A 113,977-nucleotide genomic window follows, 5' to 3' on the forward strand; every position below is an offset into this window, starting at 1 on the left:
GGGGTTGTGGTTTCGCCGCGGTGACGAGCCCCGCAGGTGTGTGAATCGCTCTCGCGTGCATGAGCCACTCTTGTGGGTGGCTGAGTTATCCACAACTGGGCGGTAATCCCCGGGTATTGAGCAAGATCATCGCGAGTAGGGCGAGGTGTCCGATCCTCGTCGCATGGCACTTCGATCACGTACACGTACGGGCACCCGGACACGCCCTCTCGCGGGCACACGCACACGCACGACGACTGTGACCAGCGGCCCGGGCCGCGGCCCTCACTCCGACGTTCGCGCTCGTCATCGACGCCTGCGTGACCGTGGGCGGGCACGGCAACGGGAGGCATCGGCGGAGGAACTGCGCCGCCGGGCGGAGGTGATTTTCGCCGAACGGGCCGTGGAGTGGCGGGAGTCGGGGGCGGGGCCGCCGAGGGTGGGGACGCAGGTCCCGGAGGACGGCGTGGCGCCGGGTCCGGATGTTCGGCGTGGGGGTACGGGGGTGCGTCCGCAGGGCCCGCCTGTTGACGTGGCTGTGAGCTCCGATGTCCCGCCCGGTGAGGCGATGCCGGGCTCGGGTGTGGCGGATGCCGGTGCGGTCGGCGGGGCAGGGCTCGGCGACGTGGTGGATGCGGGTGTGGTCGGCGGATCCGGTCATGGCGCTGATTCCGGGAGCAGTGACTCCCGCACCGGGGACTGGCGGGCGCGGGCCGGGCTGGCGCTGCGGGAGCGGATGCCGGTCTGGTTGCAGGCGAGGTGTGGGCTGGAGCGGCGGAGTGTGGTCGCGCTCACCGTGGTGCTGGTCCTGGCCGCCGGGTTCGCCGCACAGCACTTCTGGAGTGGCCGGACACAGTCCGTGCGGGCGCCCGAGGTGGTGCGGGCGGTGGCCCCGTACGGGGGTGGGGAGCCGGGTGAGGAAGCCGGGGCGGGTGCCTCGGCGGCTGCCGGTGTCCCGGGTGCCGCGGGCACGGCAGCGGCGGAGATCGTGGTGGACGTCAGCGGCAAGGTGCGCGAGCCGGGGATCCATCGCCTCCCGGCGGGCTCGCGGGTCGCGGACGCGTTGCGCGCGGCCGGTGGAGTGCGTCCCGGCACGAACACCGACGCCCTCAACCGGGCCCGGTTCCTGGTGGACGGTGAGCAGGTGATCGTCGGCGGTCCGGCAGCGGTCCCCGGCGCGGCGTCCGGCACGGGCTCGGGCGGCGTCGCTGTCGGCGGTGCGGCGCCCACGGCGCCGGTCTCCCTCAACACGGCAACCGTCGACCAGCTCGACACTCTCCCGGGCGTCGGCCCGGTGCTGGCCCAGCACATCGTCGACTACCGCACCCAGCACGGCGGCTTCCGTTCCGTGGACGAACTGCAGGAAGTCAACGGCATCGGCACCCGTCGTTTCGCAGATCTCCGGAATCTCGTACGGCCATGAGTCACGACGTACGCGCACCCGACCTCGCGCCCTCCCGTGCCGCCGTCCACGCCGCGTCCGGAAGCCGGCTCGGCGCCTCCCACCCCCGACAGGAAGGACCGACGGACCTCCGACTGGTCCCACCCGCGCTCGCCGCCTGGGCGACGGCGGCGCTGATGCTGGATGCCCCATCGGTGTGGGCGGCTGGGGCCGTGGGCGTGGGTCTGGTCGGGGCAGGCGTACTGCTGTTGGTGCGGTGGGGCGGTGGGCGACAGGAGTCCTCGGTGGGCCCGCTCAAGGGGCCGCGTGGGCCGGCCACCACGACCGCGCGACTCGTCTGGCCGCGTATCTCGGCGGCCGCCGTCCTGCTCTGTATCGCCGCGGCCGCGCTCTCCGCCGGGCTGCACGGAGCCGATCTGCGGCGCGGACCGGTGCCGGGGCTGGCACGGGAGTACGCCACCGTGACCGCTGAGGTCGAGGTCACCGCCGACCCACGGCTCACCCGGCCCCGGGTCAGGGGGAATCACATGGCGCCTGCGTCCGTACTGATCAACGCGGACGTACGGCGCATCGAAGGGGCGGACGGCGCGGCCGTGGTGACGCGGGCGCCGGTGCTGATGATCGTCGACGGTGGCTGGGCGTCTTCCGACGGCGCCAAGAGGACTCGACGGGAGTCCTCCGACGACGCCATGGAGACTGGACGGGAGTCCTCCGGCGGCACCCAGGGAACTGGATGGGAGTCCTCCGGGGAGGCCGATGGCGCGTCCCTATCCGCTGCCGACCGGCATTCGCCCTGGCTACGGCTGCTCCCCTCCACGCGGCTGCGCGTGACCGCCCGGTTCGCGGCCCCGCTGGCCGACGGGGACCGGATCGCCGCCGTACTGCGGGTCCGGGATCCGGCCGTGCCGGAGGTCGTGGGGCGGCCGAGTGCGGCGCAGCGGCTGGCGGGGCGGTTGCGCGGCGGGCTGCGGGAGGCGACCGACGGGCTGCCGGCGGACGCGCGGGCGCTGTTGCCGGGACTGGTCGTGGGCGACACCTCGCGGATCACCCCGGAGCTGGACGAGGCGTTCAAGGAGACCGACCTCGCGCACACCCTCGCCGTCTCCGGCAGCAACCTCACGATCATCCTCGCCCTGCTCATCGGCCCACCCGGCCTGGCCCAGCGGGCCGAGCGCCGTGGTCTCGCGCCCCGCCTCGGCATCTCCCTGCGGACCACCGCGCTGCTCGGCGGAGGGCTCACCCTCGCGTTCGTCGTGGTGTGCCGACCGGACCCGAGCGTGCTGCGGGCCGCGGCCTGTGGAGCCGTCGCACTGCTGGCCCTGGCGACCGGACGCCGTAGATCACTGATCCCGGCGCTGGCGACGGCCGTACTGCTGCTGGTGCTGTACGACCCGTGGCTGGCCCGCAGTTACGGCTTCCTGCTCTCCGTGCTCGCCACGGGTGCCCTGCTCACCCTCGCGCCCCGGTGGAGCGCCGCGCTGCGCCGGCGAGGGGTCCCGCCGAGGTTGGCGGAGGCGCTGGCGGCCGCGGCTGCCGCGCAGGCGCTGTGCGCGCCGGTGGTGGCGGTGCTGTCGGCCCGGGTGAGCCTGGTGGCGGTGCCGTGCAATCTGCTGGCGGAGTTCGCGATCGCGCCGGCCACGGTGCTGGGCTTCGCGGCACTGGCGACGGCACCGGTGGCCATGCCGGTGGCCAAGGTGCTGGCCTGGTGCGCGAGTTGGCCCGCGGGGTGGATCGCGGACGTGGCCCGGACAGGTGCCGCCCTGCCCGGGGCGGGCATCGACTGGCCCGGCAGTTGGGCCGGGGCGGCGCTGCTCGCGCTCGCCACGCTGGTCGTCCTGTTCGCCGGCCGGCGACTGCTGCGGCATCCCTGGTGGTGTGCCGCCTGCGGGGCGCTGCTCCTGCTGCTGGTCGTGCAGCCGCCGCCGCTGACCAGGGTGGTCACGGGGTGGCCGCCGCCCGGGTGGCGGTTCGCGATGTGCGACGTGGGACAGGGCGACGCGACGGTGCTCGCGGCGGGCCAGGGGACGGGTGTGGTCGTGGACGCCGGTCCCGACCCGACCCTGGTCGACCGCTGCCTGCGCACGCTCGGGATCACCAGGGTGCCGCTCGTCGTGCTCACCCACTACCACGCCGACCACGTCGCGGGTCTGCCCGGCGTGCTGCGGGGGCGCGAGGTGGGCGCGATCGAGACCACCGGGCACGAAGAGCCCGTGGACCAAGTGGAGTTCGTACGAAGGGAGGCAGCCGCTCGGCGCATCCCCCTGACGCGGGCCGTGGCCGGGGAGGAGCGGCGCACCGGGGCGCTGAGCTGGCGGGTGGTGTGGCCGCCGCCCCAGCCGGTGCCGGCGCCGGAGGGTCCGAACGACGCCAGTGTCACCATGCTCGTCCGGTCGGCCGGGCTGCGGCTCCTGCTCCTCGGGGATCTCGAACCCCCGGCCCAGCGCGCGCTGTTGAGATCGCCGGCCGGGGCGCTGCTGGGCGGCGTGGATGTGCTCAAGGTCGCTCACCACGGCTCGGCGTACCAGGACCCGGAGCTGATACGCCGGGCGGCGCCGCGGCTGGCGCTGATCAGTTGCGGTGCGGACAACATGTACGGGCACCCGGCTCCCGGCACCGTGGCGGCGCTGCGGGCGCAGGGCGCGGTGGTGCTGCGGACGGACGAGGACGGAGCGCTGGCGGTCGCGGGTACGGGCGCGGAGCTCGAGGTGGCGGGAGACTGAGGGCATGGATTCCGTTGAGGTTGATGCCTATCTCCGGCGCCTTGGGGTCGAGCACCCGGCGTGGCCCACCGTGGACGTGCTGCGCGAGCTGCATCTGCGCCATCTGCAGACCGTGCCGTTCGAGAACCTGTCGATCCACCTCGGCGAGGAGATCGTGCTGGAGGAGAAGCGACTGCTGGACAAGGTGGTGGGGGCCGGACGGGGTGGGTTCTGCTACGAACTGAACGGGATTTTCGGGGCGTTGCTCACCGCGCTGGGCTTCGACGTGACGCTGCTCGCGGCTCGGGTGCACGGGCCAAAGGGGCGGCTCGGGATTCCCTACGACCACATGGCGCTGAAGGTGGGGACGGTGGACGGGGGCGCCTGGCTGGCGGACGTCGGTTTCGGGGCGCACAGCCACTATCCGCTGGCGTTCGAGGCGCGCAGTGAGCAGGTGGATCCCGCGGGCGTGTTCCGGATCGTCGAGGCAGGACCGGACGCGGCCGGGGTGCGGGGCGGGCACGACGTGGCGGAGGCGGCGGACCTGGAGGTCGAGATGGCCGGCCGACCGGAGTACCGGTTGGAGCGCAGGCCCCGGGTGCTCGGCGACTTCGTGGCGGGGGCGTGGTGGCACAGCACATCGCCGGCGTCGCACTTCACGCAGTCGCTGGTGTGTTCGCGGGTGACGGAGGAGGGAGGACGGATCACGCTCAGTGGCCGCACGTTCAAGGCGACGGCGGCCGACGGTACGCGTCAGGAGAGGGAGTTGGGCACGGACGAGGAGGTGCTGGGGGTGTACCGGGAGCGGTTCGGGATCGAGCTGGACCGGGTGCCGACGGTGCGCGGCGCCGACCGGCACGGTTGACCGGGCGGACGGCGTGCGAGCGCTCCAGGGCCGGCGGTTGCCTCGGCAGGCGTGCCGGAAAATGGCTCCGTGAGTGACGTGAGACATGTCCTGGTGCTGCCCGACCGCGACGCGGCGGAGGAGGTGGCCGAGGTGCTCAGGGAGCGGTTCGGAATCGCTGAGGAGCCGCGGCTCGTGCGGGACGCGCTGGCCGGGGAGGACGACGCCGAGGACGCACAGTGGCTGGTGGTGCTGCGGGACGAGGAGGGGCGGCTGGATCCGGTGGAGCTGGATGAATTCGCGGGGGAGTGGGACGGGTGGCGGGAGGAGCCGTAGCTTGATCGGATACCGGCGGCCCGCGCACTGACCGAGTTCGGGGACCCGGCGCTGAGGACGGCGACGGCGTAGCACGGCGCTCGGCTCGCTGCCCGCCACCGACACGGGAACCCGTTGTCAGTCCCCCATGCCATGCTTGTCGCGATGGCCAGGAAGACTGCGAACGACGACCCCCTCGCCCCCGTGACCCTCGCCGTGGGTCAGGAGGAGCTGCTGCTCGATCGTGCCGTGCGGGAGGTGGTGGTGGCCGCGCGGGCCGCCGATGCCGACACGGACGTGCGGGAGCTGACACCGGACCAGTTGCAGCCGGGCACGCTGGCCGAGTTGACCAGCCCCTCGCTGTTCGCGGAACGCAAGGTCGTGGTCGTGCGCAATGCGCAGGATCTGTCGGCGGACACGATCAAGGACGTGACCGCATATCTCACGGCGCCCGCCGAGGAGATCACGCTGGTGCTGCTGCACGCCGGTCAGGCCAAGGGCAAGAAGCTGCTCGACGCCGCGCGCAAGGCGGGGGCGCGGGAGGTGGCGTGCCCGAAGATGACGAAGCCGGCGGACCGGCTGGCGTTCGTCAGGCAGGAGTTCCGGGCGACCGGGCGGTCCGCGACGCCCGAGGCCTGTCAGGCGCTCGTCGACGCCATCGGGAGCGATCTTCGGGAGCTGGCGTCCGCGGTGAGTCAGCTGGTCGCCGATGTCGAGGGGACCGTCGACGAGGCCGTCGTCGGGCGGTACTACACCGGCCGCGCCGAGGCGTCGAGCTTCACCGTCGCCGACCGGGCGGTCGAGGGGCGGGCCGCGGAGGCGCTGGAGGCGCTGCGGTGGTCGCTGGCGACCGGCGTGGCCCCGGTCATGATCACCAGTGCGCTGGCGCAGGGAGTGCGGGCCATCGGGAAGCTGTCCTCGGCCCGAGGCGGGCGGCCCGCCGACCTGGCGCGCGAGCTGGGCATGCCGCCGTGGAAGATCGACCGCGTACGTCAGCAGATGCGGGGGTGGACGCCCGACGGCGTGGCGGTCGCGTTGCAGGCGGTCGCCGAGGCCGACGCCGGAGTGAAGGGCGGCGGGGACGATCCCGGGTACGCCCTGGAGAAGGCGGTCGTGACCGTCGCGCGAGCGGCACGTTCGAGGGGGCGGGCGTAGCTCCGTCCACCGCGTCCACTCCGTGATCGAGTCGACGGGGCGTCGGCGGGGAGGAGAATCGGGGTGTCAGCCGTAATCGCCGAGGCGACGGAGAGGTGGCGACGGCCATGGCTGAACATCCGCACGCCCAGCTCGTCCGCAAGGGCTACGAAGCGTTCTCCCGCGGTGATCTGGACGCCCTGAGTGGGCTGCTGGCGGGGGACTGCACGTACCACTTCCCCGGCAGTAATCCGTTGTCGGGCGACTACAAGGGGCGGGACGCGATCCTCGATGTGCTCCGGCGGTTCTTCGAGGAGACGAACGGGACGTTGAAGGCGGACTTGCGGCACGTCCTCGTCGACGGCCGGGGGCACGCGGTGTCCCTGCACCACTCCACGGCCGAGCGCCGGGGCAAGCGTGTGGAGCTGGAGGGAGGCATCGTCTTCCGGATCGTCGGGGACAAGGCCACCGACCTCGACGAGTGCTTCGACGACCTGGACGCGCTCGACGACTTCTGGTCCTGAACAGCGCGGACTCCGAGATCAAGTGGCCGGCACCTGAGTGAGGAGGAGAATCGTTCGTATCAGCCGTTCATCGCCGGACGCGGAGAGGTGGCGACGGCCATGGCTGAACACCCGCACGCCCAGCTCGTCCGCCGGGGCTACGAGGCCTTCCAGCGCGGAGACATGGAAACCCTGCGCGGGATGATGACCGGGGACTGCACGCAGCACGTACCCGGCTCGCACCCACTGTCGGGGGACTTCAAGGGCATCGACTCGATCCTCGACGGGTACTACGGCCGGCTCTCCTCGGAGACGGGCGGATCGTTCCAGGTGGAGCTGCGCGACATCTTCGTCGACGGTCGTGGGCACGCCATCTCCACGCACCACTTCACCGCCGACCGGGGCGCCAAGCACATCGACGAGAACGGAGGCATCGTCTTCCGGATCGTCGGCGACAAGGTCACCGATCTCGACGAGTGCGTCGAGGACATCGACATGGCCAACGAATTCTGGTCGTGACGCACATATGTCGTGACGCACATATACCGAAGGCCCCGGCACCCGCCCTGGGGAAGGGCGAGAAGCCGGGGCCTTCGGCTCAAGCTGCTGAGCCCGTACCCGCGTGGCGAACGCAGGCCGCGTACAGGCTCGGGGTGCCGGACGGGAGCGGATGAGAGAGGGCCCGCTCTGGGTCCTTCCGGCGGCTGGGTCCGGAGAACCGGATCCGATCAGACCAGATAAGGGGTTCAGCCCTGGAGGGAAGCGACCTTCGAAGCAAGCGCCGACTTCTTGTTGGCGGCCTGGTTCTTGTGGATGACGCCCTTCGAGACGGCCTTGTCGAGCGCGCGCGACGCGGCGCGCTGGTACTCGGTGGCCTTCTCGACGTCACCCGCGGCAGCGGCCTCGCGGGCCTTGCGGATCGCGGTCTTCAGGGAGGACTTGACGGCCTTGTTGCGCAGCCGAGCCTTCTCGTTGGTCTTGATCCGCTTGATCTGGGACTTGATGTTCGCCACGAATGAGCCTTTTCAGGTTCTGGTACGAGGCCGCACGGGAGCCGCACGGACTTGTACCGGGTGATTTTCTTGGGGTGTGCCTCGCGCTGAGAGGGCATGAGACACAGCCACCCAGGCTACCAGTGGCACTCCGGCCACCCCAAACCGGCCTGCGAAGCCCCCCATCGCGGCCCAAACCGCCCCCCGGTCGCCGCCCATGGGACCATGGAACCTACGTATAGATCCGACCCGAGGCATAAGGCGCCTCAAGAGACAGGACCCTGCGTGCCCGCGACCCCTAACAATGTGCCCGAGCCGAGCCGTACCGACCCGGCTCTGATCCGCAATTTCTGCATCATCGCGCACATCGACCACGGCAAGTCCACGCTCGCCGACCGGATGCTCCAGCTGACCGGTGTGGTCGAGCAGCGGCAGATGCGTGCTCAGTACCTCGACCGGATGGACATCGAGCGTGAGCGCGGCATCACGATCAAGTCCCAGGCGGTGCGTCTGCCGTGGGCTCCCACCCACGACAAGAGCAACACGCACATCCTCAACATGATCGACACCCCGGGGCACGTCGACTTCACCTACGAGGTCTCACGGTCGCTCGCCGCCTGCGAGGGGACCATCCTCCTCGTCGACGCCGCCCAGGGCATCGAGGCCCAGACCCTCGCCAACCTCTACCTGGCGATGGAGAACGACCTCACGATCATCCCCGTGCTGAACAAGATCGACCTGCCTGCCGCGCAGCCCGAGAAGTTCGCCGAGGAGCTCGCCAACCTGGTCGGGTGCGAGCCCGACGACGTGCTGCGGGTCTCCGCCAAGACCGGTGTCGGCGTCGACGCCCTGCTCGACAGGGTGGTCAAGGAGGTCCCCGCGCCGGTCGGCGTCAAGGACGCCCCCGCCCGCGCGATGATCTTCGACTCGGTCTACGACTCCTACCGGGGCGTGGTCACGTACGTCCGTGTCATCGACGGCCAGCTCAACAAGCGCGAGCGCATCAGGATGATGTCGACGGGCGCCACCCATGAGCTGCTCGAGATCGGTACGAACTCGCCCGAGATGCTCTCCGCGGACGGCCTCGGCGTCGGTGAGGTGGGTTACCTCATCACCGGCGTGAAGGACGTCCGCCAGTCCAAGGTCGGTGACACCGTCACCAGCCAGCAGAAGGGGGCGACGGAGGCCCTCGGCGGGTACAAGGACCCGAAGCCGATGGTCTTCTCCGGGCTCTATCCGCTGGACGGCTCCGACTACCCCGAGCTGCGCGAGGCCCTCGACAAGCTTCAGCTCAACGACGCCGCGCTGGTCTATGAGCCGGAGACCTCCGCCGCGCTCGGCTTCGGCTTCCGCGTCGGCTTCCTCGGCCTGCTGCACCTCGACGTGATCCGCGAGCGGCTGGAGCGCGAGTTCGGCCTCGACCTGATCGCGACCGCGCCCAACGTGGTCTACCGCGTCGTGATGGAGGACGGCAGCGAGCACACCGTCACCAACCCGAGCGAGTTCCCCGAGGGCAAGATCAACGAGGTGTACGAGCCCGTCGTACGCGCCACGATCCTCGCGCCGACCGAGTTCATCGGCTCGATCATGGAGCTGTGCCAGACCCGGCGCGGCACCCTCCTCGGCATGGACTACCTGTCCGAGGACCGGGTCGAGATCCGTTACACCCTGCCGCTCGCCGAGATCGTCTTCGACTTCTTCGACCAGCTGAAGTCCAAGACCCGCGGGTACGCCTCGCTGGACTACGAGCCCACCGGCGAGCAGACCTCCAGCCTGGTCAAGGTCGACATCCTGCTGCACGGCGACAAGGTCGACGCCTTCTCCGCGATCACGCACAAGGACCAGGCGTACGCGTACGGCGTACGGCTCGTCGCCAAGCTCAAGGAGCTGATCCCGCGGCAGGCGTTCGAGGTGCCCGTGCAGGCCGCCATCGGCTCCCGGGTGATCGCCCGCGAGACCATCCGCGCCATCCGCAAGGACGTCCTCGCCAAGTGCTACGGCGGCGACATCTCCCGTAAGCGCAAGCTGCTGGAGAAGCAGAAGGAAGGCAAGAAGCGGATGAAGATGGTGGGTTCCGTGGAGGTTCCGCAGGAGGCCTTCATCGCCGTACTGAGCAGTGATGACAGCGCGGGGTCGGGCAAGGGCAAGAAGTAACCTCTGGTAACACAGGGTGACCCGGCAAACCGGTGCAACAGGGGTCCGTCGTGCGCAAGTACGGCGGGCCCCTGTGCGTACAGCGGGTAGTGATCTGTAGGAAGTGACAGGCCGCAGACCCTTACGCGGTGGCCGGTCCGCCTTTACTCTGATCCCTGCTCGAGAGTTACTCGCGAGTTAAACAAGAGCGCGCGAGTGAAAACCGCCGTAATGAGCCGACTGGAAAGCCGGCTATTTGAGCCAGCCGCACCGTCGCGGGCCCCGGAGGATGTCGTGAGCGACACACAGACACTGATCGAGAACCGTCCGCCGAGCGTGGCGACCCTCTTCCTGGAGCGCGTGGCGGCAACGCCGGACGCCGAGGCATATCGCTACCCGGTGCCCACCGCCTCCGGCCAGGGCCCGGACGACTGGAGGTCGCTGAGCTGGGCGCAGGCCGCCGAGCGGGTCTACGCGATCGCGGCAGGGCTCATCGAGCTGGGCGTCCAGCCCGAGCAGCGGGTGGCCCTCGCCTCCTCGACCCGGATCGAGTGGATACTCGCCGACCTGGGCATCATGTGCGCCGGCGCGGCCACCACCACCGTCTATCCCCAGACCAACGCCGAGGAGTCGGCGTACATCCTCGCCGACTCCGAGAGCCGGGTGCTCATCGCCGAGGACGCGGCCCAGCTGGCCAAGGCGGTGGAGAAGCGCGCCGAGCTGCCGCACCTCACGCATGTCGTCGTCATCGACCCGGCCGGTGTCGAGACCGCCGACCGGATCCTCACTCTGGACGAGCTGGAGAAGCGCGGCGCGGCCCGGCTGGAGAAGGACGCCGACCTGGTCAAGGAGCGGGTCGGTGCGATCACCAAGGACCAGCTCGCCACCCTGATCTACACCTCGGGCACCACCGGCCGTCCCAAGGGCGTACGGCTGCCGCACGACAACTGGGCGTACATGGCGAAGGCGATCGCCGCGACCGGGCTCGTCGGCCCCGAGGACGTTCAGTACCTGTGGCTGCCCCTCGCGCACGTCTTCGGCAAGGTGCTCACCTCCGGCCAGATCGAGGTCGGGCACGTCACCGCCGTCGACGGCCGCGTCGACAAGATCATCGAGAATCTGCCGGTCGTGCAGCCGACGTACATGGCGGCCGTGCCCCGCATCTTCGAGAAGGTCTACAACGGAGTCGCCGCGAAGGCCCGTGCGGCCGGCGGCGCCAAGTACAAGATCTTCCAGTGGGCCGCCGAGGTGAGCCGCGAGTACGCCAAGGTCACCCAGGACAACTTCAAGCGCACCGGCACCCACTCCGCGCCCTTCGGCCTCGCCGCCAAGCACAAGGTCGCCGACACGCTGGTCTACGCCAAGATCCGCGAGGCCTTCGGCGGCAACCTGCGCGCGTGCGTGTCGGGCAGTGCCGCGCTCGCTCCGGAGATCGGCTACTTCTTCGCGGGCGCCGGCATCCACATCCTCGAGGGCTACGGCCTCACGGAGTCCTCGGCCGCGTCCTTCGTGAACCCCGGCGAGGCCTACCGCACCGGCACGGTCGGCAAGCCGCTGCCCGGCACCGAGGTGCGTATCGCGGACGACGGCGAGATCCTGCTGCGCGGCCCCGGCATCATGGAGGGCTACCACGGGCTGCCGGACAAGACCGCCGAGGTGCTGGAGGCCGACGGCTGGTTCCACACCGGTGACATCGGCGAGCTGTCCCCCGACGGGTACCTGCGCATCACCGACCGCAAGAAGGACCTGATCAAGACGTCGGGCGGCAAGTACATCGCGCCCGCCGAGGTCGAGGGGCAGTTCAAGGGGGTGTGCCCCTACGTCTCCAACATCCTGGTGCACGGCGCCGACCGGAACTTCTGCACGGCGCTGATCGCGCTGGACGAGGTCGCGATTGTCGCCTGGGCCGAGGAGAACGGGCTCTCCGGGAAGTCGTACGCGGAGATCGTGGCGGCGCCGCAGACGGTCGAGATGGTCGACGGGTATGTGAAGAAGCTCAACGAGGGGCTTCAGAAGTGGCAGACCATCAAGAAGTTCCGGTTGCTGCCGCGGGATCTCGATGTCGAGCACGGGGAGATCACGCCGAGTCTGAAGTTGAAGCGGCCGGTGGTGGAGCGGGAGTACAAAGATCTGATCGAGGAGATGTACGCGGGGACGCGGGAGGCGTAGCACCGTAGGAGAGGGATGGCGGGGGACCGTGGGCGGCTGCCGGTTCGTTGTGGCTTGTCGCGCAGTTCCCCGCGCCCCTTGGGTCAGACAGCTCCCCCTGCGCCGATAAGTCGACGTATCTCGTGGACCCTTGCGCGTAGGTCCGTGACGTCCGGGGGTTTGTCACCGGAGAGTTGAGCCTCCAGAGCCGCCAGTTGGGTGTTCAGCTCCTCGCCGTGGCTGTGCTCGCGGCTCAGCAGGCGTTCCAACTGCCTGTTCTTGCGGTACAGGTCCAGGAACACCGTCACCTTCGCCCGCAGTACCCATGGGTCGAACGGCTTGGTCAAGTAGTCCGCGGCGCCTGTGGCGTAGCCGCGGAAGGCATAGCCGGGGTCGTCCTCCGCTCCGGTCAGGAAGATGATCGGGACGTCCTTGGTCTGGTCGAGCCGTTTGATGTTCGTGGCCGTTTCGAAGCCGTCCATGCCCGGCATGCGGACGTCGAGCAGGACCAGGGCGAAGCGTTGGCGCAGCAGCGCCTTCATCGCCTCCTCGCCCGAACGTGCGCGGACGAGCGGCTCGTTGAGGGACCCCAGGACGGCCTCCAGCGCGATCAGGTTGTCCTCCATGTCGTCGACCAGGAGGATGCCGCCACGCTCGTCGGTCGTTGCCTCAGCGCTCATGGTGTAGTGGCCTCATTCGGTGATGGTCGGCAGGACCTCTTCCTCCTCGGAAGTGCTCGGTCCCGGTTCTGCGGTGTTCTCCGGCTTCGTGGGGTCCGCTCCGCGTTCCGCGCCCTCGGGGTCCAGGAGGTCGCAGACGACGGTCAGCAGCTGATCCACGTCGACCGGCTTCGGTACGTAGTCGTTGGCGCCCCGCGCGATGGACTTCTCCCGGTCGCCGGGCATGGCCTTCGCGGTCAGGGCGACGATGGGCAGGTCCGTCCAGCGGGGGGTGCGGCGGATGGCGGAGATCGTTTCATATCCGTCCATCTCCGGCATCATGATGTCCATCAGGACGAGTTCGACGTCCGGGTTGCGTTCCAGCGTCTCGATGCCCTCGCGGCCGTTCTCCGCGTACAGCACCGGCATGCCGACCCGGCCCAAAACATGGGTGAGGGCGAAGACGTTGCGGATGTCGTCGTCCACGATCAGCACCCGTCGGCCCGGCAGCACCCGGCCCGCCCGGCCCGTCTGCCACGTCTCCAGCTTGGTCGGTGCCGGCCAGCTCTCGTCCGCGTCGTGGGCGGTCGGGAAGGGCTCGGCCGACAGCTGTTCCGGCATCGGCAGTGGACGGTCCTCCAGGGACGGGCCGGTGGCCGCGTGACCGGGGCTGATGACCGGGACGTACAGCGTGAAGGTGGAGCCCTTGCCGGGCTCGCTCTCGGCGACGATACGGCCGCCCAGCAGGCCCGCGATCTCCCGGCTGATGGACAGGCCGAGGCCCGTGCCGCCGTACTTGCGGTTGGTGGTGCCGTCGGCCTGCTGGAACGCCTCGAAGATCACCGGGAGTTTCTCCGCCGCGATGCCGATGCCGGTGTCGGACACCGCGAACGCGATCACGTCGTCGCCCTCGTGGACTCCCCCACTGTCGACTTCGCTCGAGCGGGGGGACCCCCATTGGTGCTCGGGGTCCTTCATCCGGTTGACGCGCAGCTCGACCTTGCCCGACGCGGTGAACTTGATCGCGTTGGACAGGAGGTTGCGCAGGATCTGCTGCAGGCGCTGCTCGTCCGAGTACATCTCGCGCGGCACGCCCTCGCCGACCGACACCTCGAAGGCGAGCCCTCGGTCCAGGGTGAGCGGGCGGAACGTGGCGTGGACGTAGTCGAGCAGCTTGATGAGCGGCAGCTTCTTCGGGCGTACGTCCATCCGGCCCGCCTCGATCTTGGACAGGTCCAGGATGTCGTTGATCAGTTGCAGGAGGTCCGAGCCGGAGCGGTGGATCGTCGTCGCGAACTGGACCTCCTGGTCCGAGAGATGGCCGTCCGGGTTGTCCGACAGCAGGCGCGCCAGGATCAGCAACGAGTTGAGCGGCGTGCGCAGCTCGTGCGACATGTTCGCCAGGAACTCCGACTTGTACTGCGACGACGTCGCGAGCAGGGCCGCCTTCTCCTCCAGTTCGGCGTTGGAGCGCTGCAACTCCGCCTGCTGCATCTGGAGTTCGTCCGAGCGTTCCTGGAGCTGCATGGCGAGGCGCTGGGACTCGCCGAGCAGGGACTCCGTACGGGAGTTGGCGATGATCGTGTTGATGGCGACGGCGATGGTGTTCACGAACTGGTCGAAGAACGCCAGGTGCACGTCGGAGAAGCGGGAGAAGGACGCCAGCTCGATCACGCCGAGGAGCTTGTCCTCGAAGAGGATCGGGATGATGACGACGCTGGTCGGTGCCGCCTCGCCGAGCCCGCTGTTGATCTTGATGTAGTCCGGCGGGGCCTCCTCGACGAGGATCCGCTTCTTCTCGCGGGCCGCCTGCCGGACCAGGCCGTGCACCGGGAGGCCGCCGGTCTCGACGGTCGCGCCCTGCGCCGAGCCGTACCCGGCGATGAACGCGAGCCCCTTCGCCGGAACGGTCGTACGCAGTGCGGCGCTCTCCTCGTCCGGGTCGGCCAGGAAGAACGCGCCGTACTGGGCGTTGACCAGCGGGGTCAGCTCGCGCAGCAGCAGGTCGGCGACCTCCATCAGGTCACGGTGGCCCTGCATCAGGGCGGCGAGGCGGGCCAGGTTGGACTCCAGCCAGTCCTTGGCGCGGGTCGTCTCACGCAGGTTGGCCACCATCAGGTTGATGTTGTCCTTCAGCTCGGCGACCTCGCCGCGCGTCTCGACCGTGATCGAGCGGGACATGTCGCCCTGGGCCACGGCGGAGGCGACCTCGGCGATCGCACGGACCTGGGTGGTCAGGTTCGACGCGAGTTCGTTCACGTTCGTCGTCAGGCGCTTCCAGGTGCCGTACACGCCCTCGACCCGGGCCTGGCCGCCGAGTTGCCCCTCGGAGCCGACCTCGCGGGCCACGCGGGTGACCTCGGAGGAGAAGGAGGAGAGCGTGTCGACCATCGTGTTGATGGCGGTCTTCAGCTCCAGGATCTCGCCGCGCGCGTCCACGTCGATCTTCTTGGACAGGTCGCCGTTGGCGACGGCGGTGGTGACCTGGGCGATGTTCCGCACCTGTGAGGTGAGGTTGTCGGCCATGTAGTTGACGTTGTCGGTGAGGTCCCGCCAGACGCCCGAGACGCCGAGCACCTGCGCCCGGCCGCCCAGCCGGCCGTCGGTGCCGACCTCGCGGGCGACGCGCGTGACCTCGTCGGCGAAGGCGCGCAGCTGCTGCACCATCGTGTTGACGGTGTCCTTGAGTTCGAGGATCTCGCCGCGGGCGTCCACGGTGATCTTCTTGGAGAGGTCGCCGTTGGCCACGGCCGTTGTCACCTGGGCGATGTTGCGGACCTGGGAGGTCAGGTTCAGCGCCATGAAGTTGACGTTGTCGGTGAGGTCCTTCCAGACGCCGCTGACGCCCCGCACCTGCGCCTGACCGCCGAGGTTGCCTTCGGTACCGACCTCGCGGGCGACGCGGGTGACCTCGTCGGCGAAGGCGGAGAGCTGGTCGACCATCGTGTTGATGGTCGACTTCAGCTCCAGGATCTCGCCCTTCGCCTCGACCGTGATCTTCTTGCCGAGGTCGCCCTGGGCCACGGCCGTGGACACGAGGGCGATGTTGCGGACCTGCGAGGTGAGGTTGTCCGCCATGAAGTTGACGTTGTCGGTGAGGTCCTTCCAGACGCCGCTGACCCCGCGCACCTGGGCCCGCCCGCCGAGGTTGCCTTCGGTGCCGACCTCGCGGGCGACCCTCGTCACCTCGTCGGCGAAGGCGGACAACTGGTCCACCATCGTGTTGATGGTCGACTTGAGTTCGAGGATCTCGCCCTGGGCGTCGACGGTGATCTTCTGGCTCAGGTCCCCGTTGGCGACGGCGGTGGTGACCTGGGCGATGTTGCGGACCTGGGAGGTGAGGTTCGACGCCATGAAGTTGACGTTGTCGGTGAGGTCCTTCCATACGCCGCTGACGCCCCGAACCTGAGCGCGCCCGCCCAGCTGTCCCTCCGTGCCGACCTCGCGGGCCACGCGGGTGACCTCGTCGGCGAAGGCGGAGAGCTGGTCGACCATCGTGTTGACGGTGAGCTTGAGTTCGAGCAGTTCGCCGGTCGCCTCCACGGTGACCGTGCGGGTCAGATCGCCGCGGGCCACGGCCGTGGTCACCAGGGCGATGTCGCGCACCTGGGCCGTCAGCCGGGACGCCATCGTGTTGACCGCCTCGGTCACGTCCCGCCAACTGCCGGAAAGCCCCTGCACCTTGGCCCGGCCGCCGAGCCGGCCCTCGGTGCCGACCTCGCGGGCGACGCGCGTGACCTCGCCGGTGAACAGGGAGAGCTGGTCGACCATCTTGTTCACGGCCCGGCCGAGGCGGCGCAGGTCGCCGCGTAACTGGCGGCTGCCGTCATGCAGATCGACGCGCTGGGTGAGGTCGCCGCCGGCCACCGCGTCGAGCACGCGCGTCGCGTTGGCCGCCGGGGCCACCAGGGCGTCGAGCACTTGGTTGACGTCGTTGACCCGGGTCGTCCAGTCACCCGGCCCCGGGCTCGCCGAGAGCCGCTCGTCGAGCCTGCCGTGCCGCACCAACTCCCGCTTGACCCGCTGCACTTCACGGTTGAAGTGCGTGCTCCGGTCCATGATCTGGTTGAAGACCGCCGTCAGTTCGGCCACCACTCCCTCACCGGTCTCCGGGAGCCTGCGGAAGTCGCCGTCGCGGGCAGCGGTCATCGCGGCAAGCAGTGGGCGTAGTTCCGATGCTCGAATTTGACCGTCTTTCTGTCCGTCTTCGAACACACGCGTAGCACGGTTCTCACTCATGGCGGCCCACTTCGGTAACTCGGTGCTTATGGGCGTGGCCAGTCTGTCACTCTGTCGGCGTCGACTGAGGCGTATTCGTCCGAACCGTTCGGGGAGCTGTCCATGGGGGCCATTCCGGTGCAACGGGAAACCGTTACCCGTGCCTCTGATGCGCCTGCGCACGAGGGCGCGCGCCCGCGCACGGATCGCGAATCCCACCCGCGTGTGGGGGAAGTCATGCGCCCGGAAACCCGCACCACCCTCCCCGGCACCCCGCTCTCCCCGGGCTCCGCCCGCTCCCTCGTGCGGGCCACCCTCACCGAGTGGGCGACTTCCGGGCTCCCCGGCACCGAGCTCCTCAGCGACCGACTCGTCGACGACGCCGTCGTGGCCGTCAGCGAGCTGGTCACCAACGCCGTCGTGCACGCCGGCACCGACGTCGAGCTCACCTGCCGGCTGGAGGAGGACACCGGCGCCCTCCTCGTCGAGGTACTGGACCACCACCCCTCGCGCGCCCCGCGCGACGGTGAGGTCGACGCGCCGTACGAGACTCCCGAGTACGGCCGCGGCCTGCGGCTGGTGGCCCGGCTCGCCGAGTCCTGGGGCGTCACCTACCGCACCGGCGCCAAGACCGTGTGGGCGCGGCTGCCCGCGGAGGATCCCGTGGCGGTCAGGGACGACATCGAGGCGTACGCGCAGGAGCGTGCGCTGGAGCGCGGGTTGCGTGTGGCGGAGATCCTCGCGCCGGAGCCGCCGCAGGGTCCGGACCGGCCCGCGTTCCCGGCCTCGGGCGAGCAGGGGGATCCGGCGGCTTCCCTCGCCCAGGGAGATCTTCAGGGTTCCCTCGCCCAGGGACACCCACCGGCCTCGCTCGAGCACGGAGACCTGGGCTACTCGGACCACTCGCCGTACCCCCATCGCCCCGAACGCGAACGGGACTGGCTCAACCGGGGCGCCCTGTCCTTCCTCGCCGAGGCCTCCGACCTGCTCGCCGGTCAGCTCGACGAGAACCTGGTCGCGGCGCTGGCCGGCCAGCTGATCGTGCCGCGGCTGGCGGACTGGTGCGCGGTGTGGCTGGAGGACGAGGTCGCCGGGCGCTGGGGGTACTCCCGGTCCGGCGACCCCGGCGGCTGGGGAGACCGGCCGGTGGACGGCGCCGCGGGGGCCGGGCCCCGGCTCGCGCGGGTCTGGCACGGCTCCGAGAACCTCATCGAGGAACTCCGCCGCGCCCTGGAGAAGGAGCCGCCGGAGCCGTCCGACCACCATCGCACCGGCCCCGTCCCCTATCCCTGGCCCGGTGCGGCGCTCGGCGAGCGCGGGATCCGCGGCACGGCGCTCGCGTACCGCCTGATCGCGGGCGGCCGCCCGCTGGGCACGCTGGTCATCGGCCGGGCCGGCCTCGCGCGCTTTCCCGACGAGGTCACCGGGCTCGTGGAGGACCTCAGCCGCCGGGTGGCCCTCGCCATCGGCGCCGCCCGCCAGTACGCCCGGCAGGAGACCATCAGCCGGGTCCTGCAGCGCGGACTGCTGCCCGGCGCGGTCGCGGAGATCCCCGGGGTGGCCAGCGCCCTGGTGTACGAGCCGTGCGACAAGGGCGGCCCGAGCGGTGACTTCTACGACCTGTTCCCGGCCGGCGACGGCCGCTGGTGCTTCGCCATCGGCGACGTCCAGGGCAAGGGGCCCGAGGCGGCCGTGGTGATCGGCATCGCGCGCCCCTGGCTGCGGCTGCTCGCCCGCGAGGGCTACCGGGTCGCCGACGTCCTCGACCGCCTCAACCAGCTCCTCCTGGACGACGCCACGGAGGCCGCCGACGCCGCCGCCCGCGCCCTGGTGGGTCCGGTCGCACCCGGCGACGGCCCGCAGACCCGCTTCCTGTCCCTGCTCTACGGCGAACTGACCCCCTTCGACGGCGGCATCCGCTGCACCCTCGCCTCCGCCGGACACCCCCTGCCCCTACTGCTGGGCGCGGGTGGCGAGGTCCACACGGCAGCGGAGCCCCAGACCATCCTCGGGGTCGTCGAGGACGCCACGTACACGAGCGAGACCTTCGAGCTGCGCTCCGGCGACACCCTCCTGTGCGTGACCGACGGCGTGACCGAGCGGCGCAGCGGCTCCCGCCAGTTCGACGACGGCGACGGCCTCGCGACCGCGCTCGCCGGATGCGCGGGCCTGAACGCCCAGCTGATCGCGGAACGCATCCGGAGGCTGGTGCACGAGTTCAGCGGCCGTCCGCCGGAGGACGACCTGGCGCTGCTGGTGCTGCAGGCCGAGTGACCGACGGGCACGGGACACCGGCGAGGTACGGGACAATAGAACCCATGCCTTCCGCACTCCCCGACGGCGAGCCCGTCCCCGCCGACGGCGCGCTGCCGCTGCACGCGCTCGCCGACGCGGCCGACCGCCCCCTCGGCTTCTACCTGCACGTCCCGTACTGCGCGACCCGCTGCGGCTACTGCGACTTCAACACGTACACGGCGACCGAGCTGCGCGGCACGGGCGGAGTGCTGGCGTCCCGTGACAACTACGCCGACACCCTCATCGACGAGATCCGCCTGGCCCGCAAGGTCCTCGGCGACGACCCGCGCGAGGTCCGCACGGTCTTCGTGGGCGGCGGTACGCCGACCCTGCTGGCCGCCGACGATCTCGTACGGATGCTGGGGGCGATCCGCGACGAGTTCGGCCTGGCACCGGACGCGGAGATCACGACGGAGGCGAACCCGGAGTCGGTGGACCCGGCGTATCTGGCCACGCTCCGCGAGGGCGGCTTCAACCGGATCTCCTTCGGTATGCAGAGCGCGAAGCAGCATGTGCTGCGCGTGCTGGACCGGACGCATACGCCGGGGCGCCCGGAGGCGTGCGTGGCGGAGGCTCGTGCGGCGGGCTTCGAGCACGTGAATCTCGACCTGATCTACGGCACGCCGGGGGAGACGGACGACGACTGGCGGGCGTCGCTGGAGGCGGCACTCGGCGCCGGGCCGGATCACGTCAGCGCCTACGCCCTGATCGTGGAGGAGGGTACGCAGCTGGCCCGCCGTATCCGCCGGGGCGAGGTCCCGATGACGGACGACGACGTGCACGCGGACCGGTACCTGATCGCGGAGTCGGTGCTGTCGGAGGCCGGTTTCGACTGGTACGAGGTGTCGAACTGGGCGACCTCGGAGGCCGCCCGGTGCCTGCACAACGAGCTGTACTGGCGGGGCGCGGACTGGTGGGGGGCGGGTCCGGGGGCGCACTCGCACGTGGGCGGGGTGCGCTGGTGGAACGTGAAGCATCCGGGCGCGTATGCGGCGGCGCTGGCGGAGGGGCGGTCGCCGGGGGCGGGGCGGGAGCTGCTGTCGGAGGAGGACCGGAGGGTCGAGCGGATTCTGCTGGAGCTGCGGTTGCGGGAGGGGGCGCCGCTGGGTTTGCTGCGGGAGGAGGGGCTGGCGGCTTCTCGGCGGGCGTTGGGGGAGGGGCTGCTGGAGGCTGGGCCGTACGACGAGGGGCGCGCTGTGCTGACGATGCGGGGGCGGTTGCTTGCGGATGCGGTGGTGCGGGACCTGGTGGACTGATCACCTGTCCGGGTGGAGGTTCCCCACGCCGCCCTCAACGTGCGTGTCCTGTTCCTAGGGTTCCGCCATGAATGATCGCCAGGTGATCGACTTCTTCGGCACGCTCGACGTCCCCGAGGGTCTCAGGGCCGAGTTGCTGCGAGGCGACATCGTGATGACGAGGTCCCCGGACATCGTGCACAACCGCACGGTTGCGGAAATCGCGGACGGTGTTCCACAGCCTCGTTGGCAGCGGTTGCAGTGCCAGTACGTCGAGATCCACCAAGAGACGAGCGAGCCCGTCCCGGACCTGGTGGTGCTCGAACGGGGTGCCGGACCGGAGTCCGGTCGGCTTCTGCCGGTCGAAGCGGTCACGATGCTGGTCGAGGTCGTGTCCAGTTCCAGTACACACCGTGATTACGTGGCCAAGCGGTCGATCTACGCGGCCGCAGGGGTACCGGTGTATCTCATCGTTGATCCGATCAGGGCGGAGTGCCTCGTGCTCACCGAGCCGAACGGCAGCGGCGAGCGTGCCGACTACCGGAGTCGGCGCATGTGGAAGTACGGGGAGACACTGCTTCTGTCCGTGCTGGACATCGGCATTCCCACCAGCGCCTTTCCCGCCTATTCCGGCGCCGTGACGAAGTCGATCAGCTCCTCCACCCTCCCCAACAACTCCGGCTCAAGGTCCCGGTAAGACCCCACCCGCTTAAGAATCGCCTGCCACACCGCCCCGGTGTTCTCCGACGGCCACCCCAGCGCCCGGCACACCCCCGCCTTCCAGTCCTGCCCGTGCGGCACCCGCGGCCACGCCTCGATCCCCAGCGACGACGGCTTCACCGCCTCCCAGATGTCGATGTACGGGTGGCCCACCACCAGGGCGTGCTCGCTCGTCACCGACTCGGCGATCCGCCACTCCTTCGAGCCCGGCACCAAGTGGTCCACCAGGACCCCCAGCCGTGCGTCCGGACCCGGCGCGAAGCCGGCCACGATCGACGGGAGGTCGTCGACGCCCTCCAGGTACTCCACGACCACGCCCTCGATGCGCAGGTCGTCGCCCCACACCTTCTCGACCAGCTCGGCGTCGTGGCGGCCCTCCACGTAGATACGGCCGGCGCGGGCCACGCGCGCGCGTGCGCCGGGGACGGCGACCGAACCGGACGCCGTACGGGTGGGACGTACCGGAGCCGCGCCCGACGGCCGTACGAGGGTCACGACCTTGCCCTCCAGCAGGAACCCCCGCGGCTCCAGCGGAAACACCCGGTGCTTGCCGAAGCGGTCCTCCAGGGTCACCGTGCCCGCCTCACAGCGGATCACCGCGCCGCAGAAACCCGTGCCCGGCTCCTCCACCACCAGACCCGGGTCGGCCGGGACCTCGGGTACCGGCTTGGGCTTCTTCCAGGGCGGGGTCAGGTCCGGTGAGTACTGGCGCATTCGAGTGACGATAGGAGAAGCCCGGGCCGCGCGTCCCGCGGATCACCGCGACACGCCGAAGCGGGCCGCGAGGGCGTCTCGCTGACGCCGTACGAACTCCGCGTCCACCACCGCTCCGTGACCGGGCACGTACAGCGCGTCCTCGCCGCCCAGCTCCAGAAGGCGGTCCAGGGCCGCCGGCCAGTGGGACGGTACGGCGTCGGGGCCGGCCTGGGGTTCGCCGGACTCCTCCACCAGGTCGCCGCAGAAGACCACCTCCCGATCACCGGGAAGCTCGCCCGGTACGAGCACCACCAGGTCGTGGGCCGTGTGGGCGGGGCCCACGTTCGCCAGCAGGACCTGGCGGCCGCCGGCCAGGTCGAGGGTCCACTCGCCGCTCACCTGGTGGTGGGGGCGGACCAGCGCGTCCACGGCCTCCTCCGCCGCGGCGGCGTCCAGCCCGTGGCGGATCGCGTCCCCGCGCAGCTCCTCGCGCGCGTGCCGTCCGCCGAGGACCGTGTCCACGCCGACCGCGCCGTACACCTCCGTGCCCGCGAACGCCGCCGCCCCGAAGACATGGTCGAAGTGGGGATGGGTCAGCGCGAGATGAGTCACACGATGCCCGGCGAGCCACTGCGCCTGGGTACGCAATCGCGTGCCCTCCCCGAGGCTCGACCCGGCGTCGACGATCAGCGCCGCCCCGTCCCCGACGACCAGCCCCACCGTGCAGTCCCACACCGGAAGCCGGCACCGGCCCACCCCGGCCGCCAGCCGCTCCCACCCCAGCTCTTCCCAAGTCACCGTCATACGGCGACGCTAACCAAGACAGCACGTCCGGGCACGGCATCACATGACCGGCCTTGCCCGGGGCGTACCCCACGGCCGTACACTGGGCCGGGGACGGCTGGCACTCGGACGGACAGAGTGCCAGGAAAGACGCCAAGGTGAACGAGTTCTGGAGGTGTGCGCCGAGATGCTGAGTGAACGCAGGCTTCAGGTTCTGCGCGCCATCGTCCAGGACTATGTCGGGACCGAGGAGCCGGTGGGCTCGAAGGCCCTGACCGAGCGGCACAACCTCGGTGTCTCCCCGGCGACCGTCCGCAACGACATGGCGGCCCTGGAGGACGAGGGGTACATCGCCCAGCCGCACACCAGCGCCGGGCGCATCCCCACCGACAAGGGCTACCGGCTGTTCGTCGACAAGCTCGCCGGCGTCAAGCCGATGAGCCCGCCGGAGCGGCGCGCCATCCAGAACTTCCTCGACGGCGCCGTCGATCTCGACGACGTCGTGGCGCGCACCGTGCGGCTGCTCGCGCAGCTCACCCGGCAGGTCGCCGTCGTGCAGTACCCCTCGCTGACCCGGTCCACCGTCCGGCACGTCGAGCTGCTGTCCCTCGCGCCCGCGCGCGTGATGCTCGTACTGATCACGGACACCGGTCGGGTCGAGCAGCGGATGGTCGACTGCCCGGCGCCCTTCGGTGAGGCCTCGCTCGCGGATCTGCGCGCGCGGCTGAACAGCCGGGTCGCGGGGCGGCGCTTCACCGATGTGCCGCGGCTCGTCGAGGACCTCCCCGAGGCCTTCGACATGGAGGACCGCGGCACCGTCTCGACCGTGCTCTCCACCCTCCTGGAGACGCTCGTCGAGGAGAACGAGGAGCGGCTGATGATCGGCGGCACCGCCAATCTCACCCGCTTCGGACATGACTTCCCCCTCACCATCCGGCCCGTCCTGGAGGCGCTGGAGGAGCAGGTCGTGCTCCTCAAGTTGCTCGGCGAGGCCGGGGATTCGGGCATGACCGTACGCATCGGTCATGAGAACGCCTATGAGGGGCTCAACTCCACTTCCGTGGTGTCGGTCGGCTACGGTTCGGGCGGCGAGGCAGTCGCCAAGCTCGGCGTGGTCGGACCGACCCGCATGGATTACCCGGGAACGATGGGAGCGGTACGCGCAGTGGCACGTTACGTCGGACAGATCCTGGCGGAGTCGTAAGTGGCCACGGACTACTACGCCGTGCTCGGCGTGCGCCGCGACGCGTCGCAGGAAGAGATCAAGAAGGCCTTCCGGCGGCTCGCCCGCGAGCTGCACCCGGACGTCAACCCGGATCCGAAGACCCAGGAGCGGTTCAAGGAGATCAACGCCGCTTACGAGGTGCTGTCGGACCCGCAGAAGAAGCAGGTCTACGACCTCGGCGGCGACCCGCTGTCACAGGCGGGCGGCGCGGGCGCGGGCGGCTTCGGCGCCGGTGGCTTCGGGAACTTCTCGGACATCATGGACGCGTTCTTCGGTACGGCGTCCCAGCGCGGTCCGCGCTCGCGCACCCGGCGCGGCCAGGACGCGATGATCCGGCTGGAGATCGAGCTCGACGAGGCGGCCTTCGGCACGACGAAGGACATCCAGGTCGACACGGCCGTCGTCTGCAACACCTGCAACGGTGAGGGCGCGGCGCCGGGGACCTCCGCGCAGACGTGTGACATGTGCCGCGGTCGCGGTGAGGTGTCCCAGGTGACGCGGTCCTTCCTGGGCCAGGTCATGACCTCGCGGCCGTGTCCGCAGTGCCAGGGGTTCGGCACGGTGGTGCCGACGCCGTGTCCCGAGTGCGCGGGCGACGGCCGCGTGCGCTCGCGTCGGACCCTGACGGTCAAGATCCCGGCCGGTGTCGACAACGGCACGCGGATCCAGCTCGCCGGTGAGGGCGAGGTCGGGCCGGGTGGTGGTCCCGCCGGTGACCTGTACGTCGAGATCCATGAGCTTCCGCACCCGACCTTCCAGCGGCGCGGCGACGATCTGCACTGCACGGTGACGATCCCGATGACCGCGGCGGCTCTCGGTACGAAGGTGCCGCTGGAGACGCTGGACGGGCTGGAGGAGGTCGACATCCGGCCCGGCACCCAGTCCGGGCAGTCGATTCCACTGCACGGGCGGGGCGTGACGCATCTGCGCGGCGGCGGGCGGGGAGACCTGATCGTCCATGTCGAGGTGACCACGCCCACCAAGCTGGATCCGGAGCAGGAGCGGTTGCTGCGGGAGCTGGCCAAGCTGCGGGGCGAGGAGCGGCCGCAGGGGCAGTTCCAGCCGGGGCAGCAAGGGTTGTTCTCGCGGCTGAAGGACGCGTTCAACGGGCGCTGACCGTAGGTGGGGGTTGCTCGCCGTAGCTGAGGGCTGCCGCCCCCAGACCCCCGCTTCGGCCCCGAAAGGGCCTCGTCCTCAAACGCCGGACGGGCTGATTCCGCTGGCGTATGCCAAGGGGCACACCCGATTCGGACTTGTTCGGGGGACGTGACAACATGCCGTCATGTCCTCCGCACTGACCGATCTCTTTCCCCACCCGATCGTGCAGGCCCCCATGGCAGGCGGCGTCTCCGTGCCGCAGCTCGCCGCTGCCGTGGCCGAGGCCGGGGGGCTGGGGTTCCTCGCCGCCGGGTACAAGACCGCCGACGGGATGTACCAGGAGATCAAACAGCTGCGGAGCCTGACCGCGCGGCCCTTCGGGGTCAACCTCTTCATGCCGCAGCCCGACCATGCCGACGCCGCGGCCGTGGAGGTCTACGCGCACCAGCTGGCCGGCGAGGCCGCCTGGTACGACACCGAGCTCGGGGACCCGGACAGCGGGCGGGACGACGGGTACGAGGCCAAGCTGGCCGTGCTGCTCGACAATCCGGTGCCGGTCGTCTCGTTCCACTTCGGCGTGCCCAGCAGCGACGTGCTCGAGTCCCTGCGGCGTGCCGGAACCTTCACCCTCGTCACCGCCACCACCCCCGACGAGGCGCTCGCCGTGGAGCGGGCCGGTGCCGACGCCGTGATCGCGCAGGGTGTCGAGGCGGGTGGTCATCAGGGCACTCACCGCGACAACCCCGAGACCGACGGCACCGGCATCGGGCTGCTCTCGCTGATCGCCCAGGTCCGCGAGACCGTGAGCCTGCCCATCGTCGCCGCCGGCGGCATCATGCGCGGCAGCCAGATCGCCGCCGCGCTCGCCGCCGGCGCCATAGCCGCCCAGCTGGGCACCGCCTTCCTCGCCACCCCGGAGTCCGGCGCCACCACCCTGCACAAGCAGGCGCTGACCAACCCCCTGTTCGCCCGCACCGAGCTGACGCGCGCGTTCTCCGGGCGGCCGGCCCGCGGCCTCGTCAACCGCTTCCTGCGCGAACACGGGCCCTACGCCCCCGCCGCCTACCCCGAGATCCACCACCTCACCTCCCCGTTGCGCAAGAAGGCCGCCGCGTCCGGCGACCCGCAGGGCATGGCGCTGTGGGCGGGGCAGGGCCACCGGATGGCGCGTGAACTGCCCGCCGGGCAGCTGGTGGAGGTGCTGGCCGCAGAACTGGACGCCGCGGCGACAGCGTTGTCGGGCAACGGGGGGCGGCGATGACCGCGCCGGTGTTCGTGGTCGAGCACTTCGACGCGGCCGGGGGAGGCCGGTATGTGCTCGACGGGCCCGAGGGCCGCCACGCCGTCTCCGTGAAGCGGCTCCAGCCCGGCGAGGAGGTCGTTCTCACCGACGGCTCCGGGCGCTACGCGGTGTGCGACGTGGTCGGCACCGAGGGCAAGGACCGGCTGATCGTCCACATGTCCTCGGTCTCCGAGGAGCCGTCGCCGCAGCCCCGTATCACCGTCGTCCAGGCCCTCCCCAAGGGCGACCGGGGCGAGTTGGCCGTGGAGACCATGACCGAGGTCGGCGTGGACGCCATCGTGCCCTGGCAGGCGGCCCGCTGCATCACGCAGTGGAAGGGCGACCGGGGCCTGAAGGCGCTCGGCAAGTGGCGGGCCACCGCCCGCGAGGCCGGCAAGCAGTCCCGCCGGGTGCGCTTCCCGGCGGTCGCGGACGCGGCGACGACCAAGCAGGTTGCCGCACTTCTCGCCAAGGCCGACTTCGCCGCCGTACTCCACTCCGACTTCGAGCACGACAGCGAACCCCTCGCCACCGCCGAACTCCCCTCGCAGGGCGAGATCGTGCTGGTCGTCGGCCCCGAAGGGGGCGTGTCCAAGGACGAGTTGGCGCTCTTCGAGGAGGCCGGCGCGAGGACCTGTGTGCTGGGGCCCACCGTGTTGCGTACATCGACCGCCGGCACCGCGGCGGCGGCCCTGCTCCTCGGCCGCACCGGCCGCTGGTCCTGACCCGACGGGGGAACGTCGTGGAACTCGCCCAAGTCCGGCTCCTCGTCACCGACTTCGCCGCCTGCTACCGCTTCTACGCCGACGTCCTCGGCCTCAAGCCGCAGTCGGGCGCGGTGAACGGGCCCTACGAGAAGTTCAGCCCCACCGCCGGCTCGGCCGGCATCGCGCTGCAGGACCGCGCCATGATGGCCGAGGTCCTCGGCGAACTCGGCGACGCCCCCGACGGTCACCGCTCCCTGGTGGTCCTGCGCGTGGACGACCTGGACGCCTACTGCACGCAGATCACCTCCCGCGGCGCGACCCTCCTGCACGGCCCCGCCCCCATGACCGACCGCATGCGGGTCGCCCACCTCAAGGACCCGGAGGGCAACCTGGTGGAACTGCAGGAGTGGCTGCTGCTGCGTGGCTGAGGACGGTGTTCGAACAGCCGCGGACCTGCTGGGCGAGCCGTTCCACCTCCACCGTCAACGCTCCTCGGGGCTGGGCCGGTTGGGCGGTCGGCGCGGCGACGCTCGATTGTGACGTGCGCGAGCAAGGAGTGGCCGTATGCGCCCTACCGCGTCGGCCGGGACAGTGGCAGGCTGCCGTCCATGGGGGCATTCAGGAGGGTTTGGGGCCGCACGGGTCACACGGGGCGCAGCCGTCCCGCCGGTCGTCGCGCGTACGGGGTGCGGGTGGCGGGTGTGGCTGGGCTCGCCGTGGTCGCCGTCGGCGGGGCCGTGGCCTGTGATCCGGGCGGGCTGAGCAGCGCGACCGTGGCGTTCACGACCGACCAGACGGTGACCGAGGAGCTAGAGCGGCAGAAGGCCGACGTGCAGTGGCTCAACTGCACGGGCTCCTACGAGGACGCCAAGGGCGGCTCCGCCGCGCCGACGGCGAGCGAGAACACCGTGGTCAAGGTCGACTGCGAGGGCGAGACCAAGGACGGCAAGGACATCGTCGTCACCGGCCGGATCACCCGGGCCGTCAGCGGATCCTGTGTGCGCGGGCACCTCGTCGCCAAGATCGACGGCAAGGAATGGTTCAACGTGAACGGGCTGGGCAACTGCGACGCCACGCCCTCGCCCGTCAATCCGGGAGGCGGACAGCAGCCCGGGCCCACCGTCACGGTGACCGTCACCAAGACCGTCTACTGCAAGCAGCACCCGAACTGCTGGCCGGAGGGCAAGTGACCGCACGCCCGGGGGAGTTCGGGCAGACGATCCAAGTGATCCAAAGTCCTGTCCCCGGCCGCCGCCCTTGCTTAGGGTGATCGGGTGACACAGACCGCGACGTCCGTCTCGCCCTCGGCCGCGCACCCCGCGCCCGCCTACCTCCGTTATCCGCATCTGCACGGCGACCTGGTCGCCTTCACCGCGGAGGACGACGTCTGGCTCGCCCCGCTCGACGGCGGCCGGGCCTGGCGGGTCAGCGCCGACAACGTGCCGGTGACCCTGCCGCGCATCTCGCCCGACGGCACGACCGTCGCCTGGACCTCCACCCGCGACGGCACGCCCGAGGTGCACATCGCGCCGGTCGACGGCGGCCCGTCGAGGCGGCTCACCCACTGGGGCAGCCGGCAGACCCGGGTGCGCGGCTGGACCCCCGACGGCCAGGTCCTCGCGATCAGCAGCCACGGCCAGGCGGGCAGCCGCCGCACCTGGGCCCACACGGTCCCGCTCGACGGCGGACCGGCCACGCCGCTGCCGTACGGCCCCGTCGCCGATGTCGTGTACGGGCCGAAGCTGGTGCTCGCCTCCGCGCCCATGGGGCTGGAGGCCGCATGGTGGAAGCGCTACCGGGGCGGTACGGCGGGCAAGTTGTGGATCGACCCGGAGGGCACCGGGGACTTCGTACGGCTGCACGAGGAGCTGGACGGCAACATCGAGTACCCCGTGTGGGCGGGCGAGCGCATCGCCTTCCTCTCCGATCACGAGGGTGTCGGGGCGGTGTACTCCTCCCTCGCGGACGGCTCCGACCTACGCCGGCACACCCCCCATGGGGGCACCTCCCGCTCGAGCGGATTCGAGAGTGGGGGAGGCTTCTACGCCCGGCACGCCGCGAGCGACGGCACCCGCGTCGTGTACGCCAGCGCCGGTGAGCTGTGGCTCCTCGACGACCTCGACGGGGCCGAGCCGCGCAGGCTCGACATCCGGCTCGGCGGGCAGCGCACCGACCGGCAGCCGTTCCCGGTGAACGCCGCCCGCTGGTTCGGGTCGGCGGCCCCGGACCACACCGCGCGCGGCAGCGCCGTCGCCGTCCGGGGCGCCGTGCACTGGGTAACCCACCGGTCCGGGCCCGCCCGTACGCTCGCCGCCGAGCCGGGCGTACGGGCCCGGCGGCCCCGCACCTTCCGGGCGGAGGGCGAGGAGTGGGTCGTCTGGGTGACGGACGCCGAGGGCGACGACGCGCTGGAGTTCGCACCGGCGACCGGCCTCGCACCGGGGGCGACGCCGCGCAGGCTCGCCGCCGGGCAGCTCGGGCGGGTGCTGGGGCTCGCCATGGCGCCCGACGGCAGCCGGGCCGCGGTCGCCGCGCACGACGGCCGGGTGCTGCTCGTCGAACGGGAGACCGGCGAGGTGCGCGAGGTCGACCGCAGCGCGGACGGCGACGTTTCCGGGCTGGTCTTCTCGCCCGACTCGGCCTGGCTCGCCTGGTCCCACCCCGGCCCGCGCCCGCTGTGCCAGCTGAAGCTCGCCAACACCACCGATCTGTCGGTCTCCGAGGCGACCCCACTCCGTTTCCAGGACTACGCGCCCGCGTTCACCCAGGACGGCAAGCACCTGGTGTTCCTGTCGACGCGGGCCTTCGACCCGGTCTACGACGAGCACGTCTTCGACCTCGCCTTCGTGGTCGGCTCCCGCCCCCACCTGATCACCCTGGCGGCGACCACCCCGTCCCCCTTCGGCCCGCAACGGCACGGCCGCCCCTTCGACGCGCCCGACAAGGACGAGACGCCCGACAGCGAGGGCGCCCCCACCACCCGCATCGACCTCGAAGGGCTCGCCGACCGGATCGTGCCGTTCCCGGTCGAGGCCGCCCGCTACACCAATCTGCGGGCCGCGAAGGACGGCGTGCTGTGGCTGCGGCACCCCGTGCGCGGCGCCCTCGGCGCCGCCCGGGCCACGCCCGACGGCCCCGAACCCAAGACCGAGCTGGAGCGCTACGACCTCGTCCAGCGGCGCGTCGAGCATCTCGCCGACGACGCCGACCACTTCGAGGTCAGCGGCGACGGCAAGCGGGTGCTCCTGTGGACCGACGGCAGGCTCAAGGTCGTCCCCAGCGACCGGCGTGCCTCCGGCGACGAGGACAGCGACTCGAACATCACCGTGGACCTGTCACGCGTACGGCAGACGGTCGACCCGTCGGCCGAGTGGCGGCAGATGTTCGAGGAGACCGGCCGCATCATGCGGGACCACTTCTGGCGGCCGGACATGAGCGGGGTGGACTGGACGGGCGTCCTGGACCGCTACCGCCCGCTGGTGGACCGGGTGGCCACCCACGACGACCTGATGGACCTGCTGTGGGAGGTGCAGGGCGAGCTGGGCACCTCGCACGCCTACGTCTCGCCGCGCGGCGGATACGGCGGCGGAGCCCGGCAGGGCCTCCTCGGCGCCGACATCTCCCGCCACCCGGACGGGAGTTGGCGCATCGACCGGATCCTGCCGTCGGAGACCTCCGACCCCGAGGCCCGGGCACCGCTGGCCGCGCCCGGTGTCGCGGTGCGGGCCGGGGACGCGATCGTGGCCGTCGCCGGTGTCCCGGTGGACCCGCTGACCGGGCCCGGCCCGCTGCTCGTCGGCACGGCGGGCAAGGCGGTGGAGCTGACGATCTCGCCGGCGGGCGGCGGAGAAGTACGGCATGCGGTCGTGATCCCGATCGCGGACGAACAGCCGCTCAGGTACCACGCGTGGGTGGCCGACCGCCGCGCGTACGTCCACGAGAAGTCCGGCGGACGGCTCGGCTATCTCCACGTCCCCGACATGCAGGCGCCCGGCTGGGCCCAGATCCATCGCGACCTGCGCGTCGAGGTGGCCCGGGAAGGCCTCGTCGTGGACGTCCGCGAGAACGGCGGCGGCCACACCTCGCAGCTCGTCGTGGAAAAGCTGGCCCGGCGGATCGTCGGCTGGGAACTGCCGCGCGGGATGCGCCCGTACAGCTACCCGGAGGACGCCCCACGGGGACCCGTGGTGGCGGTGGCGAACGAGTTCTCCGGTTCCGACGGCGACATCGTCAACGCGGCGATCAAGGCCCTGGGGCTCGGCCCGGTGGTCGGCACGCGCACCTGGGGTGGCGTGATCGGCATCGACAGCCGCTACCGCCTGGTCGACGGCACCCTGATCACCCAGCCGAAGTACGCCATCTGGCTGGAGGGCTACGGCTGGGACGTGGAGAACCACGGCGTGGACCCGGACGTGGAGGTGGTGCAACGCCCACAGGACTACGCGGCGGGCCGCGACACCCAACTGGACGAGGCGATCCGCATCGCGCTGGAGAAGCTGGAGACCAGTCCCGCGAAGACACCGCCAGCTTTGCCAACCTAAAAGGGGCGCGGGGCTGTGTCGATATGCGGCTCCGCCGCGTGGGCGCGACCAGCCACCGATCACCCGCACCCGACGACGATACGATGCCCCCCGTGAACCAAACCGGCCCAACCCCCGGAGGGACCATGGCAGGGGAGCCGCAGGACGACTGTCTGTTCTGCAAGATCGTCGAAGGGCACGTCCCGGCGACGATCGTGCGCGAGACGGAGACGACCGTCGCCTTCCGGGACATCAACCCCCAGGCGCCCACCCACGTCCTGGTCATTCCCAAGGCGCACTACCCGGACGCCGCCTCCCTTGCCACCGGCGCCCCGACCCTCGCCGCGGACGTCCTGCGGGAGGCCAAGGCCGTCGCCGACGAGGACAAGCTGGAGAGCTACCGCATCGTCTTCAACACCGGCGCCGGCGCCGGGCAGACCGTCTGGCACGCCCACGCGCACGTCCTCGGCGGCCGTGGCATGCAGTGGCCCCCCGGATAACCCGCCAAACCGGAAGCAAGCCGAAGTCACCGTGTCCGTACGCGAATTGGTCGTCCTCGGGACCGCGAGCCAGGTCCCGACCCGGCACCGGAACCACAACGGGTATCTCCTGCGCTGGGACGGCGAGGGCATACTCTTCGATCCCGGCGAGGGCACCCAGCGGCAGATGCTGCGCGCCGGGGTCGCCGCCCACGACCTGAACCGGATCTGCGTCACCCACTTCCATGGTGACCACTCCCTGGGGCTCGCCGGCGTCATCCAGCGGATCAACCTCGACAAGGTCCCGCATCCCGTCACCGCCCACTACCCGCGCTCCGGGCAGCGCTTCTTCGACCGGCTGCGCTACGCCACCGCCTACCGCGAGACCGTCGACATCACGCAGGTCCCGGTCAGCGCCGACGGCGTCATCGCCGACACCGGTGGATACGCGCTGCACACCGCTCGCCTCTCGCACCCCGTCGAGTCGTACGGCTATCGCCTCGTCGAACCCGACGGCCGCCGCATGCTGCCCGAGCGCCTCGCCGCGCATGGCATCAAGGGGCCGGACGTCGGGCGGCTCCAGCGCGAAGGGGCGCTCGGCGGAGTCTCGCTCCAGGACGTCAGCGAGGTCCGGCGCGGGCAGCGGTTCGCCTTCGTCATGGACACCCGGTTGTGCGACGGGGTGTACGCCCTCGCCGAGGGCTGCGACATGCTCGTCATCGAGTCCACCTTCCTGGATGATGACATCGAACTGGCCGCAGAGCACGGTCACCTGACCGCCGGTCAGGCCGCCCGTGTCGCACTCGAATGCGGCGTACGGCATCTCGTGCTCACCCACTTCAGCCAGCGCTACACCGAGCCCGACGAGTTCGAGCGGCAGGCGCGGGACGCCGGGTTCGACGGGGAGCTGACGGTCGCGCACGACCTGCTGCGGGTGCCCTTGCCGAAGCGGCGCTGACCCCGCCGTACGATGCTTCGATGCCCCTCCCGAAAGCTGAACTGCACCTCCACATCGAAGGCACCCTCGAACCCGAGCTCGCCTTCGAACTGGCCGACCGGAACGGCGTCGAGTTGCCGTACGGCGATACCGAAGAGCTCCGCAAGGCGTACCAGTTCGAGGACCTCCAGTCCTTTCTGAACCTGTACTACGAGCTCATGGCCGTCCTGCGCACCGAGCAGGACTTCGCGGACCTCGCGAACGCCTACCTCGCCCGCGCCGCCGCCCAGGGGGTGCGGCACGCGGAGATCTTCTTCGACCCGCAGGCGCACACCAAGCGGGGCGTCGAGCTGGGCACGGTCGTGGACGGGCTGTGGCGGGCGCTGGAGCGCAGCGAGGCCGACCACGGCGTCTCCACCCGGCTCATCATGTGCTTCCTGCGCGACGACTCCGCCGAGTCGGCCATGGAGACGCTGCGGGCCGCCGAGCCGTATCTCGACCGGATCGTCGGTGTCGGCCTGGACTCGGCCGAGGTCGGGCACCCGCCGGTGAAGTTCCGCGAGGTCTACGAGGCCGCCGCCGCGCTCGGGCTGCGGCGCGTCGCGCACGCGGGCGAGGAGGGGCCGCCCGCCTACATCACCGAGGCCCTCGACGTCCTCGGCGTCGAGCGCGTCGACCACGGGCTGCGGTGCATGGAGGACCCGGCGCTGGTCGAGCGGCTGGTGCGGGAGCGGGTGCCGTTGACGCTGTGTCCGCTGTCGAACGTGCGGCTGCGCACCGTCGACGTCCTCGCCGACCACCCCCTGCCCGCCATGCTGGACGCCGGGCTCCTGTGCACGGTCAACTCCGACGACCCGGCCTACTTCGGCGGGTACGCCGGCGACAACTTCGATGCCGTGCGCCAGACCCTCGGTCTGACCGAGGAGCGGCTCCGCGAGCTCGCCCGCAACTCGTTCCTCGCCTCCTTCCTGGAGGACGACGAGGAGTTGCGGGCGCGGTATCTGGCCGAGGTGGAGGCCTACGAGTTCAGGTAGCCGGGGCGAGGCGCTCGGGGACGGCCGGGGTGGCCTCGACGGAGTCCAGGGGGATCTCGACGATCGCCACGTGCTCGAAGACCTCGGCGGCCTCCACGGTCTTCCGTGTCCGCCTGCCCAGCGCCACCGCCGTCATCGGTACGGCGATCACCAGCAGCCCGGCCGCCAGCACCGCCCCCATGACCGGGAACCCGGCCTGCGCGGACAGCACGCTCCCGGTCAGCGGGCCCGCCGCCGTGCCCAGCGACGACGCCGAACCGACGAGCACCGCCCAGCGGCCGCGCCCGTCGAGGGAGGCGGCGAGGCCGATGACGTACGACAGGACGATCGGGTAGAGCGTGTTCCAGGCGATCTCGCCGGTCGCGAAGGTCGGCAGGTCGGTGGCGGACGCGCTGAGCGCGATGCAGGCCGCGATGAGGGCCGTACCGGCGCCGATGGGCAGCGCCCGGCCGAGGCGCGGGCCGAGCGCGCCCGCCCCGGTGACGCCGAGCAGCCCGGCGCCGAGCGCCACGGCGAAGACCGCGCCGACCGTGGCCTCGGTCAGGTGCGCCTGGCTCAGTCCGATCCGGCCGCTGACGCCCCAGAGGGAGTTCTGGGCGAGGGACCAGCAGAGCATGCAGGCGGCGAGGGTCAGGCCCTGACGGCGGTGGGGGAGGCGGGAGGAGGTGTCCCAACCGCCTTGCTGCGACCTGGCCGTGGCGGCCGGGAGCCGGCCCGTCAGCGGCCACACGGCCAACGCGGTGAGGGCGATCGCGGCGAGCGGGAGGCCATGGCCGGGGCCGAGGTGGGGGACCGTCAGATAGACGGCGCCCGCGAGGGCGGACACGCCCAGCAGGCCCATCGTGGTGGCCCGGTGCGGGTCCGGCTGGGCGGCGATGCGGGTGGCGGCGACCGCGGTGGCCGTACCGGATCCGAAGCCGCCGACGAGCACGCCGAGGACGACGGCCGGTACGGAGTGCGCGAGGGCCGCCCCGCCGTAGCCGAGGAGAGCGAGGGTGAGCCCGGCGCGGGCCGGCCCGCGTGCCCCGATCCGCTCCACCCGGGACGCCAACAGGAAGCCCGCCGACGCCGAGCTCAGCAGCAGCGCGCTGCCGACGGCGCCCGCCTGGGTGGGGGAGAGCGGAAGCCCGGAGTCGAGCCTGCCGACAACGGCCGGCAGCAGATACGGGGCGAGGTACCCGGCCGTGAAAAGGGCGACGAGGGGCCAGGGGGTGGTGCGGGGGGCGAACACGGGCGTTCCCAGGGCATGCGAAAGAAGCGGCTCAAGAGGGGGTGGGGCGCAGGCCGTCGACGGACAGGAACGCGCGCAGAATTTGTATCAAGGAGGGGGAGGAGGGAAGAAGCGCGGGGGGTGTGATGTGAGGCACGTTCTGTTTGGGGCGGGGAACGGCGGGTAAACGAGCGCCTTCAACCAGCCCTCAATCAGCCTCAACCAGCCCTGATCCGGCCCCGCCAGGGCCGTTGCCCGCCCCTCACCTGCGCCAGTGCACCGACCCGCCCCCACCGGGAACCGTCGCCTCGATCTTCGCCCGGATCTCCCGCATCACCGCGACGATCCGCTCCTCGTGCCCCGCCGACAGCCGCGCCACCGGTACCGAGCAACTGATCGCGTCCTGGGCCGGGATGTCGTAGCGCAGGGCGAAGCCGAAGCCGACGATGCCGAGGACGCCCTCCTCGCGGTCGACGGAGTAGCCGCGCGCCCGCACCTCGGCGAGGTCCGCCGCGAGGGAGTCGTGGGTGGTGTGCGTGTTGGGGGTGAGGGCCTCGTACGGTCCCTCGGCGAGCTCCGCCTCCGGGCGCTCCGCCAGCAGCGCCTTCCCCAGCGCGCCCGCGTGCGCCGGCAGCCGTCGCCCGACCCGGCTGATGGTCCGCAGGTATTCGTGCGACTCGCGCGTCGCCAGGTACGCCACGTCACGGCCGTCCAGCCGCCCCATGTGGATCGTCTCGCCCAGCGCGTCGGAGGCCTCGTCGAGATACGGGCGTACGACGCGGACGCGCGGGTCGGAGTCCAGGTAGGTCGTGCCCGTGAGCAGGGCGTGGATGCCGATGCCGTAGAGCGAACCGGTGACGTCGGTGCGGACCCAGCCGCGGGAGATCAGGGTCTGCAGCAGCGCGTACATGGAGCTGCGCGGCACGTCCAGCGCGTCCGCCAGTTCCTGGAGGCGTGCCGGACGGTCGCCGCGCGCGGCGAGGAGTTCCAGCAACTCGACCGTCCGCGCCGCGGACTTCACCTCGCGGACGCCGCCTGTCTCCGACATGGGCCGATCGTAATCGGACTCGTCATCGGACCGACCGCGTCCGGATCGTGGGCCGACCGTGCCATTGACGGTCGGCGTTCGCGTATCTAATCTCCATTTCCATACATAGATGGCATCTACATAGGGAGATGACCGAGGGTGAGTCTCGATACGGACACGGCCCGGCGTCTGCGGGACGGCATGGCACAGGGAGTGCTGTCGTTCCCGCTCACGAGCTTCCACGAGGACGGCTCGCTGGACCCGGACGGCTTCCGCGCCTACGTCGCCGGCCGGCTCGCCACCGCCCCCGGCGCCCTCTTCCCCGCCTGCGGCACCGGCGAGTTCTTCTCGCTGGACGAGGACGAGTACCGGCAGGTCGTCTCGATCGCCGTCGAGGAGTCGGGCGGGCGGATGCCCGTCGTCGCCGGGACCGGATACGGCTGGGCGCAGGCCGTCCGGTTGGCGCGCATCGCCGAGGAGGCCGGCGCCGACGCCCTCCTCGTCCTGCCGCACTATCTGATCGCCGCCCCGCAGGACGGCCTGGTCGCCCAGCTGGAGCACATCGCGGCCCGCACCCGCCTCCCGCTCATCGCCTACCAGCGCGGCCAGGTCGCCTTCACGGTCGAGTCGTTCCAGCGCGTCGCCGCCATCCCCGGCGTCATCGGCCTCAAGGACGGCCACAGCGACCTCGACGGCCTCCAGCGCCTCACCTTCGCCGCCCCCGAGGACTTCCTCTTCTTCAACGGCGCCCTCACTGCCGAGATCCAGGCCCGCGCCTACGCCACCGTCGGCATCCCCGCCTACTCCTCCGCCGTCCACGCCTTCGCCCCCGAGATCGCGAACGCCTTCTTCACCGCCTTCAAGAATGGTGACCGCGGCACGGTCGACAAGCTGCTGCGCGACTTCTACGTCCCGCTCGTCGAACTCCGCGACCGGGTACCCGGTTACGCCGTGTCCCTGGTGAAGGCGGCGGCCCGGCTGCGCGGCCACCGCGTCGGCCCCGTCCGCGCCCCGCTCACCGACCCGTCGGCCGGTGACCTGGCGGATCTCAGGGCCCTGCTCGCCTCCGGTCTCGACCTCGTAGGAGCCGCACTGTGACCCGCGACCTCACCATCACGGACATCCGCCTGACGCCGATCCTGGTCGCCGACCCGCCGCTGCTGAACACCCAGGGCGTCCACCAGCCGTACACGCCCCGCCTGATCGTGGAGGTCGAGACGGCGGGCGGGTTCGTCGGCGTCGGTGAGACGTACGGCGACAGCAAGTACCTGGAGCTCGCCCGGCCGTTCGCCGGCAAACTGATCGGTCGTCAAGTCAGCGACCTCAACGGGCTGTTCGTCTTCGCGGAGGACGTGGCCGTCGACCGGTCCCGGGTCTCCGGCCAGGTCGACGTCGGCGGGCTGCGCGGCGTCCAGACCGCCGACAAGCTGCGGCTGTCCGTCGTCTCCGGCTTCGAGGTGGCCTGCCTCGACGCCCTCGGCAAGGCGCTCGGGCTGCCCGTGCACGCGCTGCTCGGCGGCAAGGTGCGGGACGCGGTCGAGTACAGCGCCTACCTGTTCTACAAGTGGGCCGGCCACCCGGAGGGCGTGCGCGCCGAGAAGGACGACTGGGGTGCCGCCGTCGATCCGGCCGGGGTCGTCGAGCAGGCGCGGCGGTTCAAGGAGCGCTACGGGTTCACCTCCTTCAAGCTCAAGGGCGGCGTCTTCGCGCCGGAGGAGGAGATCGCCGCCGTACGGGCGCTCGCGGAGGCGTTTCCCGGGCACCCCCTGCGGCTCGACCCCAACGGGGCCTGGTCCGTGGAGACCTCGCTGAAGGTGGCACGGGAACTGGGGGACGTCCTGGAGTACCTGGAGGACCCGACGCTCGGTACGGCCGCCATGGCCGAGGTCGCCGCGCGGGCCGGGGTGCCGCTGGCGACCAACATGTGCGTGACGACGTTCGCGGAGATCAAGGAGGCGTTCACCAAGGACGCCGTGCAAGTCGTCCTCTCCGACCACCACTACTGGGGCGGGCTGCGCAACACCCAGCAGCTGGCGGCCGTCTGCCGCACCTTCGGCGTCGGCGTGTCCATGCACTCCAACACGCACCTCGGCATCTCCCTGGCCGCGATGACCCACGTGGCGTCGACCGTGCCGAACCTCCAGCACGCCTGCGACTCCCACTATCCGTGGCAGTCCGAGGACGTCCTCACCGAGCGCCTCACCTTCGACGACGGCAAGGTCGCGGTGCCGGACGCGCCCGGCCTCGGCGTCGAGCTGGACCGCGAACGGCTCGCCGAGCTGCACCGGCGGTGGCTGGATGACGACGGCTCGCTGCGGGACCGCGACGACGCGGCCGCGATGCGGGTCGCCGACCCGGGGTGGGTCACGCCCCCGGTGCCTCGCTGGTAGCAGCTCCCCGGCCCGGCACGGAAGGGGGGTTCGGGGAAGATCCCCGTGGCGTTGTCAGTGGGGTGGTGCACACTGGCCAGATCAGCACCACGTCAGGGAGCGCACCGTGACCACGCCCACCGCGCCCAACGGAAAGGGCCCCTCGCCGCAGGGGAAGGCGACCATGGGGAAGACGCCCATGGGCAGGACGGCCACGGCCGGAGGCCAGTACCGCCGTGGCCACAGCGCCCAGGTCGACCCCCTCTCCGGCCTGCGCACGCCCGCCGACCCGCCCTGGGACGTGTATCTCACGGGCACGGTCTTCCTCGACATCATCTTCACCGGCCTGGACTCGGCCCCCGTGCGCGGGACCGAGTCCTGGGCGCGCGGGATGGGGTCGAGCCCCGGCGGGGTGGCGAACATGGCGACGGCCCTGGCCCGCCTCGGCCTGCGGACATCGCTCGCGGCGGCCTTCGGCGACGACCACTACGGCGAGTACTGCTGGGACACGCTGGAGCACGGCGAGGGCATCGACCTCTCGCCGTCGCGCACGGTGCCCGGCTGGCACTCGCCGGTCACGGTCTCGATGGCGTACGAGGGGGAGCGCACGATGGTCTCCCACGGCCACGAGCCACCCCCGGAGGAGCCGGCTCCGGACTGCCCGCCCCGCGCGCGTGCCGCCGTGGCCTCCCTGGTGCCGGGACAGCGGGCCCCCTGGATCGCGCAGGCCGCGAGCAAGGGCGCCCGCATCTTCGCCGACGTCGGCTGGGACGACACGGGGGCGTGGGATCTGGCGGGCCTCGCCGACCTGGAGCACTGCGAGGCGTTCCTGCCCAACGCCCAGGAGGCCATGCGGTACACGGGCGCCGAGTGCCCCCGCGAGGCGGCCCACGCCCTCACGGCGTACGTCCCGGTGGCGGTGGTCACCCTCGGCGCGGAGGGCGCGTACGCGGTGGACGGCCGGACCGGGGAGACGGCCGTGGTCCCGGCCATCGCGGTGGAGGCGCTGGACCCGACGGGCGCCGGTGACGTCTTCGTGGCCGGGTTCGTCACCGGCACCCTGGCCGACTGGCCGCTCGCCGACCGGCTCGCCTTCGCCGGGCTGACGGCCGCCCTCTCGGTGCAGGAGTTCGGCGGCTCCCTCTCCGCCCCCGGCTGGGCCGAGATCGGCGCCTGGTGGCGCCAGGTGCAGTCCCTCGACCGGCAGGACCCCGAGGCCCTGCGCCGGTACGCGTTCCTGGCGGACGTGGTGCCGGAGGACGCGGCGAGACCCTGGCCGTTGCGGCGGGCGGTGCCGACGATCGGGTTTCGCCGGTCGGTGTGAGAGTGCGGTGGGCGGCAGGGCTCAACTCGGCGGCGCCGGCTTCAGCACCACGAAGTCCGCGTTGGCCGGGTCCAGGCACACCGCCAGCCGGCCCACGCCCTCCGCGTCCTCCGGCCCCATCTGCACGCTGCCGCCGTTCTCGGTGACCTTGGCGACCGCGGCGTCGCAGTCGTCGACGTTGAACACCGGGTGCCAGTACGGCTGTCCGCCCGCCAGCGCGAGGTTCTCCTTGGGCAGCTCCATCAGGCCGCCCTGCATACGCTCCTCGGGCAGCTCGGCAGGGGTGATGAGGGTGTAGGTGCCCCCGCCGCCCGGCAGCTCCATGTCGCTGTACTGCCAGCCGAAGACGGTGCCGTAGAACTCCCTCGCGGCCCCGGCGTCGCTCGTGTACAGCTCGGTCCACGACAGCGACCCCGTCTCGTCCGCCAGCTCGAAGCCCGCGTTCTTCCCCGGCTGCCAGACGGCGAACTGCCCGCCCAGCGGGTCGCTGTACTGCGCCATCCGGCCCCAGTCGCCGAGGTCCCGCGGCTCGACCCGCACGGTGCCGCCCGCACCGCGAACCGCCTCGGTCGTGGCGTCCGCGTCCCTGACGGTGAAGTAGATCATCCAGGCCGAGCGGGCCCCCTCCTCGGTGAGCTTGCCGAGCCCGGCGACGGTCTTGCCGTCCTTCTTGAACATCCCGCCTTCAAAGTCCTCCGCCTCACCCATGGACTCGAACTCCCAGCCGAGCACCGCGCCGTAGAAGGCCGCTGCGGCCCGGACGTCGGGAGAGCCGAGGTCGAGCCAACAGGGGGAGCCGGGGGAGAGGTCAGTGGTGATCATGACGATGCCCTTCCGCAGATCCGCTATGACTTCAGCGTGGCACCCGGCACTGACACTCGCCCGTCGGATCCGCTCCGGGCGCCCCGTCGGCCGGCTCCGGTTACCATCCGGCCATGAGCGACGACGCGAGTGCGGCCCCGCACGGACCGGACGGTGCGCTGCACGACCGGCTCGCCGCCCTCGCGCACGACTGGGCGGCGGCGATGGTCTCCGACGACCCCGCGCGGATCGCCGGCTTCATGGCCGAGGACTGGGTCATCGTCTCCGAGTCGGGCATCTCCACCCGAGGGCAGTTCCTGGCGTACGTCGAGTCCGGCGACCTGACCCACTCGGCGTTCCAGCTCGTCGGCGAGCCCAGGATCCAGGTGTACGGCGACTCGGCGGTCCTGACGGCCCGGATCACGAACACCGCTCACTACCGGGGCGAACGCTTCGACGCCGACGAATGGACGACCGACGTGTTCGTACGGCGCGACGACCGATGGCTCTGCGTGCTCAGCCACATCACGGGGGCGGCCCGGACCTGAACTCCGGCCGGGTCCGTGTCCCGCGGGCCTCAGCCGGCCGTCACCGTCGTACGAACCACCCCGTCCGGCCCCGCCACCAGCACCGGCGTGCCAGCCCCACCGAGATCCCGCACCGCCGCCCGGTCCTCCGCCGACAGCGACTCCGCCTCCGTCACGACCGCCGCCGCCTCCAGCGACTTCGCCCCCGACGCCACCGCCATCGCCACGGCGGTCCGCAGCGCGCTCAGCTTCAGCGAGTCCAGGGCGACGGTCCCGGCGACATACGTACGGCCGGTCTCGTCCCGTACGGCCGCCCCCTCGGGCACACCGTTGCGGGCCCGCGCGGAACGGGCCAGGGTGACGATCTTGCGGTCCTCGGGGTCAAGCGCGCTGTTGTCGGTCATGACCTGAGCATACGAAGCGGCACCCGCCCTGCCCTGCCACGGGGTACGCCTACCCGGCCACGGGGTACATCGCCCCGCGCCGCCCCTCGGGCGACGCCAGCCACTGAAGCTTCGCCGCCGTGTTCGCCTCGTCCAGCGGCGTGTGCAGCACGATCGACAGATCGGGCCGCACCGGCATCTGCATCACGCTCGACTCCAGGCACAGCACCCCGACCAGCGGATGGTCCAGCTCCTTGCGGATCTGCCCGGCGTCCTCGATGTCCCGCCGCTCCCACAGTTCGCGGAACTCCGGACTGGACGCCGTCGCCTCGGCCAGCACGGCCTGGAATCCCTCGTCGTCGGGGGAGGCCGAGCACACCGCGCGGAACTGCGCCACGACCGTACCGGCGTTCGCCTCCCAGTTCTTCGCCCGCGCCCGGTACATGGGATCGGTGAAGAAGTCGATCAGGCAGTTCCACCGCCTGCCGGGCCGTATGCCGAGCACCGTCGCGGCCGCGTCGTTGAACAGCACGCCGTTGTAGTACCGGTCCATGATGTGCGCCGGATACGGCATCCACGCGTCGATCAGCCGCCGCAGCCCGTCACACATGTCCTGCTTGCCGGGCGCGACTTCGGGCGTCGGCGGATTCAGCCCGGCCAGCAGATACAGGTGCCGGCGCTCGGCGTTGCTCAGCCGCAGCACCCGCGCCACCGAGTCCAGCACCTGCGGCGACACGGTGATCTCCCGCCCCTGCTCCAGCCACTGGTACCAGGAGGCGCCCACCCCGGCGAGCACGGCGACCTCCTCGCGCCGCAATCCCGGCGTACGGCGCCGCGCCCCGCCGTCCGGCAGGCCCGCCTCGGCCGGCGTCACCCGGGCCCGCCTGGTCATCAGGAACTCGCGCAGTTCCTGCCGCCGTTGGCTCTTCAGCGTGCCCTGAGACACGTACGGATCCCCCTCATCCCGTTGCCTGGTGGTGCCACCACCAGCACAACTTCCCGCTCCCCACGGCTATTCCGGCGCCAGCAGTCTCTTGCCCATGGCGATCGACACCACCAGCCCCACTCCCAGTTCCACTCCCAGTCCCACCTCACCGCTCGACACCCCCCGGATGTCGACGCGCGACAAACTCGTCCTGTTCATCCTGTGCGCGGCCCAGTTCATGGTCGCGCTCGACTTCTCCGTCCTGAACGTCGCCCTCCCCGTCCTCGGCGCCGACCTCGGGATGAGCCAGTCGGCGCTGCAGTGGGCGGTCACCGCGTTCGCGCTGCCGTCCGGCGGGTTCCTGCTCCTCTTCGGCCGCATCGGCGACCTCTACGGCCGCCGCAAGCTGTTCCTCACCGGCCTCGCCCTGTTCGCCGCGGCCTCGGTGCTCGCGACGTTCGCCTGGGACCCGGCGTCGTTCCTCGCCGGACGCGCGCTGCAGGGTCTCGGCGCGGCGGTCATCGTCCCGACCGGAATGTCCCTGCTCACGACCACGTTCGCCGAGGGGCCGGCCCGCGACCGCGCCCTCGGCATCTCGGGGACGCTGATGTCCCTCGGCTTCACCATCGGCATGGTCGCGGGCGGAGTCCTGACCGACGCGCTCGGCTGGCGCTCCACGATGGGCCTGCTCGCGATCTTCGCGCTGATCGTGCTGCCGCTCGCGCCCGGTCTGCTGCCCGAGTCCCGCACCCCCGAGCGCCCGCACCTGGACGTGCCCGGCGCGATCACCGTCACCGGCGGCCTGCTGTCCCTGATCTACGCCCTCACGACCGCCGCCGACCACGGCTTCGGCCGCGCCGACGTCATCGCGACCCTGGTCGCGGGCATCGCGCTCCTCACGGCCTTCGCGGTCGTCGAGTCCCGCACCCGGCAACCGCTCGTCTCCCTGCCCATGCTGCGCCGCCGCACGGTGGCGTGGGGCAACCTGGGCGGTCTGGTCACCTTCTCGATGATGTCGACGGTGGTCTTCGTGCTGACCCTGTACCTGCAGGAGACCCTGCGCCTGTCGGCGTGGGAGACCGGCCTGGTCTTCGGTGTCCAGGGCGTCGTGTCGGTGATCGCGGGCTCGCTCACCCCGAGGGTCATCAGCCGGCTCGGCGCGCGCCGCACATTGGTCGTCTCGCTGGCCGGCCAGGGCGTCTTCACCGCGGGCCTGCTGTTCCTGAACGCCCACACCTGGTCCGTCTGGCTCGCCACCGCCGCCGTCTCGGTGGCGAGCATGTTCCACCTGGGCGCGATCATCTCCTACGGCCTGACCGTCACCTCCGGTGTCCCCGACGAGGAGCAGGGCCTGGCCACCGGCCTGGTCACCTCGACCCAGCAGGTGGGCCTCACGGTCGGCATCCCGCTGCTCGGCGTCCTCGCCACCACCGCCGGCGACCTGCTGTCCGGCACCCGCACGGTCATGGCGCTGAACGTGGCGATCGTCCTGGCCGCCGCGGCCCTGATCGCGCTCGGCCTGCGGCCCTGGCGGGCGGCGGCCGGCTCAGGGGCGGTCGAGGCGGAGGCGGTCGGCTCTCGGTAGACCCGCCACGACAAGGTCGTACGAGTCCTCGATGAGCTCCCGGACCAGGCGGTCCGGGAGCTCGCCGTCCACCGTGACCGTGTTCCAGTGCCGCTTGTTCATGTGCCAGCCGGGGACGATCAGCCCCGGGTGCTCGCCGCGGAGCCGTACGGCGTCCTCGGGGTCGCACTTGAGGTTGACCTTCAGGGGGTGCGCGTCCAGGTTGGTCAGGGCGAAGAGCTTGCCCAGGACCTTGAAGACCGAGGTCTCCGGGTTGAAGGGGAAGTCCTCGACGGTCGCGTTGAGGGAGAGGCAGAAGGCGCGCAGTTCTTGAGGTGTCACGTCGGCTTCACCTCCGGTTGCGGCGACGGGGCGGATGGGGAGTGCATCGTCGGCCGTCGCCGTGTTCCAGTGCCGCTCGGGGGTCTGGGGGGTATCCCCCCAGAGAGCACAGCATGTGCCAGCCGGGGACGATCAGGCCCGGGTGCTCGCCGCGGAGCCGTATGGCGTCCTCGGGGTCGCACTTGAGGTTGACCTTCAGGGGGTGCGTGTCCAGGTTGGTCAGGGCGAAGAGCTTGCCCAGGACCTTGAAGACCGAGGTCTCCAGGTTGAAGGGGAAGTCCTCGACGGTCGCGTTGAGGGAGAGGCAGAAGGCGCGCAGTTCCTGAGGCGTCACTCGGACTCCTTCTCCTCTTCCCGGAGCGCGACGGGGCTCACCGGCTCCACGAGAACGGTCACGATCTTGTTCCGTCGGCCGGCCGCCGCCTCCGCCGTCAGGCGCAGCTCACGGCCGTCGGGCAGCTCCACCACGGACGACGCCCCGGCGATCGGCACCCGGCCGAGCGCCTTCGCGAGCAGCCCGCCGACCGTCTCCACGTCCTCGTCGTCGTACTCGTCGAGGCCGTACAGCTCGCCCAGGTCGGTGATGTCCAGCCGGGCGGTGACCCGGTGGCGGTCCTCGCCCAGTTCCTCCACCGGCGGCAGCTCACGGTCGTACTCGTCGGTGATCTCGCCGACGATCTCCTCGAGGATGTCCTCGATGGTGACGATGCCCGCGGTGCCGCCGTACTCGTCGATCACGACGGCCACGTGATTGCGCTCCTTCTGCATCTCCCGCAGCAGGTCCCCGGCGTTCTTGGTGTCGGGCACGAAGAACGCGGGCCGCATCGCCGTCGACACCAGCTCGCTCTCCGCGTCCCGGCTGATGTGCGTCTTGCGGACCAGGTCCTTCAGATACACGATCCCGACCACGTCGTCCTCGCTCTCCCCGACGACCGGGATGCGCGAGAAGCCGGAGCGCAGGGCGAGGGTGAGGGCCTGGCGGATCGTCTTGTACCGCTCGATCACGATCAGGTCGGTACGCGGGACCATGACCTCGCGCACCAGCGTGTCACCCAGCTCGAAGATCGAGTGCACCATCCGGCGCTCCTCGTCCTCGATCAGCTGCTCCTTCTCGGCGAGGTCGACCAGCGCGCGCAGCTCCGCCTCGGAGGCGAACGGGCCGCGGCGGAAGCCCTTGCCCGGGGTGAGCGCGTTGCCGATGAGGATCAGCAGATAGGGGATCGGCCCCATGATCCGCGCGAGCGGCAGCAGGACGTACGCCGCCGCCGTCGCCGTGTTCAGCGGATGCTGGCGGCCGATCGTGCGCGGGGAGACCCCGACGGCGACGTACGACACCAGGACCATGACCGCTATCGCGACCAGCAGCGCCTCGGTGGTGCTGTCGAACTCCTGGAGGCAGGCGTACGTGACGAGCGCGGCCGCGGCCATCTCGCAGGCCACCCGGACCAGCAGCGCGACGTTCAGATAGCGCGTCGGATCGGCGGCGACCAGCGCGAGCTTCTCGCTGCCGCGCCGGCCGCCGCGTACGGCCTCCTCCGCGCGGAAGCTGGAGACGCGCGCCAGGCCCGCCTCCGCGCAGGCGGCGAGCCAGGCGACGACCACCAGGGCGATCGCACCGGAGATGAGGGGGATGCTCATGACACAGTCGGGGCCGGTGAGGGCCCCGTCAGGCCCTTCTCCGAACGCCAGCCGTCCACGATGGCGGCCTGCAGGCCGAACATCTCGGCCTTCTCGTCGGGCTCCTCGTGGTCGTACCCGAGCAGGTGCAGCACTCCGTGGACGGTGAGCAGCTGGAGCTCCTCGTCCATGGAGTGCTGCGTGGGCGCCTCCGCCCCCTGCTTGGCGGCGACCTCGGGGCACAGCACGATGTCACCGAGCAGCCCCTGGGGCGGCTCGTCGTCGTCCTTGGAGGGCGGCCGCAGCTCGTCCATGGGGAAGGACATGACATCGGTGGGCCCGGGCAGGTCCATCCACTGGATGTGGAGCTGCTCCATGGCGTCGGCGTCCACGACGATCACCGAGAGCTCGGAGAGCGGGTGGATGCGCATCCGCGCGAGCGCGTAGCGGGCGATGTCGAGGATCGCCTGCTCGTCGACCTCGGTTCCGGACTCGTTGTTGACGTCGATCGACATGGTCGTGCGTGTTCTCTACTTCCCCTTGTGCCCGGCCTTGCCGCCGCGGCCCTTGTGTGTGCCGTTCTGGGTGCCGTGCTTGCTGTCGTACACCTCGTACGCGTCGACGATACGGCCGACGAGCTTGTGCCGTACGACATCGTGGGACGAGAGCCGGGAGAAGTGGACGTCCGGGACGCCGTCCAGGATGTCCTGCACCTGCCGCAGACCGGACTTGGTGCCGTCCGGGAGGTCGACCTGGGTGACGTCACCGGTGATGACTATCTTCGAGTCGAAGCCGAGGCGGGTGAGGAACATCTTCATCTGCTCGGGGCTGGTGTTCTGGGCCTCGTCCAGGATGATGAAGGCGTCGTTCAGCGTGCGGCCACGCATGTACGCGAGCGGCGCGACCTCGATCGTCCCGGCGGCCATGAGCCTCGGGATGGAGTCGGGGTCGAGCATGTCGTGCAGCGCGTCGTACAGCGGGCGCAGGTAGGGGTCGATCTTCTCGTACAGCGTGCCCGGGAGGAATCCGAGCCGCTCGCCCGCCTCCACCGCCGGCCGGGTCAGGATGATGCGGTTGACCTGCTTGGACTGCAGGGCCTGCACCGCCTTGGCCATGGCGAGGTACGTCTTGCCGGTGCCGGCGGGGCCGATGCCGAAGACGATCGTGTGCTTGTCGATCGCGTCGACGTACCGCTTCTGGTTGAGCGTCTTCGGGCGGATCGTGCGACCGCGCGAGGACAGGATGTTCTGGGTGAGGACCTCGGCGGGGGTCTCCTCCGGGCCTTCGCCGTTCTCCGTTGCCCTGAGCATGGCGATCGAGCGTTCCACTGCGTCCTCCGTCATCGGTTGTCCGGTGCGGAGCACCAGCATCATCTCGTCGAACAGACGCTGGACAAGGGCGACTTCATGACTGTCGCCGACCGCGCTGATCTCATTGCCCCGGACATGGATGTCGGTCGCCGGGAAGGCCTTCTCGATCACGCGCAGGAGGGAGTCGCCGGACCCCAGGACGGTCACCATGGGGTGCTGGGCGGGGACGGTGAACTGCGCTCGTGCCTGCCCCTGCGCGGGGGTGTGAGCTGTGGGTGTCTGAGTCATGGGCCGGCTCTGTAGGCCTGCTCATCCTCCTCGATACGACTCGCCTGCCACGTGGGCGGCCTGGCGATTTCTAGAGTACGCCGGGGGACTGACAACGCCGTAGGCCTTTTCACGGTGGCCGTTTTCACGGGCTCCACGGCGGTCGCTTCACGAGCGGGACGCGCTTTCGCGGCCGGTAACCGACCGGTGACGCTCCGCTGCTCCCGGCGGGGCCCTCGCCCGGCAGAGAGCGGTTGTCGTCGGCCGGAAATCACCCTTGCCGGGCTCCACCCCACGCGCATCAATGGAAACAGCAGTTCCGACGGACCGTCAGATTCACCCCCCATGCGACGTCCCGCACCACGTCCGCCCGCACGGCCCGTCCTCGTACCTCCCGTTCATCCCCACACCGAAATCCCCACACGGGAAGGGAACAGGATCCGATGAATCGGATGAGAGGCAAGCGAATCGGAGCAGGTGCGGCGCTGGTGGCCGGGGCCCTCGCGGCCACCGGACTGGCCTTCGCGCCCGCCGCCCTCGCCGTCACCCCCGAAACCGCGACGATCAACGCCGACTGCGGCAGCTTCGGCGGCGGCGAGGCCACCCTCACGGCGACACAGAACGGCACCGCCGCCACCGTCACCGTCAACTCCTCCGCGATCACCGCGCCGATCGCGCTGGGCGAGGACTCGATCTCCTCGACACTCACCCTCGTGAAGGCGGGCGGCGGCACCGTCGCCTTCACCGGCACGGAGAACCCGGCGATGGCCGCCGGCGACCCCGTCCAGGTCGGCCCGCTCAGCGGAACCGTCGCCTCCGGGGACAGCCTGGAGGCCTTCGGCGGCTCGCTGCAGATGACCGTCTTCGGCATCACCATCACGTGCACGGCGACCGGGCCGCAGTCGCCGGGCCCGTTCGTGTTCGACTGAGGCGCCTGACGCGCTGACGCCAGGGCGCGGTCCCGGCGTCGCCGGAGCTTGTGCGTGCAACTGCGAGACGGAGGAGCCGTGTCGATCAGCCGCTACGGCGGCGACCGACGACAACGCCGCAGCTGTGCGTGCCGGGCCCCGCGGCGACGCCGGGACGATCCGCCGGACCGGCCCTACGGCTTTACAGCGCGTCGGGGCCGCGCTCGCCCGTCCGCACCCGTACGACCGTGTCGACCGGCAGCGCCCAGACCTTGCCGTCGCCGATCTTTCCGGTCTGCGCGGCCTTCACGATCGCGTCGATGACGTCGTCGGACCGCGCGTCGTCCACGACGACCTCGATCCGGACCTTCGGCACCAGGTCGACCTGGTACTCCGCGCCCCGGTACACCTCGGTGTGGCCGCGCTGACGGCCGTAGCCGCTCGCCTCGGTCACGGTCAGACCGTGCACACCGATCTCCTGGAGGGCGGTCTTGACCTCGTCGAGCCGGTACGGCTTGACGATCGCGGTGATGAGCTTCATGCCTGCTTCTTGACCTTCTGGGCGGCGGCGACGGAGGAGGAGGGGGACGCGGTGACCGGGGCGCCGTGCCCCAGGACCCCGTGATCGTAGGCGGTCTCGGCGTGCACCGTAAGGTCCAGGCCGGTGTGCTCCTGCTCCTCGCCCGCCCGGAAGCCCATGGCCTTGTCGATGACCTTGCCGATGCCGTAGGTGACGAGGAAGGCGTACGCCGCCACGGCCACGATCGCCACCAGCTGCCTGCCGAGCTGCGCGAGTCCGCCGCCGTACAGCAGGCCCTCGGCCCCGCCCGTCATCGTGGACGTCGCGAAGACGCCGATCAGCAGGGTGCCGATGACACCGCCGACGAGGTGGACGCCGACGACGTCCAGGGAGTCGTCGTAGTCGAGCTTGAACTTCCAGCCGACGGCGTAGGAGCAGACGACACCGGCGGCGAGGCCGATGACGAGCGCGCCGAGCAGGGACACCGAGCCGCAGGACGGCGTGATGGCGACCAGGCCGGCGACCGCGCCGGAGGCGGCGCCCAGCGTCGTCGGATGACCGTCGCGCTTCTGCTCCACGAAGAGCCAGCCGAGCAGGCCGGTGCAGCCGGCGGCGAGGGTGTTGAGGAAGGCGGCGGCCGCGAGGCCGTTGGCGCCGAGGGCGGAGCCCGCGTTGAACCCGAACCAGCCGAACCAGAGAAGACCTGCGCCGAGCATCACCATCGGCAGGTTGTGCGGCCGCATGGCGTCCTTCTTGAACCCGAGCCGCGGGCCCAGGACCAGGCAGAGGGCGAGGCCGGAGGCGCCGGAGGTGATCTCGACCGGGAGACCGCCGGCGAAGTCCAGGGCGCCGAGCCGGTCGAGGATCCAGCCGCCGGGGCCCCAGGTCCAGTGGGCGACGGGAACGTATACGAGGAGCGCCCACACCGGCACGAAGACCAGCCACGCGCCGAACTTCGCGCGGTCGGCGATCGCACCGCTGATCAGCGCCGCCGTGATGATCGCGAAGGTGAGCTGGAAGGTGGCGAAGAGGAGGGTGGGGACGGTGCCCTGGACGCTGTCGGGGCCGAGGCCGGACATGCCGGCGAGGTCGAGCCCGCCGATGAGCCCGCCGAAGGCGTCGTCCCCGAAGGCGAGCGAGTATCCGCAGGCCAGCCAGACGACCGTCACCAGGGCGATGGACACGAAGCTCATCATCAGCATGTTGAGGACGCTCTTCGTGCGGACCATGCCGCCGTAGAACAGGGCCAGGCCCGGGGTCATCAGCAGCACGAGGGCGGTGGCGGCGAGCAGCCAGGCGGTGTCGCCGGTGTCGACGCTTGCGGCGGCGAGGGGCACGGTGGTCTCCAACGGTGCGGGGGCTCGTCAGAGGTTCACCGGGAAGCGTTTCCGGCTGTGTACGGGTGTGTTTCCGGGGTGTTTCATTGCGTGGGGGTTTCCGGAAGCTCACGCGGCGGGTGGTGGTCGCTCCTGTGTGCGGGGTGTGGTCGCTCCCTTGTACGGCGGGGGCTTGTGGATCAGGGAGAATGGGCGCCATGAGCGTTCGCAGTCAGTCATCCGAGCCGTCCGAGGCCCCCCACCGCGCCGGCTTCGCCTGCTTCGTGGGCCGCCCCAACGCGGGCAAGTCCACGCTTACGAACGCTCTGGTCGGGCAGAAGGTGGCGATCACCGCGAACCAGCCGCAGACGACGCGGCACACGGTGCGAGGGATCGTGCACCGGCCCGACGCGCAGCTGATCCTGGTGGACACCCCCGGGTTGCACAAGCCGCGCACGCTGCTGGGCGAGCGCCTGAACGACGTCGTACGCACCACCTGGGCCGAGGTCGACGTGATCGGCTTCTGCCTGCCCGCGAACGAGAAGATCGGTCCCGGCGACCGCTTCATCGCGAAGGAGCTGGCGTCGATCAAGAAGACGCCGAAGATCGCGGTCGTCACCAAGACCGACCTGGTGGACCCGAAGACGCTGGCCGAGCAGCTGATCGCGATCGACCAGCTGGGCAAGGAGCTCGGCTTCGAGTGGGCCGAGATCGTGCCCGTCTCGGCGGTCGGCGACAAGCAGGTGGGCCTGCTGGCCGACCTGCTCGTTCCGCTTCTGCCGGAGGGGCCGGCCCTCTATCCCGACGGTGAGCTGACCGACGAGCCCGAGCAGATCATGATCGCGGAACTGATCCGCGAGGCCGCGCTCGAGGGCGTCCGCGACGAGCTGCCCCACTCCATCGCCGTCGTGGTCGAGGAGATGCTCCCCCGCGAGGACCGCCCCGCCGACAAGCCGCTCCTCGACATCCACGCCTTCGTCTACATCGAGCGGCCCAGTCAGAAGGGCATCATCATCGGCCCGAAGGGCAAGCGGCTGAAGGAAGTCGGGATCAAGTCGCGCAAGCAGATCGAGGCGCTGCTGGGGACGCCGGTGTTCCTGGACCTCCACGTGAAGGTGGCGAAGGACTGGCAGCGGGACCCGAGGCAGCTTCGCAAGCTGGGGTTCTGACCTCACCTGCTCGGACTCACCTGCTCGGAGCGGGGGACATGTCCTGCACCCCCACCACCCGCAGCAGTTGCAGGCGCTCGTACGCCTCCGTCCCCGGTCGGGCCGTGTGGACCACCAGGAGGTGGTGGTGCAGGTGGCTGAGCATGACCTCGCAGTCGAGTTCCAGTAGGCCGACCACGGGGTGCACGAAGCGTTTCGTCGCCCGGTTGCGCCGGGACACCTCGTGCTCGTCCCACAGGCGGGCGAACTCCTCGCTGGCCGCACGGAGTTCGGCGACCAGCGCGGCCGGTTCCGGGTCGTCGGGGCGGGCCGCGGTCACCGCGCGCAGGCTCGCGACATGGCCGCGTGCGTGGTCCGCGCGGTCCTCCTCCGGGAACAGGGCGCGCGCGGCCGGGTCCAGGAAGAACAGGCGGGCCAGGTTGCGGTCGCGCGGGGGCCGGGACATCACGTCGCCGACCAGCGCCCTGGCCATGGCGTTCTGGGCGAGCACCTCGCCGCAGTCGGTCACCACCTGTGCCGGCGTGTCGTACAGGCGGTCCAGAATCAGCAGCAGACCGGGGCGCACATGCCCCGACGCCGTCTCGCGGCGCGGGGGCTCCTCGCCCGCCAGATGGAACAGGTGGTCGCTCTCGACATCGGTGAGGCGCAGCGCCCGGGCCAGGGCCGTCAGCATCTGGCGGGACGGGCGCGGCCCCCGTGACTGCTCCAGCCGCGCGTAGTAGTCCACGGACATCCCGGCCAGCGCCGCCACCTCCTCCCGGCGCAGCCCCGGCGTACGGCGGCGGCTGCCGGCCGTGAGGCCCACGTCGGAGGGGCCGAGGCGGGCACGGCCGCGGCGCAGGAAGTCAGCGAGTTCGGCTCGGTTCACTCCCCCAGGCTCGGGCATGCCGCCCGGCTTATCCAGGGACTGCCGATCCCCTGATCAACGGGTCTCTCCCGCTCGTACCCGTGCCGTCCGAGGGTGGTCGGTGACGAGAGGAGCAGGACATGCTGACTTTGGTGACGGGTACGACGGGTCAGGTCGGCCGCCGCTTCGTGCCGAGGCTGCTGGCGCAGGCCCGGCCTGGAGAGAGCGTGCGGGTGCTGGTCAGGGACGCCGCGCGCGGGGAGCCCTTCGCCGAGCTGGGCGCCGAGGTCGTGGTCGGTGATCTGCGGGACGCGGAGGTGCTGGGCAAGGCGGTCGCCGGGGTCGACGCCGTGGTGAACGTCGCCGCGTCCTTCCGCGGGGTCCCGGACGAGGAGGCGTGGGCCGTCAACCGGGACGCGGCCGTGGAACTGGGCCGCGCCGCGCAGGCCGCCGGTGTGCGGAGGTTCGTGCAGGTCAGCACGGGACTCGTGTACGGCGTCGGACGCGGACGGCCGCTGACCGAGGACGACGAGACCCGGCCCGGCGGGGCGATGTGGGGCGCCTACCCCGAGTCCAAGGCGCAGGCCGAGCGGGAGCTGCTCGCGCTGGACGGCATGGACGTGCGGGTCGGGCGGCTGCCCTTCGTCTACGGCGAGGGCGATCCGCATCTCGCCCAGTCCCTGATGTGGGCCGGGAACTGGGCGGCGACCCAGCGGTTGCAGATGGGCCATCACGCGGATGTCGCCCAAGGGCTGCTGCGGATCCTGCATGCGCCGGGGATCGCGGGGCGGATCTACAACATCGCCGACGACGCCCCTGTTACGGCGGTTGAGTTGCACCAGTTGAACGGGGTTGACGTGCCGGAGGGGTTGTACGACCGTACCGATCCCGATCCGTGGCTCGCGATCATGTCCACCGAGCGGATCCGACGGGAGCTGGGGTATCGGCCGGTGTATCCCAGTGTTTATGCGGCGCGGGATGCCGGAGCCCTCTAGTCGGCGTTGCCGGACCGTCCGCTGACTAGTCCACGCCCTTGATCCGGCCCACCAGCACCGCCCCCGCCAACCCGATCACGGCCGCCACCAGGTACAGCACCCGGTAGCCGCCCATGTAGGTGACGATCGGCGCGGCGAGGGCGGGTGCCGCCACCTGCGGCAACGCATTCGCCACGTTGATGACGCCGAGGTCCTTGCCCCGGTCCCCCGCCTTCGGCAGTACGTCCGTCATCAGCGCGAAGTCGACCGACATGAACACCCCCAGCGCCACGCCCAGCAGCGCCGCCACGACGATCGCGCTCGGCCACGTCTGCCAGGCGGCGAGCAGGGCGGTGGCCGCCGCCATCAGTACGCCGGACCACCGCACGAAGGGCTTGCGGCGGCCCACGCGGTCGGACCAGACGCCGCCCACCACGACCGTGGCCAGCAGCGTGACGCTGTTCACCGCGGTCAGGATGAGCACTCCCTGCTCGGGGTCGTCGTAGCGGAGCCGGTCCCGCAGGTAGTACAGCAGGTAGAGGATCACCAGCGCGTTGCTGAGGTTGATCAGGAAGCGGGTCAGCCAGGCCCAGCCGAAGTCCGGGTAGCGGCGCGGACTCAGCCAGAAGCCGCGCACGAACGAGCCCCAGGACCACGCCGGCCGGTCCGCGACCCCCAGCCTCAGATCGCGGTACCTCAGCACATACGGCAACACCCCGGCCACCGCGAACACCGCGCACGCCGCATATCCCGCCGCGATCCCGCCGGCCGCCGTCGCCAGACCCGTACCGGCGACCGCGCCGAGGATCTGCGCCGCCCCCAACCAGCCGCCCACCGCCCCGCGTTGGAGCCGCGGCACCCGGTCCGGCACGGCCGCCGTCACCGCTGCGAAGGCCGCGTTCAGCGTCAGCTGGACCAGGCACCAGCCGACCGCCATCGTCCACAGTCCGCCCGCGCCGGCGAGCAGCAGCAGCGACAGCGCGCCGCCCGCCGCACCGGCCACGATCCACGGCGTACGGCGGCCCCAACGGGCCGTGGTGCGGTCCGACAGGGCGCCGAAGAACGGGTTAGCCGCCAGGGACACGACCGCGCCCACGCCCGTCACCCAGGCCAGCAGCGTCTCCTTCGACATCCCCGTGCCGGGCGCGAAGTCCTCCGCCTGCCGGGCCAGCAGGATCTGCAGCGGGCCGTACCAGCCCACCCAGATCGCCACGTTGGCCAGCCCCAGCGCCGCCGTCCAGCCCCCGCCGACCCTCCCCCAGTTTTCGACTTCGCTCAAACCGGGGGCACCCCCATGCCGGGTTCGATGAGGGCATGGGGTGGCAGACCGGGCTCGGCCCTCGTCATCCCTGCGCCCGGAGCACGTCCCGCAGCCAGCCGTACGACGCCTTGGGCGTCCGCGTCAGCGTCTCGTAGTCCACGTGCACCAGGCCGAACCGGCGCGCATATCCCTCCGCCCACTCGAAGTTGTCGAGCAGCGACCAGACGAAGTACCCGCGCACGTCCACGCCCGCCTCCACCGCCTTGTGCAGAGCACGGATGTGGCCGTCCAGATAGGCGATCCGCGCCTGGTCGTCGACGCCCTCGTACGAGCAGCCGTTCTCGGTGATGACGACCGGAGGGAGCCGGTCGCCGTAGCGCTCCCGGAAGCCGGTGAGCAGTTCCGTCAGGCCCTCGGGGACCACCGGCCAGCCGAAGTCCGTCGTCGGCACACCCTCGATCTCCCGCACCGAGAAGGGCAGTTCGGCCGGCATCGTCACCCCGCCGAACTCGATCTCCGTACCCTGCGGGGCGCCCACCCGGGTCGGCGCGTAGTAGTTGACGCCGTAGAAGTCGAGCGGCTCGGCGATGACCTTCAGGTCGGACTCGACGTCACCGGGCATCAACTCGCCGATGCCGTCCGGGTATCGGCCGAGCAGCAGCGGGTCGGCGAACAGCCGGTTGAGGAGCAGGTCGTAGAAGTCCGCCGCGTCCAGGTCCGCCTGCTCCCGCGACGCCGGCCACGTCGGCCCGTGCGAGTTGGCGATCCCGATGTCCGTGGCACCGGCCGCGCGCAGCGCGCGTACGGCCAGACCGTGGGCCAGGAGCTGGTGGTGGGCCACCGGGAGGGCGTCGAAGAGGAGCTGCCTGCCCGGGGCGTGGGTGCCGAGGGCGTGGCCCAGGAGGGTGTGTTCGGCGGGTTCGTTGAGGGTGATCCACTTCTCCACACGGTCGCCCAGGCGCTCGGCGACCACCGACACGTACTCGGCGAAACGGGCGGCCGTGTCCCGGTCGAGCCAGTCGAGCGCGACCGGGAGGTCCCAGTGGAAGAGGGTCGGGACCGGGCGTACGCCCGCCGCGCACAGCTCGTCGACCAGACGGTCGTAGAAGTCGAGGCCCTTCGGCGCGTTCACCCGGGGCCAGGAGATCGAGAAGCGGTACGCGCCCACGCCCAGGTCGGCCAGGAGCGCCACGTCCTCGCGGTAGCGGTGGTAGTGGTCGCAGGCGACCGCTGCCGTGGAGCCGTCCTTCACCCGTCCCGGCTCGGCCGTGAAGGCGTCCCACACGGACTTCTCGCGCTCGTCCGTCGCTCCCTCGATCTGGTGGGCCGAGGTCGAGACGCCCCACAGGAAGCCGGCCGGGAACTGGGGTATCGGGTTCGTCGCGCCGCGCGCATCAGTCGCCATGCGCCGGATCATCCGTACCGGCGGTAACGGAAGTCAACGGCCCGGCGTGAACTGCCCGTTACGCGCCTTCCTTGAGCACTCTGGAGATCAGCTTGCGCTGCTCGTCGGTGAGCCGGGGATCCGAGCAGTACACCGTTTTGCCGTCCACGGTGATCTGGTAGCTGAAGCCGTCCGGAACCCCGATCGGGGGCGTGCCCCGGCCGGACGCGACCGCGCTCTCGGCCAGGGCGTGCCACTCCTGGGCGTCGGGCCGCCCCGAGGTATCCACCTCGGCGTGCCGCTCGATGCCCGCGAATCCGCCCGTGCGCCGTACCTGAATACGCATGGGTTCCTGTCTAGTACGGACTTACAGGATCCGCACCCCGACCTGCTCCCACGCCTTCTCCACGGCCCGACGCTCGTCGGTGGCGTCGCCGTAGAGCTTGCGTGCGGCGTCGACGGTCAGCTTGGCGAAGTCGGAGAACATGGCCCGGTCCGACAGCTCGCCTCCGGTCAGGACGTGGTACCAGATCTGCCCCGCCCGCTCCCAGGCGTGGCCGCCGAGGGCGGTCGCGACCAGGTAGAACGCGTGGTTGGGGATGCCGGAGTTGATGTGGACGCCGCCGTTGTCGCGGCCGGTGCGGACGTACTCGTCCATGGTCGCGGGCTGCGGGTCCTTGCCGAGGACGTCGTCGTCGTACGCCGTACCCGGCTCCTTCATCGAGCGCAGGGCCTTGCCGGAGACGCTGGGGGCGAGCAGGCCGGCGCCGATCAGCCAGTCGGCCTCGGCGGCGGTCTGGCCGAGCGTGTACTGCTTGATGAGGGCGCCGAAGACATCCGACATGGACTCGTTCAGGGCGCCGGGCTGGCCGTAGTACGTGAGGTTGGCCGTGTACTGGGTGACGCCGTGGGTGAGCTCGTGGCCGATGACGTCGATCGGGATGGTGAAGTCGAGGAAGATCTCGCCGTCACCGTCGCCGAACACCATCTGCTCGCCGTTCCAGAAGGCGTTGTTGTAGTTCTCGTCGTAGTGGACGGTGGCGTCCAGGGGCAGGCCGTCGCCGTCGATGGAGTGGCGCTGGTACGCCTTCAGGAAGAGCTCGAAGGTGGCGCCGAGGCCGGAGTACGCCCGGTTGACCGTGGCGTCCTGGCCGGGGTCCTGGCCCTCGCCGCGGACCTTGGTGCCGGGCAGGGCGGTCCCGTGCTCGGCGTCGTAGATCGTCCGCAGCGGCTGCTCCGACGGTGCCTTCGCCGTCGGGGCGGCCGCGAGGGCGAACTCGGTGGTCACACGGCGCTTGCCGCGCAGCTCGCTGTCGCGCATCAGGGTCCGCCGGGCGGGACCGGAGAGTGCGGGGTCGTCGTTCCGTGCCAGCTTGTCGAGGACATGTGGCGGTACGACGGTGCAGAAGACGGGCTCGAAGCCCCCGTTCGTCGTCATGCCCGGCACCCTTGCATTGGGTGATGCCGCTGTCACTACCCGCAACCATGATTGGTGAAATATGCCGACAGGGAGCCGCACGCTCCGTGACGAAGTGGTATGGCGCACTTTTTGCCCCATTCGTCCTTCGGGTCCCGCATACTGATACGGCGCCCCGCATCCGAAGGGGCTCGGCTAGCATGCGGAGCATCATGCGTTTCGGGCTGCTTCTTCTTAGCTGCCGCGGCGAGGGCCTGTAGTCCAGGTCGACTCCCTCCCCGCGGAGCTTCGCGTTGCGTCGTCGGCCGTCCTTCCGGACATCCTGAGGAGCCCCGCAAACATGGCGAACCGCCAGCAGCCCAGTTCCATGCCGATCCACAAGTACGGCCGCTACGAGCAGGTCGACATCCCGGACCGCACCTGGCCGGACACCCGCGTCACCGTTGCCCCCCGCTGGCTCTCCACCGACCTGCGCGACGGAAACCAGGCCCTGATCGACCCGATGTCGCCCGAGCGCAAGCGCCGGATGTTCGACCAGCTGGTCAAGATGGGCTACAAGGAGATCGAGGTCGGCTTCCCGGCCTCGGGCCAGACGGACTTCGATTTCGTACGGTCGATCATCGAGGAGCCGGGCGCGATCCCCGACGACGTCACGATCTCCGTACTGACCCAGGCCCGCGAGGACCTGATCGAGCGGACCGTGGAGTCCCTGAAGGGCGCCAAGCGGGCGACCGTCCATCTGTACAACGCCACTGCCCCCGTCTTCCGCCGGGTGGTCTTCCGCGGCTCCAAGGACGACATCAAGCAGATCGCCGTCGACGGCACCCGCCTGGTGATGGAGTACGCCGAGAAGCTGCTGGGCCCGGAGACCGAGTTCGGCTACCAGTACAGCCCCGAGATCTTCACCGACACCGAGCTGGACTTCGCGCTGGAGGTCTGCGAGGCGGTGATGGACGTCTACCAGCCGGGTCCGGGCCGCGAGATCATCCTCAACCTGCCCGCCACGGTGGAGCGTTCGACGCCGTCCACGCACGCGGACCGCTTCGAGTGGATGAGCCGCAACCTGTCGCGCCGCGAGTACGTCTGCGTCTCCGTGCACCCGCACAACGACCGCGGTACGGCCGTCGCGGCGGCCGAGCTGGCGCTGATGGCCGGCGCCGACCGCGTCGAGGGCTGTCTGTTCGGGCAGGGTGAGCGCACCGGCAACGTCGACCTGGTCACCCTGGGCATGAACCTGTTCTCGCAGGGCGTCGACCCGCAGATCGACTTCTCCGACATCGACGAGATCCGTCGTACGTGGGAGTACTGCAACCAGATGGAGGTCCACCCGCGCCACCCGTACGTGGGCGACCTGGTCTACACGTCCTTCTCCGGCTCCCACCAGGACGCCATCAAGAAGGGCTTCGACGCGATGGAGGCCGACGCGGCCGCCAAGGGCGTGACGGTGGACGACATCGAGTGGGCCGTGCCGTACCTGCCCATCGACCCGAAGGACGTCGGCCGCTCCTACGAGGCCGTCATCCGCGTCAACTCGCAGTCCGGCAAGGGCGGTATCGCGTACGTCCTGAAGAACGACCACAAGCTGGACCTGCCGCGCCGGATGCAGATCGAGTTCTCCAAGATCATCCAGGCGAAGACGGACGCCGAGGGCGGCGAGGTCACCGGTGGTGACATCTGGGCGGTCTTCCAGGACGAGTACCTGCCGAACCCCGAGAACCCGTGGGGTCGGATCCAGGTCAAGAACGGTCAGTCGACGACCGACACGGACGGTGTGGACACGCTGAAGGTGGAGGCGACCGTCGACGGCGTCGACACGGTCCTGGCCGGTAGCGGCAACGGTCCGATCTCGGCCTTCTTCGATGCGCTGGCGAAGATCGGCGTGGACGCGCGTCTGCTGGATTACCAGGAGCACACGATGAGTGAGGGCGCGTCCGCGCAGGCCGCGTCGTACATCGAGTGTGCGATCGACGGCAAGGTGCTGTGGGGGATCGGCATTGACGCCAACACCACGCGGGCCTCGCTGAAGGCGGTCGTGTCGGCGGTCAACCGGGCCGCTCGCTAGCGGTTTCGCTTTGCGGGGTGGGCCGTCTCCACTCGCCATAGGCGCACTGGAGAGTGGGTGAGTGCGGCTCCGTCGTGGCTGGTCGCGCAGTTCCCCGCGCCCCTTGGGTAGGCTCCGCTCGCCGTTTCTCGGCGGGCGGAGCCCGTCCATTTCCAGCCATTGACCTGTGCAGGTCACGGAAAGGTCTCGTCCGGGGTACTGACTCCGCGTCCGTGATGTGGCTAACATCACGCAAGCGCGGCGATGTTGCCGCGGCATTACGGAGGTGCGACGTGCTGCCAGGACGGGGACGAGACGGCCGTGCCGCCAGGCTTGCGCGCATCCTGGGCACCCGCACCGCGTGGTCGGCCATGGGTGACGGCGAGTTCTTCTGTCCCGGATGCGGGGGCGACCGCAACTACCAGCGGCTGACCGGACACCGCCGCTTCACTCTGCTCGGCGTGCCCGTGCTGCCGCGTGGGGAGACCGCCCCGGTCGTGGAGTGCGCGGCCTGTCGGCGTCACTTCGGCACCGACATCCTGGACCACCCGACCACGACCCGCTTCTCCGCGATGCTCCGCGACGCCGTGCACACCGTCGCCCTGGCGGTGCTGGCGGCGGGCGGCACCTGTGCCCGTCCGTCCCTGGAGGCCGCGGCGGCCACGGTGCGGGCGGCCGGCTTCGACGACTGCACGGAGGAACAGCTCAACGCCCTGGTCGAGGCGCTGGCCGCGGACACCGGGCGGGTCTTCTCCGAGCCCTGCGGTGCCGGTCTGGCCATAGAGCTCCACGAGGCCCTCGACCCGCTCGCCCCGCACCTCGCCCCGGCCGGACGCGAGTCCATCCTGCTCCAGGGCGCCCGGATCGCCCTGGCCGACGGCCCCTACACGCCCGCCGAGCGCGACGTCCTGGCGACGGTCGGCGCCGCCCTCACCATCTGCGCCGAGGACGTGACCCGGCTGCTGGCCGCGGCGGCGCGCACACCGTCGTAGAGCCAACCGTCGTAGAACTCAACCGTCGTAGAACTCAACCGTCGTAGAACTCGGCGGTACGAGACGACCGCCGCCTCGGCCCGGGCCCCGCGCTCTTCGCCCGCAGTACTCCCGGGGGAGTAATCCGGCCGTCCCGCCGCCCCCGGCAGTACCCCCGAACTCGCACCTGCGCCCGACGATCCGCCCCCGTCCCGCCGGGAGTCTGGAACCGATCCAGACATCCGGACCGGAGGGAGGCCCGTCAGATGGGGGCCGTAAGGACAGCAGCGCGGCGACGGCGTGCCGTGCCCTGGCTCGTGCTGGGGCTGTGGATCGCCGTGCTCGCGATCGCCTCGCCGTTCGCGTCGAAGCTGGCGGACGCCCAGCGCGACCGTGCCATCGACTACCTGCCGGCGAGCGCCGACTCCACCCAGGTCGCGAAGATCCAGGACCGGTTGCCGGGTGGTGAGGCCACGGAGATGGTCGTCGTCTACCACCGTGACGGTGGGCTCACCGCGGCCGACAGGGCCACCGCCGCCGACCAGATCGACCGGATCGCCGGCGCGCACCAGCTCACCGCCCGGCCACAGGGCATCCCGTCGAAGGACGGCACCACCCTGATGTACCCGGTGGCCAGCACCGAGCCGGGCCAGGACGAGAAGGCCCGCGACGAACTCGTCCACGAGGTGCGGGACGTGGCGAAGGGCGGCGACGGACTGAGCGTCGAGGTCGGCGGCGAGGGGGCGCTCGCCACGGATTCCGCCGAGGTCTTCAACTCGCTCGACGGGCCGCTGCTCTACACCACCGCGGCCGTCGTCGCGCTGCTGCTGATCCTCATCTACCGCAGCCCGTTCCTGTGGCTGGTGCCGCTCGCCGTCGCGGGCATGGCCGACTACCTGTCCATGGGCGTGGCATACGGGCTCCATCAGGGCTTCGGCACCTCGATCTCCGGCCAGAGCTCCGGGATCATGACGATCCTCGTCTTCGGCGCCGGCACCGACTACGCGCTGCTGCTCATCTCCCGGTACCGCGAGGAACTGCGCCGCATCGAGCGGCCGTACGACGCCATGGCCGCCGCGCTCAGGGGCTGCGGGCCCGCCGTGCTCGCCTCCTCCGGCACCGTCGCCGCCGGACTGCTGTGCCTGCTCGCCGCCGACCTCAACTCCAGCCGGGGCATGGGCCCCCTCGGCACCGTCGGTGTGCTGTGCGCGCTCGCCGCGATGCTGACACTGCTGCCCGCGATCCTCGTCCTGCTGGGCCGACGCGTCTTCTGGCCGCTCGTGCCGCGCTTCGGCAGCACGCCCAAGGCCCGCAGGTCCCTGTTCACCGCGATGGGCAGCTCCGCCGGACGCCGGCCGATCACTGTGCTGGTGGGCGGCGCCGTCCTGCTCGGCGCCCTCGCGCTCGGCGCGCTGAACCTGCCCGGCAGCCTCAAGCAGGCGGACTCCTTCACCAGCAAGCCCGACGCCATCGCCGCCATGGAGACGCTGGCCGAGGCCTACCCCGAGCGGGGCACCCAGCCCATCACCGTCATCACGCCGGAAGACCGTGCCGACGACACGCTCGCGTCGATCCGCGGTATCCGGGGCGTCGACAGCGCCCAAGAGGGACGTACCGGAGACGGCTGGACGGAGATCTCCGTCCTCGCCACGGCACCGCCCCAGTCAGCGGGGGAGACCGCCACCATCGAGGCCCTGCGCGACAGGCTCGACGGCTCCTTCGTCGGCGGGCCCAGCGCCGAGCAGATCGACCTGAAGGACACCAACGCCCGGGACACGACGATCGTCGTCCCGATCGTGCTGCTGTCCGTACTGCTGATCCTGATCGCCCTGCTGCGTTCGCTCGTCGCGCCGCTGATCCTGGTGGGAGCCGTGGTCGCGGTGTGGGGCGCGGCGCTCGGCATCGGCGGACTCGTCTTCGGGCCGGTGTTCGGCTTCGAGGGCACGGATCCCGGGCTCGGACTGCTGTCCTTCGTGTTCCTGGTGGCTCTCGGCGTCGACTACGGCATCTTCCTGATGCACCGGATGCGCGAGGAGTGCCTGAACGGCGCCGAACCGGCGACTGCCGCGCTCACCGCGCTGCGCACGACGGGCGGCGTCATCGCCTCCGCCGGGCTCGTCCTCGCCGCCACCTTCGCGGTGCTCACCAGCATGCCGCTGGTACCGCTCGTCGAGCTGGGCTTCGTCATCGCGGTGGGCGTCCTGCTCGACACCTTCCTGGTGCGCACCTACCTGGTGACCAGCGCGAGCGTGGCGCTGCGGCGCAGGGTGTGGTGGCCGGGCCGGCTCGCCCGCACGCCCGAACCACCCGTCCCGCCGAAGGAACCGGAGCGCGTGGCCGTCTCCGCCCACTGACCCGACCGGCGCCCCTGACTCCCCAAGGGGCGCCCCGCTCACGGAAGATGAGCCCGTGCAGGAAACCACGACAGCGGCGCGTCCCCGCCTCGGCGAGCGGACCATGGCGGCGATCAACCGCGACCCCCTGACCGCCCCGCACCGCACCCGCAACGACGCGCTGCTGGCCGCGGCCTGGGCCGCCCTCGCCGTGGTCACCGCCCGGCTCGGCGACCACGGGCTGCGGCCCGACGCGCTCGGCTGGACCCTGCTGCTCGCCGCGCACGTGCCCCTCGTGTGGCGACGCCGCCGTCCCATGCCGGTCATGCTCGTGGTGCTGGTCTGCATCGCCCCGTACCACGCCCTCGACAACAACCACGCCGCGCCCATCCCCGCGACCATGGTGGTGCTCTACACCGTCGCGGCGACGGGCACGGTGCGCCGCACGCTGCTCGTCGGCACCGGCGTCCTCGGCGTGACGCTGGCCATCAACGCCTTCACCAACCCCGACGGGACCATGGAGGTCCTGCGGATCTCCGGCTGGGTCGTCGCGGTCCTGTTCTGCGGTATCGACGTCCGCTACTACCGCCAGTACGTCCGCTCCATCGTCGAACGCGCCGAACGCGCCGAACGCACCCGCGAGGAGGAGGCCCGCCGCCGCGTCGCCGAGGAACGCCTGCGCATCGCCCGCGACCTGCACGACCTGCTCGCGCACAGCATCACGCTCATCGGCGTGCAGACGTCGGTGGCCGCGCACGTCCTGGCCGCCGACCCGGAGCGGCTGGACCGCGAGACGATCGCCAAGTCGCTCGACGACATCGCCGAGACCTGCCGCACCGCACGCGGTGAACTCCGTACGACACTGGACGTCCTGCGCGAACAGGGCGTGGCCGGCGAGGCGCGCGGCCCGCTGCCCGGGCTCGACGGAGTACCGGACCTGGTGGAGGCGGCGCGGCTGGCCGGGGCGCGGGTGCAGTCGGAGGTACGGGCGCGGGAGGCGCCGCCCGCCGTGGGCGCGGCCGCGTACCGGATCGTGCAGGAGGCGCTGACGAACGTCGTCCGGCACGCGGGGTCCGAACCGGCCGTACGCGTCGAGCTGTACGAGGAGCGGGGCGCCCTGCGGGTGTCGGTCACCGACGACGGCCCGTGCCCCGCCGCCGTTGCTGCGAACAGCCCCGGCTACGGCCTCGTCGGCATGCGCGAGCGGGCCCGCAGCGTGGGTGGCACACTCGACGCCGGGCCGCGACGCGAGGGGGGTTTCGAGGTGAGGGCCGTACTGCCCGTCGGAACGGACCGGGAGGGGAACCGATGATCCGCGTGCTGCTCGCGGACGACCAGACGCTGGTGCGGGAGGCGTTCGCCATGCTGGTCGAGTCGGCCCCGGACATGGAGGTCGTCGGCCAGGCGGGCACTGGCCGGGAGGCCGCCGAACTGGTCCGCAGCGCCCGCGCCGACCTGGTCGTGATGGACATCCGCATGCCCGATCTGGACGGCATCGAGGCGACCCGGCTCATCGCGGCCGACGAGGACCTGGCCGGGGTGCGGGTCCTGGTCCTCACCACCTACGACACCGACGAGAACATCGTGGACGCACTGCGCGCCGGCGCCTCCGGATTCCTCGTCAAGGACACCCGTCCGGCCGAACTCCTCGACGCCATCCGCACGGTGGCGGCGGGGGAGGCCCTCCTGTCACCGGGTCCGACCGCACGGCTGATCGAGCGTTTCCTGCGCAGCCCCTCCGCACCCACCACCGCCGGGCCCGAATGCCTGTCCGAACGTGAACGCGAAGTGCTGACGCTGGTCGCGCGCGGTCTCAACAACACGGAGATAGCGGAGGCGTTGGGACTGAGCCCGCTGACGGCGAAGACCCACGTCAGCCGCATCATGGGCAAGCTGGGGGCGCGGGACCGGGCGCAGTTGGTCATCGTGGCGTATGAGTCAGGAATGGTGTCACCGGGGAGTCTGTGACGGACAGGTCAAAGTCTGACCCTCCGTCAAGGGAGCTCGATGACCATCCTGAGCCGCACACTCCTGGCCACCGCAGTACTCCTGACCACTCCGCTCACCACGGCCGGCACCGCGTCGGCGGGCACCGGCTGCACGTCGTCCCTCCCGTACGTCTCGGGCGAGGGCGGCTACGACACGTACCGCATCCCGGCGACGATCACGACCCCGCGCGGCACGGTTCTGGCCTTCGCCGAGGGCCGGCACGACAGCGCGGGGGACACCGGAGACATCGATGTCGTCCTCAGACGCTCCACCGACGGCGGCTGCACCTGGGGCCCGCTGACGGTGGTCGCCGCCGGGGAGGGGGACACCCGCGGCAATCCGGCGCCGGTGGTGGATCCGCGCACGGGCACGGTCGTGCTGGTCACCTCCTACAACAGCGGTGATGTGACGGAGGCGGAGATCATGCGGGGCGAGGCGACGCCGGAGGAGAGCCGCCGGGTGTTCGTCCAGCGGAGCCTGGACGACGGGCGGCACTTCTCCTCCCCCCGGGACATCACGCGGCAGGTGAAGCCGGCGAACTGGCGCTGGTACGCGACGGGCCCGGGGCACGCGATCGCGCTCACGCGGGGCGAGCACGCGGGACGCCTGGTCGTCCCGTCGAACCACTCGGCGGCCCCGGCGCCCGGCTCCGCCGACACCGGCCAGGAGCCCAAGTACTACGGCGCGCACGCCATCTACAGCGACGACGCCGGTCTCACCTGGCACATGGGCTTCGTCGACGCCTCCTACGACGGTTACAGCAACGCCAACGAGTCGACCGCCGCCGAACTCCCCGACGGCCGTCTGTACTTCAACTCCCGCGACCAGCACGGCACCAGCAGCGGCAACCGTCTCGACGGCCACTCCAGCGACGGCGGCGAGACGCTGGACCGCCCGTACACCGTCCAGCCCGCCCTGAACGACGTCCCGGTGGTGCAGGCGAGTGTCCTCCAACTCCCCGGGCGCGGAGGCCCGTTGCTGTTCTCCGGTCCGTCCGTTCCCACCGCCCGCCAGTCGATGGCTGTGTGGCGCAGTACGGACGGCGGGGCGACCTTCACGAAGGCGCTGACGCTGTCTCAGCGGCGGGCGGCGTACTCCGACCTGGTGCGGGTGGACCGGCGTACGGTCGGGATCCTGTACGAGACGGGGGAGACGGGGACGTACGAGACGATCGAGTTCCGGAGGTTGCCGGTGACGGACCTGGGCTAGCGGGCGCGGCCGGGTGTTTTCTCGCCCCCGCCGCCCCTGGGGGGCTCTGCCCCCTGGACCCCCGCTCCTCAAACGCCGGAGGGGCTGACTTACTCAGCCCGTCCGGCGTTTGAGGACGAGGCCCTTTCGGGGCCGAAGCGGGGGTCTGGGGGCGGCAGCCCCCAGGGATGGGACGGGTAGGGGCGGCGGGGGCGAGAAAAGCCGCTACAGCAACCCCGCACCGGCCAGAAACTTCCCCACCCGCTCCACCTCCTCCGGCGACAACGGCACCTGAGGCTCCGCCGTCGCCGGACACCCGATGACCCCCCGCAGATACAGCGCCGCCTTGAACGCCCCCAGCGCCGACGAACTGCCCCCCATCCGCCCCGGATCCCCGACCGTCACCATCCCGAACAGCGCACACAACCGCTCCTGTTCCGACCGCGCCCGCTCCCAGTCACCCGCGCGGCACAGCCGATCGAGGTGCACGTAACCGTGCGGATCGACGTTGGCGAGCCCCGGCACCGCCCCGTCGGCCCCGATCGCGAGCGCCGCGTCGACGACGAGCTCCGACCCGGTCAGCACACTGAAGCGCCGGACGTCGGGACGGACACGTGCGCCGGTGACGACCTCGCGGAAACCGGCGAGGTCGCCGCTGGAGTCCTTCAGACCGGCGAGGGTGCCCTCGGCCGCGAGGTCCAGGATCACGTCGGCGGGAAGCTTGGTGTGGACGGAGGCCGGGAGGTCGTAGGCGATGACCGGGACCGGCGAGGCCGCCGCGATCAGGCGGTAGTGGCGGGCGATCTCGGCGCGGTGGGTCCGGGCGTAGAAGGGGGCGGTCGCCACGACCGCGTCCGCACCGGCGCCGGCGACCTCGCGGACATGGTCCAGCACCCTCGGCGTCGTCATGTCGATCACCCCGGCCAGCACCGGAAGCTGCCCCGCGACATGCCCGGCCACCGACTCCACCACCAGCCTGCGCTGCCGGTCCGTCAGATACGCCGCCTCCGACGTCGAGCCCAGCACGAACAGGCCGTGCACCCCGCCCTCCACCAGGTGGTCGACCAGCCTGAGCAGTGAGGGGACGTCCACCTCGCGGTCCGGCGTCAGGGGCGTGCAGACGGGCGGGACGACACCGGTCAACGGGGTGGGGAAATTCATGAAGGCTCCCTGGTGGACGCGGCCTGGGTCACCAGGTCACGGGTCGACTGGTCCTCCTCCACAGGATGGTGGCAGCGGTACCGGTGCCCCGGGATGGACGCACCGGAAATTTCGGGCATCGCCTCGGCGCACACCTCGGTCGCCTTCCAGCATCGCGTGCGAAACGGGCACCCGCTCGGCGGCCGCGTCGCCGACGGCACCGGCCCGACCAGCGGAATCGGGTCGATCGGGTCGATCAGGCCGGGTGTGGCGGAGAAGAGGGCGCGGGTGTAGGGGTGCCGGGCCCGGTCGGTCACCCGGTCGGCCGGGGCCTCCTCGACGATCCGGCCCAGGTACATCGTGATCACGCGGTCACTCATCCGCCGTACCGTCTGGATGTCGTGCGAGACGAAGACCAGGGCGAGGCCCAGCCGCTCCTTCAGGTCGAGGAGGAGGTTCAGGATCTGGGCGCGGACCGACACGTCCAGCGCGCTCGTCGGCTCGTCGGCCACCACCAGCTCGGGGTCCAGGGCGAGCGCCCGGGCGATGGCGACGCGCTGGCGCTGACCGCCCGACAGCTGGCCGGGCAGGGCGTCGGTGAGGGCGCGCGGGAGGCCGACCAAGGACATCAGCTCCCGTACCCGCTCCTCACGCCCCGGCTTCGTCCCCCGGTCGTGCACATCCAGGGGGTCCCGCAGTATCTGCCGGACCGTCAGCCGGCGGTTCAACGCCGTCGAGGGGTCCTGGAAGATCATCCCGGTTCCGGCGCCGACGGCGGTCCTGCGCTCGGCCGGGCTCATCGCCCACAGGTCGCGCCCCCGGAAGGCCACCGTCCCCTCCGTCGGCCGCTGCACCCCCACCAGCACCTTCGCCAGCGTCGACTTGCCGCACCCCGACTCCCCGACCACGCCCACCGTCTCGCCGGGCGCGATGACGAGATCGGCGCCGGTCAGGGCGAACACCTTGTCCCGGGTGAACAGTCCCCCGCTGCGCGCCTTGTGCACGACGTGCGCGTCGGACAGCTCCACCAGCGCGTTCTCCGGACTCACTGGACGACCCCGCTTTCCGAGCGATCCGTCGGCGCCAGCACCACCGCCGGGTGATGGCAGGCCGCCGTATGCGTCGGTGTCCCCACCAGGTCAGGAGCCGTGGTCCGGCACGCCTCGCTCGCCAGCGGGCAGCGGTCCGCGAAACGGCAGCCCGCCGGGAAGTCGGCGGGGGAGGGCACCACGCCCTTGATCTGCGTCATCCGCTCCTGCGCCGACTCCAGGGACAGCACGCTGCCGAGCAGGCCGCGCGTGTAGTGGTGCGCCGGTGCCTCCACCAGGTCGGCGGTCACGCCGGTCTCCACGATCTGGCCGCCGTACATCACGACCACCCGGTCCGTGACGTCCGCGATCAGCGCGAGGTCGTGCGAGACCAGGATGAGGGCGAAGCCCAGCTCCTCCCGCAGCCTCAGCAGCAGCTCTATGATCTGCGCCTGCACGGTGACGTCCAGCGCGGTCGTCGGCTCGTCGGCGACGATCAGCTTCGGATCGCGGGACAGGGCCATGGCGATCAGGACGCGCTGGCGCTGGCCGCCGGAGAGTTCGTGCGGGTAACTGCGCAGGGTGCGTTCGGGGTCCAGGCCGACCATCGTCAGCAGTTCGTGGGGGCTGCGGCGGCCTCCGCGGCGTACGACCTGCTTGAGCTGGGCGCGGATCGTCATCGCCGGGTTCAGGGACGACAGGGCGTCCTGGTAGATCATCGCCATCTCGTGGCCGAGCAGCTTGCGGCGTACGCGCATCGGCTCGCCCACCAACTGGCGTTGGTTGAAGCGGACGTGGCCACGGACCCGGGCGCCCTTCGGTTCCAGGCCCATCACCGCGAGTGCCGTCAGCGACTTGCCGCAGCCCGACTCGCCGACCAGCCCCAGCACCTCGCCGGGCTGCACCTCGAAGCTGATGCCGTCGACGATGTCCACGCCCGCATGCCGGGCCTCGAAGCCGATGGCGAGGTTCTCCACCGCGAGCACCGGCTGCGGCCCCTGCGGCAACGGCCGCGCCCGTGACCGCAGCCGCGCCGCCGCCTCCACCAGCCCCGGCAGCTGCAGCACCTCACCGCTGCCCGGCTCCGGTGCCTCCAGCTTGTCGTGTTCGTCCCGTACGTCGACCTCGCGCGCCGAGGGCGCGGCCCACGCGTCCGACACGCCCTCGGAGAGGATGTTCAGCGAGAGCACCGTCACCAGCATCAGCAGACCGGGGAAGACGGTCGCCCACCAGCCTCCCGTCAGCACCATGTTCTTGCCGTCCGCGATGACGCTTCCCCAGGACGGGTCCGGCGGCCGGACGCCCGCGCCGATGAAGGACAGCGACGCCTCGAAGACGATCGCCTCGGCCACCTGGACCGTGCAGAACACCAGCACCGGGGCGGCGCAGTTGATCGCCACGTGCTTGATGACGATGTGCGGGGTGCGGGCGCCGATGACCCGTTCCGCCGTCACATAGTCCTCGCCGTACTGGTCGAGGACGTTCGCCCGTACGACCCTCGCGACCGGCGGAGTGAACAGGAACGCGATCGCGCAGATCAGGACCGCGATGCCGCCGCCGAAGACCGCGACGAGTACGGCGGCCAGCGCGATGCCGGGGAACGCCATCACCACGTCCAGGCAGCGCATCAGCGTCTCGTCGACCGCCTTGCGGGAGGTCGCCGCGATGGCGCCGATCAGGGCGCCGACGACGAGCGCGAGCCCGGTCGCGCCGAGCCCGATCGCCAGCGACCAGCGGGCGCCGTACATCAGCCGGCTGAGGATGTCCCGGCCCAGGCTGTCCTGGCCCATCCAGTGGTCGGCGGACGGGTGTCCGGTGCCGTCGACGGGGGGTTGCTGGTCGAGGGGGTCGTGCGGCGACAGCACGGGGGCGAACAGCGCCATCAGGACCACGACGGCCAGGAAGCAGACGGCGACCTTCGACAGCAGCGGCAGCTTGCGCCAGCCGCGCAGCCGGATGCCGGGCCGGGACAGCGCCTCGGCCAGACGCTTGCGGTTGAACGTCACGTCGCCTCCCGCAGTCGCGGGTTGACCAGCAGATACAGGATGTCGATGACCAGGTTGACGACCACGAAGCCGGTGGCTGTCGTGAGGACCACTCCCTGGACGACCGCCGGGTCACCGTTCTTCACCGCGTCGATCATCAGCTTCCCCATGCCCGGCAGGGAGAAGATCGTCTCGATGACCACCGCGCCGCCCAGCAGGTAACCGACGCGCAGGCCCAGGACGGTCAGCGGGTTGATGAGCGCGTTGCGCAGGACGTTCCGCCCGACCACGACGACCGGCGGCAGCCCGCTGCCGATCGCCGTACGGACGTAGTCCTTGTCGAGCTCCTCCACGACCGCCGTCCGCACGATCCGCGTCAGCTGCGCCGCCACCGGCAGGGACAGCGCGAAGGCGGGCAGGGTCATGGTCTTCAGCCAACCGGTGAAGGAGTCGGCCGGGTTGATGTAGCCGCCGGTCGGGAACCAGCCGAGGTCGACGGCGAGGTACTGGATCATCAGCAGCGCCAGCCAGAAGCCGGGGGCGGCGACCCCGGTGAGGGAGACGACGCGGATGATCTGGTCGGGGAGGCGGTCGCGGTAGATGGCCGCCGTGACGCCGCCGAGCAGCGACAGCACGACCGCGATGCCGAGGCCCAGGAAGGTGAGCTGGATGGTGAGCGGCAGCGCGGTCATGACCTGGTCGACGACCGGCGCCCGGGTCAGGGCGCTGGTGCCCATGTCGCCGTGGAGCAGGTCGCCGACGAAGGCGACGTAGCGGACGGGGAAGGGATCGAGCAGGCCGTTCTCCTCACGGAAGTCGTGCAGCTGCTGGGCGGTGGGGTTCGCGCCCTGGAAGAACGCGGACGCCGGGTCGACGTCCGAGAACCGCATGACCAGGAACACGAACAGCACGATGCCCAGCATCAGCGGCACGAGCAGCGCGACGCGACGGGCCAGGATCCTGACGACGGTGACCACGTAGGGACTCCTAGGCCCACTTGGCCTGGAGGAGGTTGATACCGGGGTACGGCTGTGCCCTTATGCCGGTGAGCTGCTTGGGGTTCCAGGCCGTCATCAGCTCGTTGTGGACGACCGGGTAGAGCACGGCCTGTTCGGCGACGACGTCGATGTAGTCCTGGATCATCGTCTTCTTCTTGTCGGGGTCGGGCTCCTGGGTCGCCCGGTCCATGTCCTTGAAGAGCGCCTTGGCGACGGAGTTGTCGGCCCACCGCGTGTACTGCATCCACAGGTTCTCGGGGCCGTAGTTGTAGTGCATGATCAGGTCGGCGTCGAGGCCGAACTGGTTGGGGTTCGAGGCGGCGGCGACCACCTGGTAGTCCTGCTTCTGGTCCATCTTGGTGAAGACGGCCGTCGTCTCCTGCGGGGAGAGGGTGGTCTTGACGCCGATCGCGTCCCACGACGCCTTGATGGTCGGCAGACAGTCCACGATCCAGCTCACGTTGACGGCGAGGATCTCGATCTCCAGCCCGCTGACCCCGGCCTCCTTCAGCAACGCCTTCGCCTTGTCGGGGTCGTGGTCGTAGACGGTCTTCGCCCGCCGGTAGCTGGGGTTGGCCTCGTTGAGGAACGAGCTCGACGGCTTGCCGTGCCCCTTGAGGGCGACCTCGATCATCTTCTCGGTGTCGATGGCGTAGTGCAGCGCCTGCCGGACACGTACGTCGTCGAAGGGCTTGTGCTTGGTGTTGAACATCAGGAACAGGTTGTTCATCCCAGCCCCGCCCGCGACCGTCAGCCCGCCGCTCTCCAGCTGCCCGATGTTGGCGTACGGGATGTTGTCCGCGATCTGCGCCCCGGCGCTCGCGCCCGAGATCCGGGCCACGCGAGGCGCCGCGTCCACGATCGTCAGCCAGTTCATCTTCTTGAAGGCGGGCTTGCGCGGGCCGTTGTAGTCGGCGAACGCTTCGAAGGTGGTGTTGGACTTCGGGTGGTGCGCGGTCTGCCGGTACGGCCCCGAGCCGATCGCCTTGCCCTTGATGGCGTCCTCCCAGGCGCCCGGCTGGGAGAAGACGTGCTTCGGCATGATCTTGGCGAGGGTGAGCCGCGAAATCCCGTCCGGGAAGGGGAACTTGAGCACCAGCTCGACGTTCTGCGCGTCGATCTTGCGGACTTCCTTCAGCCAGCTCGCGAAGAAGCCCTTGGCGAGGGTCTGCGTCTTCGGGTCGAGGATCCGGTCGAAGACGAAGACCACGTCGTCGGCCGTGACCGGCTTTCCGTCGTGGAACTTGGCGCCCGCGCGCAGGGTGAACTTCCAGGACGTGGCGTTCGGGTCGGCCGGCACCTGGGTGGCGAGGGCGGCATAGGGCTCGCGCGAGATGGGATCGGTGTCCAGCAGTCCCTCGTAGATGTGGTTGTTGGCGGCCATGCAGAAGGCGGACGCCGTCTGGGTGGGGTCCCAGCTGCCGTCGTTGCCGTAGCCGATCACCGCGGTGAGCGTCCGGTTCTGGCCGCCGCCCCCGCCGGTCTCGTTCGTGGACTCCGGCCCCGACGAACAGGCCGACAGCGACGCGGAGACGGCTGCGGCCGCGCCCAGCGCGCCGGTGTACTTCAGGAACGACCGGCGGTGCAGCGCCGGCACGTCGTGGGTCACGTCGGGCACGGTTCCTCCAGCGGAGAAAAAGAGCTCGGAACGATCTCGGGAAGGGATCTTGGGAGGATCTCGGAAGGTGAGGAGATACGACGTCCTACGTCCTGACGGTCAGCGCGACCATAGGTGGGGCGATGGGGGCGGTCAAGGGATCTCACACGAATGGCGCATCTGCCACAGGTCGGACCAATGGCGCTGTGAAATGGCCAGAGTTGACCCCCCGTCAGAGCCGTATCCCGCGGACATGGGACGTGGGACGTCCGGGTGCGCGTACCATGCGCCGCATGCCCGGGCAGCCCAGGAACAGCCGTACGTCCCGTACGTCCGAGGAGCCCAGGAACAGCCGGATCCAGCGCCAGGTCATGCAGCTGATCATCGACCGCAGGCTCCAGGCCGGCGCCCTGCTGCCCACCGAGGCCGAGCTCATGGAGGACCTCGGCGTCAGCCGCAACTCCGTCCGCGAGGCCCTCAAGGCGCTCCAGGCCCTGGACATCGTGGAGATCCGGCACGGCTACGGGACGTACGTCGGCCAGGCCTCGCTGACCCCGCTGGTCGACGGGCTGACCTTCCGCACACTCACCCGGCACGACCACGACGCCGGTGCGCTCGCCGAGATCCTGCAGGTGCGGGAGGTGCTGGAGGAGGGGCTGATCCGGCGGGTGGCGGCGACGGTCACCGAGGCGGAGCTGGACCGGCTGGAGGGGGTCGTGGCGAGGATGGAGGAGGCGGGGCGGGCGGGGCGGCCCTTTCCCGACCTCGACCGCGAGTTCCACGAGCTGCTCTACGCGTCCCTCGGCAACGACCTGGTGCCGCAGCTGCTCGCCGCGTTCTGGACGGTCTTCCGGCGCGTCAACGGTGCGCGGGGGCGTCCCGACGATCCGTCTCCCGACGCCACCGCGCGTTGGCACCGCGACATCGTGACGGCCTTGCGGGCCGGGGACGTGGAGGGGGCGCAGCGGGCGATGGCCGTGCACTTCAGGGGGATCGAGGCGCGGGCGGGGCAGGAGTGGCGGGGGGCCGCCGGTGGCTGACGCCGGGTTCTTCTCGACCCCGCCGGAGGGGCTGATTTTCGGCAAACGCCGGTCCGGATCTTTCAGGGATGGGACGGGTAGGGGCGGCGGGGGCGAAAGAAGCGACGGCGCCACCGACACCGGTCAGGAATCAAGAAGCGCCGCCCCCGACCCCCCGCTAGCGTGACGGCCATGGACATCACCATTCACGCCAGCTTCCTCCCCCACGACGACCCGGACGCGTCCCTCGCCTTCTACAGAGACGCCCTCGGCTTCGAGGTCCGAACCGACGTCGGCCAGGGCAAGATGCGCTGGATCACGGTCGGCCCCGCCGACCAGCCCGCCACGTCCATCCTCCTCGCGCCGCCCGCCGCCGACCCCGGGATCACCGAGGACGAGCGCCGCACCATCGCCGAGATGATGGCCAAGGGCACCTACGGCTGGATCCTGCTCGCCACCTCGAACGTCGACGACACCTTCGACAAGGTGCAGGCCAGCGGCGCCGAGGTGGTCCAGGAGCCGACCGACCAGCCGTACGGCATCCGCGACTGCGCCTTCCGCGACCCCGCGGGCAACCTGATCCGTATCCAGCAGCGAAGCTGAACCCGGAGCCACCGAAACCCCCAGAACCCCAGAACCACTGGACCCCCGCACCCCCGCCCGAGCCGCAAAGAGGAGCGCACACGATGAGCAGGGCCAGGACGGACGCGCAGACATCGCCCGTGCCGCACGCCGCCGACAGCCATGAGCTGATCCGCGTGCACGGCGCACGCGAGAACAACCTCAAGGACGTCAGCATCGAGATCCCCAAGCGCCGGCTGACGGTCTTCACCGGCGTCTCCGGCTCGGGCAAGAGCTCGCTGGTCTTCGACACGATCGCCGCCGAGTCGCAGCGGCTGATCAACGAGACCTACAGCGCCTTCCTGCAGGGCTTCATGCCGAACCTGGCCCGCCCCGAGGTCGACGTCCTCGACGGCCTGACCACCGCGATCACCGTCGACCAGCAGCGCATGGGCGGCGACCCCCGCTCCACGGTCGGCACCGCCACCGACGCCAACGCGATGCTGCGCATCCTCTTCAGCCGGCTCGGCAAGCCCCATATAGGCCCGCCCAGCGCGTACTCCTTCAACACCGCCTCGGTCCGGGCGAGCGGCGCGATCACCGTCGAGCGCGGCGCGAAGACCAAGGCCCAGAAGGCGACGTTCGAGCGCACCGGCGGTATGTGCAGCCGCTGCGAGGGGCGCGGTTCGGTCTCCGACATCGACCTCACCCAGCTCTACGACGACTCCAAGTCACTGTCGGAGGGGGCGTTCACCATCCCCGGCTGGAAGTCGGACAGCCAGTGGACCGTGCAGCTCTACGCCCAGTCCGGCTTCGTCGACCCGGACAAGCCGATCCGGCAGTACACCAAGAAGGAGATGCACGCCTTCCTCTACGGTGAGCCGACCAAGATCAAGGTCAACGGCATCAACCTGACGTACGAGGGCCTCATTCCCAAGATCCAGAAGTCGTTCCTGTCCAAGGACAAGGAGTCGATGCAGCCCCACATCCGGGCCTTCGTGGAGCGGGCGGTCACCTTCACCACCTGCCCCGAGTGCGACGGCACCCGGCTCAGCGAGGGCGCGCGGTCCTCGAAGATCGGCAAGGTCAGCATCGCGGACGCCTGTGCCATGGAGATCCGCGACCTCGCGGAATGGGTCCGGGGGCTGAAGGAACCCTCCGTGGCGCCGCTGCTCACCGCGCTTCAGCACACCCTCGACTCGTTCACCGAGATCGGCCTCGGCTATCTCTCCCTCGACCGGCCCGCGGGCACCCTGTCCGGCGGCGAGGCACAGCGCGTCAAGATGATCCGCCACCTCGGCTCCTCGCTCACCGACGTGACGTACGTCTTCGACGAGCCCACCATCGGCCTGCACCCGCACGACATCCAGCGCATGAACGACCTGCTGCTGCGGCTGCGGGACAAGGGCAACACGGTGCTCGTGGTGGAGCACAAGCCGGAGACCATCGCCATCGCCGACCACGTCGTGGACCTCGGCCCGGGCGCCGGCACGGCGGGCGGCACCGTCTGCTTCGAGGGCACCGTCGAGGGGCTGCGGGCGAGCGACACCGTCACCGGCCGCCACCTCGACGACCGGTCCAAGCTCAGGGAGACGGTCCGCAAGGCCACCGGCACGCTGGCGATCCGCGGCGCGACCACGAACAACCTCCGCAGCGTCGACGTCGACATCCCGCTCGGCGTGCTCTGCGTCGTCACCGGCGTCGCCGGCTCCGGAAAGAGCTCGCTCATCCACGGCTCCATCCCGGCGCCGGAGGGCGTTGTCTCGGTGGACCAGACGCCGATCCGCGGCTCGCGGCGCAGCAACCCGGCGACGTACACCGGCCTCGCCGACCCGATCCGCAAGGCGTTCGCCAAGGCCAACGGCGTGAAGCCGGCCCTGTTCAGCGCGAACTCCGAGGGCGCCTGCCCCACCTGCAACGGCGCCGGCGTGATCTACGTCGACCTGGGCATGATGGCCGGCGTCGACACCCCCTGCGAGGACTGCGAGGGCAAGCGGTTCCAGGCCTCGGTGCTGGAGTACCGCCTCGGCGGCCGGGACATCAGCGAGGTGCTCGCGATGTCGGTGACCGAGGCCGAGGAGTTCTTCGGTAACGGCGAGGCCCGCACCCCGGCCGCCCACAAGATCCTGGAGCGGATGGCGGACGTCGGCCTCGGCTACCTCACCCTCGGCCAGCCGCTCACCACGCTGTCCGGTGGCGAGCGGCAGCGGCTGAAACTGGCCACGCACATGGGGGACAAGGGCGGCGTGTACGTCCTCGACGAGCCGACCACCGGCCTCCACCTCGCCGACGTCGAGCAACTGCTCGGCCTGCTCGACCGGCTCGTCGACTCCGGCAAGTCGGTGATCGTCATCGAGCACCACCAGGCGGTCATGGCGCACGCCGACTGGATCATCGACCTCGGCCCCGGCGCCGGCCACGACGGCGGCCGGATCGTCTTCGAGGGCACCCCCGCCGACCTCGTCGCCGAGCGCTCCACCCTCACCGGTGAGCACCTCGCGGCCTACGTCGGCGGCTGACCCCGCATGTGCGTCACCACGCAGCCCGTGAGGTTCTTCCTCGCGTCCCGCTCCCGGCAGCTGAGGGAGCAGGCGCGGGAGTGGACGGGGCCGGAGGGGGTTCGGGATGATGCGGGGGTGCGATCCGACCGCCCGACGTCCGAGGAGCAGCGCCTGCGTACCCTCGCCGCGCTGCGCCGCGTACGCGACCGGATGGACCGGGAGTACGCGCAGCCCCTCGATGTCGAGGCGCTCGCGCGCGGTGTGCACATGTCGGCCGGGCACCTCAGCCGCGAGTTCAAGGCCGCCTACGGCGAGTCGCCGTACGGCTACCTGATGACGCGGCGCATCGAGCGCGCGATGGCGCTGCTGCGCCGGGGCGACCTCAGCGTCACCGAGGTGTGCTTCGAGGTCGGCTGCTCGTCGCTGGGCACCTTCAGCACACGCTTCACGGAGCTGGTCGGCATGTCGCCGAGCGCCTACCGACGCCAGGCGACCGACCCGGCGGACCCGGCGGACGTGACGGCGGGAATTCCGTCGTGCCTGTCGAAACAGGTGACCAGGCCACTCAGAAACCGCCCGGCCACGGTCGACGTGCGGGCGCCGGCCGGCGAGCCGCGGACATCGTGACGGGCCGGGGCGCCGTCCCTGCGCGGCGCCCCGAAGCCTGGCCCGCCGGTCCGTCTCAGGTGAGGGCCCGGGCGATCAGCGCCGCCGTCTCGACGATGAGGGCGTGGTCCAGCGCCGCGTCCTGATCGGGCCGTGTCGTCTGGACGGCCAGGACGAGCGGGGTGCCGTCCTCGGTCCAGGCGATGCCCACGTCGTTGTTCGCGCCGTAGGAGCCGCCGCCCGTCTTGTCGGCGACAGTCCAGGTCTTGGGCAGGCCGGCGCGGAAGCGGTTGGCGCTGGTGGTGTTGTTCAGCAGCCAGTGCGTGAGGAGGTCGCGGTCGGGGCGGTTCAGGGCGTCGAAGAGGACCAGACGGGCGTACGTGCGCGCGATCGCGCGCGGGCTCGTGGTGTCCGTGACGCGCCACGGCTCCGCCGAGTTGAGGTCAGTCTCCCAGCGGTCGAGGCGGGTCACCGGATCGCCGAGGGAGCGAGCGAACCGGGTGACGGCGGTGGGGCCGCCGAGCTCGCGCAACAGGAGATTGCCGGCCGTGTTGTCGCTGAAGCGGATGGCCACGTCGGCGAGTTCGGCGACGGTCATGCCGGTGGCCAGGTGCTTGGCGGTCTCGTCGGAGTTGGCCACCAGGTCGTCCTGCGTGTAGTGGATCCGCTTGGCGAGCACCTCGCCGTCCCGGTCCAGGTCGCGCAGTACGGCCGCGGCGGCCAGGGTCTTGAACAGGGAGCAGATCGGGAAACGCTCGTCGGCGCGGTGGCGGACGGTCCGCCCGGTGGCGAGGTTGTGGGCGAACACGCCCAGCCGGGCGCCGTGTCGCTGCTCCAGGTCGTGGAGGCGGTCGGTGGTGGTGGCGTGGGCCGGGGCGCTGGTCAGGAGCGCGGCGGCGGTGGCGGTGCCTGCGGTCAGCAGGGTGCGGCGGCCTAAGATCTTGTTCTCCTTTGCTCGGAATTCGTCTGTCGGATTTCGTCTGCCGGATTTCGTCTGGCGGGTGGTGACGATCTCTTCAGTGAGCGACGCCGTGTGTCATTCCTTGGTTGCGCGGTCGTAGACCATCGGCCGACGGCGCGGCGAGGCCGTGCTCGCCACAGTGGCCGTATGGAGAACACCGAGGGAATCAGCCGGGCACGGTTTCTGGCGGGGGCCGCGGCCGTCGGACTGGCGGGGGCGGTGCTGCCCGCGGGGCGGGCCGGAGCGACCGGGGCGACGGGAGCGGGTGGGCGGGGACTGAGGCACCGCGGCGTCGTCTACACCGTCGGCGCCGGTGAAACGCCCGGGACCGCGTGGAGCGCCGCCCGCATGCGCGAGGACGTCCGGGCGATCCGCGACGACCTGCACGCCGACACCGTCGACGTCACCGGCGACGGCGTCGAGCGCCTCACCGCCACGGCCGCCGAAGCCGCCGAACGCGGGCTGCACGTCTGGCTCCAGCCGACCCTCGGGGACGTGCCGGAGCGGGAGATCCTGGAGAGCATCGCCGAGTGCGGCCGGTTCGCGGAACGGCTGCGCCGGCAGGGCGCGAGCGTCGACTTCAGCGTGGGCTGCGAGTTCTGGCTGTTCGTGCCCGGGATCGTGCCGGGGGAGACGGTCCTGGAGCGCGTCGACAACCTCCAGAAGGGCACCGTCGACATGGCGAGGATGCAGCGCCGCCTGGCCCGCTTCACCGCCAAGGCGGCCGGCGTCGGCCGCTCCGTCTTCCACGGCCGGCTGAGCTACGCCGCCGCCCAGGACGAGGAGTTCGAGCCGGTCGACTGGACCCTCTTCGACGTGGTCGGCATCGACTACTACTCGTACCACCGCGAACCGGCCGCTTACGTACGAGAGTTGAGGCGATTCCTCCGCTGGGGAAAGCCGCTCGCCATCACCGAGTTCGGCACCTGCGCGTACGTCGGCGCCCCCGAGGCGGGCGGCATGGGCTGGTACGTCGTCGACTACGACAAGACGCCGCCGGAGATCAAGGGCGACCTGGTGCGCAGCGAACGCACACAGGCCGCCTACCTGGCCGATCTCCTGGACGTCTTCGAGTCGATGAACCTCTACGCGGCGATGGCCTTCGAGTTCGTCACCCCCGACGCCCCCCACCGCCCCGACAACCCGCGCTACGACCTGGACCTGGCGAGCTACAGCATCACCAAGGCCGTCAAGGACTGCCCCGACGACCCGGCCTCCGACTGGCACTGGGAGCCGAAGCAGGCCTTCCACGCGGTGGCCCGTCACTACGGCCGACGGGCACGCTCCGGCCCGCGGGGAGACCATGGATGAGGAGGTGCGCGTATGGACTGGACCCTTGAGGTGATCGGCGTCCCGGTCACCGACGTCGACCGCGCCAAGGCCTTCTACACCGACCGGTGCGGATTCCGCGCCGACATCGACGAACCCTTCTACGCGGGCGTCGGCCGCTTCGTCCAGCTCACCTCGCCCGGCTCCCGCTGCTCCATCGTGCTGGAGTCCGGGATGCCGCAGCCCCCGGGGCAGCCCCGGACGGCCCCTGGATCGCTGCGGGGCCTGCAGCTCTGTGTCACGGACATCGACGCGGCGAGAGCGGAGTTGCTGGAACGCGGGGTCGAGGTGACCCCGGTCATGCACATGGGCGCGTCCGGCTGGGCGGAGGGCCGGGGCGAGGAGAGCTGGAACTCCTTCCTCTTCTTCCAGGACCCCGACGGCAACGGCTGGACGGTCCAGGAGGCCCCGACGCCCCTCGCCGAACGGTGAGAGCCTGTGTCCTAGGAGCAGTAGATGTCCTGCCCAGGACGCTTCCCGGTCGCCAGGAAGCGGGAGACGGTGGCGTCGCCGCAGGCGTTGCCGTTGTCCAGATAGGAGCCGTGGCCCGTCGAGTTCACGGTGACCATGACGGCCCGCCTGCCCAAGGCCTCCCGCAACTTCAGAGCCCCGCTCAGCGGAGTGGCCACGTCCCGCTCGTTCTGAACGAGCAGCACATTGGACGGCCCACGCCCGGTGACCCGCAATGGCGCCTCCTTCGGCTGCCAGGGCCACGCCACACACACCATCGCGTTCCTCGGCATCCCCGCGGTCAGCGGAAACTTCGCGCGGCTCTCGGCGACTCCTTTCTCGTACACCGCCGCCGACCTCGGCCAGGCACCGTCGTTGCAGATGGTCGCCGCCCCGACGGCGGTGTAGTTCTGCAGCATCGACTCCGGCGGAGCGGGCGGCGCCGCCGGCACCTCGCCCTTCCGCGCGGCCCGGATCAGCTTGGCCAGGATCGGGTAGTCGTCGGGGTCGTAGAGGTTGTCCAGCGTGGCCTGGCGCAGGACGTTGCCGTCGAGCTCCGCCGGGTTGGCGCCGGGCCACGGGATCGGTTCGCGGTCCAGCCGGGCGGCGAGCCGCAGGAACAGCGGCCGCACCTCGGCCGCCGTGTCGGCGAGCCGGTACGGATTGCCGGGCGCGGACGCCCATGTGGCGAACTCGGGGAAGTTGTCCTCGACGCCCGCCTCGAACGCCTCCAGCCAGGCGCGCTCCGCCCGCACGGGGTCGGGGTTGTCGCTGCTGTCCAGCACGATGCGGTCGGTGCGGTGCGGGAACAGCTCGGCGTAGGCGGAGCCGATGTACGTGCCGTACGACACCCCCCACGCCGACAGTTTCCGCTCGCCGAGCGCGGCCCGGATGCGGTCGATGTCGCGGGCGTTGTTGAGCGTGCTGATGTGCTTCATCAGCTCGCCGCCGTTGCGGGCGCAGGCGTCGGAGATGCGTTTGGCGGTGGCCATGTTCTCGGTGACGGAGCCGTCCGGGGCGGGCCAGGGGCGCAGGCTCGTGCGGGCGAGGTCCTCCTCGCCGACTTCGCAATTCACCGGGGTCGAGGGGGCGTTGCCGCGTGGCGCGAACCCGATGAGGTCATAGGCGTCCCGCACCGACTGCGGCAGCTTCTTCCCCTCGCCGGAAGGGTCGCCGAGGCTGTCACCGCCGGGCCCGCCGGCGATCAGCAGCAGCGCGCCGCGCCGGGCGGACGGCTTCTCGCTGGGGATACGGGAGACGGCGATGTCGATCGTCGGGCCGCCGGGGTCGGCGTAGTCCATCGGTACGGAGAGGGTGGCGCACTCCTGCCTCGGGTCGAGCCCCTCGCCCTCGCACTCGGTCCACTTCAGCGGGGCTGCCGTGTCGGTGGCGGACGCGGTGAGCGGGGTGACGACTCCGAAGACGACGGCGGAGGCGGTGGCGATCAGGGCGGCACTCTTGGTGATCTGCTTCATGCACAGCAGCCTGGCCGACCTTGACGGAGTGTCACATCCTGGTAACTCCCCTATGTCTCCTGGGGTTTACCCGGTGGGGTTTACCCCAGCACCAGCACCATGATGAGCCGGTCCTCCCCGGGCCCCAGATAGTCCCTGCGCACTCCGCCCTCCGCGGCGAACCCCAGCGACCGGTAGAGCATGATCGCCGCCGCGTTGGTCGGCTCCACCGTCAGCCGCACCTCGTGCACCCGCTCCCGGCGCAACTGCCGCAGCACCTCCAGCATCAGTCGCTTGCCCAGCCCCCGGCCGCGCTGGTCGGCGCTGACGGCCAGGCTCAGCACCCAGCAGGTGTAGCCGTCCGAGGTGGTGACGAAGAGGACGTAGCCGTGCAGGTACTCCCCGTCGTCCAGGACGAGGATGCGGTCGCCGTGAACGTCGAGGTGCTGGCGGAGCACGAAGTACGGGTACGGGTCCTCGGGGAAGACCTCCCGGTCCACGCGGAGGAGTTCGTTCAGATCCGCCTCGGTGACACCCCTCATCGTCAGCGGCCGATCGCTGCTCTCGACGAAGAACGCCTGGTCGGAGCGGTGACCCGGAACAGGGAAACGTTCCTCCGGAACGGCCATCAACTGCCCCCTATGCGATGGAATGGAGTCACTCGTACGGGTGAGCGCCTGTTGCCCGCCGTTTCAGGTGCTCGGCTGGGAGATCCGCCCATCTTGAGCAGGCCGATCCGGCGGTTCAAGTGCGCGAGTTGGCTATGCCTCGACGCGCTCCCAGTGCGCCTTCTTTTGGTACCGTGAGTGAATGACCCAGAGATCGTCGGGGGACGTCCAGCTGAACGCACAGGTGCACTGGGCGGAGTTCGACCCGATCGCCTACGTGCAGCACAACTACAGCGTCTTACAGGCAGAGGACGCGGAGATCCTGCACCTGGTACGGGATCATTTCGTCGATCATTTCCAGAAGCAGGGCGGCGGCCCGGTTTCCGGAATCGACGTGGGTGCCGGCGCCAATCTCTATCCCGCACTCGCCATGATGCCGTGGTGCGAGGAGATCACCCTCTTCGAACGCTCACCCGCCAACGTCGAGTACCTGACCGGCCAGGTCGACTGCTACGACACCAACTGGGACCAGTTCTGGGGCGCCCTGAGCGAGCACGAGGCCTACGGCTCCCTGGGCGCGGACCCGCGTGAGAGATTCCGCAAGGTCGTCCATGTCGAGGAGGGCGACCTCTTCGGCCTCGCGCGGCACGAGGGCCGGTGGTCCATGGGGACCATGTTCTTCGTCGCCGAATCGATGACCACGTCCCGCGACGAGTTCATGCTCGGCGTCGAGTGTTTTCTGCGCGCCCTGGCCCCCGACGCCCCTTTCGCCGCCGCCTTCATGGAACATTCCAGGGGTTATCACGCGGGCGAACACTTCTTCCCGGCCTGTGACGTGGGAGAATCCGAGGTGCGCGCGAGCCTTGAGGCATTCGCGCGTGACTTCAAGGTACAGCGGCTCGAATCCGAGGCCGAGGTACGCGACGGATATTCGGGAATGATCGTCGCCTACGGCTGGCGCCGGAATTCGGACGCGGATATTCCGCTCCGCTGACCGGTCCACCGACGAAGGAATCGTAAGAACCGTCATGGTGAATCTTCACAACAGAACAGCGTTATTCCTCAGGTAATGGCAGTGCGGCCTGTGTGAGGGGCATGGGATGCAGATCAAGCCACGCCAGCATCTGCTGGACATCTGGCAGGCGGTCGCCCGCCACTCTTTCGACGGGGGAGAGTGGGAATGGGGCGACTGGGGCAAGGAAAGCAGTGTCGCGGACGCGGAGCGGTTGCTCTGCCTCCTGTACCCCGCCACCGAGATCCCCGCGTTCCGGCTGGACGACCCCGACACCACCCAGGAGGACGTCCAGCAGGCCCTGAAGCGGGCCGGCGGACGCCTGGAGGTCCCGGCCAACCTCGTCACGGCCACCGCCGAGTTCATGCGGACCCACACCGGTGAGGACAAGAGGCCCACCTTCGCCGGGGGGTACTACTTCGGCTCCGCCGACAAGAACAAACCGCTCACCGAGGAACAGCGCCGGGTCGGCGTCGTCGACTCGTTCTCCATGTCGGTCACCCTGTGCCTGGCCACGCTCGGCTTCCTCAAGATCTACGAGACCAGGACCCGGCGCAGCGACATCAAGGAGACGATCGCCGAGCTGCGCATCGCCACCAACAACCGGCTCACCGCCGCCATGGTGAGCCTGCTGCGCTCCTTCACCGTCAACGTCTTCGACACCGACTCCTCGCAGGGCGAAACACTCTGCGAACTCCTCGGCCAGGGACGGATGTCGCAGCGCCAGGTGCTCAACAAGTTCCAGAGCCGCTTCCGTTCACTGCGCGCGGCGATCAACGAGAGCGTGTTCCTCGGTATCGACGTGCAGGAAGGCCTCAAGGACGAGAACCAGCTCTTCGAGTGCGGCTGGGCCTGGTCCATGGTGCGCGGCGCCCCCGAGGTCGAGACCAGCGAAGCCATCGGGCCCCAGCCCGAGGGTGTCGCCAACGCGGTGCCGTACCTGTACTTCACGGTGGTCGCCCTCGACGGTATCCAGGACCTGTTCTCCGACCGCACCCTCACCCTCGGCCTGCTCAACCCCGAACAGCAGAAGCTCGCCGAGGCGCTCCGGCTGCGGTGGGAGCTGACCCAGCAGTACTGGTCCCGCATCGCCCGCTTCGACGACGAGCGCTGGCCCCTGGAGGACCTGCCCTGGCGTACGACGGGCCAGAAGCTGGAGTCCGAGTACTTCTCCCTCTCCGTCGCCGCCATCCTCGTGCACGACCTGATGCGGCGCCGGGCCACCGACGACGACCTGACCCGCACCGTCGCCGTCATGGAACGCCTCGCCGAACGCGGCCGCGTCACCAGCCGGATGGTCCGCGACGACCCGATGGTGCAGCAACTGCACAACAAGGGCGTCTCCCTGCCGTTGCAGGGCAGCGAGCGGCTCGGCCCGCCCATGACCTGGTCCATGACCGACTTCTCGGCGCAGCTGCTGAAACGAACCGTCCAGCTGTGCACGCTGTCGCGCAACCTCTCCTCGCACGACCGGCTGCTCAGACTCGCCGAGGACATCTTCGACCACATGTGGCTGCGCCGGATCCGGGACGGCGAGGGCGTCGGCCTGTGGGACAACATCCACGCCGCCTATCCCGAGGCGGAGATCCACAAGCGGCGCGTACCGGTGTCGTGGAGCATCACCGAGCGGGTCACCGAGGTGATGGTCCAGGCCCACCAGATGTACCAGCAGCCACCGATCCGCAGCCTCGAACTCACGGAGCTGGCAAGGGCGTTGCTCAGTGAGTCGGCCCACCTGCTGGGCAACGAACAGATGGAGCCCGCGCCCAAGGACGACGGCCGGCACGGGATGCAGCTCCGGAACATCGAGGTCAAGTTGCGCCGCGCCCGCAGCCTCGTGGACGAACAGCCGGGTACGGCCTACGCGTTGGCACTCGAGGTGCTGGGACAGCTCGACGCGCTCGCCCGGGCCCGCGAAGCCGCGGACCGGGGAGTGTGAACCGTGCTGATCTTCGCCGCCTCCGACAAGGGAGGCACGGGCCGCTCCGTGACCAGCGCCAACCTCGCCTACCACCGCGCGCTGGCCGGGGACGACGTCTGCTATCTCGACTTCGACTTCGGCTCGCCCACCGCGGCGGCCGTCTTCGACGTGGGCGACGCCCGCCAGGACACCGAGGACCGCGGCCTGCACGCCTACCTCATAGGGGAGGTGAGCGAACCGGCCCGGATCGACGTCTGGTCCGAGACCGAGCACCAGGTGCTGCGCTTCCCGCCGCCCGGCTGCGGCCGGCTGGTGCTGATGCCCGGCGATGTCAGCGGCGGCGAGTTCGCCACCGGCGAGGAGAACCTGCGCCGCTGCGTCGACCTGCTCATGACCCTCTACTACGAGTTCGACCTGGTCGTCGTCGACCTCAGCGCCGGCCGCTCCTACGCCGTCGACATGGTCCTGGAGGCCACCGCGCAGCCCGAGATGAGCGAGGTCACGGCCCGCTGGCTGGTGTTCCACCGGTGGACCCGCCAGCATGTGGGGGCCGCCGCGAGCCTGGTCTTCGGCAAGCGCGGCATCGTCGCGGGCGGCGTCGACCGCGGCCATGACGAGGAGGCGCTGCGCAACTCGATCCGCTTCGTGCGGGCCGCCGTACCCGACCCCGAATCCCCGCTGTGGTCCCAGGTCTCGCCCACCCAGTCGGCGTGGATGCGCAAGACCGACGGCGACCTCAAGCAGCTCGCCTCCAACCACGGCATCGGCTACAGCCAGGTCCTCGGCTCCGTACCCCTCGAACCGGTGCTGCAGTGGCGTGAGCAGCTCATCACCGACGAGGACGTGCTGGACAGCCAGATCGCCAACGAGGCGACCTGGCAGGCGCTGAACCAGCTCGCCGGGCGCCTGACCGACGACAAGTACTGGGAGCCGGCGTGACCGAGGCCGTGTTCCAGGAGACCACCGCGGAACCGCGCACCCAGGCCGTGCCGCTCGCCCATCTCTCCCTGGAGCTGGGCCACCTCTACATGGAGGACTTCGAGGCGGGCCCCAAGCGCCTCGGCGAGCACTTCGCCGAGGTGCGGATCTGGGTGGACGCGGTCCGCGCCTCCGCGGCCCGCCGCAGCAAGCGGCCCCGCATCAGCACCTGTTTCCTCATCGACGACTACTTCACCCGCTTCTCCACCCCGGCCGAACTGATCCCGATGGTGCTGAAGGAGGCCGAGAAGGCGGGGCTGGTCATCGACTACCTTGCCCGCGAGTCGGCCTGCGCGGTCGCCGACCGCGTCGAACTCGCGGAGTCGGTCATGCACCGCCTCGTCGAGTCACCGCCGCCCGGCAGCTACGGCTCCCGCCCGCCCGTCAGCCGGACCGGCTGGCTCGCCAACGGCCAGCGCACGCCCACGATGCCCGCCCCTGCGCTCGGCGGCCGGGCCAAGGGCTGGGAGCCACCGCAGGAGACCGCGGCCCGCAACCACTCGATCTTCATGGACGTGGAGCTGTGGTCCGAGAAGGACGGCCGGCGGCTGTGGTCCTGCCCGTTCCTGGCCGCCGTATGGCAACTGGCCAGGCTCGGTCTCTTACGGCACCTCGGTCAGCCCGTGCTGATGCCGCGGGAGTGGCAGGGCGGGGACTTCCCGCCCGACTGGGACCGGCTCGACCCCCTGGTCAAGCTCACCGACACCAAGGCGCCGTTCAGCGCGTACCGCACCTGCACCCTCATGCCGAACCGCTTCCTCGCCGTAGAGGACGCCGTACGGCTCGTCCTCGACCAGATAGACGTCGACGCGGGGGCGCTGCAACAGGTCGCCGAGCGGTCAGCGGCCGAGGGGATGCCGGTGCCGGCGGCGGTCGCGCAGCGCGCCACCTACGTCTTCTACGAGGAGCCCGGCGGCTCCTCCGAGGCCGGGGAGACCTGAGATGACGGCGGCCCCCGGACAACCGGCGCGTTCGGTCCTCGCCTGTGGCGAGGTGCGCACCTGTCTGCTCCCGTCCTTCCAGGCGCTGGACGGCAGGGCCGCCGCCCAGTTGCTCAGGCTGCGCGCCGACGTCCATGTCCGGGTCTCCGAGCGGCCCACCACGTACGTCCTCTCCCCGGAGATCCTGACCGGCGTGGACTGCCGGCTGCCCACCTCCAACGGCAGCAAGGTCCGGGCCGTCGGCACGGTGGCCGCCCGCGCGGCGCTGACCGAGGGCCGGCTGCTGCAGTCGACCGCGTATTTCAGCCTCCCGGCCGCCGGGCCCGACCTGCGCCGCCCCTGGGGCCAGTACCTGGTCCGCCCCGGCCTGGTCGAACCCTTCGGCAAGCTGCCCCAACAGGCCACCGCCGAAGGTGTGTTGCGCGGAGCGGGACGCGGTGAACTCGACCTCGGGATGATCGCCGAAGGACTCCTGTCCCAGCTCCGCCGCCACGCCCTCCTCGACCGCGGGAAGCCGTTCAAGTCCAGTCCCACAAAGCTGCGTTGGGTGGCGCGACGCACTCCCGAGGGCGAGCGGGCGTCCCTGGTGAACTTCACGGTCGCCGAGGGCGGACTGCGGACCATGGAGCTACGGCTGCCCGAGCACATCCCGGCAGCATCTGCGGCGGGCATTTGCGAGGATCTCGCCCTGCACGACTGGCTTTTGACGAGTGTTCAGCACATGCTGGACAACAGCCGTCTCGGCGCGGCGGACGGGCCTTCGGTCGTGAAGGCGCTTCATCCGATCGTGGTTCACCTGCTGCATCTGTGGATGCCACGGGCACATGTGGACCCCGCGCTGGGCCACCTGTGGGACGTACTGGAAGAGAAACCGGGGTTCTCCCGACAGTGGGAGAACCTCAGTCGGCGCATCAGGGATCGACTGGCCCTCCAGGCCGTAGCGATGCCGCAGCAGGCGCGCTCAGCGCAAGCTGAGGGGCGGAACCCGAACCACATACAGACGGGGGACAAGACATGAGTGGAGCGCCATTAGGAGCGGGGGGCAACGGGGCACCCGTGCCGCGTCAGGAGCCGCGTATGCCCAAGATGTTCTGGCGGATCGTGATCACCGCGTCGGCGGCGGGCGGGGCCTTCCTGCTGACCAGCATCCTGGACCAGGACGACGGGAACATCTGGCAGTGGGTGGCGTCCATCGTCATCGGCAGCGCGGCACTGATCGTCCAGTTCCTCATCGACTTCGGCGAGCGGTTCGAGAAGGTCGACCGGCGCTTCAACGAGATCCTCGCCGCGACGACGCTGTTCAGCCAGGTGGACGGTTCGGTGCTGCGCTCCGACGAGGTGACCCGGCTGGTCCTCGGATACACCAAGGTCCGCGAACGGGGCGGCGACATCGTGCAGGCCTTCGCGGAGAAGGAGCTGGGCCGCCTCGCCAAGACGATGGAAGGTCTCGGCAGCGGCAGCGCGGACTGCCCCGGTGAGAACAACGAGTGGCTGATCGACATCACCGACTGCGTCAAGATGACCCTCGACGCCACCAGCACCTCGGTGGACCGGGCGTTCTGGACCAGCGGGTCCGCCGAGCGGTACCTCGCCGCGCAGGAGAAGGCGATCAAGAGGCGGGGCGTGGAGATCCGGCGCCTGTTCGTCGTACGGGACGAGAACGAGGTCACGCCGGAGCTCAGAGCACTCTGCGAGAGGCAGCGCAGGCGGGGCATCGACGCGCGCATAGCGGTGCGATCGCTGATGGAGTCGAACCCCAGGGTCGACGACTTCATCGTCTTCGACGGCGAACTCTGCTACGAGACCAAGCCGGACCAGGAGTCCAACCCGGACGGAACCTGGCTGAGCGCCGAGCCGGACCATATCGAGGACCGCGTCACCCAGTTCGCCAAGCTGTGGGCGGAGTCGGAACGCCAGGCGGGCCCCGAGCCACAGCCGACGGTCACTTCGGGAACGTGAGGCATGGACGGCGAGCCGGGAACCCGCGTTCCGGCGACGGGCGGGTTGCGCATACCGCCGGTCGTGCTGAAGATCCTGGTCACGGTGGCCGTGGGGACGGTGACCTATGTGATCAGCAACCTGATCGACCCCTCCCAGCAGGACCTGTGGCAACTCGCCCTGGCCGTCGTCATCGGCGGTGCGGCGCTGATCGTCCAGTACCTGGTCGACTTCGAGCAGCGCCTGGCGGGGGTGGAGATCGGCCGGCGAGAGCACGAGCGTGAGCTCACCGAGCTGGTGGACCGGGGCTTTCAGCGGGTCGGCGAGGTGACCGAGCTGTTCAGCGGGCTGGAGCAGTCGGGGATGAACGCCGAGGATGTGGCGCGGCTGGCCCGGAGCGCTGCCCAAGTGGGATCACAGGGCAGAGGCTTCACCCAGAGGTTCGCTCAGGCCGAGATCACGCGGCTGGCCAAGACGATGACCGAACTGGCCTCGGGGACCGCCTACTGGGAGGGGGAGAACAACGACACGCTCATCGCCCTCACCAAGTGCGCCCGCCGAAGCATCGACGCCACCAGCACCTTCGTCGACCTGGCCTTCTGGGAGACGGCGACCGCGCAGCACTACCTGGGCGTGCAGCGCGACGTGATACGGGAGCACGGCGTGAAGGTCAGGCGCTTGTTCATCGTTCAGAGCTTCGCGGACCGGCAAGCCAACCACAAGCTGAAGGAAATCCTCAGGGACCAGCAAAGCAACGGCATCGAGGCCGGTGTGCTGGCCCTGTCCGAGCTGCCACGCGACATCAGGAGGGTGGGTCCAACGCCCGAATTCATCATCTATGACGGAGAGCTGTGCTTCGAGATGACCACTGATGTGGAGCAGCTCTACCCCAACGCCAAGCTGGATGACCGGGAAGAGATCCTCACTCGCCGCATGGAACGATTCGACCTTCTCTGGAGCGCCCGTCTGGAGGAACCCCCGGGACTAGCCGAAGGCTGAGACGCGGCTGACGAACTCCGTCCAGGCGGGGGCACCGATCAGCAGGACGGGGCTGTCCGAGGCGAGTTTGGTGTCCCGGACGGGGACGACGCCGGGGACTCCGTCGGCTACCTCGACGCAGTTGCCGCCCTCGCCGTTGCTGTAACTGCTCTTGAACCAGCTGGCGTTGCTCAGGTCGTACTCGCGCATCGTCTGTAGTCCTCAGCCGTTGATTCGATCAGGGCCAGGGATGCCGACGGCGACAGCGCGGCGCCCCTGAGCAGATCGTATGCGCGCTGTGCCCGCTTCACCACAGCCGGATCGTCCAACAACGTTCCCGAAAACGACGTCTCTGTATAGGCGATCGGCGGGGCGTCCTCGAACTCCATGAGCCGAAGGTCCCCGGTCATCGATGCGTGTGCTCCCGTCACGTACGGGATCACCATCACCCACACCGTGCGCTCGCGCATCAGTCGCGCGATGCGCTCCAACTGCTCGGCCATCGCCGTAGGGCCGCCCACCGGGACGCGCAGCAAGCTCTCGTGCAGGATCGCCCAATACTCCGGCCTTGTAGCGTCCTTGAGGATGCCAGCCCGTTCCAGGCGGGCCGTAACCTTCTCCTCGACGTACTCGTCGGTGACGAACGGGTTGGCCGCGAGAGTGACCGCCTCGGCGTATGCCGCCGTCTGCAACAGACCCGGCACCACCGTGGGCGCGAACTCGCAGATCTTCGTCGCCAGCCGCTCCAGCTCCACGACCGCCGCGAAGTAATCCGCGTACCGCTTGTCGTTGATGAGCTGCCGCCACGTCCGCTCGAAAAAACCGTCGGTTTGCAGCACCTCGTCAATCCGCTGGGCGACATCCAATTGCGGCTTTCGAATCGCCTGTTCGAACTGGCCGATATACCCACCGGATACGAAGACCAGCGCCCCCAGTTCCACTTGGGTCATCCCGGCGTTCTCCCGGCGCCGCTTCAGCTCACTCCCGAAGAACTCCCAAGCCGCCAACCGTGAACCATTGGCCATAGTCCAACCCCCTTCCGCTGCCCGGCACTTGTAGAGCACAGACTCCTGCCGAGTGTAGGCGCCGCAGGTCACGATGGAGATGGAAAGAGTGAAACCCAAATAGGAGGGGAGTTCACGTGACGGCACGACACTCGGCGCGCTGCGTCGAAGAAGCGGAGGAAGCAGTGAAGGAATTGCGGGCGGTGCTGGAGAAGGCAGGAATTACGCTCCCGACACTCCGGTTGGACCCGGCGAGTCTTGCGCGTGAAGCCCCTTGCCCGCTCGTGGAATTGGGCCGGTGTTCCGTCGAGACGGCGCAACGGCTCGCGGCGGTGCTGCGATGAAGCCGCCGATCGGATCGTACGTCGTCGACACCCGTGCGGGTCGGATCGGCGTCGTGATGGGGCATGAGGGGCCGTATGTCCAACTGAGACCGTACGGCGGCGGCAAAGAGTGGGACGCCGAGCCGGGGGTCGTACGCAACGCCACGCCCGCCGAGCGGCTGCGCGCGGCGACGGCGTACGCCAACGCACGCAGCCGGGGTGAGATTCCTTGACGTAGCGACGGGCGCATAGGGTGCGGCGGCATGGGCCTGTGGAGATGGAGGAGGAGAGGGGCGAAGGCGTCCCGCCGCTACCCCGTGCCGCTCACCATGCACCAGCTGTGGATGGTGTCGCTGAGCGCGCCGGTGAGCCGGGACCGGGGCGCCTCGCGCACCACGCTGTACCCGTTCGCGCGGATCGACGAGGAAGGGGCCCGGCGCTGGTTGGCCGAGCAGTGGGAGATCACCTCGCGTGAGCAGCTGATCGGCCGGCTCGACGGCCTGTCCCGCAGTGGGTACCGGGCGCGGGCGTACCGGCTCACCGGCGTCGCGCCGCTCGCCTGGGACGCCGCCCTGTACGTCGACATCGCCCGCCGTGGCTTCGCCTGCGGGCTGATCGACGAGTCCGACGCCTGGACCGCGCTGAAGAACATCGTGCCGGCGGTGGCGGGGACGTACGGATCGTGGAGCGAGTACGCCGATCACTACCTGCTGGGCCGGAAGGTGTGGCGGGAGGGGCTGCGGGGCACGGCGGACTCCGGCTTCCCGGCCGCTCAGGAGGTCGCGGACGCACATCTGCGGGCTCTCCTGGACCCGGCGAACCCCGCCAGCCCCTGGAACATGGCCCCCTGGGACGCCATAAGCCATCCCGACCGCACCCGCTGACTCCGCCCGTACGCGAGAATGAACCCATGAGTCTGTTCCGCGACTACGGCATCGTGCCGCGCACCCAGAAGCCCCGCGGGGGTGCGCGATGAGCCTCTTCCGGGACGACGGCATCGTGCTGCGGACCCAGAAGCTGGGTGAGGCGGACCGGATCATCACCTTGCTCACTCGCGGGCACGGGCGGGTGCGGGCCGTGGCCCGTGGTGTGCGGCGTACGAAGTCCAAGTTCGGTGCGCGGCTCGAACCCTTCTCCCATGTCGACGTGCAGTTCTTCGCGCGGGGGAGCGAGCTGATCGGGCGGGGGCTGCCGCTGTGCACGCAGAGCGAGACCATCGCGCCGTACGGGGGTGGGATCGTGACGGACTACGCGCGGTACACCGCCGGTACGGCCATGCTGGAGACCGCCGAGCGGTTCACCGACCACGAGGGCGAGCCGGCGGTCCAGCAGTACCTGCTCCTCGTCGGCGCCCTGCGCACGCTCTCCCGCGGCGAGCACGAGCCGCATCTCGTTCTCGACGCGTTCCTGCTCCGCTCGCTCGCCGTCAACGGCTACGCCCCCAGCTTCAGCGACTGTGCGAAGTGCGGCATGCCCGGACCGAACCGCTTCTTCTCGGTCGCCTCCGGGGGCTCGGTCTGTGTCGACTGCCGGGTGCCCGGTAGCGTCGTACCGTCGCCGCAGACCCTGGAACTGCTGGGTGCGCTGCTTACGGGAGACTGGGAGACCGCGGACTCCTGCGAGCCGCGGTACGTGCGGGAGGGCAGCGGATTGGTGTCCGCCTACCTGCACTGGCATCTGGAACGCGGGCTGCGTTCGCTTCGTTACGTAGAGAAGTAAGCCGTAAGAGGAGACGAGAAGCACATGGTCGTAAGCGGGATCCTGGGGCGCCGCCGACGCGAGTACAAGGCGCCGGAACCGCACCCGTCCGGTGCCCGCCCGCCCAAGATCCCCGGCGAGCTGGTCCCGAAGCACGTGGCGATCGTCATGGACGGGAACGGCCGCTGGGCGAAGGAGCGGGGGCTGCCGCGCACCGAGGGGCACAAGGTCGGTGCCGAGCGGGTGCTGGACGTGCTGCAGGGCGCGGTCGAGATGGGCGTGGGGGCGATCTCGCTGTACGCCTTCTCCACCGAGAACTGGAAGCGGTCGCCGGACGAGGTGCGCTTCCTGATGAACTTCAACCGCGACTTCATCCGCAAGACCCGCGACCAGCTCGACGAGCTGGGGATCCGGGTGCGCTGGGTCGGCCGGATGCCGAAGCTGTGGAAGTCGGTCGCCAAGGAACTCCAGGTCGCGCAGGAGCAGACCAAGGACAATGACCGGCTGACCCTGTACTTCTGCATGAACTACGGCGGACGGGCCGAGATCGCGGACGCCGCACAGGCCCTCGCCGAGGATGTGAGGGCGGGGCGGCTGGACCCGTCGAAGGTGAACGAGAAGACCTTCGCGAAGTACCTCTACTACCCGGACATGCCGGACGTGGACCTCTTCCTGCGCCCGAGCGGCGAGCAGCGCACCTCCAACTACCTTCTCTGGCAGAGCGCCTACGCCGAGATGGTCTTCCAGGACGTGCTGTGGCCGGACTTCGACCGGCGTGACCTGTGGCGCGCGTGCGTGGAGTTCGCGTCGCGGGACCGGCGGTTCGGCGGGGCGATCCCCAACGAGGAACTGCTGGCCATGGAGGGCCGTCAGGAGGACTGAGCGGTGCCGGTACGATCCCGCCTCATGGTCATGGACATGGGGCGGGACGCCGTACAAGGGGCCGTCGAGCTGGTCTATTCGCCGATGCGTGCGGACCTGATCGCAGGCGTTCGGGTGCGGGAGCGCCGCCGGCACCTCCACCTGGTCAGGTGGGGGTTCACGGCGTTGTTCGGGTGGGGCGTGGTGCTGGTGGCGACGGCACGGGACAGCTCTGTAGTGTCGTTCGTGACCGCGGTGTTCTGCGCCGCCCTGACCTGGTCGATCCCGCACCTCCAGGCCCACCACGCCTGGCGCACGATTTCCTGGCAGGGCGAGTACCGCACGTCCGTGGGCGAGATGGGGATCACGACCGAGACCGAGCATGTGACGCTCGTCCAGCGCTGGCCCGTGTTCCGCGGCTACCGGGAGACCCGCGACCACCTGGTGCTGCTCAGCCGGGACCCGAACATCCTGCTCGTGGAGGTCCTGCCCAAGCGCGGCCTGAGCGCCGGGGATGACCTGGACCGTCTGCGGGCCTTGCTCGACGACAACCTGCCCCGCGTATGACCGCCGCCCAGATCGCCCGTTGCTGTGCGGCGGGCGCGCTGTTCGTGTTCGCCGCGCTGGTCGTGCTGTTCGCCTTCGGCGGCACGGTCGAGATGGAGGCGTTCCCGGGGCTGCGGGAGAACATGGGCCCGGTGGTCGTCTGGATGTTGGTGTTCGCCCTGCTGCCGACCGCCGGGGCCGTGGCGCTGGCGGGGCGGCGGTCGCGGATCGGGTGGGTGGCGGCCGGCGCTCTGGCCGTCCTCGTGGCGCTGCGGTTGTGGACGCTGGCGCCGATGCTGCACTGCTGGTCGTACGACAGCGTGTGGCGGGACGAGGACGGCTCCTACCGCTGTGCGGACCGGGGCGACATGCTGCCCTGAGGGTCAGCTCGCGGCAGCCGCCCGCGCGCAGTCCGCGCACGTGCCGAAGATCTCCACCGTGTGAGCCACGTTCACATAGCCGTGCTCGGCGGCGATGGCGTCCGCCCACTTCTCCACCGCTGGGCCCTCGACCTCGACCGCCTTGCCACAGACGCGGCAGACGAGGTGGTGGTGGTGTTCGCCGGTCGAGCAGCGGCGGTACACCGACTCGCCGTCGGAGGTGCGCAGCACATCGACCTCGCCGGCGTCGGCGAGCGACTGGAGGGTGCGGTAGACCGTGGTCAGACCGACCGAGTCGCCCTTGTGCTTGAGCATGTCGTGGAGTTCCTGCGCGCTGCGGAACTCGTCGACCTCGTCGAGGGCCGCCGCCACGGCTGCCCGCTGCCGGGTCGCGCGGCCCTTCACGGGCGGTCCAGCGGTCGTCACCGGTTCCTCCTCTGACGGCGCGCCCTACGGCTCAGGCGCGCCTCACGTCTGCACTTGCCGGGCCATTGTGCCAGCCCGGACTGTCAGCGGTCAGACGCCGACCTTCCCGCCGGACTCCCTGCTGGCCGGAATCGCGCACTCCGCCGGGTCGCCGGCGGGGTGCGCCGCCGCCAGCGCGCGGGCCCTGCGGCGGGCCAGCGGGGCCGCCAGCGCCGTCAGCACGATGAACGCGCCGATGGTCAGCAGCACGATGGTCGCGCCGGGCGGGACGTCCTGGTAGTACGAGGTCACGGTACCGCCGATGGTCACCGTGACGCCGATGGCGACGGCGATCGCGAACGTCGCCGCGAAGCTCCGGCTCAACTGCTGGGCCGCCGCCACCGGGACCACCATCAGCGCGCTGACCAGCAGCAGCCCGACCACCCGCATCGCGACGGTCACCGTCACCGCCGCCGTGATCGCCGTCAGCAGGTTCAGGGCGCGCACAGGAAGGCCCGTGACCCTCGCGAACTCCTCGTCCTGGCTCACCGCGAAGAGCTGGCGGCGCAGACCGAGGGTGACCGACACCACGAAGGCGGCGAGCAGAACGATCGCGGTCACGTCCGACTCGCTCACCGTCGACAGCGAACCGAACAGGTACGACGTCAGGTTCGCGTTGGAGCCGGTCGGCGCGAGGTTGATGAACATCACGCCGCCGGCCATACCGCCGTAGAAGAGCATCGCGAGGGCGATGTCACCGCGGGTGCGGCCGTACCAGCGGATCAGCTCCATCAGGACCGCGCCGAGGACCGACACCAGCGTCGCCATCCACACCGGGGACCAGGACAACAGGAAGCCGAGGCCTACGCCCGTCATCGCGACATGACCGATTCCGTCGCCCATCAGCGCCTGGCGGCGCTGGACGAGGTAGATGCCGACCGCCGGGGCCGTGATGCCGACCAGTACCGCGGCCAGCAGCGCCCGCTGCATGAAGTCGTAGTTGAGGAAGTCCATCAGCTCAGCAGTCCCGTCCGGATCGGTTCGGCGTCGTGAGCCGCGTGCGGGTGTACGTGGTCGTGGCCCGGCAGCGCGTGCTGGCCTACGGCCTTCGGGGGCGGGCCGTCGTGCAGGACGCAGCCGTCGCGCAGGACGACCGCCCGGTCGATCAGGGGCTCCAGGGGGCCGAGTTCGTGCAGGACGAGGAGGACCGTCGCACCGGCCGCGACCTGCTCCCTGAGCGTCCGCGCGAGCACCTCCTGGCTCGCCAGGTCCACGCCCGCCATCGGCTCGTCCATGATCAGCAGTTCGGGGCCGGAGGCCAGGGCGCGGGCGATGAGCACCCGCTGGTGCTGGCCGCCGGAGAGGGCGTTGACGGAGTCCTTCGCCCGGTCCGCCATGCCGACGAGCTCCAGGGCCTGTCGTACGGCCGCGTGGTCGGCCTTGCGGAAGACGCCGAAGCGGGTGCGGGACAGGCGGCCGGACGAGACGATCTCCGTCACCGTGGCCGGCACGCCGCCCGCGGCCGTCGTGCGCTGTGGGACGTACCCCACCCGCGCCCAGTCGCGGAACCGCGCCCGCGGGGTGCCGAACAGCTCGATCTCGCCGGCGCTGACCGGCACCTGGCCGATGACGCTGCGCACGGCCGTCGACTTGCCGGAGCCGTTGGCGCCGAGCAGCGCGACGACCTCACCGCGGTTCACGGTGAGGTCGATGCCGCGCAGGACGGGGCGCGAGCCCAACTCGGCGCGTACGCCGCGCAGCGATATGACGGGCTCGGTCATGCCGTCCTCCATGGGGTTGGTCACTTGGCTCCCAGAGCCGTCCGAAGGGCCGTGAGGTTGGCCTCCATGACCCCGAAGTAGTCGTCGCCCTTGGACTTGTCGGTGATGCCCTCGAGCGGGTCGAGGACGTCCGTCTTCAGGCCCGCGTCGTCGGCGAGGGTCTTCGCGGTCTTGTCGGACACCAGTGTCTCGTAGAAGACGGTGGTGACGCCGTCGGCCTTGGCCTCCTCCTGGAGCTCCTTGATCCGGGCCGGGCTGGGCTCGCTCTCCGGGTCGAGACCGGAGATGGCCTCCTGGGTCAGGCCGTAGCGCTCGGCGAGGTAGCCGAAGGCGGCGTGGTTGGTGAAGAAGACCTTGGTCTTGGTGTTCTTCAGCCCGTCCTCGAACCGCATGTTGAGGTCGTCGAGCTTCTTGACCAGCGCGTCGGTGTTCTTCTTGTAGTCGGCGGCGTGGTCCGGGTCGGCCTTCTCGAAGGCCGCGCCGACACCCTTGGCGATCTCGGCGTACTTCACGGGGTCGAGCCAGACGTGCGGGTCGAGGGCGTGCTCCTCCTCCTCGGAGTGGGTCTCCTCGGCGTGCGCCTCCTCGCCCTCGTGCTCGTGGCTGTCCTCCAGGCTGCCGTGGTCCTCCAGCTTGGTGAGCGTGGCGGCGTCGATCTTCGTCTTGGCGCCGGACTGGGACACGGCCTCGTCGACGGCCGGCTGAAGACCCTTGAGGTAGAGCGCCGCGTCGGACTCCTCGATCTGCGCCCGCTGCTGCGCGCTGACCTCCAGGTCGTGCGGCTCCTGGCCCGGTTCGGTCAGGCTGGAGACCTTGACGTGGTCGCCGCCGATCTGCTCGGCGAGGAACTGCATCGGGTAGAACGACGCGACGACGTCGAACTTGTCCGAGTTGCCGGCGGCGGAGCTGTCCGAGGAGCAGGCGGAGAGGGTGCCCAAACCGAGAGCGGTGACGGCCGCGATGGCAATCCCGGATATGTGATGTCGTCGTACGTTCATGACAGTCATTTTCAGCCGTAGTGGAAACCATTGTCAACAAGCGTGAGTGGCCGCCCACGGAGTGCTACCGATTTGGTTGAGGGGGATCCCCCGCCGGTACCCTGAAGCATTCGCTGTGAAGCGCCTCGCTTCGTCGCCCGTCGTCGTAATGAAGAGAGCACCGTGGCCGCCGACAAGATCGACACCATCGTCAGCCTGAGCAAGCGCCGTGGCTTCGTATTCCCCTGCAGTGAGATCTACGGCGGCCAGCGCGCCGCCTGGGACTACGGGCCGCTGGGTGTCGAGCTCAAGGAGAACCTGAAGCGCCAGTGGTGGCGCTACATGGTGACGTCGCGCGAGGACGTGGTCGGTATCGACTCGTCCGTGATCCTGGCCCCCGAGGTCTGGGTCGCCTCCGGCCACGTCGCCACCTTCACGGACCCGCTCACCGAGTGCACCTCCTGTCACAAGCGGTTCCGCGCGGACCACCTGGAGGAGGCGTACGAGGCCAAGAAGGGCCACCTCCCGGAGAACGGCCTCGCCGACATCAACTGCCCGAACTGCGGCAACAAGGGCCAGTTCACCGAGCCCAAGCAGTTCTCGGGTCTGCTCTCCACCCACCTGGGCCCGACGCAGGACAGCGGCTCCATCGCTTACCTCCGCCCCGAGACCGCCCAGGGCATCTTCACCAACTTCGCCCAGGTGCAGACCACTTCGCGCCGCAAGCCGCCGTTCGGCATCGCGCAGATGGGCAAGTCCTTCCGCAACGAGATCACGCCCGGCAACTTCATCTTCCGCACCCGCGAGTTCGAGCAGATGGAGATGGAGTTCTTCGTCAAGCCGGGCGAGGACGAGAAGTGGCAGGAGTACTGGATGGAGCAGCGCTGGAACTGGTACACCGGTCTCGGCCTGCGCGAGGAGAACATGCGGTGGTACGAGCACCCGAAGGAGAAGCTCTCCCACTACTCCAAGCGCACCGCTGACATCGAGTACCGCTTCCAGTTCGGCGGCAACGAGTGGGGCGAGCTGGAGGGCGTCGCCAACCGCACCGACTACGACCTCGGCGCGCACTCCAAGGCCTCCGGCCAGGACCTGTCCTACTTCGACCAGGAGGCCGGCGAGCGCTGGACTCCGTACGTCATCGAGCCGGCGGCCGGTGTCGGCCGCGCCATGCTGGCGTTCCTGCTGGACGCCTACGTCGAGGACGAGGCGCCGAACGCCAAGGGCAAGATGGAGAAGCGGACGGTGCTGCGCCTCGACCACCGTCTGGCCCCGGTGAAGGTGGCGGTGCTCCCGCTGTCCCGGAACCCCGAGCTGTCCCCGAAGGCCAAGGGCCTCGCGCAGGCGCTCCGCCAGAACTGGAACATCGACTTCGATGACGCGGGGGCGATCGGTCGCCGTTACCGCCGCCAGGACGAGATCGGTACGCCGTTCTGTGTGACCGTGGACTTCGACACGCTGGACGACAACGCGGTCACGGTTCGTGAGCGGGACTCGATGAAGCAGGAGCGGGTTTCGCTGGACCAGATCGAGGGGTACCTGGCTGGGCGGCTGATCGGCGCCTAGTCAAGGGCTTGTGAGCTGAGGCTGACGGGGGATGTGACGTCGTCTCCCGTCAGCTTCTGGCCGTCGGGGCGGTAGAGGGTGCACATCACGTAGCGGAAGCCGGTCTTCCAATCTTCGCTGCTCGTCCAGCCTTGCATTTCCGCGCCATCCGGCAGGCTCACTGACTGGTATTTGTTCTGGCACAGTTTGGGCGCTTGCTCGAAGCCTTCCGTCTCATCCAGGCCAGCAGGCGCCTTTACGAAGCCAACGACCTGCTCGTGGTGCGCGGTGTTGCAGCTGGCGAGAAAGATGCTGAAGTAATCGCCGGCGTCCTTCCTGTTGAAGCAGTCCCCGATCGAGGCGTTGGTCAGGAAGAACTCCTCACCGAGGTCGCGGAAGGTGCCGACCGGGCCGTATAGGCCAATGGACTTGTTGAAGAGTAGGCATGCCGTACTGTGCACGCCGATCCTCCACCCCTCCTCGTTCGGCACGAGCGCGTACGACTGGGCGTCTGCCATGCGGCGCACTGTCTTGCCCAGGAGGCTCTTGCATCGGGCGGCCCCGTTCTCCCTCGCATCTTCGAGAGACACGGCAACGTCCGTCCTGATCACTTGCCCGTCTACGGACCCGCTCTGTTTGATGCAGTCGACGACCCCGACGGAATTGGGCTCGCCCTTCAAGCTCCCCTGACCCCAGACGGCGGAGACGCAGTCCCCGGGCCGCAGTTCCTTGGTCAAGTCGACGTTCTTCCCGTAGGGCTTTACCTGCCCAGTCGGGGTGAACCTCTCCGCAGCCGGCTCCTCGTCCGACCCGCCGATCATCGAGGCGCCCGCCCACAAGCCGCCTCCCACTAGCAGCGCCGCTACGGCAACGAGGGCGATGAGTATGCTCCGGGAGGGTCTGCGGGGCGACTGGGGCTTCGGTTGGCGGTCGCCCGGCGGTGCGCCGCCGGAGTCTCCCCCGCCCCGGGGCGGGACTATCACCGTCTCGTCGCCCGTGGGGGAGTCCTTCCCGGAGGAGTCCACCACGGTCTCCTCCCGCGGCGGCACGGGCGTCGGTATGCGCTCCGTTGCCGTCCCCTTCTTGGAGTCCTTCTCCTTCTTGGGCTCCTTCTCTGCCTCCGCGGCCGCAGCCAACAGTTCTGCGGCCTCCTCGCCCGTCATCCGCCGCTCCGGCTCCTTCGCCAGCAGCCCGGTCAGAACCGGCGTCAGCGCGCCCGCACGGTCCGGCACCGGTGGCTCCTCGAAGAGCAGCGCGGTCAGGGTGGAGGCCTCCGAGTCGCGGTCGAAGGGGCCGTTGCCGCTGAGGGCGAAGTAGAGCGTGGCGCCGAGTGCGAAGAGGTCGGCCGCGGCGGTCGGCGGTGCGCCTCGGGCGCGTTCGGGGGCCAGGAATCCGACGGTGCCGACGAGTGCGGACGTCGCGGTGAGGCGGGGTGCGCCGGAGTCGGGCTTCAGAGCGACGCCGTAGTCGGCCAGCAGGACCTGGCCGGGATCCCGGTGTAGCGGGGTGTCGTGATCGGGGCGCGTCAGCAGGATGTTGGCCGGTTTGATGTCGCGGTGGAGGATGCCGATCCGGTGGCCCGCCATGAGGGCGTCCAGTACGGCCAGACCGATCCGGGCGGTCTCGGCGGCGTCCAGAGGGCCCTGCTCACGGACGACCTCCCCGAGGGTCATGGCGCCGGGAACGAAGGCCATCACGATGTACGGCAGCCCGTTCTGCTCGACGACGTCGTGCACCGTGGCGACATGCGGATGCTCACGCAGCCGCGCGGCAAGGCGCGCCTCCTGCCGGGCCCGGGCGACGCGGCCGACGCGTTCCGACTCCGGCAGATCCTGCGCGAAGGTGATCTCCTTGACGGCGACCTCGCAGGCCAGATCGAGGTCGTAGGCGAGCCAGACCCGGCCCATGCCGCCGGCGCCGATCTGGTGCAGAAGCCGGTAGCGTCCCGCGATCACCCGTCCCGCGGTGTCGTCGAAGCTCGTCATCACAAGCCTCCGCGAAGACGCTCGGATGTGCGTGACCCCCGTGGCGACCGTGGCGACTGCCGATTCCGCCAGTCGGTCCCAAGCCCCTGCAAACGACCGTAGACCCATGCGACGAGGGGTGCAATTCGTGCCATTGGGGCTGGAGTTGGTTGTCGGATCAACCTCGAGCGGTCCGCCTGATTGCCCTGATTCCGTTACGGACGTAACCGTCGTAACAGAACCCACCTTTTCGCCATCCGCGGGGCGATCCGCTCCGAAGGAGAGGGCATGCGCGGCCCGCACCGGGCGGGTCGTGGCGAGGGACCTCTCACGGGGGCATCATGCGTAAGCAAGCAGTGGTCGGGGCGGCGGTCATGGCTCTGGCGGTCGGGTCGGTCGGATGCGTGGCGGCGAGTGACGGCGGGCAGCAGGGCGACGCGTCGTCGTCCTCCGCCTCGGGTATCGAGGCCAAGGGCGGTGCCGGCAGCGGCCTGCCGCAGGCGTCCGGTGACCGGCTCGTCGCCGTCGGGCTGACCGGCGACCAGCGGCTCGTCCGCTTCCGCGTCGACCGGCCCGGCGTCGTTCTCCCGCTCGGCACGGTGAGCGGTCTCAAGGGCGACAGCAGGCTCGTCGGCATCGACTACCGGGTGCAGAACAACAGGCTGTACGGCGTCGGCGACAAGGGCGGCGTCTACACGATCCGGGAGATCGGGGCCAAGGCCACCAAGGTCTCGCAGCTGAGCGTCGCCCTCCAGGGCAACGGTTTCGGCGTCGACTTCAACCCGGCCGCCAACCGGCTGCGCGTCATCAGCGACACCGGGCAGAACCTCCGCCACAACATCGACGACCCGGCGGGCGCCCCCGCCGCGGGCACGACGGCTGTCGACGGCACCCTCACCAACCCGCCGGTGCCGCCCGCGACCACGGGTGTGACGGCGGCGGGCGTGACGGGGGCGGCGTACACGAACAACGACCTCGACGCGACGACGGCCACGACCCTGTTCGACCTGGACACGGCCCAGGACCAGGTCTCCGTCCAGTCCCCGGCCAACGCGGGCAACCTGGCCCCGACCGGGAAGGCGGGCGTGGACGTACCGCGCGACTCGGGCTTCGACATCCACAGTTCGGCGAAGGCGGGCACCAACGCCGGGTATGCGGTCACAGGTTCACGTGCCTTCCGGGTCGACCTGCTGACGGGCAGGGCGGTTTCTACCGGTTCCTTCCCGCAGGGGCGGCAGGTGGTGGACCTGGCGATACCGCTGAAGCAGGGCTGAGGCCGGTGCGGGCCCCTGGCGGCTGTCGGCGCCGTGGGGCCCGTCCGCGCCGCGCGGGTGTTCTGTGCGGGCCTGGGGCCCAGCCGATTGGTCCAGCAGCCCCGCCACCGATTGGCCCTGTATCGCGGTGTGCGACGGCACCAGGGTGACGGGAATGAGCATCGCCTTCCTCGTCACCACCCTCATCGTGGTCGCCACCCCCGGCACCGGCGTCGTCTACACCCTGGCGGCAGGACTCTCCCGCGGTCGCCGTGCGAGCGTCGTCGCCGCCTTCGCCTGCACCCTCGGGATCGTGCCGCACATGGTGGCCACCGTCACCGGCGTGGCCGCACTGCTGCACGCGAGCGCCACCGCCTTCCAGGTCCTCAAGTACGCCGGTGTCGCCTATCTGCTGTACATGGCGTGGGCCATGCTCAAGGACAAGGACGCCATCGCGGTCGACGAGGGGGCCGCGCCGCTCTCCTCGGGGCGGGTGATCGTGCGGGGCGTGCTGATCAACATCCTCAATCCGAAGCTGACGATGTTCTTCTTCGCCTTTCTCCCGCAGTTCGTGAACCCGTCCGAGGCGAACGCCCTGCCGCGCATGCTGGCGCTCAGCGGCGTGTTCATGCTGGCGACGTTCCTGGTCTTCGCGGCGTACGGCGTCCTCGCGGCCTCCGTGCGCAGCCACGTCGTCTCCCGGCCCCGGGTGATGACATGGCTGCGGCGGACCTTCGCGGGGGCGTTCGTGGCGCTGGGGGCGAAGCTCGCGTGGACGTGATCGGTCAGTAGGTGAAGGCGTAGGAATGCCACGGCATCTTCCAGACGGTGCCCCTCCCGGGTGCAGGGGCCGCTGTGGTCTGAGTTCGAGTCGTTCACGGGCGTCAGGAACCATGGGCGTCCGGTCACTGTAGTGCCCAGTTCCGGGGGCGCCCCCGGACCGCCGATCACCCGGCGCTCAACGGCCCTGCAGGGCCTTCACGTTGTCGCCGAACGTCCAGTTCTTCGAGCCGTCCCAGTTGATCGACCAGGTCATCAGGCCCTTGAGCGCGGTGCCGTAGTGCCGCCAGGCCTGGGCGACGAGGGACGGCGACATGTGGCCGCCGCCCGCGCCCGGCTGGGCGGGCAGGCCCGGGACCTGCTTGTCGTACGGCACCTTGATGGTCGTGCCCTGGATGACCAGGCCCTTGTTGAGGCAGTCCGTCTGGGCGACGAAGCCTTCGACGGTGCCGGCGGAGTAGGAGTCGCCGGAGCAGCCGTACATGCTGCCGTTGTAGTACTGCATGTTCAGCCACCACAGGCGGCCGTTGTCGGCGTACTTCTTGATGATGGGCAGGTACGCGCCCCAGATCGAGCCGTAGACGACGCTGCCGCCGGTGACGTAGGCCGTCTCCGGGGCCATGGTGAGGCCGAAGTTGGACGGCATCCGGGCGAGGATCCCGTCGATGATGCGGATCAGGTTGGCCTGGGACGTGGACAGTTGGTTGATGTTGCCGCTGCCGACCAGGCCGGTCTCGATGTCTATGTCGATGCCGTCGAAGTTGTACTTCTGCAGGATCGGGACGATCGTCGCGATGAACCTGTCCGCCACGGCCGTCGAGTTGAGGTCGATGCCGGCCGTCGCGCCGCCGATCGAGAGCAGGATCGTCCGGCCGGCCGCCTTCGCCGCGCACATCTCGGCAGGGGTGGCGACCTTCACCCCGCTGTCCATGCCGTCCTCCCAGAGCGCGGTGCCGTCGGAGCGGATGACCGGGAACGCCGCGTTGATCACGTTGTAGCCGTGCGCGGCGATGCGGGAGTCGGTGATCGGGGTCCAGCCGAAGGGCGGGTGGACGCCGTTGGCGGCACCGTCCCAGTTCTCCCAGTAGCCCTGGAGGACCTTGCCGGCCGGCTTCGACTTGACCGCGCAGGTGTCGGCGGCGGAGGCGGTGGTGGCGACGGGGAGCTGGGTGAGGCAGGCGGTCGCCAGGGTGGCGGCGAGCAGGCGTAGGGCGCGGCGGAGCATACGGGCCTCCCGGTGGGGGTGCGGTGAGGTGTCGTAGACATGACAGCGTGCTCGTGGTCCAGACCTTTCGTCAATAGGTCTGGACCAGGCCGGGGGCGGGATGAGGCAAGTATGGAATGACAGGTATTGAAATCTGTCAGCTGTTAGGGCATGGTGGAGGCATGACGATGAACACCCGAACCCTCGGAACCACCGGCCCCCAGGTCTCCGCCCTCGGCCTCGGCTGCATGGGCATGTCCGCCCTGTACGGCGACGCCGACCGGGCCGAGTCGATCGCCACCATCCACGCCGCCCTGGCGGCAGGCGTGAACCTGCTGGACACCGGCGACTTCTACGGCATGGGCCACAACGAGATGCTGATCGGCGAGGCCCTGCGCGCCGCGCCCGCCGACCTGCGCGAGCAGGCGCTGGTGAGTGTGAAGTTCGGCGCGCTCCGGGACCCTGACGGCAACTGGGCCGGATACGACGGCCGCCCCGCCGCCGTGAAGAACTTCGCCGCCTACTCCCTCCAGCGCCTCGGCGTCGACCACATCGACGTCTACCGGATCGCCCGGCTCGACCCGGCCGTACCCATCGAGGAGACGGTCGGCGCGATCTCGGAACTGATCGAGAAGGGGTGCGTCCGGCACGTCGGCCTCAGTGAGGTCGGCGCCGAGACGATCCGCCGGGCCGCCGCCACCGCGCCGATCGCCGATCTGCAGATCGAGTACTCCCTGATCTCCCGCGGCATCGAGGAGTCGGTCCTGCCGACCACCCGTGAGCTGGGCATCTCCATCACCGCGTACGGCGTCCTGTCCCGCGGGCTGATCTCCGGCCACTTCACCCGCGACCGGCAGCTCGCCGCCAACGACTTCCGGGCGCTGTCGCCGCGCTTCCAGGGCGACAACCTCCAGCACAACCTGAGCCTCGTCGAGGCGCTGCGGAAGATCGCCGAGCAGAAGGGCGTGAGCGTCGCCCAGATCGCCATCGCCTGGGTGCTGTCGCGGGGCGCGCAGCACAACAACGACATCGTGCCGCTGGTCGGCGCCCGCACCCGGGAGCGGCTGGGCGAGTCGCTGGGCGCCCTGGACGTGACGCTGGACGCGGCCGACCTCGCCGCGATCGAGGAGGCCGTGCCGGCGGACGCGGCGGCGGGCGACCGCTACCCGGCGGCGCAGATGGCTCACCTCGGCAGCAAGTAGCGCCCGGGCCGGCAGGTACGGTCTGACGCATGGCACCGACCTCCGAGACCCTGACCGCCGAGCGCATCCTCGCAGCCACCGAGGAGGTGCTGCGCCGCCACGGTCCGGCCAAGGCGACCGTGGTGGACGTGGCTCGCGCGCTCGGCGTCAGTCATGGCAGTGTCTACCGGCACTTCCGTACGAAGGCCGCGCTGCGGGAGGCGGTCACCAAGAGGTGGCTGGACCGTACGACCGGGGTGCTCGCGGCGATCGTCGCCGCCCCCGGCCTCGACCCGGAGACCCGGGTGCGCGAATGGCTCGCCGCCCTCTTCGCCGCCAAGCGCCGCAAGGCGTTCGACGACCCGGAGCTCTTCGCCACGTACTCGGTGCTGACCACCGAGACCGCCGAAACGGTCGTCGGCGAGCACATCGCCGATCTCACCGGCCAGTTGACCGAGATCGTGCGCACGGGTGCCGAGGCGGGCGCCTTCACCGTCGAGGACCCGGCCACCACGGCCGGCGCCCTCTTCCGCGCCACGGACCGCTTCCACGACCCGCACTACGCCAGGGAGTGGGAACTGCCGGGAGTGGAGGGGGAGTTCGAGGCGCTCGTGGATCTGCTGATCCGGGGGCTGCGGGCCCGGGACTGAGCCGTCAGAGCACGTCCAGCTTCTGTGTCGTGCGGCCGAGGTAGGTGACCGGGCCCGGATCCGGCACGTCGATCTCGTGGAAGCCGAGGCGGTCGTAGAAGGCCCTGGCCGGGATGTTGGCCGTGACCATGGAGAGGTGGACGGCTGGGACTCCCTTGTCCTGGAGGGCCCGCAACAGGCTGCGCATCAGAGCCCGGCCGTGACCGCGGCCCTGCCAGGCGGGCAGCAGGTCGATGTGGAGATGGGCCGGGTAGGCGGTGACCTCCGGGACGAGCATGCGCTCCGGGTGGTGCAGGAGGTGGATGATCTCCTCGTCCGGGGTGCTCGGCGGACTGGAGGGTTCGGGGTAGCGGTCGGCGGCGGACGGCAGCCACTCGGCACGGAACGCCGCCACGAAGCGGGGCGTGTCCGCGACGCCCAGGATGTAGCCGACCGCCTGCCCGTGACCGTCGTCCAGGACGAAGGCCAGGTCCGGTTCCAGGGTGACGTACGGCAGCGCGAAGGTCGTCGGGAAGATGCCCGGGTCCGTGTAGTACGGCCGGCTGTCGCCGCCCTCGTGGGCCGTGCGGACGCAGATGTCCGCCACGGCCTCGCGGTCGTCGGGGCGGTACCGACGGATGCGCGTCATCGGCTGCATGTCATCGGATGTACGTCCTTGCGGATGCACGTCATCGGTCCGACTGCGCCTCCGTCGGGTCCACTGTTGCCTGGTGGGCCTCCGCCAGGTGCTCCTCCGCTTTCAGCCAGGGCAGGAACTGCGCACCCTTGCGCCAACCGCACGTGTCACATCTGACCGTGCGCTGCGCGCCCCTGCGTAGTACCTGTACGACGTGCTCCCGGCCGTGTTGGTCCCAGCGGCTCACCTTGCTCGTGTTGATCTCCAGCATGACGCCTCCAGCGTCCGAGGACATCGAGTCCGTGTGCGCGGCCTCGCGCAGCAAGGAGTGTGCATGAAGACCAACATCAACAGGGACTCTTGCCCGGCGAGTTGACCAAGCTGTGGCCACACCCTCACATCTCGGTCAGCCGACCGTGCGCGGCAGACGCAGACTGAGCAGCCCCGTCAGCGCCACACCGGCCAACTGGACCAGGAGAGTTGTCACCAGCGCGTCCCGCATGCCCAGCCCGGGGACGAGGGAGAGGAAGAGCGTGCCCAGCGTCGCCACACCGAGGGCCAGGGAGGACTGCTGGGTCGTGATCATCACCCCGCTGCCCACGCCCGCCCGCGCCGCCGGCACCTCGGAGAGCACGATCCGGAAGACGACGGGGAGTTGGAGGGCCTGGCCCGCGCCGGCGACCGCCGCCCCGGGGAGCAGTTCGACCAGGCCGAGGTCCGGCCAGGAGTACCAGACGGCCAGCGCCATCAGGGCCACACCCACGCCCTGGATCGCCGCGCCGGCGGTCACCACCCGGGTGCCGTAACGGGCCACCAGGCGCGGGCCTGCCAGCGAGACGAAGAAGAACACCACCGCCATCGGGGCGAGCGCCAGCCCCGCCGCGACCGGACCGCGGCCCGCCCCCTGCTGCAGTGCCACCGCGATCACGAACATGAAGCCGCTGAAGCCGATCGAGAACGGCACCATCAGCACCAGACCGCGCCGCAGGGACACGAGGGCGAACAGGCTCGGCGGCACCAGCGGGGTACGGCCCCGGCGGTCCGCCCTGCGCTCCACCGCGTAGAACGCCGCCGCCACGAACGGGAACGCCGCCAGCGACACCCACGTCCACAGCGGCCAGCCCGCCGACCGGCCCTCGGTGAGCGGCGCCAGGAGCGTGAGGAGGGAGACGGCGAGCAGGACCGTGCCGGGTCCGTCCACCGGTTCCGGGCGCTGCGAGCGGGTCTCCGGGACCGCGCGGGCGGCCAGGAAGAGACCGACGACCACCACGGGGACGTTCACCAGGAACACCGAGCGCCAGCCGGTGCCGGCGACGTCCGCCGCCACCAGGACGCCGCCGAGGATCTGCCCGGCGACCATGGAGAGCCCGGCCGTCGCGCCGTACAGGCCCATGGCCTTCGCGCGGCGCTGACCGCTGGTGGCCGCCTGGATGGTGGCGAGCACCTGCGGCAGCATCGCCGCCGACGCCGCGCCCTGCGCGACCCGCGCCGCGACGAGCGCCCACGCGCTGGGCGCCAGCCCGCACGCCAGCGAGGTCAGCCCGAAGGCCGCCATGCCGCCCAGGAAGAGCCGCCGCCGGCCGAACAGGTCGCCGAGCCGCCCGCCGAGGACGAGGAGGACGGCGTACGCCAACCCGTAACCGGCGACGACGAGTTCGAGCATGGCCTCGCTCGCCGCGAGGTCGTGGCCGATGGTGGGCAGGGCGACGTTGACGATGAAGAAGTCGATGAGGGGGAGTGCCGCCGCGAGCAGCACCGTGAAGAGACCGAGGCCGCCGAGCGAGGGTGGTGCGTCGGTGGTCCGGGCCTTGAGCGGAGTCATGGTTTCGGTCACGGTTACGAGCCTGCGGCGGCTCCCAGAGTGGTACCAGAGTCTTCTTATCCTGGTAGAAGAACCACCTGGAAACAGGGTGCGGGCGACGGCAGGCTGGAGGAATGACGACCATGGCGGCCCAGGAGACGACGGCGACCGCGGAGCAGGCGTCGGCGACCGCGGAAGGCCCACGAGCCACGGCCGCTTCCGCGATCCGGCGCCATGAACTCGCCGCCTTCCTGCGCCACCGCCGCGAGCACATCACCCCCGAGCAGGTCGGCCTGCCCCGCGGCCGCCGACGCCGCACGCCCGGCCTGCGCCGCGAGGAGGTCGCCCACCTCTCCGCCGTCGGCGTCACCTGGTACACGTGGCTCGAGCAGGCCCGCGACATCCAGGTCTCGGTCCAGGTCCTGGACGCCCTCGCCCGCACGCTGATGCTCGACCCCAGCGAGCGCTCCCACCTCTTCCAACTGGCCGGCGCGGTCGACCCGACCCCGGCGACGGCCTGCCCCTCGGTGACGCCTGCCCTGCGGGCGGTACTGGAGCAACTGGAGCCGTACCCGGCCTGCCTGCAGAACAGCCGGTACGACATCCTCGCCTACAACCGCACGTACGGGCTGCTGCTGTGCGACCTGGACGCCCTGCCGCCGGAGGACCGCAACTGCATGATCCTGTCGTACACGCACGACGAGTGGCGCTCGTCGATCGTGCACCTGACGGAGACCCAACGCCTGATGGCGGCCCGCTTCCGAGCCGCGATGGCCGGCCACCTGGGCGAGCCCGCCTGGAAGACGCTCCTCAAGCGCCTGCGCACGGAGTCCGCCGAGTTCTGCGAGGCGTGGGACCGCCATGAGGTGGTGTCTCACCGCAGCAAGCGGAAGGAGTTCATCAACCGGTATGTGGGGCGGTTGGTGGTGGACCACACCGATCTGTGGCTGAGCCCGGAGGTGGGGCCGCGGATGGTCACCTATGTTCCGGCGGACGAGGAGTCGAGAACCCGTCTGGAGAAGCTGCACGAAATAGCGCTGGCAAGGGCAACGCCCTAAGGGGCGCGGGCCTGTGTAGATATGCGGCTCCGCCGCGTGGGCGCGACCAGCCCCCACCGACCGTCAGCCGCCAGACTACGCACTGACCCGAGACGCTTCGCGCACCTCACCCGACTCCAGCCGCTCAGCCGTACGCTCAGCAGTCCCACGCGCCCACGCCCCACTGGTCACCAACCCCACGACCAGCACCACCAACCCACACCCGGCGACAATCCACCACGCCGGCCGAGTGGCAGAGACGAACGCGGTCCGATACGACGCGGCCCCCACGCCGGAGGCCAGTACCGCCCCGACGACCGCCACCCCCAGCGTCTGCCCCAACTGCCGGCTGGTGGAAGCAACCGCCGCCGCGACCCCCGCCTGCGCCCGCGGCATACCCGACACCGCCGTATTCGTGATCGGCGCGTTGACGAACCCGAAGCCGAGCCCGAACAGGACGTACCCGAGCACCAGCGTCGCGTTCCTGGTCTCCGCCTCGAACGCCGCGAACAGCACCCCGCACGCCGTCATCGCCACCCCCGCGATCAGGAGCGGCAACCGAGGGCCCCGGCTGCCCACGACGCGTCCGGCGACCGGCGCGCAGACGAAGCACAGCGCGGCCATCGGCAGCATCCACAGGCCCGCGTGCAGCGCGTCCAACTGCCGTACGTTCTGCAGGTACAGCGTCGACAGGAACAGGAAGCCACCGAGCGCCGCGAACGCGCTGATCGCGATCACCGTGGCCCCGCTGAACGGCGCCGAGCGGAAGAACCGCAGGTCGATGAGGGGCTCGGCACGGCGGGGCTCGTAGACGAGGAGGGCGGTCAGCGCGGTCAGGGCGATGCCGCCGAGGACGAGGATCTCGGCGGCCGGTGCCGTCGGCGCCGCGATGATCGCGTACGTCAGTGCGCCGAACAGCGCGATGACCAGCACCTGCCCGACCGGGTCGGGGCGCCGGGCCCTCGATGCGCGGGACTCGGGGACGTAGCGGAGGGTGAGGAGCAGTGCCGCCAGCCCCACCGGAAGGTTGACCCAGAAGATCGACCGCCAGCCGACCGACTCCACCAGCAGTCCGCCGACCAGCGGGCCCGCGGCCATGGAGATGCCGACCACACCGCCCCACACCCCGATCGCCCGGGCCCGCTCCCGGGGGTCCGTGAAGGTGTTGGTGATGATCGACATCGCGACCGGGTTGAGCATCGAACCGCCCACCGCCTGGACCATCCGGAACGCGATCAGCGCGTCGAGGTTCGGGGCGAGGGAGCACAGGGCCGAGCCGATGGTGAAGACGACCAGGCCCGCCATGAAGACGCGCTTGCGGCCGATGCGGTCCGCCGTGGAGCCGGCCAGCATCAGCAGCGAGGCGAGCACGAGGGTGTACGCGTCGATGGTCCACTGCAGGCCCGACGTGCTCGCGTCGAGGTCGCGCTGCAGGGCCGGCAGGGCGACGTTGAGCACCGTGTTGTCGAGGCTCACGATCAGCAGGCTCATGCAGCAGATCGCGAGGACCAGCAGTCGGCGGCGAGGGCTGAGCTCCGGCATGCGATCCAGCGTACGCCGGTTTCGATAGTGCGTCTAACTAATGAATTGGCGAACCGGCGGCGGTCGTATGCGTCGCCGTACGCGACAATGGGGGAATGCCCACGACCACCACGCCCCTGCAGATCGGCCCGCACACCGTCCAGCCGCCCGTCGTCCTGGCCCCGATGGCCGGGATCACCAACGCGCCCTTCCGCACGCTGTGCCGGGAGTTCAGCGGTGGCAAGGGGCTGTTCGTCAGCGAGATGATCACCACCCGGGCGCTGGTCGAGCGCAACGAGAAGACCATGCAGCTGATCCACTTCGACGCGACCGAGGAGCCGCGCTCGATCCAGCTGTACGGCGTCGACCCGGCCACCGTCGGCAAGGCCGTCCGCATGATCGCGGAGGAGGGGCTGGCCGATCACATCGACCTGAACTTCGGATGCCCGGTGCCGAAGGTGACCCGGAAGGGCGGCGGCTCCGCGCTGCCGTACAAGCGGAACCTGCTGCGCGCGATCCTTCGGGAAGCGGTCAGCGGTGCCGGTGACCTGCCGGTCACGATGAAGATGCGCAAGGGCATCGACGACGATCACATCACGTACCTCGACGCGGGACGGATCGCCGTCGAGGAGGGGGTCACGGCCATCGCGCTGCACGGCCGCACCGCCGCCCAGCACTACGGGGGCACCGCCGACTGGGACGCCATCGCGCGGCTCAAGGAACATGTGCCGGAGATCCCCGTGCTCGGCAACGGCGACATCTGGTCGGCCGAGGACGCCGTGCGGATGGTGCGGGAGACCGGGTGCGACGGGGTCGTGGTCGGGCGGGGGTGCCTGGGGCGGCCCTGGCTGTTCTCGGATCTGGTCGCGGTCTTCGAGGCGCGGGAGAAAGACATCGCACGTCCCTCCCTCCGCGAGGTCGCCGACGTCATGGTCCGGCATGCCACGCTGCTCGGCGAGTGGATCGGTGACGAGTCGCGCGGGGTCATCGACTTCCGCAAGCACGTGGCCTGGTACCTGAAGGGCTTCGCGGTCGGCTCCGAGATGCGCAAGCGGCTGGCCATCACGTCGTCCCTGGCGGAACTGCGGGGCGGACTGGACGAGTTGGACCTCGACCAGCCCTGGCCGGCCGGCGCCGACGGGCCCCGTGGCCGTACGTCCGGCAACAACCGCGTGGTGCTGCCGGACGGCTGGCTGAAGGACCCGTACGACTGCGCGGGCGTCAGCGAGGACGCCGAACTGGACACCTCCGGCGGCTGATCGCTACTTCGACGGGCTCGGGGTCGAGCCGTACGCCATCAGGAAGCGGTCACGGAAGGAGCTCATCTTCCAGACCGGGGTCGTGGGCGTGGGCTGGAGGCCATCCGCCCAGTTCCAGTCGGCGATCTTGTCCAGCATCTTCGGGTCCTTGGCGACGATCGAGACCGGGACGTCCCGGCTGGCCCTGACGCCGCTGACCCGCGACATCGGCTGGTGGTCGCCGAGGAAGACGAGGACGGTGTCGTCGGTGCCGTAGCGCTCCAGCCACTGGGTGAGGCTGGTGACCGAGTACGAGATCGACTTGCCGTACTCCTGCTTGGAGCGGGTGGAGTCGGAGATGATGTCCGCCGGTTTTGTGCCTGACCGTTGGATGGGCTTGAAGATCGAGCCGTCGCCCAGGTCGTCCCAGTCGACCATCTCGGGGATCGGCGCCCAGGGCTGATGGCTGGAGGTCAGGATGATCTCCGACATCAGGGGCTTGTCCCGCTTCTTGCCGTGGACCTGGCGTTGGAAGGCCTCCAGGGCGTACTGGTCGGGCATCGTCGACCAGCTGAACTTCGGTCCCTTGTAGCCGAGTTGGAAGGCGTTGTAGACCTTGTCCAGGCCGTAGTACTTCTGTTCCGGCCAGGCCTTCTGCACGCCGGGCATGACGCCGACCGTGTCCCAGTCCCCGGTCTTCTGGAAGACCTTGGTGAGGCTGAGGTGGTCGCTGGCCATCACGGTGCGGTAGCGCTGCTGGTTGTCGATCCAGAGGCCGGAGAGTGTCGTGGAGTGGCCCAGCCAGCTGTTGCCGCCGAACGTCGCCGACGTCAGCCAGCCGCTCCTGGCGTGGAAGCCGGCGTCGGTGAGGGCCTTGGTGCTCGTGTCGAGCGTGCCGGTGACGCCGGGGGCGATCTCCGGGTCCTCGAGGGCGCTGCGGCCGTAGCTCTCGATGAACGTGAAGATGACGTCCTTGCCCCGCAGATCCGGGACCAGTTGGGCGGGTGGTGTGTTGCCGAAGGTGTCGGCCTTCGCGTCCCTCGCGAACTGTGCCTCGTCGCGGAGGGTGTCCATCGCCCGGCGTGCGTGGACCTTGATGACGCCGGCGGTGTGGTCCGCGGCGATCGGCACGCCGGCGACCTGGAGACCGAACGCCGTGCAGGTGATCCAGACGGTGCCGGCGATG

The 113,977-nt window shown here is 70.4% G+C and carries 106 protein-coding genes and 1 pseudogene (2 of these 107 cut by a window edge); 64 read left to right on the top strand and 43 right to left on the bottom strand.

Going from position 1 to position 113,977, the window contains the following annotated elements:
* The 8 genes from IF78_RS0114125 to IF78_RS0114160 all read left to right on the top strand — a co-directional run.
* Positions 1–24 carry the 3' portion of a DegV family protein gene (locus IF78_RS0114125; RefSeq protein ID WP_031476894.1) on the top strand. The gene continues 822 nt to the left of window position 1, outside the view, so only the last 24 of its 846 coding nucleotides appear in the window; its start codon lies off the left edge, out of view; it ends in the stop codon at positions 22–24.
* 139 nt (positions 25–163) lie between these two features.
* Positions 164–1,402 carry a ComEA family DNA-binding protein gene (locus IF78_RS0114130; RefSeq protein WP_234439706.1) on the top strand — a complete coding sequence of 413 codons (1,239 nt, stop codon included), beginning with the start codon at positions 164–166 and terminating at the stop codon, positions 1,400–1,402.
* On the top strand, positions 1,399–4,101 hold the full coding sequence (locus IF78_RS0114135) for a ComEC/Rec2 family competence protein (protein ID WP_031476896.1): 2,703 nt from the start codon (positions 1,399–1,401) through the stop codon (positions 4,099–4,101). Before IF78_RS0114130 ends, IF78_RS0114135 begins: the two co-directional genes overlap by 4 nt.
* Before the next feature lie 4 nt (positions 4,102–4,105).
* Positions 4,106–4,945: an arylamine N-acetyltransferase family protein gene (locus IF78_RS0114140; protein ID WP_031476897.1), complete on the top strand. Its 840-nt coding sequence runs from the start codon at positions 4,106–4,108 to the stop codon at positions 4,943–4,945.
* A gap of 69 nt (positions 4,946–5,014) precedes the next feature.
* Positions 5,015–5,260, top strand: a complete 246-nt coding sequence (locus IF78_RS0114145) for a hypothetical protein (protein WP_031476898.1) — start codon at positions 5,015–5,017, stop codon at positions 5,258–5,260.
* Between the two features lie 144 nt (positions 5,261–5,404).
* Entirely contained in the window at positions 5,405–6,394 is a 990-nt protein-coding gene (holA, locus tag IF78_RS0114150; protein WP_199921348.1) for a DNA polymerase III subunit delta, read from the top strand.
* Positions 6,395–6,501: 107 nt separating this feature from the next.
* The gene (locus IF78_RS0114155; RefSeq protein ID WP_031476900.1) at positions 6,502–6,897 is read left to right on the top strand and encodes a nuclear transport factor 2 family protein; all 396 of its coding nucleotides are present in this window, start codon (positions 6,502–6,504) and stop codon (positions 6,895–6,897) included.
* Positions 6,898–6,996: 99 nt separating this feature from the next.
* Positions 6,997–7,395, top strand: a complete 399-nt coding sequence (locus IF78_RS0114160; protein WP_031476901.1) for a nuclear transport factor 2 family protein — start codon at positions 6,997–6,999, stop codon at positions 7,393–7,395.
* A gap of 227 nt (positions 7,396–7,622) precedes the next feature.
* Here IF78_RS0114160 and rpsT read toward each other — a convergent pair whose 3' ends face one another.
* Positions 7,623–7,889, bottom strand: a complete 267-nt coding sequence (gene rpsT, locus IF78_RS0114165; protein ID WP_031476902.1) for a 30S ribosomal protein S20 — start codon at positions 7,887–7,889, stop codon at positions 7,623–7,625.
* A gap of 264 nt (positions 7,890–8,153) precedes the next feature.
* Here rpsT and lepA point away from each other — a divergent pair, with 264 nt between their 5' ends.
* Positions 8,154–10,022, top strand: coding sequence for a translation elongation factor 4 (gene lepA, locus IF78_RS0114170; protein ID WP_031476903.1), 1,869 nt, complete (start codon positions 8,154–8,156; stop codon positions 10,020–10,022).
* 273 nt (positions 10,023–10,295) lie between these two features.
* Positions 10,296–12,170: an AMP-dependent synthetase/ligase gene (locus IF78_RS0114175; RefSeq protein ID WP_031476904.1), complete on the top strand. Its 1,875-nt coding sequence runs from the start codon at positions 10,296–10,298 to the stop codon at positions 12,168–12,170.
* 83 nt (positions 12,171–12,253) lie between these two features.
* On the opposite strand, the gene IF78_RS0114180 is transcribed toward IF78_RS0114175, so the two are convergent.
* Positions 12,254–12,829: a response regulator gene (locus IF78_RS0114180; RefSeq protein ID WP_031476905.1), complete on the bottom strand. Its 576-nt coding sequence runs from the start codon at positions 12,827–12,829 to the stop codon at positions 12,254–12,256.
* 12 nt (positions 12,830–12,841) lie between these two features.
* The gene (locus tag IF78_RS0114185; RefSeq protein ID WP_051827823.1) at positions 12,842–16,957 is read right to left on the bottom strand and encodes a HAMP domain-containing protein; all 4,116 of its coding nucleotides are present in this window, start codon (positions 16,955–16,957) and stop codon (positions 12,842–12,844) included.
* 192 nt (positions 16,958–17,149) lie between these two features.
* Between IF78_RS0114185 and IF78_RS0114190 the strand changes: the two genes are divergently transcribed.
* From IF78_RS0114190 to IF78_RS0114200, 3 genes are all read left to right on the top strand, one after another.
* The gene (locus IF78_RS0114190; RefSeq protein ID WP_031476907.1) at positions 17,150–19,300 is read left to right on the top strand and encodes a SpoIIE family protein phosphatase; all 2,151 of its coding nucleotides are present in this window, start codon (positions 17,150–17,152) and stop codon (positions 19,298–19,300) included.
* A gap of 44 nt (positions 19,301–19,344) precedes the next feature.
* Positions 19,345–20,577 carry a radical SAM family heme chaperone HemW gene (hemW, locus tag IF78_RS0114195; protein ID WP_031476908.1) on the top strand — a complete coding sequence of 411 codons (1,233 nt, stop codon included), beginning with the start codon at positions 19,345–19,347 and terminating at the stop codon, positions 20,575–20,577.
* 67 nt (positions 20,578–20,644) lie between these two features.
* Positions 20,645–21,253 (top strand): Uma2 family endonuclease, encoded by a 609-nt coding sequence (locus IF78_RS0114200; RefSeq protein ID WP_078662436.1) that lies wholly within the window; start codon positions 20,645–20,647, stop codon positions 21,251–21,253.
* Here the strand turns inward: IF78_RS0114200 and IF78_RS0114205 are convergent.
* On the bottom strand, positions 21,181–21,990 hold the full coding sequence (locus IF78_RS0114205) for a DUF3097 domain-containing protein (RefSeq protein WP_031476910.1): 810 nt from the start codon (positions 21,988–21,990) through the stop codon (positions 21,181–21,183). The genes IF78_RS0114200 and IF78_RS0114205 overlap by 73 nt on opposite strands.
* 42 nt (positions 21,991–22,032) lie before the next feature.
* The gene (locus IF78_RS0114210) at positions 22,033–22,776 is read right to left on the bottom strand and encodes an MBL fold metallo-hydrolase (RefSeq protein ID WP_031476911.1); all 744 of its coding nucleotides are present in this window, start codon (positions 22,774–22,776) and stop codon (positions 22,033–22,035) included.
* A 166-nt stretch (positions 22,777–22,942) separates the two neighbouring features.
* Here IF78_RS0114210 and hrcA point away from each other — a divergent pair, with 166 nt between their 5' ends.
* The 10 genes from hrcA to IF78_RS0114260 all read left to right on the top strand — a co-directional run bounded on the left by hrcA (position 22,943) and on the right by IF78_RS0114260 (position 34,037).
* A complete protein-coding gene (gene hrcA / locus IF78_RS0114215) occupies positions 22,943–23,959 on the top strand; it encodes a heat-inducible transcriptional repressor HrcA (RefSeq protein WP_031476912.1) in 1,017 nt (338 codons plus the stop codon).
* Entirely contained in the window at positions 23,960–25,096 is a 1,137-nt protein-coding gene (gene dnaJ, locus IF78_RS0114220; RefSeq protein ID WP_031476913.1) for a molecular chaperone DnaJ, read from the top strand.
* 166 nt (positions 25,097–25,262) lie between these two features.
* Positions 25,263–26,339, top strand: a complete 1,077-nt coding sequence (locus IF78_RS0114225) for a nitronate monooxygenase (protein WP_031476914.1) — start codon at positions 25,263–25,265, stop codon at positions 26,337–26,339.
* A complete protein-coding gene (locus IF78_RS0114230) occupies positions 26,336–27,085 on the top strand; it encodes a 16S rRNA (uracil(1498)-N(3))-methyltransferase (protein WP_031476915.1) in 750 nt (249 codons plus the stop codon). Before IF78_RS0114225 ends, IF78_RS0114230 begins: the two co-directional genes overlap by 4 nt.
* Before the next feature lie 17 nt (positions 27,086–27,102).
* The gene (locus tag IF78_RS0114235) at positions 27,103–27,495 is read left to right on the top strand and encodes a VOC family protein (RefSeq protein WP_031476916.1); all 393 of its coding nucleotides are present in this window, start codon (positions 27,103–27,105) and stop codon (positions 27,493–27,495) included.
* A 264-nt stretch (positions 27,496–27,759) separates the two neighbouring features.
* Positions 27,760–28,257 carry a hypothetical protein gene (locus IF78_RS0114240; protein ID WP_031476917.1) on the top strand — a complete coding sequence of 166 codons (498 nt, stop codon included), beginning with the start codon at positions 27,760–27,762 and terminating at the stop codon, positions 28,255–28,257.
* A gap of 84 nt (positions 28,258–28,341) precedes the next feature.
* Positions 28,342–31,608 (top strand): S41 family peptidase, encoded by a 3,267-nt coding sequence (locus tag IF78_RS0114245; RefSeq protein ID WP_031476918.1) that lies wholly within the window; start codon positions 28,342–28,344, stop codon positions 31,606–31,608.
* Positions 31,609–31,733: 125 nt separating this feature from the next.
* The gene (locus IF78_RS0114250; protein ID WP_031476919.1) at positions 31,734–32,087 is read left to right on the top strand and encodes a histidine triad nucleotide-binding protein; all 354 of its coding nucleotides are present in this window, start codon (positions 31,734–31,736) and stop codon (positions 32,085–32,087) included.
* A 31-nt stretch (positions 32,088–32,118) separates the two neighbouring features.
* A complete protein-coding gene (locus tag IF78_RS0114255) occupies positions 32,119–33,024 on the top strand; it encodes a ribonuclease Z (RefSeq protein ID WP_031476920.1) in 906 nt (301 codons plus the stop codon).
* Positions 33,025–33,044: 20 nt separating this feature from the next.
* On the top strand, positions 33,045–34,037 hold the full coding sequence (locus tag IF78_RS0114260; protein WP_031476921.1) for an adenosine deaminase: 993 nt from the start codon (positions 33,045–33,047) through the stop codon (positions 34,035–34,037).
* Here IF78_RS0114260 and IF78_RS0114265 read toward each other — a convergent pair.
* On the bottom strand, positions 34,030–35,268 hold the full coding sequence (locus IF78_RS0114265) for an MFS transporter (RefSeq protein WP_031476922.1): 1,239 nt from the start codon (positions 35,266–35,268) through the stop codon (positions 34,030–34,032). The two genes, IF78_RS0114260 and IF78_RS0114265, sit on opposite strands and share 8 nt — an antisense overlap.
* A 241-nt stretch (positions 35,269–35,509) precedes the next feature.
* On the bottom strand, positions 35,510–36,295 hold the full coding sequence (locus IF78_RS0114270) for an IclR family transcriptional regulator (protein ID WP_031476923.1): 786 nt from the start codon (positions 36,293–36,295) through the stop codon (positions 35,510–35,512).
* Between the two features lie 138 nt (positions 36,296–36,433).
* Here IF78_RS0114270 and IF78_RS0114275 point away from each other — a divergent pair, with 138 nt between their 5' ends.
* From IF78_RS0114275 to IF78_RS0114285, 3 genes are all read left to right on the top strand, one after another.
* Positions 36,434–37,372, top strand: coding sequence for a 5-dehydro-4-deoxyglucarate dehydratase (locus IF78_RS0114275; protein WP_031476924.1), 939 nt, complete (start codon positions 36,434–36,436; stop codon positions 37,370–37,372).
* Positions 37,369–38,664, top strand: coding sequence for a glucarate dehydratase family protein (locus tag IF78_RS0114280; protein ID WP_031476925.1), 1,296 nt, complete (start codon positions 37,369–37,371; stop codon positions 38,662–38,664). Before IF78_RS0114275 ends, IF78_RS0114280 begins: the two co-directional genes overlap by 4 nt.
* Positions 38,665–38,842: 178 nt before the next feature.
* A complete protein-coding gene (locus IF78_RS0114285) occupies positions 38,843–39,967 on the top strand; it encodes a carbohydrate kinase family protein (protein WP_037640427.1) in 1,125 nt (374 codons plus the stop codon).
* A gap of 21 nt (positions 39,968–39,988) precedes the next feature.
* Here the strand turns inward: IF78_RS0114285 and IF78_RS0114290 are convergent, their stop codons facing one another.
* Positions 39,989–40,789, bottom strand: coding sequence for a VOC family protein (locus IF78_RS0114290; RefSeq protein WP_031476927.1), 801 nt, complete (start codon positions 40,787–40,789; stop codon positions 39,989–39,991).
* A gap of 113 nt (positions 40,790–40,902) precedes the next feature.
* Here IF78_RS0114290 and IF78_RS0114295 point away from each other — a divergent pair, with 113 nt between their 5' ends.
* Positions 40,903–41,316, top strand: a complete 414-nt coding sequence (locus IF78_RS0114295) for a nuclear transport factor 2 family protein (protein ID WP_031476928.1) — start codon at positions 40,903–40,905, stop codon at positions 41,314–41,316.
* 29 nt (positions 41,317–41,345) lie between these two features.
* On the opposite strand, the gene IF78_RS0114300 is transcribed toward IF78_RS0114295, so the two are convergent.
* Together IF78_RS0114300 and IF78_RS0114305 are read right to left on the bottom strand one after the other, a co-directional pair.
* A complete protein-coding gene (locus IF78_RS0114300) occupies positions 41,346–41,699 on the bottom strand; it encodes a cytidine/deoxycytidylate deaminase family protein (protein WP_031476929.1) in 354 nt (117 codons plus the stop codon).
* A gap of 49 nt (positions 41,700–41,748) precedes the next feature.
* Entirely contained in the window at positions 41,749–42,570 is an 822-nt protein-coding gene (locus tag IF78_RS0114305) for a helix-turn-helix transcriptional regulator (protein ID WP_051827890.1), read from the bottom strand.
* Positions 42,571–42,718: 148 nt separating this feature from the next.
* Between IF78_RS0114305 and IF78_RS0114310 the strand changes: the two genes are divergently transcribed.
* Positions 42,719–44,188, top strand: coding sequence for an MFS transporter (locus IF78_RS0114310; protein ID WP_031476931.1), 1,470 nt, complete (start codon positions 42,719–42,721; stop codon positions 44,186–44,188).
* Here IF78_RS0114310 and IF78_RS0114315 read toward each other — a convergent pair.
* The 5 genes and pseudogenes from IF78_RS0114315 to IF78_RS0114335 form a co-directional block, all read right to left on the bottom strand.
* Positions 44,150–44,509 (bottom strand): MmcQ/YjbR family DNA-binding protein, encoded by a 360-nt coding sequence (locus tag IF78_RS0114315; protein ID WP_031477219.1) that lies wholly within the window; start codon positions 44,507–44,509, stop codon positions 44,150–44,152. The two genes, IF78_RS0114310 and IF78_RS0114315, sit on opposite strands and share 39 nt — an antisense overlap.
* A gap of 24 nt (positions 44,510–44,533) precedes the next feature.
* Positions 44,534–44,843 (bottom strand): annotated as a pseudogene (locus tag IF78_RS43620) (MmcQ/YjbR family DNA-binding protein); the annotation flags it as partial.
* Positions 44,840–46,147, bottom strand: coding sequence for a hemolysin family protein (locus IF78_RS0114325; protein WP_031476932.1), 1,308 nt, complete (start codon positions 46,145–46,147; stop codon positions 44,840–44,842). The pseudogene IF78_RS43620 and the gene IF78_RS0114325, both read right to left, overlap by 4 nt.
* Positions 46,144–46,641: an rRNA maturation RNase YbeY gene (ybeY, locus tag IF78_RS0114330; RefSeq protein WP_031476933.1), complete on the bottom strand. Its 498-nt coding sequence runs from the start codon at positions 46,639–46,641 to the stop codon at positions 46,144–46,146. Before ybeY ends, IF78_RS0114325 begins: the two co-directional genes overlap by 4 nt.
* Before the next feature lie 15 nt (positions 46,642–46,656).
* Positions 46,657–47,724 carry a PhoH family protein gene (locus tag IF78_RS0114335; RefSeq protein ID WP_031476934.1) on the bottom strand — a complete coding sequence of 356 codons (1,068 nt, stop codon included), beginning with the start codon at positions 47,722–47,724 and terminating at the stop codon, positions 46,657–46,659.
* A 431-nt stretch (positions 47,725–48,155) separates the two neighbouring features.
* Here IF78_RS0114335 and IF78_RS0114340 point away from each other — a divergent pair, with 431 nt between their 5' ends.
* Positions 48,156–48,632, top strand: a complete 477-nt coding sequence (locus IF78_RS0114340) for a hypothetical protein (RefSeq protein ID WP_031476935.1) — start codon at positions 48,156–48,158, stop codon at positions 48,630–48,632.
* Between the two features lie 181 nt (positions 48,633–48,813).
* Here IF78_RS0114340 and IF78_RS0114345 read toward each other — a convergent pair whose 3' ends face one another.
* On the bottom strand, positions 48,814–49,152 hold the full coding sequence (locus tag IF78_RS0114345) for a P-II family nitrogen regulator (protein WP_031476936.1): 339 nt from the start codon (positions 49,150–49,152) through the stop codon (positions 48,814–48,816).
* Positions 49,149–50,468, bottom strand: coding sequence for an ammonium transporter (locus IF78_RS0114350; RefSeq protein WP_031476937.1), 1,320 nt, complete (start codon positions 50,466–50,468; stop codon positions 49,149–49,151). Before IF78_RS0114350 ends, IF78_RS0114345 begins: the two co-directional genes overlap by 4 nt.
* 197 nt (positions 50,469–50,665) lie before the next feature.
* On the opposite strand from IF78_RS0114350, the gene era reads away from it, so the two are divergent.
* A complete protein-coding gene (gene era / locus IF78_RS0114355) occupies positions 50,666–51,616 on the top strand; it encodes a GTPase Era (protein WP_037640431.1) in 951 nt (316 codons plus the stop codon).
* Positions 51,617–51,632: 16 nt separating this feature from the next.
* Here era and IF78_RS0114360 read toward each other — a convergent pair whose 3' ends face one another.
* The gene (locus tag IF78_RS0114360; protein ID WP_031476939.1) at positions 51,633–52,484 is read right to left on the bottom strand and encodes a helix-turn-helix transcriptional regulator; all 852 of its coding nucleotides are present in this window, start codon (positions 52,482–52,484) and stop codon (positions 51,633–51,635) included.
* 119 nt (positions 52,485–52,603) lie between these two features.
* On the opposite strand from IF78_RS0114360, the gene IF78_RS0114365 reads away from it, so the two are divergent.
* A complete protein-coding gene (locus IF78_RS0114365) occupies positions 52,604–53,458 on the top strand; it encodes an NAD-dependent epimerase/dehydratase family protein (protein ID WP_031476941.1) in 855 nt (284 codons plus the stop codon).
* 25 nt (positions 53,459–53,483) lie between these two features.
* On the opposite strand, the gene IF78_RS0114370 is transcribed toward IF78_RS0114365, so the two are convergent.
* The 4 genes from IF78_RS0114370 to IF78_RS0114385 form a co-directional block, all read right to left on the bottom strand.
* Positions 53,484–54,716 (bottom strand): MFS transporter, encoded by a 1,233-nt coding sequence (locus IF78_RS0114370; RefSeq protein ID WP_031476943.1) that lies wholly within the window; start codon positions 54,714–54,716, stop codon positions 53,484–53,486.
* A 64-nt stretch (positions 54,717–54,780) separates the two neighbouring features.
* Positions 54,781–56,115 (bottom strand): GH1 family beta-glucosidase, encoded by a 1,335-nt coding sequence (locus tag IF78_RS0114375; RefSeq protein WP_031476945.1) that lies wholly within the window; start codon positions 56,113–56,115, stop codon positions 54,781–54,783.
* A 46-nt stretch (positions 56,116–56,161) separates the two neighbouring features.
* Entirely contained in the window at positions 56,162–56,428 is a 267-nt protein-coding gene (locus IF78_RS0114380) for a protealysin inhibitor emfourin (protein WP_031476947.1), read from the bottom strand.
* Between the two features lie 21 nt (positions 56,429–56,449).
* On the bottom strand, positions 56,450–57,520 hold the full coding sequence (locus IF78_RS0114385; protein WP_031476949.1) for a M4 family metallopeptidase: 1,071 nt from the start codon (positions 57,518–57,520) through the stop codon (positions 56,450–56,452).
* Positions 57,521–57,839: 319 nt separating this feature from the next.
* Between IF78_RS0114385 and leuA the strand changes: the two genes are divergently transcribed.
* The 6 genes from leuA (at position 57,840) to IF78_RS0114415 (ending at position 66,042) form a co-directional block, all read left to right on the top strand.
* On the top strand, positions 57,840–59,561 hold the full coding sequence (gene leuA, locus IF78_RS0114390; RefSeq protein ID WP_031476951.1) for a 2-isopropylmalate synthase: 1,722 nt from the start codon (positions 57,840–57,842) through the stop codon (positions 59,559–59,561).
* Positions 59,562–59,833: 272 nt separating this feature from the next.
* The gene (locus IF78_RS0114395) at positions 59,834–60,532 is read left to right on the top strand and encodes a TerB family tellurite resistance protein (RefSeq protein WP_031476953.1); all 699 of its coding nucleotides are present in this window, start codon (positions 59,834–59,836) and stop codon (positions 60,530–60,532) included.
* A gap of 245 nt (positions 60,533–60,777) precedes the next feature.
* Entirely contained in the window at positions 60,778–62,865 is a 2,088-nt protein-coding gene (locus tag IF78_RS0114400; protein ID WP_031476955.1) for an MMPL family transporter, read from the top strand.
* 55 nt (positions 62,866–62,920) lie between these two features.
* The gene (locus tag IF78_RS0114405; protein WP_031476957.1) at positions 62,921–64,156 is read left to right on the top strand and encodes a sensor histidine kinase; all 1,236 of its coding nucleotides are present in this window, start codon (positions 62,921–62,923) and stop codon (positions 64,154–64,156) included.
* The gene (locus tag IF78_RS0114410; RefSeq protein ID WP_031476959.1) at positions 64,153–64,812 is read left to right on the top strand and encodes a response regulator; all 660 of its coding nucleotides are present in this window, start codon (positions 64,153–64,155) and stop codon (positions 64,810–64,812) included. The genes IF78_RS0114405 and IF78_RS0114410 overlap by 4 nt, the downstream gene beginning before the upstream one ends.
* A 39-nt stretch (positions 64,813–64,851) precedes the next feature.
* Positions 64,852–66,042 carry a sialidase family protein gene (locus IF78_RS0114415; protein ID WP_031476961.1) on the top strand — a complete coding sequence of 397 codons (1,191 nt, stop codon included), beginning with the start codon at positions 64,852–64,854 and terminating at the stop codon, positions 66,040–66,042.
* A 204-nt stretch (positions 66,043–66,246) separates the two neighbouring features.
* Here the strand turns inward: IF78_RS0114415 and IF78_RS0114420 are convergent, their stop codons facing one another.
* The 5 genes from IF78_RS0114420 to IF78_RS0114440 are packed head-to-tail and all read right to left on the bottom strand — an operon-like array spanning position 66,247 to position 72,790.
* Positions 66,247–67,182 (bottom strand): dihydrodipicolinate synthase family protein, encoded by a 936-nt coding sequence (locus tag IF78_RS0114420; protein WP_031476963.1) that lies wholly within the window; start codon positions 67,180–67,182, stop codon positions 66,247–66,249.
* Positions 67,179–68,210 carry an oligopeptide/dipeptide ABC transporter ATP-binding protein gene (locus IF78_RS0114425; RefSeq protein ID WP_031476965.1) on the bottom strand — a complete coding sequence of 344 codons (1,032 nt, stop codon included), beginning with the start codon at positions 68,208–68,210 and terminating at the stop codon, positions 67,179–67,181. Before IF78_RS0114425 ends, IF78_RS0114420 begins: the two co-directional genes overlap by 4 nt.
* Positions 68,207–70,195: a dipeptide/oligopeptide/nickel ABC transporter permease/ATP-binding protein gene (locus tag IF78_RS0114430; RefSeq protein WP_031476967.1), complete on the bottom strand. Its 1,989-nt coding sequence runs from the start codon at positions 70,193–70,195 to the stop codon at positions 68,207–68,209. The genes IF78_RS0114425 and IF78_RS0114430 overlap by 4 nt, the downstream gene beginning before the upstream one ends.
* A complete protein-coding gene (locus IF78_RS0114435) occupies positions 70,192–71,151 on the bottom strand; it encodes an ABC transporter permease (protein ID WP_031476969.1) in 960 nt (319 codons plus the stop codon). Before IF78_RS0114435 ends, IF78_RS0114430 begins: the two co-directional genes overlap by 4 nt.
* Before the next feature lie 10 nt (positions 71,152–71,161).
* The gene (locus IF78_RS0114440) at positions 71,162–72,790 is read right to left on the bottom strand and encodes an ABC transporter substrate-binding protein (protein WP_031476971.1); all 1,629 of its coding nucleotides are present in this window, start codon (positions 72,788–72,790) and stop codon (positions 71,162–71,164) included.
* A gap of 272 nt (positions 72,791–73,062) precedes the next feature.
* On the opposite strand from IF78_RS0114440, the gene IF78_RS0114445 reads away from it, so the two are divergent.
* The 4 genes from IF78_RS0114445 (at position 73,063) to IF78_RS0114460 (ending at position 77,477) form a co-directional block, all read left to right on the top strand.
* Entirely contained in the window at positions 73,063–73,809 is a 747-nt protein-coding gene (locus tag IF78_RS0114445) for a FadR/GntR family transcriptional regulator (RefSeq protein WP_031476973.1), read from the top strand.
* A gap of 171 nt (positions 73,810–73,980) precedes the next feature.
* Positions 73,981–74,391, top strand: a complete 411-nt coding sequence (locus IF78_RS0114450; protein ID WP_031476975.1) for a VOC family protein — start codon at positions 73,981–73,983, stop codon at positions 74,389–74,391.
* Between the two features lie 83 nt (positions 74,392–74,474).
* Positions 74,475–76,868: an ATP-binding cassette domain-containing protein gene (locus IF78_RS0114455; protein ID WP_031476977.1), complete on the top strand. Its 2,394-nt coding sequence runs from the start codon at positions 74,475–74,477 to the stop codon at positions 76,866–76,868.
* Positions 76,869–77,060: 192 nt separating this feature from the next.
* A complete protein-coding gene (locus IF78_RS0114460; RefSeq protein WP_234439725.1) occupies positions 77,061–77,477 on the top strand; it encodes a helix-turn-helix transcriptional regulator in 417 nt (138 codons plus the stop codon).
* A 55-nt stretch (positions 77,478–77,532) separates the two neighbouring features.
* Here the strand turns inward: IF78_RS0114460 and bla are convergent, their stop codons facing one another.
* Positions 77,533–78,264, bottom strand: coding sequence for a class A beta-lactamase (gene bla, locus IF78_RS0114465; RefSeq protein ID WP_037640438.1), 732 nt, complete (start codon positions 78,262–78,264; stop codon positions 77,533–77,535).
* On the opposite strand from bla, the gene IF78_RS50860 reads away from it, so the two are divergent.
* The 3 genes from IF78_RS50860 to IF78_RS0114475 all read left to right on the top strand — a co-directional run bounded on the left by IF78_RS50860 (position 78,253) and on the right by IF78_RS0114475 (position 80,178).
* Positions 78,253–78,393 (top strand): hypothetical protein, encoded by a 141-nt coding sequence (locus IF78_RS50860; protein ID WP_425314617.1) that lies wholly within the window; start codon positions 78,253–78,255, stop codon positions 78,391–78,393. The genes bla and IF78_RS50860 overlap by 12 nt on opposite strands.
* Before the next feature lie 171 nt (positions 78,394–78,564).
* Positions 78,565–79,728, top strand: a complete 1,164-nt coding sequence (locus IF78_RS0114470; RefSeq protein WP_031476983.1) for a glycoside hydrolase family 113 protein — start codon at positions 78,565–78,567, stop codon at positions 79,726–79,728.
* A 12-nt stretch (positions 79,729–79,740) separates the two neighbouring features.
* Complete coding sequence (locus IF78_RS0114475) at positions 79,741–80,178, top strand: VOC family protein (RefSeq protein WP_031476985.1); 438 nt, start codon at positions 79,741–79,743, stop codon at positions 80,176–80,178.
* Positions 80,179–80,189: 11 nt separating this feature from the next.
* Here the strand turns inward: IF78_RS0114475 and IF78_RS0114480 are convergent, their stop codons facing one another.
* Together IF78_RS0114480 and IF78_RS0114485 are read right to left on the bottom strand one after the other, a co-directional pair.
* A complete protein-coding gene (locus IF78_RS0114480; protein WP_031476987.1) occupies positions 80,190–81,671 on the bottom strand; it encodes an alpha/beta hydrolase in 1,482 nt (493 codons plus the stop codon).
* An 80-nt stretch (positions 81,672–81,751) separates the two neighbouring features.
* Positions 81,752–82,279, bottom strand: coding sequence for a GNAT family N-acetyltransferase (locus IF78_RS0114485; protein WP_031476989.1), 528 nt, complete (start codon positions 82,277–82,279; stop codon positions 81,752–81,754).
* Positions 82,280–82,460: 181 nt separating this feature from the next.
* Here IF78_RS0114485 and IF78_RS0114490 point away from each other — a divergent pair, with 181 nt between their 5' ends.
* The 7 genes from IF78_RS0114490 to IF78_RS0114520 all read left to right on the top strand — a co-directional run bounded on the left by IF78_RS0114490 (position 82,461) and on the right by IF78_RS0114520 (position 90,047).
* Positions 82,461–83,252 carry an SCO2525 family SAM-dependent methyltransferase gene (locus IF78_RS0114490; RefSeq protein WP_031476991.1) on the top strand — a complete coding sequence of 264 codons (792 nt, stop codon included), beginning with the start codon at positions 82,461–82,463 and terminating at the stop codon, positions 83,250–83,252.
* Positions 83,253–83,358: 106 nt separating this feature from the next.
* A complete protein-coding gene (locus IF78_RS0114495; RefSeq protein ID WP_031476993.1) occupies positions 83,359–85,209 on the top strand; it encodes an SCO2524 family protein in 1,851 nt (616 codons plus the stop codon).
* Positions 85,210–85,212: 3 nt separating this feature from the next.
* On the top strand, positions 85,213–86,130 hold the full coding sequence (locus IF78_RS0114500; protein WP_031476995.1) for an SCO2523 family variant P-loop protein: 918 nt from the start codon (positions 85,213–85,215) through the stop codon (positions 86,128–86,130).
* Positions 86,127–87,110, top strand: a complete 984-nt coding sequence (locus tag IF78_RS0114505) for an SCO2522 family protein (RefSeq protein ID WP_031476997.1) — start codon at positions 86,127–86,129, stop codon at positions 87,108–87,110. Before IF78_RS0114500 ends, IF78_RS0114505 begins: the two co-directional genes overlap by 4 nt.
* Before the next feature lies 1 nt (position 87,111).
* Entirely contained in the window at positions 87,112–88,128 is a 1,017-nt protein-coding gene (locus IF78_RS0114510) for an SCO2521 family protein (RefSeq protein WP_051827825.1), read from the top strand.
* Between the two features lie 59 nt (positions 88,129–88,187).
* Positions 88,188–89,069: a DUF6879 family protein gene (locus tag IF78_RS0114515; protein ID WP_234439707.1), complete on the top strand. Its 882-nt coding sequence runs from the start codon at positions 88,188–88,190 to the stop codon at positions 89,067–89,069.
* A gap of 3 nt (positions 89,070–89,072) precedes the next feature.
* Positions 89,073–90,047: a hypothetical protein gene (locus tag IF78_RS0114520; protein WP_051827829.1), complete on the top strand. Its 975-nt coding sequence runs from the start codon at positions 89,073–89,075 to the stop codon at positions 90,045–90,047.
* Here IF78_RS0114520 and IF78_RS0114525 read toward each other — a convergent pair.
* Entirely contained in the window at positions 90,033–90,236 is a 204-nt protein-coding gene (locus tag IF78_RS0114525) for a DUF397 domain-containing protein (protein WP_031477005.1), read from the bottom strand. The genes IF78_RS0114520 and IF78_RS0114525 overlap by 15 nt on opposite strands.
* Complete coding sequence (locus tag IF78_RS0114530; protein ID WP_031477007.1) at positions 90,218–91,051, bottom strand: helix-turn-helix domain-containing protein; 834 nt, start codon at positions 91,049–91,051, stop codon at positions 90,218–90,220. Before IF78_RS0114530 ends, IF78_RS0114525 begins: the two co-directional genes overlap by 19 nt.
* Positions 91,052–91,370: 319 nt before the next feature.
* Here IF78_RS0114530 and IF78_RS0114535 point away from each other — a divergent pair, with 319 nt between their 5' ends.
* The 6 genes from IF78_RS0114535 to IF78_RS0114560 all read left to right on the top strand — a co-directional run bounded on the left by IF78_RS0114535 (position 91,371) and on the right by IF78_RS0114560 (position 94,838).
* Positions 91,371–91,586 (top strand): hypothetical protein, encoded by a 216-nt coding sequence (locus IF78_RS0114535; protein WP_031477009.1) that lies wholly within the window; start codon positions 91,371–91,373, stop codon positions 91,584–91,586.
* Between the two features lie 30 nt (positions 91,587–91,616).
* Positions 91,617–92,237: a DUF1266 domain-containing protein gene (locus IF78_RS0114540; RefSeq protein WP_051827831.1), complete on the top strand. Its 621-nt coding sequence runs from the start codon at positions 91,617–91,619 to the stop codon at positions 92,235–92,237.
* Between the two features lie 88 nt (positions 92,238–92,325).
* Positions 92,326–93,072 (top strand): DNA repair protein RecO, encoded by a 747-nt coding sequence (recO, locus tag IF78_RS0114545; RefSeq protein ID WP_031477013.1) that lies wholly within the window; start codon positions 92,326–92,328, stop codon positions 93,070–93,072.
* Positions 93,073–93,096: 24 nt separating this feature from the next.
* A complete protein-coding gene (locus tag IF78_RS0114550) occupies positions 93,097–93,933 on the top strand; it encodes an isoprenyl transferase (protein ID WP_031477015.1) in 837 nt (278 codons plus the stop codon).
* 3 nt (positions 93,934–93,936) lie between these two features.
* Positions 93,937–94,479 (top strand): YcxB family protein, encoded by a 543-nt coding sequence (locus IF78_RS0114555; RefSeq protein WP_234439708.1) that lies wholly within the window; start codon positions 93,937–93,939, stop codon positions 94,477–94,479.
* On the top strand, positions 94,476–94,838 hold the full coding sequence (locus tag IF78_RS0114560) for a hypothetical protein (protein ID WP_031477018.1): 363 nt from the start codon (positions 94,476–94,478) through the stop codon (positions 94,836–94,838). The genes IF78_RS0114555 and IF78_RS0114560 overlap by 4 nt, the downstream gene beginning before the upstream one ends.
* Before the next feature lie 3 nt (positions 94,839–94,841).
* On the opposite strand, the gene IF78_RS0114565 is transcribed toward IF78_RS0114560, so the two are convergent.
* The 4 genes from IF78_RS0114565 to IF78_RS0114580 all read right to left on the bottom strand — a co-directional run bounded on the left by IF78_RS0114565 (position 94,842) and on the right by IF78_RS0114580 (position 98,022).
* Positions 94,842–95,264 carry a Fur family transcriptional regulator gene (locus IF78_RS0114565; protein ID WP_031477019.1) on the bottom strand — a complete coding sequence of 141 codons (423 nt, stop codon included), beginning with the start codon at positions 95,262–95,264 and terminating at the stop codon, positions 94,842–94,844.
* Positions 95,265–95,354: 90 nt separating this feature from the next.
* Positions 95,355–96,257 carry a metal ABC transporter permease gene (locus IF78_RS0114570; RefSeq protein WP_031477021.1) on the bottom strand — a complete coding sequence of 301 codons (903 nt, stop codon included), beginning with the start codon at positions 96,255–96,257 and terminating at the stop codon, positions 95,355–95,357.
* The gene (locus IF78_RS0114575; RefSeq protein ID WP_234439709.1) at positions 96,257–97,024 is read right to left on the bottom strand and encodes a metal ABC transporter ATP-binding protein; all 768 of its coding nucleotides are present in this window, start codon (positions 97,022–97,024) and stop codon (positions 96,257–96,259) included. Before IF78_RS0114575 ends, IF78_RS0114570 begins: the two co-directional genes overlap by 1 nt.
* A 20-nt stretch (positions 97,025–97,044) precedes the next feature.
* Entirely contained in the window at positions 97,045–98,022 is a 978-nt protein-coding gene (locus IF78_RS0114580) for a metal ABC transporter solute-binding protein, Zn/Mn family (RefSeq protein ID WP_031477025.1), read from the bottom strand.
* A 162-nt stretch (positions 98,023–98,184) separates the two neighbouring features.
* Here IF78_RS0114580 and IF78_RS0114585 point away from each other — a divergent pair, with 162 nt between their 5' ends.
* A complete protein-coding gene (locus tag IF78_RS0114585; protein WP_031477027.1) occupies positions 98,185–99,567 on the top strand; it encodes a glycine--tRNA ligase in 1,383 nt (460 codons plus the stop codon).
* Here IF78_RS0114585 and IF78_RS0114590 read toward each other — a convergent pair.
* Complete coding sequence (locus IF78_RS0114590; RefSeq protein ID WP_031477029.1) at positions 99,564–101,531, bottom strand: serine/threonine-protein kinase; 1,968 nt, start codon at positions 101,529–101,531, stop codon at positions 99,564–99,566. The genes IF78_RS0114585 and IF78_RS0114590 overlap by 4 nt on opposite strands.
* A gap of 320 nt (positions 101,532–101,851) precedes the next feature.
* Between IF78_RS0114590 and IF78_RS0114595 the strand changes: the two genes are divergently transcribed.
* On the top strand, positions 101,852–102,784 hold the full coding sequence (locus IF78_RS0114595) for a DUF4394 domain-containing protein (RefSeq protein WP_031477031.1): 933 nt from the start codon (positions 101,852–101,854) through the stop codon (positions 102,782–102,784).
* A gap of 154 nt (positions 102,785–102,938) precedes the next feature.
* Positions 102,939–103,544 carry a LysE family translocator gene (locus IF78_RS0114600; RefSeq protein WP_031477033.1) on the top strand — a complete coding sequence of 202 codons (606 nt, stop codon included), beginning with the start codon at positions 102,939–102,941 and terminating at the stop codon, positions 103,542–103,544.
* Positions 103,545–103,721: 177 nt separating this feature from the next.
* Here the strand turns inward: IF78_RS0114600 and IF78_RS0114605 are convergent, their stop codons facing one another.
* Positions 103,722–104,768, bottom strand: coding sequence for a chitinase (locus IF78_RS0114605; RefSeq protein WP_031477035.1), 1,047 nt, complete (start codon positions 104,766–104,768; stop codon positions 103,722–103,724).
* A 161-nt stretch (positions 104,769–104,929) separates the two neighbouring features.
* Here IF78_RS0114605 and IF78_RS0114610 point away from each other — a divergent pair, with 161 nt between their 5' ends.
* Complete coding sequence (locus IF78_RS0114610) at positions 104,930–105,949, top strand: aldo/keto reductase (protein WP_031477037.1); 1,020 nt, start codon at positions 104,930–104,932, stop codon at positions 105,947–105,949.
* Between the two features lie 29 nt (positions 105,950–105,978).
* Positions 105,979–106,578, top strand: coding sequence for a TetR/AcrR family transcriptional regulator (locus tag IF78_RS0114615; RefSeq protein WP_031477039.1), 600 nt, complete (start codon positions 105,979–105,981; stop codon positions 106,576–106,578).
* Positions 106,579–106,582: 4 nt separating this feature from the next.
* On the opposite strand, the gene IF78_RS0114620 is transcribed toward IF78_RS0114615, so the two are convergent.
* The 3 genes from IF78_RS0114620 to IF78_RS0114630 form a co-directional block, all read right to left on the bottom strand.
* Positions 106,583–107,215 carry a GNAT family N-acetyltransferase gene (locus IF78_RS0114620; RefSeq protein ID WP_031477041.1) on the bottom strand — a complete coding sequence of 211 codons (633 nt, stop codon included), beginning with the start codon at positions 107,213–107,215 and terminating at the stop codon, positions 106,583–106,585.
* Between the two features lie 31 nt (positions 107,216–107,246).
* The gene (locus tag IF78_RS0114625; protein ID WP_031477043.1) at positions 107,247–107,465 is read right to left on the bottom strand and encodes a hypothetical protein; all 219 of its coding nucleotides are present in this window, start codon (positions 107,463–107,465) and stop codon (positions 107,247–107,249) included.
* Positions 107,466–107,600: 135 nt separating this feature from the next.
* Complete coding sequence (locus IF78_RS0114630; protein WP_037640442.1) at positions 107,601–109,016, bottom strand: MFS transporter; 1,416 nt, start codon at positions 109,014–109,016, stop codon at positions 107,601–107,603.
* Between the two features lie 122 nt (positions 109,017–109,138).
* On the opposite strand from IF78_RS0114630, the gene IF78_RS0114635 reads away from it, so the two are divergent.
* Positions 109,139–110,053: a helix-turn-helix transcriptional regulator gene (locus tag IF78_RS0114635; RefSeq protein ID WP_051827892.1), complete on the top strand. Its 915-nt coding sequence runs from the start codon at positions 109,139–109,141 to the stop codon at positions 110,051–110,053.
* A 75-nt stretch (positions 110,054–110,128) separates the two neighbouring features.
* Here the strand turns inward: IF78_RS0114635 and IF78_RS0114640 are convergent, their stop codons facing one another.
* On the bottom strand, positions 110,129–111,574 hold the full coding sequence (locus IF78_RS0114640; RefSeq protein ID WP_031477049.1) for an MFS transporter: 1,446 nt from the start codon (positions 111,572–111,574) through the stop codon (positions 110,129–110,131).
* A 95-nt stretch (positions 111,575–111,669) separates the two neighbouring features.
* Here IF78_RS0114640 and dusB point away from each other — a divergent pair, with 95 nt between their 5' ends.
* Positions 111,670–112,812 carry a tRNA dihydrouridine synthase DusB gene (gene dusB / locus IF78_RS0114645; protein ID WP_031477051.1) on the top strand — a complete coding sequence of 381 codons (1,143 nt, stop codon included), beginning with the start codon at positions 111,670–111,672 and terminating at the stop codon, positions 112,810–112,812.
* A gap of 3 nt (positions 112,813–112,815) precedes the next feature.
* Here dusB and IF78_RS0114650 read toward each other — a convergent pair whose 3' ends face one another.
* Positions 112,816–113,977, bottom strand: the 3' portion of a protein-coding gene (locus IF78_RS0114650) for an alkaline phosphatase family protein (RefSeq protein WP_037640444.1). 638 nt of this gene lie beyond the right edge of the window; only the last 1,162 of its 1,800 coding nucleotides appear in the window; its start codon lies off the right edge, out of view — the gene reads right to left on this strand; its stop codon occupies positions 112,816–112,818.

The organism is Streptomyces bicolor, from assembly GCF_000719285.1.
GTDB classification, from domain to species: Bacteria; Actinomycetota; Actinomycetes; order Streptomycetales; family Streptomycetaceae; genus Streptomyces; species Streptomyces bicolor.

Excerpts from the sequence above, each read along its gene's own strand:
- IF78_RS0114475 (WP_031476985.1), top strand. The coding sequence starts at position 79,741 with ATGGACTGGACCCTTGAGGTGATCGGCGTCCCGGTCACCGACGTCGAC.
- IF78_RS0114180 (WP_031476905.1), bottom strand. The coding sequence starts at position 12,829 with ATGAGCGCTGAGGCAACGACCGACGAGCGTGGCGGCATCCTCCTGGTC.
- IF78_RS0114510 (WP_051827825.1), top strand. The coding sequence starts at position 87,112 with ATGACGGCGGCCCCCGGACAACCGGCGCGTTCGGTCCTCGCCTGTGGC.
- IF78_RS0114595 (WP_031477031.1), top strand. The coding sequence starts at position 101,852 with ATGCGTAAGCAAGCAGTGGTCGGGGCGGCGGTCATGGCTCTGGCGGTC.
- IF78_RS0114540 (WP_051827831.1), top strand. The coding sequence starts at position 91,617 with ATGGGCCTGTGGAGATGGAGGAGGAGAGGGGCGAAGGCGTCCCGCCGC.
- IF78_RS0114515 (WP_234439707.1), top strand. The coding sequence starts at position 88,188 with ATGCCCAAGATGTTCTGGCGGATCGTGATCACCGCGTCGGCGGCGGGC.
- leuA (WP_031476951.1), top strand. The coding sequence starts at position 57,840 with ATGGCGAACCGCCAGCAGCCCAGTTCCATGCCGATCCACAAGTACGGC.
- IF78_RS0114140 (WP_031476897.1), top strand. The coding sequence starts at position 4,106 with ATGGATTCCGTTGAGGTTGATGCCTATCTCCGGCGCCTTGGGGTCGAG.
- IF78_RS0114375 (WP_031476945.1), bottom strand. The coding sequence starts at position 56,115 with ATGATCCGGCGCATGGCGACTGATGCGCGCGGCGCGACGAACCCGATA.
- IF78_RS0114290 (WP_031476927.1), bottom strand. The coding sequence starts at position 40,789 with ATGATCACCACTGACCTCTCCCCCGGCTCCCCCTGTTGGCTCGACCTC.
- IF78_RS0114345 (WP_031476936.1), bottom strand. The coding sequence starts at position 49,152 with ATGAAGCTCATCACCGCGATCGTCAAGCCGTACCGGCTCGACGAGGTC.
- IF78_RS0114525 (WP_031477005.1), bottom strand. The coding sequence starts at position 90,236 with ATGCGCGAGTACGACCTGAGCAACGCCAGCTGGTTCAAGAGCAGTTAC.
- IF78_RS0114590 (WP_031477029.1), bottom strand. The coding sequence starts at position 101,531 with ATGACGAGCTTCGACGACACCGCGGGACGGGTGATCGCGGGACGCTAC.
- ybeY (WP_031476933.1), bottom strand. The coding sequence starts at position 46,641 with ATGTCGATCGACGTCAACAACGAGTCCGGAACCGAGGTCGACGAGCAG.
- IF78_RS0114420 (WP_031476963.1), bottom strand. The coding sequence starts at position 67,182 with ATGAATTTCCCCACCCCGTTGACCGGTGTCGTCCCGCCCGTCTGCACG.
- IF78_RS0114635 (WP_051827892.1), top strand. The coding sequence starts at position 109,139 with ATGGCGGCCCAGGAGACGACGGCGACCGCGGAGCAGGCGTCGGCGACC.
- IF78_RS0114445 (WP_031476973.1), top strand. The coding sequence starts at position 73,063 with ATGCCCGGGCAGCCCAGGAACAGCCGTACGTCCCGTACGTCCGAGGAG.
- IF78_RS0114470 (WP_031476983.1), top strand. The coding sequence starts at position 78,565 with ATGGAGAACACCGAGGGAATCAGCCGGGCACGGTTTCTGGCGGGGGCC.
- IF78_RS0114190 (WP_031476907.1), top strand. The coding sequence starts at position 17,150 with ATGGGGGCCATTCCGGTGCAACGGGAAACCGTTACCCGTGCCTCTGAT.
- IF78_RS0114610 (WP_031477037.1), top strand. The coding sequence starts at position 104,930 with ATGACGATGAACACCCGAACCCTCGGAACCACCGGCCCCCAGGTCTCC.
- recO (WP_031477013.1), top strand. The coding sequence starts at position 92,326 with ATGAGCCTCTTCCGGGACGACGGCATCGTGCTGCGGACCCAGAAGCTG.
- IF78_RS0114615 (WP_031477039.1), top strand. The coding sequence starts at position 105,979 with ATGGCACCGACCTCCGAGACCCTGACCGCCGAGCGCATCCTCGCAGCC.
- IF78_RS0114450 (WP_031476975.1), top strand. The coding sequence starts at position 73,981 with ATGGACATCACCATTCACGCCAGCTTCCTCCCCCACGACGACCCGGAC.
- IF78_RS0114495 (WP_031476993.1), top strand. The coding sequence starts at position 83,359 with ATGCAGATCAAGCCACGCCAGCATCTGCTGGACATCTGGCAGGCGGTC.
- IF78_RS0114485 (WP_031476989.1), bottom strand. The coding sequence starts at position 82,279 with ATGGCCGTTCCGGAGGAACGTTTCCCTGTTCCGGGTCACCGCTCCGAC.
- IF78_RS0114305 (WP_051827890.1), bottom strand. The coding sequence starts at position 42,570 with ATGACCAGGCGGGCCCGGGTGACGCCGGCCGAGGCGGGCCTGCCGGAC.
- IF78_RS0114600 (WP_031477033.1), top strand. The coding sequence starts at position 102,939 with ATGAGCATCGCCTTCCTCGTCACCACCCTCATCGTGGTCGCCACCCCC.
- IF78_RS0114400 (WP_031476955.1), top strand. The coding sequence starts at position 60,778 with ATGGGGGCCGTAAGGACAGCAGCGCGGCGACGGCGTGCCGTGCCCTGG.
- IF78_RS0114340 (WP_031476935.1), top strand. The coding sequence starts at position 48,156 with ATGAGAGGCAAGCGAATCGGAGCAGGTGCGGCGCTGGTGGCCGGGGCC.
- IF78_RS0114185 (WP_051827823.1), bottom strand. The coding sequence starts at position 16,957 with ATGACCGCTGCCCGCGACGGCGACTTCCGCAGGCTCCCGGAGACCGGT.
- dusB (WP_031477051.1), top strand. The coding sequence starts at position 111,670 with ATGCCCACGACCACCACGCCCCTGCAGATCGGCCCGCACACCGTCCAG.
- IF78_RS0114480 (WP_031476987.1), bottom strand. The coding sequence starts at position 81,671 with ATGAAGCAGATCACCAAGAGTGCCGCCCTGATCGCCACCGCCTCCGCC.
- IF78_RS0114550 (WP_031477015.1), top strand. The coding sequence starts at position 93,097 with ATGGTCGTAAGCGGGATCCTGGGGCGCCGCCGACGCGAGTACAAGGCG.
- IF78_RS0114260 (WP_031476921.1), top strand. The coding sequence starts at position 33,045 with ATGCCCCTCCCGAAAGCTGAACTGCACCTCCACATCGAAGGCACCCTC.
- IF78_RS0114285 (WP_037640427.1), top strand. The coding sequence starts at position 38,843 with ATGGGCAGGACGGCCACGGCCGGAGGCCAGTACCGCCGTGGCCACAGC.
- IF78_RS0114230 (WP_031476915.1), top strand. The coding sequence starts at position 26,336 with ATGACCGCGCCGGTGTTCGTGGTCGAGCACTTCGACGCGGCCGGGGGA.
- IF78_RS0114460 (WP_234439725.1), top strand. The coding sequence starts at position 77,061 with ATGGACCGGGAGTACGCGCAGCCCCTCGATGTCGAGGCGCTCGCGCGC.
- IF78_RS0114310 (WP_031476931.1), top strand. The coding sequence starts at position 42,719 with ATGGCGATCGACACCACCAGCCCCACTCCCAGTTCCACTCCCAGTCCC.
- IF78_RS0114630 (WP_037640442.1), bottom strand. The coding sequence starts at position 109,016 with ATGACTCCGCTCAAGGCCCGGACCACCGACGCACCACCCTCGCTCGGC.
- IF78_RS0114580 (WP_031477025.1), bottom strand. The coding sequence starts at position 98,022 with ATGAACGTACGACGACATCACATATCCGGGATTGCCATCGCGGCCGTC.
- IF78_RS0114300 (WP_031476929.1), bottom strand. The coding sequence starts at position 41,699 with ATGACCGACAACAGCGCGCTTGACCCCGAGGACCGCAAGATCGTCACC.
- IF78_RS0114455 (WP_031476977.1), top strand. The coding sequence starts at position 74,475 with ATGAGCAGGGCCAGGACGGACGCGCAGACATCGCCCGTGCCGCACGCC.
- IF78_RS0114295 (WP_031476928.1), top strand. The coding sequence starts at position 40,903 with ATGAGCGACGACGCGAGTGCGGCCCCGCACGGACCGGACGGTGCGCTG.
- IF78_RS0114640 (WP_031477049.1), bottom strand. The coding sequence starts at position 111,574 with ATGCCGGAGCTCAGCCCTCGCCGCCGACTGCTGGTCCTCGCGATCTGC.
- IF78_RS0114160 (WP_031476901.1), top strand. The coding sequence starts at position 6,997 with ATGGCTGAACACCCGCACGCCCAGCTCGTCCGCCGGGGCTACGAGGCC.
- IF78_RS0114155 (WP_031476900.1), top strand. The coding sequence starts at position 6,502 with ATGGCTGAACATCCGCACGCCCAGCTCGTCCGCAAGGGCTACGAAGCG.
- IF78_RS0114605 (WP_031477035.1), bottom strand. The coding sequence starts at position 104,768 with ATGCTCCGCCGCGCCCTACGCCTGCTCGCCGCCACCCTGGCGACCGCC.
- IF78_RS0114530 (WP_031477007.1), bottom strand. The coding sequence starts at position 91,051 with ATGGCCAATGGTTCACGGTTGGCGGCTTGGGAGTTCTTCGGGAGTGAG.
- IF78_RS0114620 (WP_031477041.1), bottom strand. The coding sequence starts at position 107,215 with ATGCAGCCGATGACGCGCATCCGTCGGTACCGCCCCGACGACCGCGAG.
- IF78_RS0114335 (WP_031476934.1), bottom strand. The coding sequence starts at position 47,724 with ATGACTCAGACACCCACAGCTCACACCCCCGCGCAGGGGCAGGCACGA.
- IF78_RS0114410 (WP_031476959.1), top strand. The coding sequence starts at position 64,153 with ATGATCCGCGTGCTGCTCGCGGACGACCAGACGCTGGTGCGGGAGGCG.
- holA (WP_199921348.1), top strand. The coding sequence starts at position 5,405 with ATGGCCAGGAAGACTGCGAACGACGACCCCCTCGCCCCCGTGACCCTC.
- hrcA (WP_031476912.1), top strand. The coding sequence starts at position 22,943 with ATGCTGAGTGAACGCAGGCTTCAGGTTCTGCGCGCCATCGTCCAGGAC.
- era (WP_037640431.1), top strand. The coding sequence starts at position 50,666 with ATGAGCGTTCGCAGTCAGTCATCCGAGCCGTCCGAGGCCCCCCACCGC.
- IF78_RS0114200 (WP_078662436.1), top strand. The coding sequence starts at position 20,645 with ATGAATGATCGCCAGGTGATCGACTTCTTCGGCACGCTCGACGTCCCC.
- IF78_RS0114415 (WP_031476961.1), top strand. The coding sequence starts at position 64,852 with ATGACCATCCTGAGCCGCACACTCCTGGCCACCGCAGTACTCCTGACC.
- IF78_RS0114205 (WP_031476910.1), bottom strand. The coding sequence starts at position 21,990 with ATGCGCCAGTACTCACCGGACCTGACCCCGCCCTGGAAGAAGCCCAAG.
- IF78_RS0114135 (WP_031476896.1), top strand. The coding sequence starts at position 1,399 with ATGAGTCACGACGTACGCGCACCCGACCTCGCGCCCTCCCGTGCCGCC.
- IF78_RS0114210 (WP_031476911.1), bottom strand. The coding sequence starts at position 22,776 with ATGACGGTGACTTGGGAAGAGCTGGGGTGGGAGCGGCTGGCGGCCGGG.
- IF78_RS0114130 (WP_234439706.1), top strand. The coding sequence starts at position 164 with ATGGCACTTCGATCACGTACACGTACGGGCACCCGGACACGCCCTCTC.
- IF78_RS0114570 (WP_031477021.1), bottom strand. The coding sequence starts at position 96,257 with ATGGACTTCCTCAACTACGACTTCATGCAGCGGGCGCTGCTGGCCGCG.
- IF78_RS0114225 (WP_031476914.1), top strand. The coding sequence starts at position 25,263 with ATGTCCTCCGCACTGACCGATCTCTTTCCCCACCCGATCGTGCAGGCC.
- IF78_RS0114385 (WP_031476949.1), bottom strand. The coding sequence starts at position 57,520 with ATGACGACGAACGGGGGCTTCGAGCCCGTCTTCTGCACCGTCGTACCG.
- IF78_RS0114325 (WP_031476932.1), bottom strand. The coding sequence starts at position 46,147 with ATGAGCATCCCCCTCATCTCCGGTGCGATCGCCCTGGTGGTCGTCGCC.
- IF78_RS0114365 (WP_031476941.1), top strand. The coding sequence starts at position 52,604 with ATGCTGACTTTGGTGACGGGTACGACGGGTCAGGTCGGCCGCCGCTTC.
- IF78_RS0114535 (WP_031477009.1), top strand. The coding sequence starts at position 91,371 with ATGAAGCCGCCGATCGGATCGTACGTCGTCGACACCCGTGCGGGTCGG.
- IF78_RS0114270 (WP_031476923.1), bottom strand. The coding sequence starts at position 36,295 with ATGTCGGAGACAGGCGGCGTCCGCGAGGTGAAGTCCGCGGCGCGGACG.
- hemW (WP_031476908.1), top strand. The coding sequence starts at position 19,345 with ATGCCTTCCGCACTCCCCGACGGCGAGCCCGTCCCCGCCGACGGCGCG.
- IF78_RS0114490 (WP_031476991.1), top strand. The coding sequence starts at position 82,461 with ATGACCCAGAGATCGTCGGGGGACGTCCAGCTGAACGCACAGGTGCAC.
- IF78_RS0114380 (WP_031476947.1), bottom strand. The coding sequence starts at position 56,428 with ATGCGTATTCAGGTACGGCGCACGGGCGGATTCGCGGGCATCGAGCGG.
- IF78_RS0114625 (WP_031477043.1), bottom strand. The coding sequence starts at position 107,465 with ATGCTGGAGATCAACACGAGCAAGGTGAGCCGCTGGGACCAACACGGC.
- IF78_RS0114520 (WP_051827829.1), top strand. The coding sequence starts at position 89,073 with ATGGACGGCGAGCCGGGAACCCGCGTTCCGGCGACGGGCGGGTTGCGC.
- IF78_RS0114575 (WP_234439709.1), bottom strand. The coding sequence starts at position 97,024 with ATGACCGAGCCCGTCATATCGCTGCGCGGCGTACGCGCCGAGTTGGGC.
- IF78_RS0114560 (WP_031477018.1), top strand. The coding sequence starts at position 94,476 with ATGACCGCCGCCCAGATCGCCCGTTGCTGTGCGGCGGGCGCGCTGTTC.
- IF78_RS0114250 (WP_031476919.1), top strand. The coding sequence starts at position 31,734 with ATGGCAGGGGAGCCGCAGGACGACTGTCTGTTCTGCAAGATCGTCGAA.